Here is a 115,343-nt window from a genome sequence, read left to right as displayed (position 1 = left end):
GCTCGACGTAATGGCCGAAGTTGGTCAGCAGGATGTGCTGGCCAAAGTCCTCCAGGGGGGTGCCCGTGTAGCGGGGCAGCCAGTTGGAGACGATCTCGTTCTTGGTTTTCATGGGGAATCCGACGACGCGGTTACCGGCGACGCCACGCCGGCGGAGTGCCAAATTCATTCGGGCAAGTGTAGCATCCGGCCCAAGCGGGGCTAAGTGGAACGCAGCGGGCGTTTCGGGCGCCGCTGGGCCTTGGGCCTTCGACGGGGGTGTGCCCGATGCGAATCGGTGTAGCGATTGATGCGGCCTGCGACTTGCCGCAGGATTTCCTGGAGCGCAACGGCATCGCCGTGATGCCGATCACCGTGAAGGTGGACGGCCAGAAGTTCAAGGACGACCGCGACCCGGTGGAGATCCAGCGTTTCCGCAACCAGAAGCTCGGGAGCAAGAGCCACTCGGGCGAAACCGAACCCAGTTCGGTCGAGGACGTACAGAACCTCTTCCTCGACCGCCTGGTCAAGGACTACGACTGCGTCGTCTGTCTGACGATCATGGCCACGCGCAGCCCGATCCATGACAATGTCATCAAGGCCAGCTTCGCCATCCTGAAGAACTACCGCCCCATCCGCGAGGCCGCGGGGATCACGGGCCCCTTCCTGATGCGGGTGGTCGATACCCGGAACATCTTCGCCGGCTCCGCGCCCGTGGTTGCCGAGGCGGTGCGCATGATCCAGGCCGGCAAGTCACCGGCCGAAGTCCGCGAACGCGTGGCCCATATCGCCGACTGCTCATATGGCTACATGCTGCCCCGCGACCTGAACTATCTCCGTTCTCGCGCCCGCAGCAAGGGCGACCGCAGTGTCAGCTTCATGAGTTCCATGCTTGGCACCGCTTTGGACATCAAGCCGATCCTGCGCGCCCATCGCGGCGAGACCGGCCCGGTAGGCAAGGTGCGCGGGTTCGACCATGGCGCCCAGGTGCTGTTCGACTATGCAGCCAAGCGCGTCCAGGCCGGCCTGCTGGTGCCGTCGCTGTCGCTCAGCTACGGCGGTGATCTCGACGAGATGCGCGCTCTGACCGGGTACCACGCCCTCACCCGCGTCTGTGGCGATGCCGGCGTGGAAATCCTGGAAAGCCCGATGAGCATCACCGGCATGGTCAACGTTGGCGAAGGGGCCATGACCCTGGGCTTTGCGTCCGAAGACCACGTCGCGGACTTCTGAGCATGCGTCTTGCGGTGTTCGCCCTTGCCGCCCTGGCGCTGGTCGCCACGGGCGGTACCCGGGCGGAAACCGTCTACAAATGCGTAGCGGGTGGGCAGACGATCTACCAGCAGACACCGTGTGCGAAGAGCCAGCGGCAGGAGACCATCCAACTGGAGGACTCGGCACCGGCCAACGCCCAGGTGGCGCCCATGCCCGAAGCGCCCCGCCGGGACGACGCCGTGGTGGCGGCTCCCCCGCCTCCCCGACCGCTACCACCGACGCCTCAGATGTTTGGCTGCGTTCGTGCGACGGATGGCAAGTCCTACACCAGCGCGGACGGCAACCCTCAGCCTTATCTGGCGCCACTGGGCGTGCTCGGTGTTGCGGGCGGCTCGCTGTCCGACACCTACGGCAACCCCAATGCCGCAGTCGCGTCCGCTCCTGAGCTCAATCGAGGCAAGGGCAGCGTCGGGGCGATCGCGACGAGCAACTACGTCTGGGTGCAAGACCAGTGTCGTGCGCTGAGTCCAGCGGAAACCTGCCAGGCCCTGCAAGCCGACGCGGACGCCACGCAGCGGCAGATTCGCAACGCCTTCAAGAGCGACCGCGGGCCGTTGGACGCGAAAGCTGACCGGTTACGCGATCAGCTCCAATCCTGCCGCTGAGGCATCAGAACCCGTAACGCAGGAACCCGCCATCTACTGCGACGATCTCGCCGGTGACATAGCTCGAGGCCGGCATGCAGAGGAAGGCGACAGCGCCGGCCACTTCCTCAGGCTCGCCAATACGTCCCATCGGCGTGCGGTCGAGGACCTCCTCCAGATACTCGGCGTTGGCCAGGGCCGGTTCGCTTCGTTGCGTACGGATGTACCAGGGCGCGACGGCGTTGACGCGGATACCGTCTTCCGCCCATTCGACGGCGAGGTTCCGGGTGAGTTGATGCAGGGCCGCTTTGGTCATGCCATAGGGCGAGCCGGTGCGCACATGGGTGATGCCGGAGACGGAGCCGATATTCACGATGGCGGCGTTGGCGTGCTGCACGAGGTGCGGATACGCGGAGCGGCACATCTCGTAGGCGGAGAAGACATTCAGCTCGAAGAGTTGCCGGTATTCGTCCGGCTCGTAGTCGAGCGTCGCGCGAGGCGTATTGCCGCCGACATTGTTCACCAGGATCGACAGGTTCACCTCGAGATCGGCAACCCAGTCGAACACGGCCAGACGATCTTCCTCATCCGACAGGTCGGCGGCCATCGCCAGGATCTCGACCTCGGGGCACTCCTCCGCGAGTTCGTCGCGCACTTCTTCCAACTGGAGTTCGTCGCGAGCTACCAGGAGCACATCGGCGCCGAGGGCGGCCAGCTCTCGCGCGCAAGCGTAGCCGATGCCTTTGCTGGCTCCGGTGACGAGTGCGGTGCGCCCGTCGAGGCGCCAGCTGCTGAGTCGTGGATGCATGTGGGGTCTCCTTCGATGGACGAATCGTACAGCGTGCCCGTCGCTCGACGAAGGGTTGAGCCCATCGGCCGCTTGCGACACGATGGAGCGATGACCGACCACGATGCCCTGCTTTCCATCGACCGGGCCACGGTACTCCGTGAGAACCGGCGACTGCTCGACGCGCTCTCCCTGGCGATCGCGCCGGGCCAGCATACCGCCATCCTCGGCCCGAACGGCTCGGGCAAGTCCACCCTGGTCAAGCTGATCGAGCGGCGCATCTATCCCCTCGTCCATGACGATGGTTCGGCGGTCGTGCGCATCTTTGGCCGTGACCGCTGGAGCGTGACTGAATTACGCTCTCTCCTCGGCGTTGTGTCGTCCGATCTGCGTCGGGAGTTCGAAGCGAGCAACGAGCAGGCATTGAACGCCGTGCTTTCGGGTTTCTTCGCGTCGATGACGCTTGGCCTCGACCACATCGTCGACGATGCCATGCGCCGTCAGGCGATGGACGCCCTCGCGCGTGTCGGCGCAGCCCATCTGGCCGATCGTGACGTCTCGACGCTATCGACCGGTGAAGCCCGGCGGGTGTTGATCGCACGCGCACTCGTTCATCGTCCGCGCGCGCTGCTTCTGGACGAACCCTGCGCAGGGCTCGACCCCGGCACACGGCGACGCTTCCTCGACCTGCTCAGCGAACTGGCCCGCGAAGGAATCACCCTCATGTTGGTCACGCACCACGTGGAGGAGATCGTTCCTGAGATCGACCACGTGGTCATGCTGCGTGACGGCCGCCTTTTCGATCAGGGGCCCAAGGAACGCCTGCTCGCCGACAGCCACCTCTCGGAGCTGTTCGGCTGGCCGGTGGAAGTGGAACGGGGTAACGGTTTCTACGGCGCGCGATTGCGCTGACCGGCGCCGCGCGCGAGACTCAGCGCGACCTCCGAGGGAATCCTCATGATCCGCACCGCTTTTCCGTTCGCGCTCGTCCTTGCCTGTGCCGCGTGTTCGAAGCCGGCACCTCCGGCGCCGCAGCAACCGCCGACACCGCAGGCCCGCGTATCGACGCCCTGGGATTCGATGGAGGCGCAAAAGAAGAAGGCACAGGACGTGCAGAAGACGGTAGACGACCAGGCGAAAGCGCAGCGTGAGGCGGTGGATGCGCAGACGCAGTGAGGCGTAGATCAGGCGTTATCGCCAGCACCCATCGCCGCTGAAGCGGCTCCCACAAAATAATCGCCGATGAATCGGCTCCTACAGGAGCGTTATTGTAGGAGCCGATTCATTGGCGATGCTCTTACCGCGGTGAGCAGAAGCAATACGCGTAAACGTGCGGCTTACCCGCTTCCGCCGTGCGGAACAACGCGAACTCCGGCGCCAGCCGCGGCAACTCGGCCACCCAGCTCGGCAGACGCAGGCCCCACGACAGCGCCACATGGGTCTCGGAACTATCGCCGACATGGGTCAGGAAGCGCTCGAACGCGCCCATCGGTTTCTCGGCGTAACGCACGTTGAAATCCTTGCCGAGCTTCGCCTCCGCGGCGGCATCGCGGATGGCGTCGTCGAGGCTGCCGATCCGGTCGACGAGGCCGCGATCGAGCGCCTGCTGGCCCGTCCACACGCGGCCCTGGGCGATCGCATTGATCGATGCGAAGTCCTTGCCGCGCGCCTTGGCGACATTGCCGACAAAGTCGCGGTAACCCTTGTCGATGATGCTCTGGATGAGAATGCTCACCTTCGGGTCGAGCGGGCGGGTGATGTCGAACGCACCGGCGAGCGGGCTCGTGGCGACGCCGTCGCTCTTCACGCCGATCTTGGCCAGAGTATCCGGCACCGTGTAGAACATGCCGAAGATGCCGATCGACCCGGTGATCGTATTCGGCTCCGCATAGATACGATTGGCGTTCATCGATATCCAGTAACCGCCGCTCGCGGCGACATCGCCCATCGAGACGATCACCGGGATGCCGGCGGCACGCGTCGCCGCCACTTCGCGCCGGATCTGTTCGGCGGCGTAAACCTCACCACCCGGCGAGTTCACGCGCAGGACGAGCGCACGGGTGCGCTGATCGTAACGCACGGCACGGACCAGGGCCGCAGTGGATTCGCCGCCGATGCTGCCCTGTGCCTGCTTGCCGGAGGTGATTTCGCCTTCGGCGACGACCACGGTGACGCCCTGGCCGGTCTGCAGCATGTCGACCGTGGAGAGCCCGCGATCGGCGAGATAGCCATCGAGTTCGACCTGACGGAATCCCTGGCCTTTCTTGCCGGCAGGCACGCCGTTCTCATGCAACATGGCGACGAACTGCTGCTCGTTGGCAATACCGTCGACGAGCCTTTCCTGCACGGCCAGATCGGCGAGGCTGCCGTTGGCGTCGCGCACGCGTTCGGCGAGATTATCCACGTCAGCGCGGAGGGTGGCAGGATCGATGTGGCGTAGCTTGGCCACTTCTTCAATCCAGGAGGTCCACAGGCCGCCCAGCCAATAGGCATCGGCTTCCTTCGACTCGGGCGACGCGTGATCGAGGATGAACGGCTCGGCGGCACTCTTGAACTGCCCGACGCGGAACAGGTGGACTTCCACGCCAAGCTTGTCGAGCAGATCCTTGTAGAACAGGCGGTAATTGGCCAGACCGGTGGCCATGACACCGCCCTGCGGATCGACGTAGAGCTTGTCGGCATGGGCGGCGAGATAGTACTGGCCCTGATCAAGGCTCACGCCCCAGGCGAGCACCGGCTTGCCGGCGGCGCGGAAGCGATCGAGGGCTGACCCCACCTCACGCAGGGCGGCGAAGCCGCCCGCCTGCAGCTTGTCGGTGCGCAGCACGATCTGGCTGATCCGACTGTCTTTGGCCGCGGCGTCGATCGCGCGCACAAGATCGCGCACCTGCACCTGCTTAACGCCGTCACCGGACATGCGGGCGATGGTTCGCGAAAGCGCATCGGCACTGTACTGCTCGACCAGCGCCCCCTCGGGCGCCAGCACCAGCACCGTCTTGTCTTCGACCTTGTTCGCATGGCCGCTGACCATCAGCACGACCACGAAGATCGCGAGGATCCCGAAAAAGATCGCATTGATGATGATCAGCCGGGTGATGTTGAGGCCCCGGCCAAGGCCGCGCAGGAACCGGCCGAAACCACCTCCGCGCCGCGGCGGGGGAACGGGCTGCGGGCGACTGGGCAGGGGTGGCGGCGTGGCGTCGTGACGGTCCGGCATCTAAGCGGGTTCCTCGAAGGTTGTGTCGAGCGTAGCGCGTCGGCGCGATGGCATCACGTGTGGATTGGCAGGGGCGCCGATCCGCCGTCTTCCGGCCAGCGGCCCGTGGCGCTGCTCCGCCAGAATCGCAGGAAAAGGAGGATCGCCGCCATGCTCAGCCCGGCGATCAGGCCCATCCACATGCCCCGCGCGCCCATGTCGTGGGCGAAGGCTAGGTACCAACCCACCGGAACGCCGACGCCCCAGTAGGCGAACATGGTGATGCCCATCGGTACGCGCGTGTCTTTAAGGCCACGCAGCGCGCCGTTGGAGGCGACCTGGATACCGTCGGAGAACTGGAAGAAGCCCGCCAGGATCAGTAGCTGGGAGGCCATGGCGATCACGGCCGGGTCGCTGGTGTAGAGGCTGGCGATCGGGACGGGGAAAAGCAGCATGATTCCCGACGAGACGAACTGCGTGACCAGCACCAGCGCGATGCCCGACATACCGGCGTAGCGCACCCCCTTGATGTCGCGCCGGCCTGCGGCATTGCCGACACGCACGGTAATGGCCATGGACAGGCCCAGCGGGATCATGAAGGCCACCGACGCGACATTGAGCGCGACATGATGGCTGGCGGTCACCGTTTCGCCCAGGCGACCGATCATCAACGCGACGGCAACGAACATGCCCGCTTCCATCAACAGCGTGACGGCCATGGGCAAACCGATATTGAGCAGTTGGCCGATCGCCTTCAGATCCGGCTTCGCCATGCGCTGGCGAAGGTTGAGGTCGCGGTAGTTGCGGTGCCGGAAGACGTAGATGGCGAAGCCGATCATCTCCAGCCAGAGCACGATCGCCGTGGCGATGCCGCTGCCGCGGGCCCCCATGACCGGGAAGCCGAGCTTGCCGTACATGAGGACATAGCCCAGCGGCGCGAGAATGAGCAGGCCGCCGAAGCTGAAATACATCGACGGCCGCGGCATGGACAGCCCCTCGGACAGACCGCGCAAGGCGAAATACGTCGTCAGCGCCGGCGCCGCGAAGCAGATAGCGTGCAGGAAGGCCGTCACGTCCGCGCGCATGGACTCGACGACGCCGAACAGCGCCATCAGCGGCGAGGCGTGCCAGACGGCAAACGTCATGATCGCGCCGAGAACCCAGGCGATATACAGGGCCTGATGGAAGATCGCCCCCACTTCGCCGCGCCGGCCCGCGCCGTCGAGCTGGGCCACGGTCGGCGGCACGGACATCATCGTGCCGAGCCCGAACACGAGCGCCAGCACCCAGATGTTCACACCGGTAACGACCGAGGCCTGCGTATGCGCACCCTGGTGCCCGGCAAGCACCGCGTCGACGACGTTGGGCGCCATGGCGGAGAGCTGCGCGAAAATCATCGGGAGGGCCAGCCGGACGGTGGCGCCGATCTCGCGACGCGCGCGGGCACGGTCGAAGGACATGATGAAAAGCACACAGGGAGGGCCGCCCATTGTAGCCGCCTCCCATGCCATCATCCGAATTCGTAGGGGGAAAACACGGGGTTATAAGGATGAACGAACTGAAGCCGTCGCCCGTCCTGCTGTGCGCGAACTGCACAGCAGCACTGCAGGGCGCCTTCTGTCACGACTGTGGGCAGTCCGTCAAAAGCGTGATCCAGCCGGTATCGCACATGCTAGAGGACGCCGGGGACCTGTTCTTCCATCTCGACGAGCGCATCGTGCATACCCTGCCGCCGCTCTATACGAAGCCGGGCTTCCTCACCCTGGAATACTTTTCCGGCCGGCGGGTGCGCTATATCGCGCCCTTCCGCCTCATGTTCGTGTTCTGCCTGCTCGCTTTCTTCTTCATGCACCTGGCCATCGGCGACTTCAAGGTCGGTAACGTCGAGGGCACGGCGGCGCGGGATTCGATCGACGCTTTCGCCAGCGCGAAGACGGCCGACGAAGTCCATGAGCTTTACAACGACCAGATCCATGAGGTGCGCACCGCGCGCAACGACCCGTCGTTGCCGGGCGCCGCCAAGGCGGGCCTGGGTGCCGCCGCCGGCCTCATCCACCAGGCGGCGAACGCGCGCCTGACCGAGCTCAGGGCACCCCCGATTCCCACCGAGGCCGGCGAAACCGCGCCCACCGAGGAGCAACCTGGGCGGGGCGAGGCCAAGGTCGAGCAATGGTTCGGTAGCGATTCGAAGATCAGTGTCAGCTGGTTCCCGGACGCCCTGAACCAGCGGCTCAATGCTGGCTTTGGCCACTTCAAGGCCAACCTCATCCCGATCCTGAACAAGGGTCCGGGCAAGGACGAGGCCGTCCGTCGCATCCTGGACGGCTTCTTCTCCGTCCTGCCGCAGACGATGTTCTTCATGATCCCTGTGTTCGCCTTGGTCCTGAAGGTGTTTTATGCGTTCCGTCGACGGCTCTACATGGAACACCTCATTGTCAGCCTGCACAGCCACGCCTTCCTCTTCATCTCCTTGCTGGGCCTGATCCTGCTGAGCTTCGCCCGGGAGGCCATCGCCCCACGGCTCGCCCTGGCCGGAACCGCTATCGGCTTCGTGCAGTTCGCCATGTGGGTATGGATGCCGATCTACCTGCTGGTGATGCAGAAACGGGTCTATCGGCAGGGATGGCCCATGACTATTCTGAAGTACTGGCTGATAGGCAGCGTCTATTTCTGGCTGCTTCTTTTCGCTGTGGTGATCGCTGCCATCGTGGGCATGACCCACTAGGATTTTTTCCTACCGTCCAGCCGGTTGTGCACAGGCACGAAGACCCCTTCGCTTTTGTCAAGGATTTATAGACGCCAGATGAACGTCGCCAGCGTCGCATTTTCAAGTTATTGATTACACGCTATATTTCAGCTTGGTTAAAATCTACCCAAGCTAAGCTGAAGGGCCCAACCATGCGCCTTGGATGCCCCCCATCCGGAGCTCATCCACAGACTTATCCACAGGACTTGTGGATAACACGGAAACCCTCTTGCGGGCGGGCACTTACCTCGGATTCCTCTTTTGGGGGATGTCTTATCAGCCCAAGCCTATGGCGCGCTGGTCAATCATTGACCAGCGAAATCGGCATAGGTCGTTAAACTAGGGGTCGCATGACCGCCGTCCTCCGTGTTGCCTTACCCGTCCCCCTCCTGACCCTGTTCGATTACCTGCCGCCCGAGGCAGGCAGCGCGCAGGCGGGATCGCGTGTGCGCGTGCCCTTCGGGCGGGGTGAGATGGTCGGGATCGTGATCGATCCCGCCGCGGAAGCCGCCGTCGGGGTCAAGCGTCTGAAGCGGGTGAGTGAGGTGCTGGATGAGACGCCGCTCCTGGACGCCGAGTTGCTGGCCACCCTCGCCTGGGCGGCGGACTACTGGGCCGGCGCGCCAGGCGAGGCCTTCGCCAATGCCCTGCCCCTCGCGCTGCGCGAACCCCGGCCCCTGCCAGCCACCGGCCGTGAAGTCTGGGCGCTGACCCACCAAGGCCGCAGTGCACGCGATGCCCGCAGCCGCAAGGGTGGCTCGGCCGCCTTGCTCGATGCACTGGCCGACGGCCCCCGCGCTGCCGACGATCTCGCCTTCGCTTTGCCGGAGTGGCGCGCGGCGGCCCGCCGCCTGGTCGAAGCCGGCTTGGTCGAAAAATCGGAGCTCGAGGAATCATCGCTGCCCGCCAGCCCTGCGCCGGGCCCTGCCCTGAGCGAGGAGCAGACGGCCGCAGTCGCTGCGATGGGAGAGGGGTTCGGTCGCTTCCAACCTTATGTACTGGATGGCGTCACCGGTAGCGGCAAGACCGAGGTCTACCTGGCCCTGATCGAGCGCGCGCTCGCCGACGGCAAACAGACGCTCTTGCTGGTACCGGAAATCGGTCTGGCGCCACAGACTGTCCGCCGCCTGCGCGAACGCCTTGGCGTGACGATCGAAGTGCTGCATTCCAATCTTGCCGAGGGCGACCGTGCGCGCGCCTGGCTGCGGGCCCGCAATGGCAGCGCCAAGGTGGTCCTGGGTACGCGCTCGGCGGTGTTCACGCCCTTACCGCACGCCGGCCTGATCATCGTCGACGAGGAACACGACGCGTCGTACAAGCAGCAGGAAGGCTTCCGCTACCACGCTCGCGATCTCGCGCTCGTCCGCGCCCGCGCCCATGGCGTGCCGGTGGTCCTGGGCTCCGCCACGCCATCGCTGGAAACCCTGGGCAACGTCGAGGCGGGGCGCTACCAGCGCCTGGTGCTGCGGGGCCGACCCGGCGCGACGCAGTCGACCCGCGTGCAGATCGTCGACATGCGCGCGCAGCGCCTCGACCACGGCATGTCGCCCACCCTGATGAATGCCGTGGCCGCCTGCGTGGGCCGCGGCGAACAGGCGCTGGTCTTCCGCAACCGACGGGGTTACGCCCCCGTGCTGCTCTGCTACGACTGCGGCTGGCACGCGGACTGTCCCCGCTGTGACCGGCCCATGACCTTGCATGCCGGCCGCCGCCGGCTCATCTGCCATCACTGCGACAACACGATGGCCGTACCCGTCGCCTGCCCGTCCTGCGCTTCGGCCAACATCAGCCCCCAGGGCCAGGGCACCGAGCGGCTGGAAGAAGCCCTGACGGCGCGGTTTCCCGACGTGCCCGTGGTACGCATCGATCGCGAAACCACGCGACGCCGCGATGCCTTCGGCGAGATCCTCGACGGCCTGCGCGAAGACAAACCGGCCATCCTCGTCGGCACGCAGATGCTGGCGAAGGGACACGATCTGCCCAATCTCACCCTGGTCGCCATCGTCGGCGTCGACGAAGGGCTGCACAGCGTCGACTTCCGTGCCAGCGAGCGCCTGGCCCAGCTCGTGGTCCAGGTGGCCGGGCGCGCCGGACGCGCGAGCAAGCCGGGCAGCGTCCTCCTGCAGACGCACCACCCCGATCACCCGATGCTGCATGCGCTGCTGCGTGGCGGCTACGGTGCCGTGGCGACCGAACTGCTCGAGGAGCGCCGGCTGCTGGAACTGCCGCCTTTCGCCCATCAGGTACTGCTGCGTGCCGATGCACTCGGACGTGCCGAAGTCGATGCCTTCCTGACCCAGGCGCATCTCGCCATCGGCCCGCCGGAGGATCTGCGTATCGCCGGGCCCATGCCCGCGCCCATGCCGCTGCGCGCGGGGCGCCATCGGGGCCAGATACTGATCGAGGCCAGCTCGCGCGGCCGCCTGCACACGTTCCTCCGGCCATGGCAGCACGCCCTGCTCGGGCTGCCCGAGGCACGTAAAGTGCGCTGGTCGCTCGACGTCGATCCCATCGATCTTTACTGACAGAACGCCGCATGGCTGAACCGAAACCTATGGATGCCTACACGGCGGGGCCAATCGGCGCGACAATAGAGGTCTCCCAGGTAACGGAAACCCCAACGTGACCACTCAGCTCGAGCAACTGCGCAAGATCACCACCGTCGTAGCCGATACCGGCGACATCTCGGCCATTGCCAAGTACAAGCCGGAAGACGCGACCACCAACCCGTCGCTGCTGCTGAAGGCGGCCGGTATCCCGACCTATTCGGGCTACATCGACGAGGCCGTGCAGTGGGCCAAGGGTCAGAGCAACAGCCGTGAACAGCAGCTGGTCGATGCCGGCGATCGCCTCGCCGTGCTGGTCGGCCGCGAGATCCTCAAGATCGTCCCGGGCAAGGTTTCCACGGAAGTGGACGCGCGTCTCTCGTTCGATACGAATGCCTCGATCGACAAGGCCAAGCGCCTGATCGGCTTCTACGAAGAAATCGGCATCAAGAAAGAGCGCATCCTGATCAAGCTCGCCTCGACGTGGGAAGGTATCCGCGCCGCGGAGAAGCTGCAGAAGGACGGCATCAACTGCAACCTCACCCTGCTCTTCAGCTTCGAACAGGCCGTGGCCTGCGCCGAAGCCGGCGTGTTCCTGATCTCGCCGTTCGTCGGCCGCATCTTCGACTGGTACGTTGCCAATACCGACAAGAAGACCTACGCGCCGGCGGAAGATCCGGGCGTGCAGTCCGTCCGTCGCATCTACGACTGGTACAAGCTCCACGGCTATGAAACCGTCGTCATGGGTGCCAGCTTCCGTAACATCGGCCAGATCCAGGCCCTCGCCGGCTGCGACCGCCTGACGATCGCGCCGGAGCTGCTGAAGGAACTGGACGAGAACACCAGCGACCTGCCGGTGGCGCTCAAGGACACCGGTGCGAAGGAAGCCAAGCCGGCCAAGCTCGACGAGGCCAAGTTCCGCTGGGGCCACAACGAGAACGCGATGGCTACCGACAAGCTTGGCGAAGGTATCCGCAAGTTCGCGGTCGACCAGCGCAAGCTCGAAGAACTGCTGGGCGCGAAGCTGTAAGCCTCGCTGCAACGGTGTAGCAAAAAGGGGCCTCACGGCCCCTTTTTTGTTACTGCTTTGTGTGGGAGCCGATTCATCGGCGATGGGCGTTGCAGCTACAGCGCTCCGTTGGCTTTTCGCCGCTGAAGCGGCTCCCACATGAGGTGCTACCGACGGATCTTGAAACCGAGCAGGCGGTCCACCGTCTTGCCATACGGCGGACGCAACATCGCCGAGACATCGAAACGCGCCTGCCGGTACACCGAACGCGCGTGACTGAACGTGCGAAAGCCGTCGACACCGTGATACGCACCCATGCCTGACGGACCGATGCCGCCGAACGGCAACTCGTCCATTGTCAGGTGCAGGATCGTGTCGTTGAGCGTGACGCCACCGACGATCGTGCGTGCAAGCACGCGCTCCTGTTCGTCTCGATCGTTGCCGAAGTAGTAGAGGCTGAGCGGCCGGGCATGCGCGTTGATCTGCGCAATCGCGCTGTCGATACCCTCATAGGGAATCACGGGCAGGATCGGCCCGAAGATTTCCTCACGCATGACGTCCATCTCGTCGTTAGCGCCGAGCACGATGGTCGGCGCGAGACGGCGGTCGTCGAAGGTTTCTCCGGCCTCGCCGAGTGAGCTTAGCGTCGCGCCTTTCGCCTTTGCATCCGCGAGATAACCGAGCAGGCGTTCGTGATGACGCGCGTTGACGATCGACGTGTAATCCGGATTGCCGCGCAGCGTGGGGAACATCCCGGCCACTGCCCGCCGCAGGGCATCCACCAAAGCCTCGACGCGATCGGAAGGGACCAGCACATAGTCGGGCGCGACACATACCTGGCCTGCGTTGAGCGTCTTGCCGAACATCAGCCGCTTCGCGGCGAGATCGAGATCGGCATCGCGTCCGACAATGGCCGGCGACTTGCCACCCAGTTCCAGCGTTACCGGTACGAGGTTCTCGGCGGCCGCTCGCATGACGTGCCGCGCGACCGAGGTCGCCCCGGTGAAGATGAGGTGGTCGAACGGGAGCGCGGAGAACCGTTCACCGACGCCGCTGTCGCCGGTAATCACCGCGATCTCGGTGTCGTCGAAGGCGCTGGCGATCATCGCCTGCATGAACGCCGACGAGCGTGGCGTGAACTCCGACGGCTTGATCATCGCGCGGTTACCGGCGGCGAGGATGCCGGCCAGGGGTGAGAAGGTGAGATTGAACGGGAAGTTCCACGGCGAGATCAGGCCAACGACGCCCTTGGGCTGGTAGTCGACCCAGGCGCGTGCACCCAGCAGCGCGAGCGCGGCTGGCGATACCTTGCGTGCGTCGCGGCGCATCCATCGCTTGACGTGCTTCTTCGCGTGCTTGAGCGGATCGATCGATGCGGCGACGTCGGTGATCAGTGAGCCCTGCACCGAGCGATGACCGAAGTCGTCGCGGAGGGCGTCTGCGATATCGCCAGCGTGGTCGACTAGCAGGCCGATGGCGCGGTCGAGGCGATCGATGCGAACCGCGGCCGACGGCGAACCGTCGGTCAGCTGGGCGAGCTTCTGGCGTTCGAGGATGGCATCCATGGCACCGAGTGTACGGCGAAGCTCACGGCCCCGGAGCCTGTTGGCTTTAGCTGTTGTAGGAGCCGATTTATCGGCGATCCCTGCGGAGAAGAGCGCCGATTATTACCGCGAGCACCCATCGCCGATGAATCGGCTCCTACAAGAGCATCAAGCTTACGACTGGAACCAGCCACCTCCCAGGGCACGGATCAGCTGGACGCTGGCACGCAACTGGCGGGTCTCGAGATCGATCACGCTACGCTGGGCATCGAGCGCGGCCGTCTGCGCCTGCACCACATCGAGGTAGCCGACGGCGCCGTTGCGATAGCGGTCAAGCGACAGATCCACCGAGCGTTGCGCCGCATCGGCGGCGGCGCGCTGGTCAGTGAGCGCCGTGCCGAGATCGCGCAGCAGGACGAGGTTGTCTTCCACCTGCGCGAAGGCGTTGAGGACCACGTCACGGTACTTAGCGCCGGCCTCGTCCGTCGCTGCCTTGGCGGCATCGACGACGGCCTTGCGACGGCCACCGTCGAACACGCTCAACAACAGCGTCGGGCCGATCGACCAGAAGCGATTCGGCGCGGTGGCGATGCTGCCCCAGGCGCTGCTCTGCCAGCCGCCCTGCGCGTCGAGCGTCAACTGTGGGAAGTACGCCGACCGTGCCACACCCACCCGGGCGTTTGCCTCGGCCGTGCGGCGTTCGGCAGCGGCGACGTCCGGTCGACGCTGGAGGATCACCGAGGGCACGTCGAGCGGGATGGTCGGCACCTTTACCTGCGCGTCGTTGGTCGCGAGGCTGAAGGTGGACGCGGAATCACCGACGAGCACGGCGATCGCGTGCTGGATCAGCGCACGCTGTGCCTGCGTCTGGGTGAGCTGCGATTTCGCGTTGGACAGCTGGGTCTGGGCGCGCGCCACATCCAGGCCGGACGAGATGCCGCCCTCGTGACGTGACTGCGTGAGCTCGAGCGCGCGACTGAAGGCGACGATGCTGTCGTTGAGCACCTTGACCTGGCGATCCAGGCCATTGAGCTGCAGATAGCTGTCAGCCAGCTGGGCCTGGAGGCTCAGGCGCGCCGAGGCGAGGTCGCCGGCCGCGGCGGCCTGCTCGGCCGTCCCTGCAGCGACGGTGTCGCGCACGCGCCCCCACAGATCGACTTCATAGTCCGCCTGCACGCCGATCGTGTACGAGCTATAGACCGCTGGCGAGGTGGTACCACGAAGCGGGCGTGTATCCGACTCGCGATCGCGCTGGCCGTTGCCGTTCAAGCCAAGCGTCGGAAACAGCGCGGAACGCACCTGCCGCGTGAACGCTTCGGACTGTTCGTAATGCGCCAGCGCCGCAGCAAGGCTGGCGTTGTTCGCGATCAGCTTCGTCTGCAGGTCGTCGAGGCGCGAGTCACCGTAGAGCTTCCACCAGGCATCCCGGTCGAGGTGATCGGCCGGCTTCGCTTCGGTCCACGGCGAGTTCGCGTTGGCGTACTGGTCGGCCGTGGGCACGTCGGGCACCTTGTAGGTCGGTGCGAGCGAGCACGCAGAGAGTCCGAGCGATACAAGGGCCGCGAGCCCACCGATGCGCCAGGGACCGAACCGGCTTTCGGAATCAGGCCTTCGCAGCATGGTCGCCTTCCGCCTTCTTCTTCGGTGCGTTGACGCGCACGGTGTCGCCGTCAGCCAGGCCATCGGGCGGGCTTTCGATCAGGCGGTCGCCTGCCGCGATGCCCGAGCCCAGCTGGATCGTCTTGCCGAGATCACGAGTGATCGTCACGTCCTTGAAGCTGACCTTGTTCTGCGCATCGACCACGGCGACGCGGAGCCCCTTCTCGTCGTACACAAGGGCACTTGCGGGCACGCTGAACAGGCCTGCGTTACCTGCCACGTCGAACTCGACGCTGGCGTAGGCGCCGGGCAGCAGCTTGCCGGCCTCGTTGTCGACGGAGACTTGGACGAGCGTCGTCCCGGTCGCCGCGCTGATCGAGGCCGACGACGACTCCACGGTGCCTTCAAAGGTCTGACCGGGGTACTCGGGCACGGTGAGTTTCACCGTCGCGCCCTGCTTGATGGACGGCGCATAGTTCTGTGGCACGTTCACGTACATGCGCAGCTTGCGTACGTCAGACACGACGAACAGTTCCTGGCCACCACCGCCCGCGTTGATCAATGCACCGACGTCGGTTTCGCGAGCCGTGACCGTTCCGTCGAAGGGTGCCGTCAGCTTGGCGTAGCCCTTCAGTGCCTGGATGCGTTCGAGATTGGCAGCGGCGGCAGCGGCAAGCGCGTGCTTGGCGTCGTAGTCACCGACTTTCTCGTCGACTTCCTGCTTGGAGACCGAGTCGGAATCACGCATCGACTGCCAGCGCTTGGCCGTGGTCTGCGCAAGGGATTCGTTGGCCCGCGCGCTGGYGAGATCCGCTTTCGCCTGCAGCAACTGCTGGTCGAGGTCGGGCGTCTCGATTTCGGCGAGCACCTCACCGGCCTTCACCTTCTGGCCGATGTCTGCCTTCCAGTATTTCAGGTAGCCGCTCGTCCGCGCGAAGATCGGCGCCCGCGAGTACGCCTGGAGTCGACCGGGCAGGTTGAGATCGCCGCCACCCTGGCCACCCTGGGGCGAGACGACGTTGACCGTGGGCTGGGACTGTTCGTTGGTCCAGTCGCGCAGCTTGCGTGAGTCGTTCGCGCGTGTGGCGACACCGGCGACGACGATCGCGAGGACCACGATCGCGGCGATGACGCCAGCCAGGCGAAGGCGGCGCGGCGGAGGGGTGTGCAAGGTATCAGGCGACATGGATGGGCTCTCCGGAGTTCACCGGGGTGGGTGACGGGTGACCACGACGCGCGTGGATCATGCTGAAGACGACTGGAACGAAGAAGAGCGTGGCGGTGGTGGCGAAGATCAGGCCACCGATCACGGCGCGACCGAGCGGTGCGTTCTGCTCACCACCCTCGCCCATGCCGAGCGCCATGGGTGCCATACCGATGATCATCGCCAGGGCGGTCATGAGCACCGGACGGAAGCGGACGAAGCCACCCTCGAGGGCCGCGGCATGCGCATCACCGAGCTCGGCAAGACGCTCGCGACAGAAGCTGACGACCAGGATGGAGTTCGCCGTCGCCACACCCATGCACATGATCGCTCCAGTGAGCGCGGGCACCGACAGGGTCGTATGCGTGCCGAAGAGCATCCAGATGATGCCGGCGATGGCCGCTGGCAAGGCGGTCACGATCACGAACGGATCGCTCCACGACTGGAAGTTGACGACGATCAGCAGGTAGATGAGAACGATGGCACCGAGCAGTCCGAGGATGAGGCCCGAGAAGGCACTGTTCATCGTCTGCACCTGGCCGAGAAGCGCGGTCGTGGTCGCCTTCGGCAGGAACTTCTTGTTCGCCTCGATGATCTTCTGGATATCACCGGCCACTGCGCCGAGATCACGATCCTGCGTGGTCGCGTAGATCTCGACCATGGACTGGATGTTGTACTGACTGAACACGGCATTCGTCGCGGTGCGCTGCACGGTCGCGAAGCCACCGAGGATCTGCGAGCCGGCGGCGCCGATGCTCGGACTGATCGGCACGTTCTGCAGATCGGCCATCGAGTCGATACTGTACTGCGGGGTCTGCATGACGATCGGGTAGGAAATGCCGTTCTGCGGATTGAGCCAGAAGGTCGGCGCGATCTGGCTGGAACCGGCGAGGTTCACGCCGAGACTGTTGGTCACGTCGCGCTCGGTGATGCCGACCTGCTGCGCCTGGCTGCGATCGACATTGACGTTGAGCGTCGGGTTCGCCTGCGACTGCTGGATACGCGCATCCGCCACACCGGGCACACGGCGGATCTCGCGCAGCAAGCGGTCGGCGTAGGCGAAATTCGCAGGCAGGTTCGGTCCACGGATCTGGAGATCGATCGGAGCTGGCGCGCCGAAGTTCAGGATCTGGCTGATGATATCGGCCGGGGGGAACGAGAACGTCGTGCCGGGGAAGGCGCGCGGAAGCTGCTCACGCAGCGTGCGCACGTACTCCGCCGTGGGTGCATGACCTTCGTTGAGGGAGATCTGGATGTCGCCGTCCTGGCTGCCGATCGTACCCGTGTTGTTATAGGCGTTGTTGATGCCCGAGCTCGACAAGCCGATGTTGTCCACCACCGTACCGAGTTCTTCCTTCGGAATCACACGACGCACGGCATCCGTTACTTCGGAGAACAGGCGAGCACTTTCTTCCACGCGCGTACCGACCGGCGCGCGGACATGCATGAGGATCTGGCCGGAGTCGACCGCCGGAAAGAAGTTGCGGCCAAGCATCGGAACCAGGGCGAACGTCAGAACCACGAAGGCCATGAAACCGATCACGAAGACTCGTCCATGCCCGAGCGCCAAGGCGAGAAGCCCGTGGTAGGTCTCACGAATGCTCTCGAAGCGCGCTTCGAAGCCACGCTGGAAACGCACCAGCGGGTTACGTGACGGCTTCTTGCCTTCGCCGTGCGGATCGTCGTGGGTATGCGGATGCAACAGATACTTCGCCATCGTCGGCACCAGGGTGCGCGACAGGATGAACGAGGCGATCATTGCGAACATCACCGCCTCGGCCATCGGCACGAAGAGGAAGCGTGCGACACCGTCGAGGAAGAACATCGGTACGAACACGATGCAGATACACAGCAGGGAGACGAAGGCCGGGGTGACGATCTGCGCTGCGCCGTCGAGGATCGCCGTTTCGACGTCCTTGCCTTGTTCCAGATGCCAGTTGATGTTCTCGATGGTGACCGTCGCGTCGTCCACCAGGATACCGACCGCCAGCGCGAGGCCTCCCAGCGTCATGATGTTCAGCGTTTCGCCGATGGCCGACAGCGCGGCGATCGAGCCAAGGATCGCCAGCGGGATGGACGTCGCGATGATGACCGTCGAGCGCCAGCTGCCGAGGAAGAGAAGGATCATCAGGCTGGTGAGTGCCGCCGCGATCACGCCTTCACGCGCGACACCCGCGATGGCACCGCTGACAAAGAGAGACTGGTCGCCGATCGGCTTGATCTGCAGGGAATCCGGCACCGAGCCCTTCATCGCGGCGACACGATCCTTGACGCCCTGGATGATCGCCAGCGTGGATGCCGAACCGTTCTTCAGCACCGTCATGAGCACCGAACGATTACCGTCCACGTGCACGATGTTGGTCTGCGGCGGTGCGCCGTCGCGCACGTGGGCGATATCGCGGATGTACACCGTCGCACCATTGACCGTCTTCACCGGCAGGTTGCCGAGCTCTTCGACGACCGAGGGTGCGTTGTTGAGCTGCAGCGTGTACTCGAACTGGCCGATCTTCTGCGTGCCCACCGGGGTGATCAGGTTTTGTGCAGCCAGCGCGTTGGCCACGTCTTGCGCGGACAACCCGCGCGCCTGCAGCGCCGGCGGATCGATGTCGATCTGCACCTGGCGCGTCTTGCCGCCGAAGGGGAACGGGATCGCCGCGCCGGCGACCGAGGTCAGCTGCGGACGAATGATGTTGAGGCCCAGATCGCCCAGGTTCTGCTCGGTCAGCCCATCGCCGGACAGGGCCAGCTGGATGATCGGCACCGTCGACGCGTTGTAGTTGAGGATCAGCGGCGGCGTGGTGCCGGCTGGCAACTGGCGCAGGAGCGTCTGCGCGACCGCCGTGACCTGCGCGTTGGCCGTGCGGATGTCCACCGTGGGCTGGAAGAAGATCTTGATGATGCCGAAGCCCTGGATCGAGTTCGCCTCGATGTGCTCGACGTCGTTCACGGTGGTGGTCAACACGCGTTCGAAGGGCGAGGCAACGCGGCCTGCCATCTGGTCGGGCGACAGGCCGGTGTACTGCCACACCACCGCGATCACGGGGATCTTGATGTCGGGAAAGATGTCCGTCGGCGTCCGCATGGCGGACAGCGGCCCTACGATGAGGATCAGCAGAGCGAGGACGACGAAGGTATACGGTCGCGAAAGTGCGATCCGGACAATGCCAATCATGGGGGACGGATTCCGTGCGCGATGTTGCGTCGCAGCGGATTTTGCGCCCGGACCTTCCTGCGGCGTAGTTAAGATTTATTTAGGTGGCAGGACACACGACAGAAAAAACCGCGCCTTTCTCGGTGCCGCCGACCGAAAGCGAGAACCCGTGCAGGCGCACGATCGCGCTGACGATCGCCAGGCCCAGGCCACACCCCGGCTTCGTCCGCGTCTCGTCACTGCGATAGAAACGGCGAAAGACCGCCTCGCGCTCGTTGGGCGGGATGCCCGGACCGGTGTCCGCGATATCGATGCGCGCGTCGCCGGTCGGATCGGTGCTTGCCACCAGGCGTACGGCACCGCCGTCCGGGGTGAACTTGATGGCATTGCCGACGAGGTTCGCGAAGGCCTCGAACATCAGCTGCGGATCGCCGCGCAACGGCGGCAGCCGGCCCACATCGAGCTCGAACACCTGGCCACGATCTTCGGCCAGGGGCGCGTAGAACTCGTGCACGTTGCGGAGTACGTCGCCGAGATCGAGCGTTTCGAAGCAGGCGCTACGCTGGCGATCTTCCAGTTCGGACACCCGCAACAGCGCACGGAAACGCGACAGCACGGTATCGATTTCCGCCACGCAGGCATCGAGCTGGTCGCCCTCGGGCTTGCCGTCGAACTGCTGTTGCAGCCGGTAGAGGCGCGTGCGCATGCGCGTGAGCGGCGTACGAAGATCGTGGGCGATGTTGTCGGTCACCCCCTTCACCTCGCCAAGCAGGCGCTCGATCTCCCCCAGCGTCGTGTTCACGGTGGACGCGAGAAGGTCGACCTCGTCGCCGCCACGGCTTACCGGAAGCCGAACGCTGAGGTCACCCTCGCGAATCGGCTCCATCGCGCGCTGGATGGCGCGAATGCGGCGTGCCGGCCCCCGGGCGATAAGAATGCCGCCGAGAACGCCAGGAATGAGGGTCAGGGACAGGCCCCAGAGCAGGCCACGCCGGATGATCGCGCCGACGCCGTCGATCGTCGCGCTTTCCTTGGCGACAACGAGGCGGGTCCCGTCGGGAAGCACCCGCGTGACGCCGCGTGCGCGGGTCGGCGTATTGCGCCGCGGATCGACAAGGCTCGCGCGGATGGAGTGAACGACACCTTCGTCGGTCAGATCCTGCGGCACGCTCTCGATATTGCCCGCCAGACGCTTGCCCTGCGCGTCGAACAGGCCGACCCACATGAAGCCCTGGACATCGATCTGGCTGGCCGCCTCCACGGTCGCCGGGAGCCGGCGCGGATCGGTGCCTTCAAGGTAATGAATGCGCGCGGCGAGCATGCCGTCGACGACGTTGGAGAGATAACGCGAGGCCTCCCACTGGACGACGCCCAGCAGCACCACGCACCAGATGGCGAACAGCGCGCCATAGATGAGGATCAGGCGCGACGTGGCGGAACGCCAGGCGTCAATCAGCGGGCGCAATGACATACCCCGAGCCGCGCACCGTTCGGATGAGCGGCACCTGGCCGGCGCCGTCGATCTTTCGACGGAGACGGCCGATATGGACGTCGATCACGTTGGTACCCGGATCGAAATGAAAGCCCCAGACATGCTCGAAGATCATCTGCCGTGTCACGACCTGACCGGCGTTGCGCATCAGGAACTCGAGCAGGCGAAACTCGGTGGGCAAAAGCGTCAGCGGCTGCCCGTTGCGCAGGGCGTTGTGACGCACGAGGTCGAGCTCGAGATCGGAAACGCGCAACCGGTTGCTGTTGGCATTGGGCTGCCGCCGGCGMAGGAGCACTTCCGCGCGTGCGGCCAGCTCGTCCGGCGAGAAGGGCTTGGTCAGGTAATCGTCGCCGCCGGCCCGCAAGCCGCGCACACGCTCGTCGACATCGGACAAGGCGCTGATCATCAGCACCGGCGTATCCACGGAACGCTCGCGTAGCGCGAGCACCACGTCGATACCGTCCATGCCCGGGAGCATGCGGTCGAGGGTGATGATGTCGAAGCCGTCTTCGAGCGCACGGGCAAGCCCGTCTCGCCCGTTGGCCACCCACTCGGCCGTCAGGCCGTGCGCGCCCAGCTCCGCGACGATGTCGCGAGCGGTGACTTCATCATCTTCGATGACCAGTGCCCTGGGCATCCTCTTCACTCCGTAGGGGGACAACGGAAAACGGCCCCACCAGGGGGGCCGTTCCGGATCTTACGCCCAACGACGCACTCAGGCGGCGATGGCGACGCGCATCTTCTTCATGGCGTTCGCTTCGATCTGGCGGATGCGTTCGGCGGAAACACCGTATTCATCGGCAAGATCCTGCAGCGTGGCCTTGTTGTCCTCGGCCAGCCAGCGGCGCTGGATGATGTCGCGCGAGCGGGCATCCAGGTTACCGAGCGCCGACGACAGCGCGCCCATCTGGTTCTTGCTCGCATCTTCTTCAGCGAGGTTGTCGTACGGATCGGCGCCTTCGTCGACGAGGAACGCGGCCGGTGCCGGCTTGTCGTCGTCATCGGCGTCGGCAGGTGCTTCGAAGCCGACGTCACGACCGGACAGGCGCGATTCCATCTCGCGAACCGTCGCCTCGGGGACACCCAGATCCTGGGCGACCACGCGGACTTCCTCGGCGTTCATCCAACCCAGGCGCTTCTTGCTCTTGCGCAGGTTGAAGAACAGCTTGCGCTGGGCCTTGGTGGTGGCGACCTTCACGATGCGCCAGTTGCGCAGGATGAACTCGTGCATTTCGGCACGGATCCAGTGCACCGCAAAGCTGACCAGACGAACGCCCTGGTCCGGGTCGAAGCGCTTCACGGCCTTCATCAGGCCGATATTGCCTTCCTGGATGAGGTCCGAAAGCTGCAGGCCGTAGCCGTTGTAGCCACGAGCGACATGGACCACGAAACGAAGGTGGGACATAACGAGCTGCTTGGCGGCGTCGAGATCGGCGTCGTCACGGAAGCGGCGCGCCAGCGACTGCTCCTCGTCAAGGCTGAGCACCGGGATGCGATGGACCGCCGAGATGTAGGAATCCAGACTGCCAACGACGCTCGGGAGCCCGTAGTTACGGGTGGCGAGGACCTGAGACATGTGTGGAACCTCCTGAAAACTGATGTGCAGATTAGCAGTCCCGATGTGAGAGTGCTAAGTCGCGCCGAAGTTCATATCGGTTAACTGTACGCTATGGTACAGAAATACCCCCGGGATGTCCAGAGGGACCCCTGGGGGATTCAGGAGGCAGACGGTTCCCCGGCCGAGAGTGACGCGGCAGCAGGGTCGTCGACGAGGCTATGTGGCCGCCGTACCTACGTTTATTGGGGCTGAGGGCTGGCTTTAAAGGGCGCGATCCCGGCCTACCGTTGACCGATGGCCCTCGCCTTCCCACCCGACCCAGGCACCGTTGTCATCTGCCACTTCCCGGCGGAGGGCACGGTTGTTGGCGCCAAAATGGTTAAGGTCCGGCCCGCCATCGTGGTTGGGCGCACGCTGGAAGGCCGGCGGGGACTGGTCAACATCGTGCCCATAAGCATGACCGCTCCGGCCAGACGTCGCCTCTGGCACGTGCCGATATCGGTGGCAGCCATGCCTCCCGGTTGGCGGGAAAAGCCCGGCGACCGATGGGCGAAGTGCGACATGCTTACCGTGGTAAGCCTCGAACGCCTGAGCCTCACCGCCTCAGCTCGTCGCAGCGGCTACCGCCGATTCGGCCAGGATCAGGTCGATGAAAAGACGATGAGGGACATCCGTCGCGCCATCGCTTACATGTTCGAACTTTTCTGAAAAGTCCGAATTTAGGGGTCTGCCGCGTTGCTTGTTGGGCGCCCAACAATTAACGTGCACTCGTCCGTCGGCACTAGCCGATCTCAAGACCTCGGTGAGACCTTCGGGTGGCAGCCGCGGCAGGCCGAATGCGCGATGACAAGCGCCTCGGATCCTAAACTGGCCCGCGAGCTTCGGCTCGCGGGCTTTGTCACTTCTGGGGACCGCGACTCGTCAGAGTTCGGCGCGCGGTGGCAACGACCAGTCGATCGGCGACTCGCCCCGCGATGCCAGGTAGGCATTCGCCTTGGCGAAATGGCCGCAGCCAAGAAAGCCACGATGCGCCGAGAGCGGCGACGGATGCACGCTGCGCAGGATCAGGTGGCGCGACGCGTCGATCAGCTGACCCTTCTTCTGCGCATGACTGCCCCACAGCAGGAAGACCAGTCCTTCGCGTTCGCGGTTGAGCGCATCGATCGCGGCGTCGGTGAAGCCTTCCCAACCTTTTCCCTGATGCGACGCGGCCTGCCCTGCTTCCACCGTGAGCACGGCATTGAGCAACAGCACGCCGCGATCTGCCCACGGGGTCAGGCAACCATGATCAGGCCGTGGAAGACCGAGGCTGGCTTCGATCTCCTTGAACATGTTCTGCAGCGAAGGTGGCACGCGCACACCGGGGCGCACCGAGAAGCTGAGGCCATGCGCCTGCCCGGGACCGTGATACGGATCCTGGCCAAGGATGACCACGCGCACCTTGTCGAACGGCGTGTGGCCGAAGGCGTTGAAGATATCCGGGCCCGGCGGGTAGATATCCTTGCCGGCGGCCTTCTCCTCACGCAGAAAGGTCGACAGCGCCAGCATGTCCGGTCGATCGAGGTAGTCGCCGATCCGCTGCTTCCACGAGGCTTCGAGTCGCACGCGCTCGTTCAACCCGTTGCCCTTTCGCGAAGGTGGAGCGCAACGCGCAGCTGGAAGAGCAGCTTGGTGATCAACAACTTCTCTTCCACCGGCTTTTCGACCAGATCGTTGGCACCGGCACGCAGCAGCGCGGCCTGGTTCGCCGGATTCTCGTCGCCGGTCATGATCAGCGTGGGCAGCAACCCCTTGCCGTAACCGAACTCGTTGCGAATGCACTCGACCAGATCGCCGCCGGTGAGTTCGCCTTTCAGGCTCACGTCGGTCAGCACGATATCGGCGCCGACATCGCCGCGCGACTTCGCTTCACGCAGGTAGTCGATGGCATCTTCGGCGCTGATCACGTGGCGGACGGTGAGTCCGTACTTTTCCATCATGCGGCGCGTGGCGAGCGCAACCACGCGGCTGTCTTCGACATAGAGCACGTCACCTTCGGCGCCGCCTTCCGGTCGCACGTAGCCGCGGATGAATTCCGCCAGGGCACCGAAGCCCAGCGACTTGTCGAAGTAATCGGTGACGTACTCACCCAGTTCGCGCCGATGCAGGCGCGACTCGACGTCACCGGAGACGACGACGATGGGCATGTAGATCTGCGGAGCGGACTCGCGAACGAAACGAGCTACGTCCAGGCCATCCATATCGGGCAGGCGTAAGGCGACGGTGACGAAATCGAAGACACCGCGCTGGAGTTCGGACTGGGCCTCGGCACCGGTGGCCACGCCAACGATCTCGACGCCCGGGACTTCGGCCGCGACCACGCGCGAAATCAGCTGGCGGACGACTTTCGAGCCGTCGACCAACAGGATTCGCGGCGCAGCGCCGGCAACACCCGAACCGATGTGAGATCCCACCCCTGTCTCCCCTTCAGGCCATCGCCGCGCGGCGAATCTGCCGCGCGCTGACCAGTCGCGCACCCAGCCACCCGAGCAACGCCGAAGCGAAGGGTACCGAAAGCAGCAGCCATGCGGGGAGTCCGCCGAAGCTGACACTGCCGTCGTAGGCGGCCGTGAGGCGCCCCACCGGTCCGGCCATGGCGAGCTCCAGGACGACGGCGAGGATCACGGCCAGGATGCCGGCAAGCAAGCCGAGCCAGATACCCGCGTAGAGATAAGGCCGGCGAACGAAGGGACGACTCGCACCGATCAGCAGCAGGACACCGATCTCGGTACTGCGGCTCTGGATATCCACCCGAATGGTGTTACCGACCACCAGCAACGCGGCGACGCCGAGCAGGAGGGCCAGCAGGGAGACCGCGCGACTTCCCACGCCAAGCAGGGCATCCAGACGCTGACGCCAGGCGCCAGTGTCCTGAACCATGTCGACGCCAGGCGTCGCCTTCATCGCCTCGACCAGCCGGTCGACCTGGTCGACGGCCAGGCCGGCCTTGGGCTGGACCGACAGCACGTAAGGCAGCGGATTCACATCGAGCGACTGCAGCGATCCGGAAAAACCCTGGACCTCGGCCAGTTCGTCCAACCCGTCTTTCGGCGTGCGCACGACGACCTCAGCCACCTCGGGACGGCCGCGCAACGCGGAGGCCGCGATGTCGGCCATCGCGCCGTTCTGTCCGGGTTTCATGAAGGCGCTGATGGACTGGTTGCGACCGAGGGCGTCGCCCATCCGCTGCACGTTGCCGAGCAGCAGGTAGAACGCCAGGGGCAAGGCCAGCGCGACACCCATGACGGCCACGGTCAGCAAGGTCCCCAGCGGGCGGGCACCCAGACGACGCAGGCTGATCGACAGGCTCCAGATGTGATGCTCGCGCCAGGCGCTTACATGACGAGGACCGCTGCGGCGGGTCTTTTCCGGCTCCGGCTGGCGACGCGGTTCGCGGACGGCGTTCATACGACCTCCGTGGCCGGGACATCGGCAACGAGCTTGCCGTGATCGAGCACAACGACACGTTTCTTCATTCGCTTGATCAGCATGAGGTCATGGCTGGCGACGAGGACGGCCGTGCCGACCTGCTGGAACTCGGCGAAGAGACCCATGATTTCCATTGCCAGCTGGGGATCGAGGTTGCCGGTGGGTTCGTCCGCGATGAGCACGGCGGGCTTGGCCACGATCGCTCGGGCGATGCCGACACGCTGCTGCTCACCCGTGGAGAGGGAACCGGGAAGCTGTTTCTCGTAGCTGAGCAGGCCGACCTTCTCCAGCGCGGCGCGAACACGACGGCCCCGGTCGCCCGGCGCCACGCCGGCGATCACCAGCGGCAGTTCCACGTTGGCGAAGACGCTGCGATCCATCAGCAGCCGGTGGTCCTGGAACACCATGCCGAGCTTGCGGCGGATCCGCGGAATATCGGAAGGACGAACGGTGTTGAGCTTCTGTCCGTCGAGGGTGACGACGCCATTGGTCGGCCGCTCGATCATGGCCAGGAGCTTGAGCAGGGTGCTCTTGCCGGCACCGGAGTGACCGGTGACAAACGCCATCTCGCCGGCTTCGACGCTGAACGACACATCGGTAAGGGCCTGGTGATCGCCCTCGTACCGTTTACTCACCAGCTCGAAACCGATCACCGCATTACCCGTTGGCCCGTTGAGCCCCAGAGGATAAGGGAAGTGGTGTGGATTTTGCGGTGGGTGGTTCGCGCTTACGGCGAATCGCCGCTGAAGCGGCTCCCACAAAACGCAAAACCCGGCTAATGCCGGGCTTTGTGTGGGAGCCGATTTATCGGCGATTCCTTACCGACCGCCGAACAGACGACCGATGCGGCGGAAGAAACCCACCTTTTCCTGACCCGTCGCGGCGGCCGGAGCCGGCGCGCTCGCCGAAGGACGGTTGGCGGCCACCTGACGCGACGGACGACGGTTCGGATTGGCCTGACCGTCGGCCTGGCGCGGCGCGGACGCCGATGCCGCCTGACCGTCGGTCTTCGCGGCGGCGCCATTGCCGTTCTCGACACCCTCGCGGGCGCCGCGACCGCGGCCACCACGACGGCGACGCTTCTTCGGCGCGCCAGCGGCGGCCATGGCTTCCGCCGCGGCCGGGAGGTCGGCGACGGTTTCGGCGACGACGACGGTTTTCATCGGCACCTCGACGGGCGAGGCGGCCGTGGCCACGGCGTCCGGACGCGGCGTGCGCGGGCGGCGCTCGCCACTGCCCGAACGCTCACGGCTACCCGAACGCTCGCCGGAGCGGGGACCGCCACGACCATCGCGGCTACCGCTGCGGCCACCCTTTTCCGGCGGCGCGCCGCGGGTCGGAATGTGGCCATCGTTGTCGTTCGGATCCTCGATCTCATCCTGCACGCCGTCGGCGCGCGGGCGCGGGGCCGGCATCACCAGCATCCGGGCCTCGATCGAGGCGGTCGGGATCTTCTGGTTGATGTAGGTCTCGATGTCCGGCAAGCCCATCGCGTAGAGATCGCAGGCGAAGCTGATCGCATCACCTTCGGCGCCCAGGCGCGCGGTACGGCCGATGCGATGGACATAGTCCTCGGCATCCTGCGGCAGGTCGTAATTGAAAACGTGGCTGACGGCCGGGATGTGCAGACCGCGGGCGGCAACGTCGGTCGCGACCAGGAGGTCGATCTGGCCATCCTGGAAGCGCTGCAGGAGCTTCTGGCGCTTCACCTGCGGGACGTCGCCCGAGATGGCACCGACACGGAAGTTGTGGCGCTTGAGGCGATCGGTGATGCGCTCGGCGGCGGCCTTCGTGTTGACGAAGATGATGCTGCGCTCGGTCTTGCTCTCCTCGAGCAGGTTGAGCAGCAACGGCATCTTCTCTTCCTTGGAGGGGAAGTAGACGACCTGGCGCACGCGATCGGCGGTGACGTTCTCGGTCTCGACGACCAGCTTTTCCGCTTCGTGCATGTGCTCGTAGGCGAGCTCGAGCACGCGATGGCTCAAGGTGGCCGAGAACAGCAGGACCTGGCGCTTCTCGCGGGCCGGCAGGCGACGGAAGATGAAGCGCACATCCTTGATGAAGCCGAGATCGAACATGCGGTCGGCTTCGTCGATGACCATGACCTCGACACTGCCGAACCCGAAGACGTCCTGCTTGTAGTAGTCGAGCAGGCGGCCCGGGGTGGCGATGATGATGTCGCAGCCGTCGCGCAGCTGCTGGCGCTGCTTGTCGTAGTCGACGCCGCCGTAGATCAGGGCGCTGCGCAGGCCGGTGGCCTTGCCGATGACCTGGAAGTCCTTCTCGATCTGGATCGCCAGCTCTCGCGTCGGCGCGATGATCAGGGCGCGCGGATCGGCGTCCTTGCGATCCGGGGCGGCCGGGTTGTTGAGCAGGCGGTTCATCAGCGCCACGAGGAAGGCGAAGGTCTTGCCCGTGCCCGTCTGCGCCTGCCCGGCCACGTCGCGGCCAAGCAGGGCGACCGGGAGGGTCAGCGCCTGGATCGGGGTGGTGCGGGTGATGCCGGCGGCGGCAAGGCCCTGCTGGAGGAGCGGATGAAGGTCGAGGTTTTCGTAGAAGACATCGGTGAGAACGGTTTGGGACATGGTGGGTGGGTAACCTGGGAGTCTCGCGCCGCAAATGCGCGGCAGCGGCCCGGCGGCAAAGGAAGAGCCGCGGGACGGTGGGTGATCCGGCCGGCGTCACGGGAGAGTCGGGGGCGGCCGGTGCCATGCCGGCGGCCGTACGACGCGCCCGGCGCACGATGGCCGGAGGCGGCGGCGCGCGACCCGACGACTCCCGCTGGCATAGGTGAAGGGGCTCGAATGCGGAGCCTGTTCACCTATGTCAACGGAAGCCATCCCGTCGGCGCCCTTGAATCGCTTGTATCGCGCCCCTAGTTGCGTTGGAATGAGGGCCACCGGCTGCAATGGCCAAGACCTTCGGTTCCGGTTGGACCCGCGACATGGGGCTCCTTAGTGTAGCCGATGCTGGCGTCACGGTCGTCAACCCCCTTTCACCCCCTTTTGGAGATCACGGTGAGCGACAAGATCACCCATACGAGCGACTCTGCGTTCCAGCAACACGTCCTCGATTCCGACACCCCCGTCCTGCTCGACTTCTGGGCCGAATGGTGTGGTCCCTGCAAAGCCATCGCCCCGGCGCTCGACGAGCTGGCTGGCCAGTACGAAGGCAAGCTCAAGATCGTCAAGATCAACATCGACGAGAACCAGAAGACCCCGCGCGAGTACGGTGTCCGCGGTATCCCGACCCTGATGATCTTCAAGGATGGCAAGGTCGCCGGCACCCAGATCGGTGCCGTGAGCAAGGGCCAGCTGGCCCAGTTCATCGACAAGTCGATCTGATCGTAGCTGTACGGTTCACTTAAGCCGCCGCGTGAGGCGCTTTACGCCGCGCCTCACGCGATGCTAGGCTTCAGGAGTTCGCCGGGACATGCCTTGTCCCCCATGCTGCGAACCCTCTCCCATTTTTTCTTCAACGGCGCCCCGTGAGGTTTGCCCGTGTCTGATATCGAAACCAAAAATCCTAGCGACGCCAAGGGCGCCGGCGATCCGCCTGCGACCGAACCGCGTCCCCGTACTCGCCGAAAGGCACCCGCCGCTGAAGCACCTGCGGTAGCGACGAGCGCGCCCGCTCCGGCTCCCGCACCCGCCACGGCCCGTCCGCCGGCTACCGTGCCACCGCTTCCGCCGCTGCCGACCCCGGCACCGGTACCCAGTCCGTCGCCCGCGCCACAGGCGGAGCTTCAGCTCAACAACGCACCGCAGGGCAATGCACCGCAGGGCAATGCATCGCAGGGCAACGAGGCGCGTCCCGCGCCGGCCGAAGCCCGCGATGGCAACGGCAATGGCCAGCCCCAGGGTGGCCAGAACCAGCAGATGGGCCGGGTCGAAAACCCGAACCAGCCGCAGAACCGCCATAACAACCCGAACAACCCCAACAACCCCAACAACCCCAATAACGCCGAACGCGAAGGTCGCGGCCGGCGCCGGCGCAACGAGCGCAACCAGCAGCGCCAGGGTGGCGGTGGTGGCAATCCGGGCAACGGTGGCGGTGGCGGTGGCGGCGGTGGTAATAACTACCAGAGCCAGCGCAACAACAACGGTTACCCGGTCGACGACGACGAGAACGCCGACGCCGGCAGCAACGATCGCCTGATCAACCTGACCGAGCTCAAGCGCAAGAACGCCATCCAGCTGCTCGAGTTCGCCGAGTCGCTCGGTGTGCGCGAGGGCGTGGCCCGCCAGCGCAAGCAGGACGTCGTCTTCAACATCCTCAAGGCCCACGCCCGTTCGGGCGGTGGCATCTGGGCGGAGGGCGTGCTCGAGATCCTGCAGGACGGCTTCGGCTTCCTGCGCTCGGCCGACGAGTCCTACCTGGCCGGTCCGGACGACATCTACGTGTCGCCCAGCCAGATCCGTCGTTTCAACCTGCGCACCGGCGACTACATCACCGGTCGCGTCCGCCATCCGAAGGAAGGCGAGCGCTACTTCGCGATGCTCAAGGTCGACGACATCAACGGCGATCCGCCGGAGGCGTCGAAGAACAAGCTGCTGTTCGAGAACCTCACCCCGCTGTTCCCGCGCAAGTCGTTCAAGCTCGAGCGCGGCAATGGTTCGACCGAAGACATCACGGGTCGCATCCTCGACCTCGTGGCGCCGATCGGCCGCGGCCAGCGTGGCCTCATCGTCTCCCAGCCGAAATCCGGTAAGACGATGATGCTGCAGAACATCGCCCAGGCGATCCAGTACAACCATCCGGACGTCCATCTGATCATGCTGTTGATCGATGAGCGCCCCGAGGAAGTCACGGAAATCGCGCGCACCGTTCGCGGCGAAGTCATCAGCTCCACCTTCGACGAGCCGGCCGTGCGTCACGTGCAGGTCGCCGAGATGGTGATCGAGCGCGCCAAGCGCCTGGTCGAGCACAAGAAGGACGTAGTGATCCTGCTCGACTCGATCACCCGCCTGGCCCGCGCCTACAACACCGTGGTTCCGAGCTCCGGCAAGGTCCTCACCGGTGGTGTCGACGCCAACGCCCTGCAGCGCCCCAAGCGCTTCTTCGGCGCGGCACGTAACGTCGAGGAAGGCGGCAGCCTGACGATCATCGCGACGGCGCTGACCGACACCGGCTCGAAGATGGACGAAGTGATCTACGAGGAGTTCAAGGGCACCGGCAACATGGAAGTGCACCTGTCCCGTCGTATCTCCGAGAAGCGCGTCTATCCGGCCATCGACATCAACCGCTCGGGCACCCGTCGCGAAGACCTGCTCATCGAGCCGGACCTGCTCGCCAAGATCTGGATCCTGCGCAAGCTGCTCCACCCGATGGACGAACTCAGCGCGATGGAGTTCATGCTCGACAAGATGAAGAACACCAAGTCCAACGACGAGTTCTTCAATTCGATGAAGCGCTGACCGCGCCTCGTAGAATCCAGCGAAAGGCCGCCTCCGGGCGGCCTTTTCGTTTTTCGCGCCGGAATTCGCATGCCTCACAAGGCGCGAGATGACGGCCTACAAGGTGTGCGGTGCGCATGCCTTGTAGCCTCAGAAAGACCGATTTAAACTATGTTTCAAGTGGATTGGGGGTTCCCGGTCGGCGCTATAGCCTCGGTGAGCTCACCGGGGCTTTTCGCTTTCTGTGCCAGGGAAAACCTTAAGACCCCAGCCCTCGAAGTCCACACCCAATCGCCGACGCCCTCCCTGGCAGAAAAACTTGCGTTTCAGGATATCGAACGCGCGATTAGCGCTACCAGGTCGAAGCACTGACAGCCCAATAGGTCGGGCGACCAGATCCGCCAGTTGCAAGCCCGACGAGTTGACCTTCTTGTCGGCGAACTTGATGACTAGTGGCAGCGACTTGTGCCATCGATTGGCGCCGCTGCATATCCTCACGAACTCGCGCTCCAGGTCGATATCCTCCCTCTTGCCACGACACTCGAACACGATGTGGGTCGGAGATTTCGTCTGCCCGTCTCCAGAAGGAGCTCAAACAGGGTCTCAAGACAGAATCCAAGGGCCAGATGATAAGGATTGTCCTTAAGCAGGCTTTGCTCCCTCAGCATCTCCTTGCGAATGACGCAACTGATCAGGATGAAGTTGCCCGCCTCGATGACCCCGGTCAGCTCATCCAGAAAGCGTTCCTTTTCCTGCCGACCGCCAAACAGGAAGCTTCCTTTCTCCTTGCGGATGTTGTGCTCATGCAGAACGACGATGTCGTGTCCGACATGGCGAAACTTGAGCGATTCGATCTCGGCGACCACCGTGTGTGCGTAATGTCGTTTGTGAAAAACACAAAACGCCAGAACAAGGACTGGGTAATCGGGATCTATCCTCTCAACACCGTGATCACCGCTCTCGTCGACGTACACGATGTAATTACTGAACTGCGTCGATATCGCCGTAGTGTGAAGAGACATGGCCTGAAGGTATAAGAATCCACGTGAGCGATTCTGTCCGCCGATCACTCAGCAGGGTCGGGTGTCGACCCCGGATTCGAGCCAGAGACCGCCTCCTTGGACGCCTACCGCCTTTCCAACAAAGCACTGACGCATTTGCTACCCTGCGCCGCCGGGCATAACACCTTTTCCCGGCAGGCATACGCCCCCATGTGTGCCGCATCCGGCCCTGCCGCTCTCGTTCAAGGAAAGTCCGTGTCCATACCCAGCGCCGCCAAGAGCACGCCCATCGGCGACCGTAACGATCTGGTCGCCTATCTCGCCGCGGGCGAGAAGCCGCGTGAGGCCTGGCGCATCGGGACCGAACACGAGAAGTTCGGCTTCTATACGGACGACCTCACCCCGCCCCCCTTCGACGGCGACCGGCCGGGCATCCGCCTGCTCCTCGAGACCCTCGCCACGCGATTCGGCTGGGACGTCGCCCGCGAAGGCGAGACGCCGGTCGCGCTGACCAAGGGCATGGCCAACATCACCCTGGAGCCGGCTGGCCAGCTGGAGCTCTCCGGCGCGCCGCTCCATTCGATCCATGAGACGTGCGACGAGGTCACCGAGCACCTGCGTGAGGTCCGTTCCGTGGCCGAGGAACTCGGCATCGGCTTCTTCGGCATGGGCTTCCAGCCGAAGTGGCGTCGTGACCAGATGCCGTGGATGCCCAAGGGCCGCTACAAGATCATGCGTGAGTACATGCCCAAGGTCGGCTCGCTCGGCCTGGACATGATGACCCGCACCTGCACCGTCCAGGTCAACCTCGATTTCGCCACCGAGGCGGACATGGTGAAGAAGTTCCGCGTGGGTCTGGCGCTGCAGCCGATCGCGACGGCGCTGTTCGCCAACTCGCCGTTCACCGAGGGCAAACCGAACGGTTACAAGTCATTCCGCTCGCACGTGTGGACCGACACCGACGCCGACCGCACCGGCATGCTCGATTTCGTCTTCGAAGACGGCTTCGGCTATGAGCGCTACGTCGACTACATCCTCGATGTGCCGATGTACTTCAGCTACCGTGACGGCAAGTATGTCGACCTCTCCGGCCAGGACTTCAAGAAGTTCATGCGCGGCGAACTTCCTGCGCTGCCGGGCGTGCGGGCCAACATGAAGGACTGGGCTGACCACCTGACCACCGCCTTCCCCGAAGTGCGCCTCAAGCAGTATCTGGAAATGCGTGGCGCCGACACCAGCACCTGGAACTCGCTGTGCGCACTGCCCGCGTTCTGGGTCGGCCTGCTGTATGACGATGTGGCGCTCGATGCCGCGTGGGATCTGGTTAAGGACTTCACCAAGGCCGAGCGCCATGCGCTGCGTGATGGCGTCCCCAGGGATGCGCTGGCGTTGCGCTTCCGCGATCACACCGTGCGCGAACTCGCGCTCGAAGCGGTCAAGATCGCCTCGCATGGACTGAAGCGTCGCAACGTGCAGGGGCACCGCGGCACCGACGAATCGATCTACCTTGAGCCACTCGAAGAGATCGCACTGTCGGGAAAGACCCAGGCCGATACCAAGCTGGAACTGTTCCACGGTCGCTGGAACGGTAGCGTGGATCCGATCTTCAGCGAATACGCATACTGAGCCCGCCCGCATGCAAATGAGCGAAACGAAACTCGGCCGCCTCGACGACCTGCTGGCCTCGACCAACCGCTACTCGCTGGAAGCCCTCGACGGTCTGTTCTCGGCTGCCCTGGTCGGACCGATCGACGTGGACGTCGATGACTGCGTCGCCGTGCTGGAACTCGGCGGAGCGACGCCGTGGTCGTCGGAAGCCGAGGCGAACGAAGCCGACGGATTGATGCGGGAGTTCTGGCAGGTCATTGCCGCTCGCGTGGCCGCCGATCCGAAGGCACTTGGCGAAGAGTCCCTGCCCTTTATCGATTCGCCCGAAGAATTCGACGAGATCGATGACATCAGCACGTACACCGGCGACTTCCCGATCGCCAGCGACTGGGCGATCGGCTTTCGCTTTGCGCTCAACGAGTGGGGCGAGGCCTGGGACGAGTGGATGGATGAAAGTCTTTATCCGTTCATGGGCATGTTGATGACGTTGTCGGCGGATCAAACCGAAGCGACGCCGGATATGCCGGCGCTGCCGTTGCCTTCATTCGAGGAACGGATGGGCTTGCTCAACGAGATTCCATTCCAGTTGGCGAAGCTGTATCGGCGCCGCCATCCTGAGCATGGGAAGACGTTGCGTCGCGACCCTTTGAAGGTCGGGCGAAACGATCCGTGTTCGTGTGGGAGCGGGAAGAAATTCAAGAAGTGTTGCGGGAGCGAAGGGTAAGAGCTCGCCGCTGAAGCGGCTCCTACAAGAGCATCGCGTCCAGCCGACCGAGCCATAAAAAAACCTCCCCGTTGCCGGGGAGGTTTTTTTGTTTTCAGGCCCTACTGATCAGACGATCAGAATGCGTACTTGGCCGACACGCTGAGCAGGTTACCCTTGTCGTCGCTCTCGCCCATGATGCGATCGAGCGTCGAGCTCTCGCCACCGGCGATGTGCGCCTTGTTGACGAAGATGTGGGCGTAACCGGCGTTGATCTCGAGACGGTCGGTGGCCTTGTAGCCCAGACCGAACGCGACCCACTTGCGGGTGGAGTCCGGCACGCGGACGTCACGGTTCTGGTCTTCGGTCGGCGTCGTATCGACGGCGACACCGGTACGCAGCGTGAGCTTGTCCGTCATGTAGTACTCGCCACCGACGGACACGAACCAGCTGTTGTGCCAGCCAAAGTGCTCGGTGTTCTGCGGCTGGTTCGGGTTTTCAAAGTTGACGGTGAGGTCCTGGAAGGAATCCCACTTGGTCCACGATGCGTCGATACCCCAGCCGAACTTCGATGCCTGGTGCCAGTAGCTGGCGGTCGCGACGGCCGGCGTGGTGAAGCCTGCCGAGCCGTTGGTGTGGGTGAACGGCGGCTGGCCGCTGCCGAGCAGGGCGCCAACCGTCGGGTTCGACAGGACGGCCGTGACGTTCGACGGCATGGTGAAGTTACCGGTGCCTTCGAGCGTGTGCTTGATCTTGCTGCGGTAGTTCAGCGCAAGGCGATCGGTATCCGTCAGGCGCCACAGACCACCGAGCTGCCAGCCGTAGCCCCAGTCGTCACCCTTGATGCGGGCGATACCGTCGCTGCCCGGCGGGACAACGGTGGCGTACTGCTGCGCCAGGGCGCGAGCGACGAGCGGCGAGATCTGACCGGCAGCGGCGGCGCGCTGGATCAGGCCGAGGCCAACGGTGTTGTAGTTGATCGCGCTGGTCAGTTCGGCGCTGGTCTTCTGCGCGATGAAGCTGGCACCGATGGCGAACGTATCGGTGACATCGAACGAGGCCGACAGCGTGGCGTCGAACGACTTGAAGTCGGACTTGATGCCGTTGTAACGGCCCTTCCAGTCGGAGTCATAGTCGGTCTTGAAGCCGAACGGTGCGGTCAGGCCGAGGCCGATGTGGAGGCGGTCGTTGACCTGGGTAGCGAAGTACATCGCCGGGACCGGGATGGTCGTGCCGGCGTCGCCGCCGTTGCCACCGGAGATCGGGCGACCCTGGGCATCGGTCGCGGTACCGTGGAACTTGGTGCTGAAATTGATGCCGGTCACGTCGGCCTGGACGACATTGCCCTTGAGCAGGGACATGGCGGCCGGGTTGTTCACGATGACCGAGGCATCGTCACCTGCGGCGGCAGAACCGGCGAAGGCGCGACCGAGCGCGGCGGCGCTGTTTTCCTTGAGCTGGAAAGCACTGGCGTGCGCGGCCTGGGGAGCCACCAGCGCGCCGGCGATGGCCAGCGAAAGGGCGGCAATGGCCAGCGGACGGGTATTGAGGTTCAGCTTCGACATTCGGGGTGGCTCCTGCTTTTTTGTTCTGCTCTGGGTCGACGTCACGTTCGCGGAAAACCTAAAATTTATCCGTTTTCATACGCGCGTTTAACAATCTGGGGTGGAACTCTGGACGACTTGACGAGAAATTTGCAAGTGCTAATGCAACAAAGCTGTAACGGCGGGGGTTTACAGCACTGACTGAGGGCGCCTCTTTTGGTAGGGTGGTAAGCCGAATCGCAAGCGAGACTGCCGTCATGCACTGCTACGTCTACGCCAGCCTGCGCAAACCCGACACTTACGTGTGGATGACCCGCCGCGACGGGTTCGAGATGCTTCCCGAACCGCTCGTCCTCCTGCTGGGCGAGCTCCGTTTCGTCCTGGAGGTGGAGCTGACGCCGCAACGGAAGCTGCCGCACGACGATTCCGACCGTGTGCTGACCAATCTGGCCGGTTGCGGCTGGCATCTGCAGACGCCGTCCAACGAGACGCTCACCGTCTGCAATCAGCCCAACTTCAACCGGCAGATCGATCCCGACCAGACGCTCGTCCGCGCCTGACCTCGCCGAATACGCGCAGGGCCGCATTGCGTCGCGCGGGTTAACGCCGCGTTACCGCGCCACCCCTGTGGCGTCCGTATACTCCCGCGCATGGCCAATCCCAAACGTCGACGACCACCGCTGATCAAGGCACTGCCCTGGTTCCTCCCCGCCCTCGCCGCTGTCGCGTGCGCCGGGTTGACCGCTTCACCGCTCGCGCTGATACCGCTCCTGCTCGCCAACGCCCTGGCCATGGGCGCGGTGTGCCATGCGATCGGCTTCGATCCGGAGCAGAGCTACCTGCGCACGACCCTGCGTCGCGGTTCGGCACACGTGGTGATGTTCACCGTCTACACCTTTGTCGTCTTCGTGCTGGTCGCGTGGCCGCTGTTGAAGCTCACCCAGGCACCCAGCCTCGGCGCCGCCCTCTTGCTGGCCGCCACACTCGTGGTCGCGCTGGCGGCCCTCTGGCGCGTATGGCCGGCCTTCGGGCTGCTTTTCCTCTGGGACGACGCGTACCCGGAAGACAGCAACACCGGTTCCTGGATTTTCACGGCGGTGGCGCGATCGATCTCGTTCGGCCGTCACCTGTCGGCGGAAGAGCGCTTCTTCTCGCATTTCGTACCGGCRGCCCTGGGCCTGCTGGTGCTGGCCTTCTGTGCGGTGGCCTTGTCTGGGCTCTACGGTGTCTTTCCGTCGGAGATGAGGATCGCCGCGCTGGCGATCTACGGCGTGGTGCTGCTGCCGGTGTGCTGCATGGTGATCGCCAACCGTACGCTGCGCGCCCTGCTCTGCGATCGCCGCGGGCATATCCGCACGGCGCGCGCGGAACCGCGGCGCGAGCCCGTGGTCGATGCACCTGTCACGCCTGCGCCCATCCCCGTCCTTTCCCGCGAAGAAAGCCAGCCGGGTGTGCGTGAGCGCGCCCTCCTCGCCGCCGCACGCGAAGGCGATATCGCCCGGGCCGTGGCGCTCGTGGAAGCCGGCGCCGATCCCGACACCGCTGCGGAACCGGGCGAGCGCGACCAGCGACCGGTGCTCACCCTCGCAGCGCTCTCACCCGATATGCGCCTGCTGCGTGCACTCATTGCACGAGGCGCGCAGGTGAATCGCGCACAGAACGGCGTCACCGCCCTGCTCGCCGCCACGCGCGACAGCTGGCATGGCCGGCCCGAAGCTGTCCTGACCTTGCTGACCAACGGCGCGGATGCCTCCGGAACGGACGCGGAGGGCAACACGCCGCTGCATGGCGCCGTGCTCGGCGCCGAGCCGACCGTCGCAGCCATGCTCCTCGATGCCGGCGCCGCCGTCGACGCGGCAAACGCGGCTGGCGACACGCCGCTCGCGATCGCCTGCCGGGCCGCCAACTGGGCACTCGCCCGTTTCCTTCTGGAGCACGGCGCGAAACCGGCGCCCGTCGGCGGCGAACCAGCCCTCGTCGCGGCGGCCGGTATCGCTGACGACGACGCCGAGGGCGTGAAAGTGCTGCTCCGGCACAAGGGGCCGGTGAATGCGGTCAATGCGCAGGGCCGCACGGCACTTATCGCAGCCGCTGCCGAAGGGCACGAGCAGATCGCGCGTGCCCTGCTGCAAGCGAACGCCAATCCCAACCTCGCCGACCGCCACGGCACCACGGCGCTGATGGAGGCCGCGCGCGCAGGCGCGCATGGCATCGTCCAGCTGCTCGCCGACGCTAACGCGGACGCCTCGCCACGCGACGGTCACGGTCGTGACGCCCTTACGCTCGCCAGCCAGTCCCCGCGCGCGCAGGCTGCCACGGTGCGTGCCCTACTCGCCCTGGGTGCCCAGCCAAAGGAACCCGGCGCTGACGGCCGCAGCGCCCTGGATCATGCTGCCGCCGCGGGCCGTTGGGATTTTGTCGCCCTGCTCGATCCCGAAACGCCGCTGCCGACGTCGCTGAGCGAATCCGTCGTTCCGGAAGCCGGTGCTGATTCACCCATGCACCTCTATGACGCCTTGCGCTTCGGCCACTGGGCCGTCGCCTCGACGTTCGCCGCCAAGGTGCGCGAATGGCCCACGGACGAACTCGCAGCGCTATATGTCGATCTCGCCGGCGCGGGCTTTGAGTCCGCCCGCGCGTGGCTGCTGGATCACGGACTGAGCGCCGAGTCGCGTCTTGCCCTCCCAGCGGACGACACCAGCGGGCTCGGCCGCCGTCTCTTCGATGCCCTGCTGCCGCAGTTGCCCCAGGCCGCCGATGCGCTGCTGCAACTGATGCGTAGCGGAGCTACGCCAGCGGGCGCCGGTCTGCTCGGCCAGGCCATCTGCCGACTGGACGGCGCGGACGAGCGCCTTACGCTCGCCATGCTCGAGGCGGGCGCCGATCCGTTTGGCGCGGACAGCCGGGGTCGCACGCCGATGCACATGGCCGCGGCCACCGGTCGCGTGGCCTTGCTCGGTGCGCTGCTTGCCCGTGGCATGGATCCGAATGTGCGTGACATGGGTGGTCGTACGCCACTGCATGCTGCGCTGGAACAGGGCGGCGAGAGCCTGCCCCTGGTCCGCCTGCTCGTCGCGAACGGTGCCGACCCCGAAACCGCCGACGTCAACGGCGAGACGCCCTACGGCCTGGGCATCGGCCACGGCGATGTGGAGCGCTGGCTCAGCTGGGCCGCCTGGCCGCTGCCGCGTCGCGCCCTGCGCGCCGACGATCTGCCTGGGGCTGCCGCCGCCGGCGATACGCAAGCCGTGGATCGCCTGCTCGAACTCGGCTTTGGCGTCGACACACGCGATGCGCAGGGCGCCACCGCCCTGCTGCGCGCCGCCGGCGCCGGCCAGCGCGACGTCGCGGAGCATCTGCTCAACGCAGGGGCGGATCCCACCGTCACCGCGGCGTCTGGCATCACGCCCCTCGCTGCCGCGGTCAACGCGCGCCGCGAAAGCGTCGTCGAGCTCCTGCTCGCGCGCGGTGTGGACGTCGACCAGCGACTGCCCGGCGACGCCACCGCACTCATGATCGCCGCGACACTGGGCTATCCCGAGATCGCCGACATGTTGCTGGCGCGGGGCGCCAACGCAAACGCCGAAGATGCGCACGGCCATACCGCCCTGCATGCCGCGGCCCAGTACTGCTTCGGCGGCAGCGACAGCCTTCGGGCTCGCCGCCTGCTCGATATCGTGATCGGCAAGGGCGCCGACGTGAACAAGGCCGACAAGGATGGCGCCACGCCGCTACTGCTTCTGCTCGGTGCGCACATGCGCCCGGGCAGCGCGGCCGACGCAACCCACCTCGGTGCGCTTGTCCCGGTGCTGCTCGACGCGGGCGCGAAGCTGGAGCATGCCGATCACCGTGGTGTGAGCGCACTCCATGCGAGCGCCATGCATGCCCTGCTTCCGCCGGCACGCGTGCTACTGCACCGTGGCGCCAGCCGCCAGGCTGCCGATGCCTTTGGACGCACCGCAGGCGATGTCGCGCGCCATCTCGGGTTCGTGGATATCGCGCATGAACTCGGCACGCGGGTCGGGGCGATTCCGAGCGTCCGGCAGACGCTTCGCCAGCCTGCTCAGCCCGACTGACCCCAAACTCAGTGGTCTTCCTCGCGCACTCGCTCCTCGACCGCATCGGCTTCGAACAACTGCTGCAGGTCGTGGAGCGCGTCTTTCGAGCTCTGTATGAGCGCCGCATCGTCGTCGTAGACGAGGTACTGCGAACGTAGCACCTGGCTGTCGTGCTTGCGGAAACGCGCGATGCGCGCCTCGACGACCTCCGGCGGCATATCGAGCGATTCCAGCACATGCCGGGTCATCTCGAGGCTGGAGTAGAACGTCTCGCGCACGGGATCTTCCACGCCGATATCCATCAACCGGAAGGCGTGCTGGCGATTGCGCGCACGGGCAACGATCTTCAGGTTCGGATACTGCCGGCGGACCAGGCGCGCCGTGCGGATGTTGGCCTCGGGGTCGTCGGTGGCAATGACGAAGACCTCAGCCTTGTCGGCCTGCGCCGCACGCAGCATTTCGGGCCGGCCCGGGTCACCGAAGAACAACGACGTACCGCCGAAGCGACGCGAGGTTTCGACCTGCTCCACCGAGCTTTCGAGCGCAACGAACTGAATGCCCTGCGCGCGCAGCACGCGAGCGACGATCTGCCCCATGCGTCCGAATCCCGCGATGATGACGCGGGGCGTATCGGCTTCGATCGTATCGAAAGCGCGATCAGGCTTGCGCACACGCTCATGCACCAGTCGAGACGCCGCCAGAACCAGCAAGGGGGTCAAAGCCATCGACAGCGAAATGGCCATGACCATCAGGTTGCGCTGGCTGTCGTCGATCAGGCTCTTCTGCTGGGCGAGGTTGAGAATGACGAAGGCGAATTCGCCGCCGCTGGCCAGTACCGCGGCAAGACGGACCGAATCGGCTGAGGTTAGCCCACCGACGACCTTGCCAAGGGGCACGATCAGGCCCGCCTTGACGACCAGCAGCAGGGCGACCATGCCGAGCACCACCAGCGGCTGGGCGACAAGCAGCGCAAGGTCGACCGACATGCCGACGCTGACGAAGAACAGACCGAGCAGCAAGCCCTTGAACGGCTCGATGTTGGATTCCAGTTCGTGGCGGTACTCGGAATCGGCGAGCAGCAGGCCGGCGAGGAAGGCGCCGAGCGTGGTCGAAATGCCGGCGAGCTCCATCAGCCACGCCGTACCCATGACCACGAGCAACGCCGTAGCGGTGAAGACCTCGGTGCTCTTCGCGCGCGCCACAAAACGAAACACGTGACGCAACAACAGGCGGCCACCGACGATGACGGCGAAGATCGTGCCGACCACGCGGATGACGCTCATGATGTCCGGTGCGTGTGCATCGCGCGCCAGCGCGCCGCCAAGCAGGGGCACGGCGGCAATCAGGGGGATCGCGGCCAGATCCTGGAAAAGCAGAATGGCGAAGGCCTGTCGACCGTAGACCGTGCCGGCTTCCTTGCGCTCGGCGAGGATCTGCAGGCCGAAGGCGGTCGAGGACAGCGCGAGACTGCCACCGACGATCACGGCGGCCTTCCAGGTCAGGCCGAACAGGAAGTACCCCATGACGCCAAGGGCCAGGCCGCAGGTAAGCACCTGCAGGCTGCCACTGCCGAAGACGGCACGGCGCATCACCCAAAGTCGCGAGGGTGAAAGCTCCAGTCCGATGACGAAGAGCATCAGGACCACGCCGAAGTCGGAGATCGTCGCGACACCAGCGGTATCGCTCACCAGGCCGAGCACCGAGGGCCCGATCACCACGCCCGCCAGCAGATAGCCAAGGACGGCGCCGAGACGGAATCGCTTGGTCAGCGGAACGGCGATAACCGTTGCCAGCAGGAAGACGACTGCCGTCTCGAGGAAATGATGTCCATCCATCCCGTGACTCCCGAAAGATCGTCTTCGATTATGTCACGGGGAGGGGTTGGCGATTTGGATGAAACGGCTTTGGAGGATGGCTGGGTACTGCTCTCACATCGTCTAGGCTTTTAGCCAGCGGGCCACATCGAGCGCGAAGTAGGTCAGGATCGCGTCCGCGCCGGCGCGCTTCATCGCCAGCAGCGACTCCATGACCACGGCCTTCTCGTCGAGCCAGCCGTTCTGCGCGGCGGCCTTGATCATCGCGTACTCGCCGCTGACCTGGTAAACGAAGGTCGGTGCACCAAAGGTGTCCTTCACACGACGTACGATGTCGAGATACGGGAGGCCCGGCTTGACCATCACCGCGTCGGCGCCTTCGGCCAGATCGAGCTCGACTTCGCGGATGGCCTCGTCACTGTTGCCGACATCCATCTGGTAGGTGTGCTTGTTGCCCTTGCCCAGGTTCGCCGAGGAGCCGACCGCGTCGCGGAACGGGCCGTAGAAGCTCGATGCGTACTTCGCCGAGTAAGCCAGGATGCGCGTATGGATGTAACCGGCGTCTTCGAGCGCTTCGCGGATGGCGCCGATGCGGCCATCCATCATGTCCGACGGCGCCACGAAGTCCATGCCGGCCTCCGCCTGGGCCAGCGACATCTTGATCAGGGCCTCGACGGTCGGCTCGTTCATCACGTAGCCGTCGTCGTCGATCAGGCCGTCCTGACCATGCGTGGTGTACGGATCGAGCGCCACGTCGCCGATCAGTCCAAGATCGGGAAACCGGCGCTTCAGTTCGCGCGTGGCTCGCTGGAACAGACCCTCCGGATTCCACGCCTCGCGCGCATCTTCCGTCTTCGCCGAGCCGTCCACCGAGGGGAACAGGGCGAGTGCCGGGATACCGAGGGTGACGCATTCCTCGCCGAGCTTCACCAGTTCGTCGATGGACAACCGTTCGACGCCCGGCATCGACGGTACGAGCTGGCGTACACCTTCGCCCTCGACGATGAAGGCGACCATGATCAGGTCGGACACGGTAAGCACGTTCTCGCGCATCAGTGCGCGGGAGAAGGCGTCGCGGCGCATGCGGCGCATGCGGACGGCGGGAAAGGTCATGGGACGGCTGCCTGCTCTGTGGCGATCCCTCCATTTTACTCCCTGCCATGGGCCGGCCGGGCGGCCAAAGCGTCGCAGGCCGTGATGGCACCCACCGGACGCCCTTAGAGCGCGTCGATGGCGCCTCCCGCGCGGCGCATCAGCGGGATGCCATAGATGGCCGACAGCAAGCTCGGGTCCAGCGCTTCCGTGGGCTCGCCGTGACGCAGCAGCGCCCCATCGGCAAGCACGGCGACCCGATCGGCGTAGCGGGCCGCCAGGTTCAGGTCATGCAATACCGCAATGACCCCGAAGCCCGCCGCCGCGCAGGCACGGGCCCGTCGCAGGATGAAGTGCTGGTGAGCGATATCCAGGCCCGCCTCGGGCTCATCGAGCAACAACCAGCCACCTGTCGACGCCGCCTCCCATATCTGGGCAAGCACGCGGGCAAGCTGCACGCGCTGCTTTTCGCCACCCGACAAGGCCGTATAGCGCCTTCCACGCAAGCCCCATGCATGCGCGGCTCTCAGCGCCGCATCGACAATGCGATCGTCGCGCAGGACGTCCGGCGCGTGTGGGCTCCGCCCCAGCCCGACGACTTCTTCGACACTGAAGCCGAACGCCAGGTCGACGCGCTGGGAGAGCATCGCGCGACGCCGGGCCAACTCCCGGTGCGGCCATGCGGCCAACGGCCTGCCATCGAGCGTCACCTGACCCTCATCGGCCCCGAGCAGGCCTGCCATCGTCGACAGCAGGGTGCTCTTGCCGGCGCCGTTCGGCCCGACGAGGACGAGCAGCTGACCCGGCACCGCGGTAAGCGATACGTCACGCAGGATCAACCGACCACCTCGCGAGACACGCAAGGCCCTGGCACAGAGTGCAGCTTCGTGGTTCATCGCACACCCTCGCCGATCCGGCGACGCAACAACTGCCAGAGGAAGAACGGACCGCCGACGAGGGCGGTGAGGACGCCGATCGGCAGCTCGCCGGGGGCGACGACCGTACGCGCCAGTGCATCGGCCGCCACCAACAGGATGGCACCGCCCAAGGCGGAGCCTGGCAGGAGGAAACGATGATCGGGACCAAAGATCATGCGCAACAAGTGGGGGACCACGAGGCCGACGAAGCCGATCACACCACTGAAGGCCACCGACGCACCCACGGCAAGCGCGACCAGCCCGACCAGCAGGGGCTGGAGGCGTTCGGGCCGGAAGCCGAGCAGGGTCGCCTCACCCTCCCCCAACAACAGCGCGTTGAGGGCCTGCGCCGCCCTCGGCAGGCAGGCCAGGGGCAGGAGGATCCACGGCGCGATCGTCGCGATGCTCTTCCAGCTGGCACCGCCGAGGCTGCCCAACGACCAGAATGTCAGGTCGCGCAGCTGGTTTTCGTTGGCCATGTACGTCAACAGGCCCACGCCAGCCATGGCGATCGCATTGACGGCGACGCCAGCGAGCAGCAGGTTGGCGACGCCGGCATGCCGCCGGCCCAGCGCATACACCAGCGAGGTTGCGGCGAGCCCGCCGACGAACGCGAGGGCCGCGACAAGCCATGAACCGGATGAACCTCCAAGCACGATGGCGGCGACCGCGCCCAGCGCCGCACCGGCCGACACGCCGATCAGGCCGGGGTCCGCCAACGGATTGCGGAACAGCCCCTGCATCGTCGCGCCTCCGCTTGCCAGCGCCGAACCAACCAGTATCGCGAGCAGAAGGCGGGGCACACGCAACATGAGCACGACGTTGTCGTCGCCGTGCGCGGCTGCCCCACCGAACCATCGACCGATCGCAGCGACCACCTCGCTCGCGGGAATATCGATCGCCCCGCGCGACAGGCTCCACAGCGCCGACGCCACGAGCAGCGTGACCAGTGCAGCCAGTGTGGCGCGACGACGCGAATGCGACCTGGGCAAGACGGCGGTCACCGCATTCATGGCGCCAGGTGAGCCCAACGTTGCTGCAGATCACTCGCAGCGGCGGCCGTGCGCGGTCCGAAACCCAGCAGGGCCTGGCCCTCAACGAAATAGATGCGCTTCGCCTTGCCCGCCGGTGTGTCGGCGATACCCGGCATGCCGAGGACACCGGCGATGCCACCGACCGCGTCTTCCCGTTCCTTCATCAACAGGATGACGTCGGGCTTCATCGCTGCCAGCGATTCGGGCGAGACGGCCTTGTAGCCGTCGATCCCTGTCGCCGCATTGAGACCACCAGCCAACGCGATCGCACGATCCGCCGCGGTCTCGCGACCCGCCGCCATCGGACTGCCCTGCCCGGTCGACATCAGGAACACCGTCCGCGGATGCGACGGCATCGCCGCGACCGCTGTCGCCAGGGAGGCGAACTGACGTGCGACCTCAGCGGCGAGCACCGCGGCCTCCCTGTCGTGTCCGGTCAGTCGGCCGATCGTGCGGATCTTACTTTCGATATCGGTGGCACTGCGCGAGGCCGGCAAGGTCTCGATCCGGACGCCCGCGTCGCGCAGCTGCGTCATCACCGTGGCGGGACCGGCATCATGCGTGGCGAGGATCAGGTCGGGCCGCAGGGCCAGCACGCCCTCGGCACTGAGCTGACGCACGTAGCCGACATCCGGCAGCTTGCGCGCCGCCTCGGGCCAGGTGCTGGTGCTATCGACGGCGGCTAGCCCGTCCTGGGCATGGATGGCATAAATCGTCTCCGTCACGTCGCCACCGAGCGAAACGATCCGCGTGGCGGCGGATGCACCCAGCGAGATGCCCAACCCGAGCAATGCAACAAGCAAGCCGGCTTTGTGTGGGAGCCGCTTCAGCGGTGATAGACGCAGGGGCAGCCCCGCTCTGTCGACAGGCTTCATGAGCGCACCTCCAGCTTTGCCAGCAGCGCCCGCCAGTCTTCACGCTCGGGTATGCCCGGCTTGCGCTTGCCGAACATCTGCACGATCTGCGTGCCGTCTTCCGCGTACAGCTCGAGCGAGGTCACCATGCCTTCTGGCACGGGCTTGCGCACGACCCAGCTGCTGGCGATGGCGTCGCTGCGCAGATGAAGATTGAATCCGTCGTCGAGCACGTTGAGCCACGGACCGGCCATCTTCACCGCGTGCACCGGACCGGTGTGTATCTGCACGACACCTGGCGAGCCGACGAAGATCATCAAGGGCTCGCCACCGTTCGCGGCAAGCTCGAGTACCTGACGCATGGCGCCGTCATCGACGCGCGTGGCGAACTCGTCACCTACCAGACGAAGCGCCTGCGTGCGCGTGACCTTGTGCTTCTTCAGCAAGGCGAAGAAGTCATGCGGATCGCGCAGGGCACGCCAGTGATCGCGCAGCGAATCGACATCCACCGCGGCATCGTCCAACCGCGACGGCAACGGATCGTCCACGGCAGCGCAATCGATCAGCGGTGACTGCACGGCGGCCGTGTGACGATGAACGAGCGCGCGCCACGCCGGCCGGTTTGTCGTATCGATAGCGTAGACCTTGTGCACGGCGCGTCCGTCGCCGTCGAAGAACTGCAGGCTTTCCAGCTCGCGACCGTGTGACGTCTCGCGCACCGCGAACCCGTAGCGCCAGTGGCGAAGGAAAAGACGCAGATCGATGTCCTCGTCCAGCACGATGCCCATGACACCGCCGATATCGACGTTGTCGTAGCGGCCCTTCTTTTCATGCACGCAGTAGGCATTACGCGTGAGCGCCATCACCCGGCCCAAACTGGGCAGCTCGCGGATGAGCTCGGGGAGCTCGCCCTCGAGACGAGTGACGCCGTCTCCCACACGGCTCGCCACGAGCGCGCCCTCGCTCACGCCGAGTCGTTCCGCCGCATCACGCGCGCGCAGGCCGGGCTCGGTTTCGCGCAGGCGACGCCAGTCGCTGATCAAGGCAGGGATATCGATACGAGGCGCGGATGGGGTGGGCATGTCTTGCATGGCGTCGACTCCTCAGAAGGTGTAGCGGGCCGAGACGGTCACGGCGCGACCCGGCATCGTCAGGCGTTCGATCTGGGCATTGCGGACCTGGGCATCGTCGATGCCGCCGCCGGTCGCGACATTGGTCAGCACGCCACCATGCAGCGAACCCCAGTCCCAGTACTTGCGATCGGCGAGGTTGGTGAAGCCGCCCATCAATTCCAGCGACTCGATAGGCTTCCAGTGCGCGTAGAGATCGAGGGTGGCGTAACCCGGCGCCCGGAAGATGGTGGACGTATCCAGGCGTGACTTGCGACGCACGCCCTTGCCGAGCAGCTCCAGGCCCCACGTCTTCGCGTCGTAGGAAATGCCCAGCACCGCGCTCAGCGGATCGACGCTGTTCAACGGCGACCAGCCGGATTGCCCGATGACTTGCTTGTCGCCCTTCGAGGCGGCGAGGTTGCCTTCGATACGCCAGCCTTGCAGCAGGTCGCTGAACGCGCCGAGGCGCAGGCCTCCCGACGCTTCCACGCCCTTGATCGTCGCCTTGGGGAAGTTAACCGACTGCATCACGATCAGTAGATTCTGCGTCAGCGCCCACTGCGGCCACTGGCTGCGATCGAGCGTGTAACCGCCGTAGATGAAGTTGCGGTAACGATTGTAGTACGCACTCGCGGAGAAGTAGCCGAGGTCGCCGTTGCCGCGAATGCCGATTTCAACACCCTTACTCGTCTCAGGCTTCAAGGACGGATTGGGCACGATGCCGTACAGGCGAGGTGTACCCCAGGCGACCGCCAGCTCGTTGTACAGCGGCGGACGGAAGCCCTGGGCGTATTGGCCGTAGACCTCGATCGTGTCGGTCACCGCATACGACACTCCGAGCTTGGGCGAGAAGCGGCTCTTCGTCACGCTGCCCAGGCCGCCCTGCACGAAGGAGCTGTCGTAGTACGGGTCGGACATGTCCGGCTTGAACGCGTAGTGGTCCCAACGCACCCCCGGCGTGATGCGCAGCTTGCCGTCAAGGAGGGCGATCTCGTCCTGCGCGAACAAGGCGTAACGATCGGTATCGTTGCGCGGGAAGAAGCGCAATGGATAGTTCTCCGGCATGTACGGCGTGTTGCTCGATACGATGCCCGTGCGAATGTCACGCCCTTCGCCGCCGAGGTCTCCCGTCGGCGTGGTTCGCGATGCCTCCATGCCGTACGCGATGCGCTGTTCCACGCTACCGCCGGTGATCGACTTGAAGAGCGTCACCTTGCCGCCGAAGAGTCGTTCGTCGAGGTTGCTGACGTAGAGCCGGTCGTAGGTCGCATTGCGTGACGGCACGTTCGCCAGCGTGCGCGTGGTCGATTCCGTTTCCGACTTCTGCCAATACACATCCCACTCGAGGCGATCGGCGATGCCCAGGTCGATGTTCGCGTACCGCTGCCCCACCGAGAAACGCGTGCGTGTCGCGCGATCGTTGGCCTGGTCGCTGAGCAGGCGTGTCGTTCCGGCCTGGCCCAGGGCACTGAGCACATCGGTATTGACGTTGTTGCGGTACATGTCGACCGTGACGCGGTCTTCGCGACCGGACGCTGCGACGTGCACATATTTGCCAAGCACGCTGGTGGTGTTCTGCGAGAGCGGATCGGGGCGCGTACGCAGGTAGTTCGCGCTATCGATGTCGCCCTTGTTGTTCAGGGCACTGGCTTCACGGTGATCGGCCACGAAGACGATACCGTTGGTCGGCGTGCCACCCGCGAGGGTGAGCGACGTGCCCAGCGAACGATCCGCGCTGCTGTAGCGCTCCTTCACGGACACGTCGACGTCCTTGCCGTCGCGCAGGTAGTCCGACGGATCCTTCGTGACATAACGAACGGTGCCGCCGAGGGCGTCGGACGGATCGAGTGCGGAGGCCGGCCCACGAACGATTTCGACGCTCTTCAAGGTATCGGGATCGACGAAGCTGCGACCGGCACGCATGCCTGTGGTCGAAAAGCCGAACGAGCTCGATGCCGAGACGCCGTCGGTGAGGATGGCGACGCGATTGCCGTCGAGTCCGCGGATATTGAAGCTGTCCAGGCCCCAGCGTCCGGCCGTTCCGACGGCGGAAACGCCCGGTTCGTACTTCACCAGATCGCGGATATCGGCAACCAGGTGCCGGTCCATCGTCTGCCGGTCGATCACCGAGACGGTGGCCGGCACGTCGAACTTGAAGGCCGATCCGATGGCGGTGACGGTGATACGCGGCAGGTCGTCGGTGGTCGTCGGAGCGACGGCGTCGGCGGCGATCGCGGCGATCGCGGCGAGCGGGCAGGCAAGCACCGCGCCGATGAGCGCAGCGAGGGCATTCTTTGGTAACACGTGATGCTTCCTTCGCAAGGTCGTGCCCGTGAGAGCACGGTTCGGGAGCTTGCGAAGGAGGCATCGTGCCTCCGGCTGGCGGCCGGTTCAGGGGAGTATTCCCACCACCTCAGGGGTGATGTCGCCGCATCTTAATAAGAATGGTTCTTATTCACAACAAGATCATGCGACGTCGATGCGCCCGGTGGATTCGGGATCGAAGAAATGCAGGCGCTCCGCGTGGAATCCCAATGCGATGTCGCTGCCCGGCTGCACCGTCGAAGACGGCGGAACCCGCGAAACCAACTCGTCGCCCGCGTGACGCATGTTAAGGAAGACCTCATTGCCCACTGGTTCGACCACATCCACATGGGCCCTGAGCCGCTCATCGACACCGGCATGATCCGCCACGGTGAGCAGATCTTCCGGACGAATACCGACCACCAGCGGCTTGTCGACATACGCCGCCAGCGCCGACGCGTCGCTGCCGAGCAGCACGGTGCCCTCCTTCATCTCGAGACGAAGCCCGTCCGCACGGCGCAATGTGCCGTGGAACAGATTCATCGCCGGGCTACCGAGAAAACCCGCCACGAACAGATTCGCCGGCTTGTTGTAGAGGTTCATCGGTGTATCGAGCTGCTGGATCACGCCGCCGTTAAGCACCACGATGCGCTGGCCCAGGGTCATCGCCTCGATCTGGTCGTGGGTGACATAGACCATGGTCGCGCCGACCCGGCGATGGATACGCGCGATCTCCACGCGGGTCGACAGACGCAGCTTGGCGTCGAGGTTCGACAGGGGCTCGTCGAGCAGGAACACCGACGGATCGCGGACCAGTGCACGCCCCAACGCGACGCGCTGCCGTTGTCCGCCCGAGAGCGCCGCCGGCCGATGGTCGAGCCGCTCATCGAGGCCGAGCATGTCGGACGCGGTGGCCACGCGACGGTCGATTTCCTCCTTCGACGCGCCCCGGAGGCGAAGCCCAAACCCGAGGTTCTCGCGGACCGTCATGTGCGGGTACAGCGCATAGTTCTGAAACACCATCGCGATGTCGCGATCTTTCGGCGGAACATCGTTGATCACCCGATCGCCGATCATCATCGTGCCGCCGGAGATCGACTCGAGGCCGGCGATCATGCGCAGGAGCGTCGTCTTGCCGCAGCCTGACGGACCGACCAGCACGAGGAGCTCACCGTCAGCGATGTCGAAGCTCGCCTCCTTCAGTGCCACGTGGCCGTTGGGATAAACCTTGCGCACCTTGTCCAGGCGGACCGCTGCCATCACTCACTCTCCCGTTGGGTCCCGGTCTGTCAGGCAACTGCCTGCCATTGACCCGGGCAATGCGGTATTCTGCCGACGTAATCGTTTACGTCAAAGTGTCGGTTAGCCTGTCACATCCAGGAAGCGCTGTGCGTGTGAACGTGATGCAGAGCAATCCCTCACTAGACGCCAGCCCCCTCGCGAGGCACCCTTGCGAGCTTCCGTGACATGACAGGTTTCTCAAACATGGCCAACGTGAGCGCGAAGGCGCCTACCCTGCTCGCCGATCTCGGCGGCACCAATGTGCGCTTCGGCATCGCGCATCCGGATGAAGATCAACCGCTTATCCAGGAAAGCGTACGCAAGTACCACGTCAAGGACTACGCCTCGCTGGGCGATGCCGCCAAGCAGTACTTCAAGGACGCCGGCCACGAGGCGCAGCGCGCCATCATAGCCGCCGCCGGCCGCATCGATAACGGCGAGACCGTCAAGGTCACCAACAACCCCTGGGCCATCTCGGCCAAGAGCCTCGCCAAGGAGCTCGACCTCGAGTGGGTCCATCTGGTGAACGATTTCGCCGCCCAGTCCATGGCGGTGATGCTGATGACCGACGAGAAGAACGCCGATGGCCATCAGGACCTTGTCCCGGTCGGCAAGCTGGCTGTGCCGAAGATCGGCGCCAAGGACGAGCAGACCTTTGTCGTCGTCGGCCCGGGTACCGGCCTTGGTGTGGGTGGCTTGCTCATCCGCGGTGACAAGGTCAGCGTGCTGCAGACCGAAGGCGGCCATGCCGGCTTCGCCGCGCACAGTGCCGAGGACATCGAGATTCTCAAGGTCCTCAACCTGCGCTACGGCCGTGTTTCCAATGAACGCCTGATCTGCGGCCAGGGCCTCGTGAATCTTTACGAAGCCATCTGCGAGATTTCCGGACAGAAGCCGCAGGAAGGCATCACGCCCGAAGAAATCACCAAGCGCGCGACCGACGAAACCTGCCCGATGTGTGGCCGCGCCGTCGAGACCTTCGCCGGCATCTTCGGCAGCGTCGCTGGCGACCTCGTACTCACGCTCGGTGCCTGGGACGGCGTCTACCTCACGGGCGGCATGACGCCGATCCTGCTGCCGTGGATCCAGAAGGGCAACTTCCGCGAGCGCTTCGAAGCCAAGGGTCGCTTCCGCGATTCGATGGAACAGGTGCCCACCCAGGCGATCATGAACCCGGAGCCGGGCCTGATCGGTGGTGCGGCGCTGGCGATCGTCGAAGCCGGCGGCACGCCGCTTCGTCGCTGAGTGGCGTTGTCATGTCGCGCGCAGATGCAAACCTGGCGCGCGACATGACAAGCATCAACCGGCGATTAAGCCGCCGCGCGCGACGCGGGCACGTGCAATGTCGTCGACGGCAGCAAGGATGAGACTACCGTCACCTGGGTCCTCCATGAAACTCGCTTTCAGGTACGCGACTTGATCGGCTGCCGTCGTTAGTCGCTCGACGGGATCCCACCGCGTGAATACTTCATCCGTGTGCCGCAAGCTGTTCATTGGCCTGACTCCGATGAGTAGCCGCTCTTGCCTGAAGCTGCGTCCAGCTCTCCCGGGTGAAAAGACACACTAGACAGACACTTAGGATTGTTGGACGGAAACGAGAACCACAGTCCACCCCAATCTCCGTAGGCGGTCCAGGAAATCCTTCCGCCTGGCGTACCCGGGTGCGAAGAGGCCGTTCCCACAACATCCGGATAGTGCGCCCGCACTTCATTCAGACCGATACACACCCCCGACAGGTCCAGGCTGGCAAGCGCGACGGCTCCTTTTTCGGATGAACGAAGCCGAATCTCGGAGTGATCGACAGTCACGCCGGCAGAGAACCACGCTTCATCGCCGACGAGTGAAACAGTCGCCCCATAGGTCTCGCGCCGAGCTGGACTAGACGACAGTGGCCAAACTCCTTCCAGTGCGTTCACCCCCTGGGAAGCGCGGCGAGCGAGCAGGTCGATCTTCCACCAGAAAGTGGCGTCACCCGATGCTGGAACCGAAGCGAGCGCTGATTTCCCGTAATTTTGCGTCCACCAGTCGCCGTAGTAGTCGAGGTAGTTCTGGTGCGTCACCGAATTGATGTTCTTCTCGCAGAAGAGATAGCCGAGGGTCTCGAAGTCGACCGGAAGCGTTTGCGCTAGCTCGTCGTATTTCGCCTGCATGAGCGCGGGCTCCGCCGTCACGATTCCCATCTCTCTGTCGATGCACATCTTGACTGCTTTGCGCAGGACGATGTTCTCGCTCAACGCGGCCCCCTCGTCACGACATCGGCTGCGAACGTACGCATCTCGGGACGAAAGGTCGACCCTTGCGGAATAGCGCGCGTGCCCCGTCTCGTGGGCGAACTGCGATGCCATATTCAAGTCCGATGCACCCTTGATTATGAAGATTTCGCGCTTCTCGCGATCGGTATACGCCGCCGTGCCGTAGAGAAATCTCCAGTCGTCGTCCAGGAGACCTTCGATATCTCCTCTATACCGCCGGCTGCTGTGGACAATGTCGTCAACACCCTCTCCAAGCAAGGTTTCCAGTTTCGGAAGCGGGTGTGGGAGATCGGCGGTGCAAAGCGACTGAGCGCCTGCGAGTGTAGGCCAAACCGAGGTCAACGCAAGGAAAGGCAGGCTATCTTTCAAGCAAGTTCTCGCCATCTGTGATTCTCCGTATCGATACATGTCGACAGCGCGAAGTACCCTACGCGCTATCCCTACGTCGTACGGCGAACCAAGCCTCTTTCGCCGTCGACGAAGCAAGGATTCCGGATGGCAAGACGTCAGACTTGAGAATCTGGACCAGTTTTAAATAATGTGACGCGTGCACGCGTACAGCGCGCCCTCAGGCGCTTAAACCCGAGCGACGTAAACAGTGAAAGGCTGCCGTCGCAACGGCATCAAGCCTTCTTACACCGAAGGTGCGAGCAACGCGTCCAGATCGCTCTCGTCGAAGCTCAGCCGCTCGCGACTGCCACCACCTTCCAGCACCGCATCGGCAAGCTCGGCTTTGCGGGCCTTCAGCTCTTCGATACGCTCTTCGACGGTGCCAACCGTGATCAGGCGATAGACGAACACTGGCTTGTCCTGCCCGATGCGATGTGCGCGATCGCTCGCCTGCGCTTCGGCAGCCGGATTCCACCACGGGTCGTAGTGGATCACGGTGTCGGCACTGGTCAGGTTGAGACCCACGCCACCCGCTTTCAACGACAGCAGGAAGAGCGGCACTTCGCCATCCTGGAATCGCTGCACGGGTTCAGCGCGATCGCGCGTCTCGCCGGTGAGCGTGACGTAGCTGAGTCGGCGACGATCGAGCTCGACCGCGATGAGCTTCAGCATTTCGGTGAACTGGCTGAACAACAGTACGCGACGCCCCTCGGCGAGCAACGCCGGGAGCATGTCCATCAGCAGTTCGAACTTCGCCGATTCACGCACCCCACGGGCGGCTTCGAGTTTCACCAGTCGTGGATCGCAACAGACCTGACGCAGCTTCAGAAGCGCGTCGAGCACGATGATGCCGCTGTGGGCGATGCCACGCTGGGCGATCACCTCGCGCAATTCTTCCGCGAGCGACAGGCGCAGGCTTTCGTACAGATCGCGCTGTTTCGGCTCCATGACGACGCGACGGGTTATCTCCGTCTTTGCCGGCAGCTCCGAGGCGACCTGCGCTTTCGTACGACGCAGGATGAACGGCGCGATGCGACGATTGAGCCGTTCCTGGCACTCGACGTCCTGATGCTTTTCGATCGGTCCGCGGTAGTGGCGGCGGAACGCGCCCTCGTCGCCCAGCAAGCCGGGGACGGCAAGATCGACCTGCGACCAAAGTTCACCGAGGTGATTCTCAAGCGGCGTACCGGTGAGGCACAGGCAACGCGGCACCTTCAGCGTAAGCAGCGCACGACGCGCCTGCGTACGGGGATTCTTAACCTGCTGTGCTTCATCGAGAACTACCAGGGAAAACGGCTGCTTCTTCAGCGTTTCCACGTCACGCGGCAGCAATGCGTACGTCGTGAGGATCACGTCGTACTCGCCCATATGAGCGAAGGTCTCCGCACGCTGGGGACCGTGCAGCGCAAGCAGGCGCAGGCTCGGCGCAAAGCGCGCGACTTCGGACACCCAGTTCGGCACCAGGCTGGTCGGGACGACGACGAGGGCGGGCGCGGTGAGCGACCCAGCCTCCTTCAGTGCGAGCAGATGCGTGATCAACTGCAGCGTCTTGCCCAGACCCATGTCGTCCGCGAGGACGCCACCCGTGCCGGCTTCGGCGAGCGCATTCATCCAGCGCAGGCCGTCGCGCTGGTAGCCGCGCAGTTCGGCGTTGAGACCGGCAGGCACGGCATCACTGGCGCGCTCGGCGGCTTCCCGCAGACGCTTGGTGAATCCACGCAGGCGCTCCGGAGCTTCGAACGAACCGCCGCTGGGCAAGGCCTGGACGAGTTCTTCGAGACGACCGGCCTGCACGCGCGGCAGGTGCAGTTGCTGACGTGGTTTTTCGAGGTATTCCGCGAGAGGCGCGAGCAAGCCACGCAATTCTTTCAGGCGCACCGGTACACGGCGGCGCTCGTCGACCGGCGCATACCAGACCGAATCTTCGGCCTCGCCCGGTGCGGGACTCAGGCTGAGCTGATGCTCGGCGAGCGCCTGCGCGACGGCAGGCAACAGGTTGACCCGTTTGCCTTCGACATCGATACCGATTTCCAGATCGAAGGCGCGATCGGCTTCATCTTCGTTCGCCTTGCCGTACCAACGCACGGGACCTTCGAGCACTTCGAAGGGGAAGCTGGGCGCGTATTCGAGCAGGAAGCCGTCGGCCTCGAGCTTCGGTCGCAGCGCCAGCCAGCGTGCAGGCGTATTCACTTCGAGAGCGCCGGCATAGCCCTTGCCGGGGAACAGCCAGGCGTCGTCGGGCAAGGTGTCGGCCATGTCCCAGGGCAGGCCCTCGGTGTCGACAGCGGGATTGAGGCCGGCCGTTTCGAGCGTCTCCATGGTCGACAGTTCTTCGGCGCGACGACGGCATATCTCGAGGAGTACGCCATTGCGCACACGACGCACGAGGGGCTCGCCACCGCGACCTGGCAGGCGCTCGCCGGCGTAGTCGAAGGCAAGCCTGCCGTAGGCCAGCGGCGGCGTACCCGCCGCCAGACGCGCGTGACGGGTTAGCGCATGCAGGACGAGGACCGGGCGCGGCGAGACCTCGGCACGGCGCATTTCGCCGAACACCTGGGGCGCGGGCACGCGCGGCCCCATGGGCGTCGAGGCGAGCTCGGCGCGGAACACCGCCGTGTTCTCCGGCGCCAGGGGCGGCAAGTCGAGCCATGCACTTTCCGCGGCGTCGGCTTCGAGTGGGCCGACTTCCGCATGCTCGGCATCGAGATACCAGAGCGCCCCGATGCGGAACAGTCGCTGGCTTGGCGGTACGGCCGGCACCAGCTTCTGGCCGCCGTCTTTTTCGAGATTCCAGCGCCAGGTCAGGGGGTGCAGCTTGCCGCGCGAGAGGTGGAGGCCGGCCACGCCACCGAAGAAGCACGGGGCGGCGTCGAGGATGTCGGCAAGAAGATGGTCGCCCAGGGAGCCGGCGAACCGCGCGTAGCTGCGACTCTTGCGCAGGGTCTGCGGCAGGCCGAGAAGCGTCGCTGCGAGGCGGCGTTCGGTGTCGGTAAGCGGCGCTTCGGGAAGGTGACGGCTGTCCAGCGGGATGGGCCGCGAGTAGCGGCCATCGGCGCCAAGCGTAAGCAGCACGGGAGCCACGTCGAGACGAGCCGCCGGCTCGTGGTCATCGTTGATGGCCTCGAGGAAAAAACCGAGCACGCTGCGTTCGCCGGCCACGGCCGGCTCGGCCTGGCCCAGCACGCGCTGCCACGCCAGCGGCAGCGGGGCTGCCACGTCGTTTCGTTTGCGCTTGTCGTCCGGTTGATGCATCCGTATCGATCCCGCCCGCACGATCAAAACAGGAAGCTTAGCAAAGGCAGCAGAACGTGCCCGTAAGACTTTTTTCCTGAGGACCGCCCCGGTTCAGCGAAGCGGGGGACAGCGGACCACGCACCGCGGCGTCAGCCGCGGCGATGACCGAACAGGTCGACCGGGTATTCGGGCTTCTGCTCGCGTCCCATCAAGGCGCGCAGGCCCTGGACGGGGGTGACCTCGCCGTGCAGCACGGACCGTACCGCCGCCGCGATGGGTAGATCGAGGCCGTGGAAACCCGCCAGGCGGGCCACTTCATCCGCGGTGACCACGCTCTCGACGACCTGTCCGATCTCGCGAATGGCCTCGTCGAGCGAAACGCCGCGCCCCAGGGCGAGGCCCAGACGGCGGTTGCGCGAGAGGTCGCCCGTGCACGTGAGCACGAGATCGCCCAGGCCAGCCAGGCCCATCAGGGTCTCGGCGCGGGCGCCCAGCGCCACACCCAGACGCAGCATCTCGTTCATGCCCCGGGTGATCAGGCCGGCACGGGCGTTGAGCCCGAGCTCCATGCCGTCGGCCACGCCGGTCGCCACGGCCAGCACGTTCTTCATCGCGCCGCCGAGCTCCGCACCCAGGATGTCGTTACCCGTATACGCGCGGAAATCCGGCGCGTGCAGCAACACGGCCAGTTCCTTGCCGAAGGCGTCGTCCGTGGCATGCACGGTGACGGCACTGGGCAGGCCGGCGGCCACTTCGCGCGCGAACGAGGGTCCGGTGATGACCGCTGCCGGTCGCCCGGGCAGCTTTTCATTCACCAGTTCATGCAGGAACCGACCGGTACCGGTCTCGAAGCCCTTGGTGGCCCACGAGATTTTCGTGCCCGGATCGAGCATCGGGACGATGTCGTCGAGCATCGAGGCGAAGGCGTGACTCGGCACAACGATAAGGACGATCTCCGCGCCACGCACGATCGTGGCCAGGTCGGCCTCGTAGGTGAGCTCGGTCGGCAGATCCAGATCGGGCAGGTAGCGCAGGTTGCGACGCGACGCGGCCATGGCCGCGAGCGCATCGGCATCGCGCCCCCACAACCTCGTGGGGACATCGTTGCGCGCCAGCAGCGCGGCCAGCGCGGTGCCCCAGGAACCGGCGCCGAGGACGGCGACGGTGGGTCGGGAGACGGAGGTCATCACTCAGCTGTTGAGCGTATGGGCCCCGGCGCCCTCGACCTGCTGACGCTGCTGTTCGGCGTAGAGGGCGTCGAAATTGATCGGCTGGAGCAGGAACGGCGGGAAACCACCTTCCTGGATCATGGCGGAGACCATCTGGCGGGCATACGGGAACAGCAGGTTCGGGCAGTACGAACCCAGGATGCCGTCACGGTCTTCGCTGGTGAAGCCACCGATGCCGAAGATGCCGGCCTGATGCACTTCGGCGAGATACGCCGTGCGCTCGCCCAGGTTGCAGGTCAGCGTCAGGCTGAGGACCACTTCGAACTGCTCGTTGCCGAGATCGACGGCCTTGTGGCCCAGGTTGAGCTGGACCTGCGGCTGGGCCTCGGTCTCGCCCATTTCCTGGAAGACCTGGGGCGCGTTCGGGGCTTCGAAGGAAGCGTCCTTGACGTAGATCTTCTGCAGGACGAGCTGCGGCTGGCCGGCCTGGCCGTTGGGGGTGATGTCTGCCATTGCGTGTTCCTCGGAAAGGCGTCTTGTAGGCGGCTTCGTGCGGAGGCACGAAAGCGGGGATTGTTTCACACAACCCCCGGCGCCGCACAGTCCGGCTTGCGTGAACACGTGAGATTCTGAGAGAATGCCCGGCTTCCCTATGCCGACCCGATTCGTCGGGCAGGTCCGTCACGCGATGCGGGCCTCAGCGGCGGGAATGCTCCACCCCCTCCAGCCATCGCGTGGCGCCCCGTATCCATGGGTCGCGGCTGGGCCGATGCCGTCCTGGCCAAAGGGCGGTCAAATTATCTAAAGGAGGTCGTCATGGCCCGTAGATGCCAAGTCACCAATAAGGGTGTGCAGACCGGTAACAACGTCTCGCACGCAAACAACCGCACCCGTCGCCGCTGGCTGCCGAACCTGCACGAGCGCCGCTTCTGGGTCGCCAGCGAGAACCGCTGGATCAAGCTGCGCATCTCGAACCACGCGCTGCGCACGATCGACAAGAACGGCATCGACGCCGTGCTCGCCGACCTCCGTTCCCGTGGCGAAAAGATCTAAGGAGATCGAACATGGCTGGTAAGCGTGATAAGCATCGCCTGATTTCCACCGCGGGAACCGGGCACTTCTATACGACGGACAAGAACAAGAAGAACACGCCGGAAAAGATGGTGTTCATGAAGTACGACCCCGTCATCCGGAAGCACGTCGAGTACAAGGAAGGCAAGATCAAATAAAAAGAAGCCGCCGAAAGGCGGCTTTTTTTATTTGATCACGCGCGGCGCCAGCGCCGCGCGCGTAGGAGCGGACTTGTCCGCGAACACTCAGCGCTTCCTATCGCGAATGAGGCTATGCACCGCAACAAGCCGGCTGTCACGGCAACGAAGCGGCTGTATCGCGAGCACCCATCGCCGATGAATCGGCTCCTACCAAGTGCGTCAGTGCGAGGCCGAAGGCGAGCCCCGCCGCGAGGCCGAAGGCGAGCCCACCCGCGAGGCCGAAGGCGAGCCAGCAACAAGCACCGCCCAACAAAAAGGCCCGCCATTGGCGGGCCTTTCCTTTACCGGGAGCGATGCGTTTACGCACCGACCGCCGAATACCCCTTCAACCGCTCGGCGAACTGCTGCAGCGAGCGAATCCCACTCTGCTCCGCTTCGACGATCCACTGCTGGAGGGACTTCAGCGCCTTGTCCGCGCCCCGCTCCTCCATCAGCGCCACCAGACGCGCGCGGAACTCGCACACCGTGGTCAACGCCGGGCGATTGGCCAGGGCAGCATGCATGCGCTCACGGGCATCGTTGTCGAGCCAGCGGCCGCCATCGGCGAGGGCACGGCGCACGCGGCGCGGCACAGCCTTCACGCTGTCGCCGGCCTGACTGACTTCTTCGCGCATGGTCGGCAGGATGACGTTGCGGTAGTAATCAGTCGTCGCCTGGAAACGCAACGCCAGCACGCCCTTGAGCGTTTCGGCATCCGGCAGGTGAACGTTCGGACGGATGTTCAGCGTCGGCGCGACGCGCAGCACCTTGGCCAGGCCGACGGTACGCAGGGTGCAGATGGCCGCCCAGCCGATATCGAACTCCCACTTGCGCAAGGCGAACTTCGCCGAGCTCGGGAAGGCATGGTGGTTGTTGTGCAGTTCTTCACCGCCGATCCAGAAGCCCCAAGGCGAGATGTTCGTGGCGGTGTCGGAGCTTTCGAAGTTGCGGTAGCCCCACCAGTGACCGATACCGTTCACGAAGCCGGCGGCCCAGAACGGGATCCAGACCATCTGGATGGCCCATAGCGCGATGCCGACGACACCGAACAAGGCGACATTGATGATCGCCATCAGCGTCGGACCCCAGTAGGGGTGCTTGCCGAACAAGGTGCGCTCGAACCAGTCGTCCGGGGTGCCGCGGCCGTACTTCTCCATGTCGGCCTTGTTGTAGCTGGCCTCACGGTAAAGGGCGACACCGTCGAAGAAGACCTTCTTGATGCCGAACACCTGCGGGCTATGCGGATCTTCCTCGGTCTCCACCTTCGCGTGGTGCTTGCGGTGGATCGCGACCCACTCACGCACGACCATGCCGGTGGTCAGCCAGCCCCAGAAACGGAAGAAACCGTTGAGGGCCCAGTGGAAATCCACGCCGCGGTGGGTCGCGCTCCGGTGGTAATACAGGGTCACCGTGAAAATGGTGAGCTGCGTGACCACGAGCATGTAGACCACCATTTCCCCCCAGCTTGCGCGGGAGAGACCGTTGGCCAGGAAATCGAGCAGGGTGTCGAGCATTTAGTCGGTACCGCGCAGGGAGTGAAGGGAAAGTACAAGTGTATATTGGTAGTCTAACCACCCGTTTCCATACCCACCAGCACGTTCTTCGCTGAAATGTGAAGCCGACGGTTGTGGGAACCGAAGCCCTTTGCGCACAATCGCCGCATGAGCTTTCTCCCCGTCGTTCAGACACACCCCGCCCCGTCCGCACGTTGGCCGCACGATCCTGCGAATAGCCGGCTGTTGGGCGACGTAGCCGTATGACCGACGCTCCGCTGCTGAACGTCACCGGGCTATCCCGGCGCCGGGCCGGGCGTGCGGCGGTCGCCGACGTCTCGTTTTCCCTGAACCGCGGTGAAGTCCTCGGCCTGCTCGGGGTCAATGGCGCCGGCAAATCGACCACCTTGTCCATGTTGGCGGGCGCCTTGCGGCCGGAATCGGGGAGCATCACCCTGGATGGTCAGGACTTTGTCGCGGATCCGGGCATCGCCCGGTCCCTGGTGGGCTGGCTGCCCGAGGCAGCGCCCCTCTGGCCGGAACTGTCCGTCGACGAGCACCTCCTCGCCTTCTGCAGGCTTCGCGGCGCGTCGCGGGCGGCCGCGCGCAAGGCCGCCGATACGATCATCGCCCGCCTCCAGCTGGGCGACCTGCGCCGCCGGCTCGCCGGCGTGCTGTCCCAAGGCCAGCGTCAGCGCCTCGGTGTGGCCTGCGCACTGGTTCATGAGCCGGCCCTGGTGATCCTCGACGAGCCGGCCAATGCGCTGGATCCGGTCCAGATCGGTGAATTGCGCAAGCTGATCCGCGAACGGGCGGCGGCTGGTGTCGCGGTGATCCTTTCCACCCATGTGCTCGGCGAAGTCGTGGCCGTGTGCGACCGGGTGGCGATCCTGCACGAGGGCCGGCTCCGCCACGATGCGCCCCTCCGGGACGACGCTGGCGGCAAGACCCTGGAAGCCACCTTCTTCGGCATCGCGACGGGAGCCGGCGCATGAGCCTGGGCGCTGTCACCCGTCTCGAACTGCGTCGGCTCGCCGTGCGCCCGCTTGCCTGGGCGATCGCCGCCCTGACCATCGCCTGGCTCGCCTGGAGCTTCGTCCTCGGCCTGGGCCAGTTCCTCGGTGCGCAGGTGAAACTTGCCGGCATGGCGGATGCGCCCGGATTCACCGACCTCGTCGCCATTCCCCTGCTCGCCGAACTGGCCAAGCTCGCTTTTCTGGTCGTCCCCTTGATGACCATGTCGCTGCTCGCCGGCGAACGGCGGACCGGCACCCTGGCGCTCCTGGCATCGACAGGGCTTGCCCCCTGGCGCATCGTCGTCGGCAAATACCTCGCTGTCCTCCTCTGGCTCGGCTTGTGGTTGCTGGCGACTTTGGCCATGCCGCTCCTGGTCGGTGCCGAGTCCACGGCCGACTGGGGCAAGCTCGCCGCCGCTACCCTCGGCACCGCCCTGCTGCTCGCCACACTGGCGGCCATCGGCGTGGCCTGTTCCGCCGCCACATCGTTCCCGGCGATCTCAGCCGCGATGGCGCTGATCGTCACTCTCGTGCTCTGGACGGTCGATCGCGGCGCGCAGGCCGCCGGCGTGAGCGGTGGCTTCCTCGAGTGGCTGACCATGGCCACCCACCTACAGAATCTGCTGCGCGGCCTGGTCGTCTCCAGCGACCTGATCTGGTTCGCGCTCGCCATCGCGCTGTCGCTGACACTTGCCACCCGCCGCCTTGGCGGCGACAGGGAGCGTCAGTAATGCGTCGCCTCGATCGCTGGCTCATCCTGCTGGCCCTGGTCGTTGCGACCGGATGCATCGGCTTCCTCAGTTCCCGTCACGTCTGGACCTCCGACTGGACGCGCGGCGCGCGTGCGAGCCTTGCGCCGGAGAGCGTCGCCGTCCTGAAGACGTTGAAGGGCCCCGTCGAGGTCGTCGGTTACCTCTCGCCGACCGGTCCGTTGCGCGAAGAAGTCGCCGCCGTCATGGAGCGATACACGCGCGAAAAGAGGGACCTCACCCTGTCCTTTGTCGATCCCGACCTGGATCCCGCCGCGTCGCGCCAGCTCGGTATCGCCGGTAACGGCGCCCTGCTCGTGCGCTATGCCGGTCGCGAGCAACGCGTCGAGAGCCCGATCAACGAACGCAACCTATCGAACGCCCTCGAGCGCCTCGCCCGTGGCGGCGAGCGCATCGTCGCCTTCGTCACCGGTGACGGCGAGCGACAGGCCGACGGTCACGCCAACGCCGATCTGGGCACCTTCATGGGCCAGGTCGAACGCCGTGGCATCCGCGCGGTGCCACTGAATTTCAGCCAGACACGAGGCGTACCCGAGAACACCGACCTGGTCGTGCTGGCGAGCCCCACGGCGTCGTTGCCGGCAGGCAGCATCGCCGCCCTGGTCGACTATGTCCGGTCTGGCGGCAACCTGCTTTGGCTGGCCGAGCCGGGCAATGCGGATCTCGGCACCGGCGCGCTCGCCGACGTGCTGGGCGTACGCATCCTTCCCGGCGTACTGGTCGACGGACAGGGCAGCACACTCAACGTCAACGATCCCCGGATCGTGGTGGTGGGCGACTATCCGTTCCACGCCATCACGCGGGGCTTCCGCGATACCAGCCTCTTCCCGCAGGTCGCCGCGCTCGCCCAGGTGTCCGATCACGACTGGGCCGTCGTCCCGTTCCTGCGTTCGGGCGAACGCAGCTGGACGGCCTTCGACGGCATCGATAACGACAAGCCCTCGACAATCGCCTTCCACCCGGAAAGCGGCGAGCTGAAGGGGCCGCTGGATTTCGGCTTCGCACTCAACCGACTCTCGCCGAGCCCGGCCAAGAGCGAGCAGCGGGCGGTGGTGATCGGCGATGGTGATTTCATCTCCAATACCTATGTCGGCAATGGCGGCAACCGCGCCCTCGGCGAGCGCATCGTCGACTGGCTGCTCGGCGACGACGTGCTGGTTGACCTGCCTACGCGCGGCGCACCGGACCGCGTCATCTCGCTCTCGCAGGACGAACTCAACGCGATCAGCTTCGGCTTCCTGATCGCCCTGCCCTTGCTCCTCATCGGCCTCGGCGCGGGCATCGCATGGCGGCGGCGGAGACGCTGACGTGATGCCGCGGATCGGCATCGTCGCCGTTGTCGTGCTGCTGCTTGCCGCCGTCGGCTGGCAATGGCATGCCGACGAGGCCGACGCGCGCGAACACACCCTCACCGCCCTCGATCCGGCGTCGGTGACGCGCATGGCCGTATCTCTGAAAGGCCTGCCCGACCAACGATTCGAGCGCAGGGACGGTCGCTGGGCGAACCTCGATACCGCCACGACGGATGAAGGCCGCGCGGAAGAACTGGCTTCCCTGGCGGCGACCCCCGTCGCCGAGTGGAAAGCCGCCGCCGACTTCGACCCCGCCAAGATCGGACTCGCACCGCCGATCGCCACATTGACGATCGACGGGACCCGCATCGAATTCGGCGAGATGACCGCCCTCGGCAAGCAACGCTATGCCCGCGTGGGCCAGCGCATCGCCTTCGTCCCGGCGCAGGCCCTTCCCAGGGCACCGCGGACGCAGGCCCTGCCAACGACCATGAAGCCGGTCCCATAGGCGCATCCCGCGCTTGCCCGAGGCCCTCACGCGCCCCATCTTCCAGGCATGCCCGAACTTCCCGAAGTCGAAACCACCCGCCGCGGAATCGCCCCCTACCTGGAGGGACACCGGGTCACTGGCGTCGTGCTGCGACGCCCCGATCTACGCTGGCCAATCCCACCGGAAATTTCCACCCTGCTCCCCGGGCAGGTGATCGACGAGGTGGATCGCCGCGCGAAGTACCTGCTGCTGCGTACGCAGGCGGGCACGGCCCTGCTCCATCTGGGCATGTCGGGCATGCTGCGCGTGCTTCCGGCCGAGACGCCGATCGGCAAGCACGATCACGTCGACATCGCCATGGACACCGGCCGCGTGCTGCGCTTCACCGATCCGCGCCGTTTCGGTGCCCTGCTCTGGCAGATGCCAGGAGAGACGCACGAACTGCTCGACGGGATCGGACCGGAACCGCTCACCGACGACTTCCACGGCGATCTGATGTGGACGCTCTCGCGCGGCCGGACCGCGTCGGTGAAAACCTTCCTCATGGATAACGCGGTCGTTGTCGGCGTAGGTAACATCTATGCAAGCGAAGCGCTGTTCGCCGCGGGCATCGATCCCCGCCGCGCCGCGGGCAAGGTATCGCGAGCGCGCTACACAAAGCTCGCCGACGAAGTGAAACGCATCCTCGCGTATGCGATCACACGCGGTGGCACGACGCTGCGCGATTTCCTCGCACCGGATGGTGCACCCGGCTATTTCTTCCAGGAGCTGTTCGCTTACGGACGTGCAGGCCAGCCGTGCAAGGTATGCGCGACCCCGATCAAGGTGATCACGCTCGGCCAGCGTGCATCGTTCTACTGCCCGGTATGCCAGCGCTGAATCGACCCACGCCTACTCGGGCCATGCGCTGACAGCGGACCCGATACGAGGCTGACTATCGTCTGCGGCTCCCACAGCGCGGACAGCCTCACCCATGCCTCCATCCCGATACGCCGCACTCTGCCTGCTTCTCGCCATGGCGGCTCCGGTGCCTGCTCGCACACCCGACCATTGGGAGCGACCGTTCGACCAGTACAGCTGGGTAACGACGCACAACGCATTCACCAGCAACGGGTTGCTTCCCAACCAGAGCCAGACCATCGACGTCCAGCTCGCCGAAGGGGTTCGCGGGTTGATGCTGGACCTGCACTTTTCGCAGGGACGCGTGCGGCTTTGCCACAAGGTCTGCACCGGCGACGATTCGGCCACGTTCGCCGATCTGCTCAATGACACCATCCTGCCGTTCCTGGACAAAGAGGCCGACGCCATCGTCAGCCTTCATCTCGAGGACACAACGACCGTCGAGCAGTTGTCGGCCGAGCTCGCCCAGGCCCCGGGCCTCGCCGGCAGGACCTTCGATCCACGGACGTGGAACACGGCGTCGTGGCCCACGTACCGACAGTTGCGGGACAGCGGCCAGCGCCTGCTGATCTTCAGCCTCAACGAAGACAACACCGGCGACTTCCCCATGGGCAGCGGCGTTGCCCACATCCTGCCGAGCATCGACTACACCGTCGAGAACTACTGGAGCCTCGGCACGACCTTCCTGCAACACGACTACGAGTGCACCAGCCGCTGGACCGAGGAAGGTCGACGGCTCGACCGGTCCACGATTGAAGGGAAGCCCGGCTGGCGCCCCTTGTTCACGATGAATCACTTCCACGGCGTGCCCTTTCCTTCGCACGCCAGCGCCGATAACCGCTTTGAAAGCCTGTCCAGCCGATATCTGCATCACTGCCGCCCGGCGGCCCGACGCAAGCCCAACTTTGTCGCAGTCGACTTCCACGAAGTCGGCGATGTCGCAAAGTTCGCGGAATGGCTTACCTTGAGCGCACCTGACGAGCTGTGATCCGGCCCAACCGTCAGTCGGGCCAGCGCATCGCAGCGTGCGAGTTGTTGAACATCGGATCGGTCTCGTCACCGGACAGCTCAACCGTCAGGCCTTCGGACACGCCGTCCACCTCGACCGTCTGTTCCGGCTCGAAGTGGGCACCGAGCGCGCCGAGGTCGACGAAGCGCTCCGACAATGCACCGGCGCGATCGATGTCGCGGTCGGGAACGTTGGTCAGGCTGATATCGGGACGACCGAACTTGCGCATGCCCCGGGTGCGGATCCACGAGCGCCCCTTGGTTTCCTCGGGACTGCACAGGATCAGCACGTGGTGACGCGTCGGAGCACCGCCCTGCACCAGATAGTGATCGCGCCAGCCCTGCGCATCGAACAGGGAAAGGATCTGCGGATCGATGACGGCCTTGCCACCGATGTCGGTCAGCGCAGCGACGACGCCCAGCGTGTCGCGCAGGTAGTCGAGGTTGTCGCGGTCCGGGAAACGACCGCGGATCGCGATCACATGCGGCGCGGCCTTGGCGGCGGCGAACGCCTCGGGGCTGTCTTCCTTCAGCAACTCGCCCAGCGCGCCGGAAAGCGGATAACCCTCCCACCGTGCCAGAACAGCGTTCTGAAAGCGCTGCAATTCAACACCTTCGGGAAGGCCCGGGCTACCGTATCGCGCGGCGGGAATCACGAGGTCTTCGGGAAACGCGCCAAACACGAAGAAGAGCAGCACCGCTTCCTCGTCGCTGGGCTGCCAATGCGGACGCGGCCATGCGGCGGCGGTATTCGTCGTCTCGGTCACGTGCTTTTTCCTTCGTCTGGTTCGCTTTCGCCCAGCGGCAGCACGGATTGCTGCAGCTCGATGCGGCCGTCACCGGCAGTAATGCTTTTGAACTCGGCGCGACTCACGGAGACATAGCGGTCGTTGCCGCCGATCTCAACCTGCGGGCCCTGGGTCACGGCCCGGCCGTGTTCATCCACGCGCACCACCATGGTCGCCTTCTTGCCGGAGTGGCAGATGGTCTTGATCTCGTCGAGGTTGTCCGCCCAGGCCAGGAGGTACTTGCTGCCTTCGAACAACTCGCCCCGGAAGTCGGTGCGCAGGCCGTAGGCCAGCACCGGGATGCCCAGCTTGTCGACCACGTCGGAAAGCTGCCAGACCTGCCCCTTGCTGAGGAACTGCGCTTCGTCGACCAGCACGCAGTGAAGCGGTCCACGCCGGGCGATATCCCGCTCCGCGATGGTCAGCAGATTTTCGTCGCCGGCAAAGCGTACGGCCCGGGCCTGGAGGCCGATGCGGGAGGCGACGATGCCTTCCCCGTAGCGGTTGTCCAGCGCCGGCGTGAGGATCAGCGTGCGCATGCCGCGCTCATGGTAGTTGTGCGCGCTCTGCAGCAGCGTCGTGGTCTTTCCGGCGTTCATCGCCGAGTAGTAGAAGTAGAGCTTGGCCATGCGGTCGTTCCGGTGCGTGACCGCACATGTTACCGCCTGGGCCCGGCCGCTGGCGCTCGGCCGGGTCTCGCCGCCCGTGAGCCTGCGACAGGGCCCGCCGCGACCTCCCCACCTGCTACCATCCGTGACCTCGTCCGCTGCCCTGTCCGGCCGATCCCACATGCTCAATCCGCAACAACACGCGGCTGTCGAATACTGCGACGGCCCCCTCCTCGTGCTGGCCGGCGCCGGCTCCGGCAAGACCCGTGTCATCACGGAGAAGATCTCGCACCTGATCTCGCACCGGCACCTGGCGGCCGAGAAGATCGCGGCGATCACCTTCACCAACAAAGCCGCCAAGGAAATGCGCGAACGCGTGGGCCGGTTGATTTCCGACCAGTCGGCGAAGGCGCTCACGGTGTGCACCTTCCACGCGCTCGGGTTGAAATTCCTCCAGATCGAGCATGAGCGCGCGCAGTTGCGCCGCGGTTTCTCCGTGCTCGACGCCGACGACAGCGCCAACATGATCAAGGAGCTTTCGCCCAAGGGCGTGAAGCCCGAAGTGATCCAGGGCATCCGCAACCTGGTCGGCAAGGCCAAGAACGGCGGCCTCACGCCGGAGGAAGCCATGGCGGCGGCGCGCAGCCCGCGCGAGATCGAAGCCGCGACCATCTACGACCTGTACCAGCAGCGGCTGGCCGCCTTCAACGCGGTGGATTTCGACGACCTCATCCGTCTGCCCCTGCGCATCCTGGAAAGCGACGACGACGCGCGTGCGATCTGGCAGGAGCGCCTGCGCTACCTGCTGGTGGACGAGTACCAGGACACCAACGACGCGCAGTACCGTCTGCTCAAGGCGATCGCCGGACCGAAGGCGCGCTTCACCTGCGTGGGCGACGACGACCAGAGCATCTATGCCTGGCGTGGCGCCAATCCCGAAAACATCGACCAGCTCGGACGCGACTTCACCAACCTGCGCGTGATCAAGCTCGAGCAGAACTACCGTTGTGCCAAGCGCATCCTGCGTGCGGCCAACCAACTCATCGCGAACAACCCGCACGTCCATGACAAGAAGCTCTGGAGCGACCACGTCGAAGGTCCGCCGATTCGCGTGCTGGAGTGCAAGGACAACGACCACGAGGCCGAACGCATCGCCGCGATCGCGTCCAGCCTGCATGAGAAGTACAAGGAAAAAGGCGCGCGCTGGGACGACTTCTGCATCCTTTATCGCGGTAATTTCCAGGCACGCGTGCTGGAGAAAGCGCTGCGCCTGGCCAAGGTGCCCTACCACCTGAGCGGCGCGCTGTCCTTCCTCGACCGTGCGGAAGTGAAAGACATCCTGTGCTATCTGCGCCTGCTGACCAATCCGACGGACGATGCCGCCTTTCTTCGCGTGGTCAACGTGCCCAAGCGCGAGATCGGCTCGACCTCGCTAGAGAAACTCGGCCAGATGGCGCAGACGCGCAATGCATCGTTGCTGGAAGCGACACGCAGCGACGCCGTGCTGAAGACGATTTCATCGCGCCCTGCCTCGGCCCTCGCCGGCTTCTCGCGCCTCATGGACGAGTTGCGTAGCGACGCCAACCACCTCAGCGCCGCCGACCTGGTCCAGACGATCATCGAGAAGACCGGCTACGGGGCCCAGATCGCCGCCTCGACGCCCGATGAAGTGCTGCGCGAGCGCCGCCTCGGCAACCTGCGCGAACTGGCCGACTGGTTCCGCGCCATGAGCAAGGACGGCGGCCGCACCGGCGACATTGCCGCGCAGCTCGCACTGCTCAGTCACGCGGATCGTGATGATCCGGGCAATGCGTTGCGCATGATGACCCTGCATTCGGCCAAGGGCCTGGAATTCCGCTTCGTCTTCATCGTCGGTTGCGAGGACGGCACCTTGCCGCATGAAGGTGCTATCGACGAAGGCCGCCTCGACGAAGAGCGCCGGCTGATGTACGTCGGCATCACGCGCGCCAAGGAGATGCTGACGTTGTCGTTCTCGGCACGCTCACGAAAGTACGGCGAGGTGCTCTCCAACGATCCGAGTCGCTTCCTTGAAGAGCTCCCGCAGGACGATCTCCACTGGGACGGCAAGGATCCCGAAGCGGACGCCGAAGTGAAGATGGAGACCGCGGCGACCCACATGGCGCGTATCCGCGCGATGCTCGCCGGCGGCGGCTGAGGCGGCCCTTCAGATCAGCTCTTCGGCCTCGAGTTCGCTCTTGAGATAGGCGTAGTAGATCGGTGCGGCAACGAGCCCCGCCAGGCCGAAGGCCGCCTCGAACACGAGCATCGCGATCAGCAGTTCCCAGGTGCGTGCGCGGATCTGCCCACCGACGATCTTGGCGTTGAGGAAGTATTCCAGCTTGTGCACCACGATAAGGAAGCCGAGCGCAGCGACACCGACCCACAACGACACCGATAGTCCGGCAATCGTGATCAACACGTTGGAAATCAGGTTGCCGACGACGGGAAGAAGTCCCACGACGAAGGTGAGGATGACCAGCGTCTTGGCCAGGGGAATGTGGATGCCGAACATCGGCAGACCCACCAGCAGGAACAAAGCCGCCAACGTGGTGTTGATCGCCGAGATCTTCAGCTGGGCGAAGATGATGTTGTGAAAGGCGTCCGCGAGACGCATGGCGCGGGTCGATAGTTCGAACGATAACGGCCGCGCCGGCCGACCACCCGATCCGTGGGAAATGGCGACAATGGCGCCGAGGACCAGGCCGATCAGGATGTGCGCGAAGACACGCGCCGCCGTGGTGCCCATCAGCTTGAGGTCGCCCGCGTGCTCGTGAGCCCAGCCCATGCCGCGTTCGCGGAAGTCGCCAAAGCTGTCCGGCAGCCGTGAGGTGAGCCAGGCTGGCAGCTGCTCGTGAGCCTTGTCGACGAGGGGGAGCAATTTGCTGTCCCAGAGATCCTGGGGATCGCCGATGTCGCGGCGATAGAAGCCGAGTGCGGCGACGACGATCAGGGTGAGCGCGCCGACCACGACGATGGCGACACAGGCGACGGCGATCGGCCGCGCACGCTCGCCAGGGACCACGCGACGAATCAGCGGTGTGAGCGCTTCGACCACCTCATAGACCAGCAGGCCCGCCAACAGGGCCGAGATGAGGTGCAGCATGAGCACGCCCCACAGCGCGAGGGCCGCGAGGACGTAGGTGGCGATGCGGACGAGGCGCGAGTCGCCCGGTGTACTGACCATGCCGGCACTCCTTGAGGTTGGCGGGATTCCAGCAGGGCGGCGATGAACGCTAGATCAAGCGCTCGGCTTCCAGTTCAGATTTCAGGTAGGCGTAGAAGATCGGGGCCGCGACCACGCCCGGCAGGCCGAACGCCGCCTCGAACAGCAACATGGCCACGAGCAACTCCCAGGCGCGCGCGCGGATCTGGCTGCCCACGATGCGCGCGTTGAGGAAGTATTCGAACTTGTGGATGACGATGAGGAACACCAGGGCGCCGATGCCGACGTACAGCGACACCGAGAGGCCAACGATGGTGATCGCCGTGTTGGACAGCAGGTTGCCGATCACAGGCAGCAGGCCGACCAGGAAGGTGATCACGATCAGCGTTTTGGTCAGCGGCAGGTGCACGCCGAACAACGGCAGGATGCAGAGGAGGTACACCGCGGTGAGGGCCGTGTTGACCAGCGAGATCTTGATCTGGGCGAACACGATGTTGTGAAACGCATCGGCCAGGCGCGCACTGCGCAGGCTGAGCTCGGCGGCAAACGGCCCTACCTGATGCGACGGACGTGTGCGGCTGAGCGCCACGATCGCACCGAGCACCAGGCCGATAAGGATGTGCACAAGCACGCGGGCCGCTTCCTTGCCGGCGAGCTGCAGGGTCACGGCGTTGGAGCGTGCCCAGTCGAGGGCCGTGACGCGTAACGCATCCACGCTTTCCGGCAAGCGCCCGACGATGGACTGGGGCATCTGCTCGCGAGCCCGCTCGACCAGAGGCATCAGCTTGTTCTGCCAGAGGTCCTCCGGGTTGCCGATTTCGTTGCGGAAAAAGCTGATACCGCCAAGGATCAGCAGGGTCAGCAAGCCGACCACGACGATGGCGACCAGGGCCACGGCGAGGACGCGCGCACGGTCGCCCGAAAGACGGCGCCCCATCAGTGGTGCCACGGACACCACGACCTCGTAGACGAGCAAACCGGCGAGGAGAGCGGGCAGAAGCCGAAGATAGAGAATGAGAAAGAGGCCGAACCCCATCGCGATGTAGCTGGCGATGCGGATGACGTGAGTGCGCGAGCTGGCGACGTCCATGGAGACCTCGTCGTGAATGAGGCCGCAGTCTGTCAGGACGTGGGGGCTATGCGCCAGAGGCGTGCGTCCCGTCGTCACGCTGTCGTAAACTCACCGGACAATCGCCGGCCCACAGGCGACGTTGCCTGTGCCATAAGGGGTTTCCATGATGAAGTTCGTTCCGGCCGCGCTTGCCGCGGCCCTGGTGCTCACCGGCTGTGCCGCCACGCCCCACGCGAAGACCGCCACGGCACCTGCCGTCGCCGCGCCCGCGCCGGTCGCGGCTTCCGCAGTCGCCGGCCCCGCTGCCGATGACAACCTCAACGCAGTGGCCTGGTCGCAGAACGCCAGCGAGCACGACTTCATCTACCTGCAGACCTTCCGCGATGCACAGGAGAAACTTCTCAAGGCGAAGCAGGATGCCGCATGGGATGCCCTGCCCAAGGACGACCGCGCCGCCCATCCGTCGCTGAAGGGCCTGAAGCCGGCGGTCATCCTGGATATCGACGAAACCGTGCTCGACAACTCGCCTTACCAGGCACGCCTGATCCGCGCCGGCAGCGAATTCAACGAAGCCGACTGGGCAGCGTGGTGCAAGGAGGCCATCGCGCGCCCGCTGCCAGGGGCACTCGCCTTCACAACGTTCGCCGCGGATCACGGCATCGCCGTGATCTACATTTCCAACCGTGCCAAGGATCTGGATGACGCCACGCTGGCCAACCTCCGCTCGGCGGGTTTCCCCGTGGCAGGCAAGGAATCCTTCCTTGGCCTCGGGACCTTCGTCGAAGGATGCGAGCAGGCGGGCAGTGAAAAGGGCTGCCGCCGGCAGTTGGTGGCGAAGAACTACCGTGTCCTCATGCAGTTCGGCGACCAGATCGGCGATTTCGCCAACATCCTGGGCAACAACGCCGAAGGCCGCACCCGCGCGATGGCGCCGTATACGGCGTGGATCGGCGAGCGCTGGTTCGTCCTGCCGAACCCCACCTACGGCAGCTGGGAGCCGGCGCTGTTCGACAACGACTTCAGCCTGCCGCGCAACGAGCGTCGCCAGAAGAAGATCGACGCACTTCGCACTCAATAAAATCATATAGTTACGAGGTGAAAGTTAAGGCATTGCTTTAGCAATGTTATTTAACTATTATGGCCTCGCCGAAACCCGTCGCGCCAAAAGCTATGCGGGCAAGGCCATTTCCCTTACCGGCCTCGGGCTGGATAACCCCGTGAAGCGATGAGCCTCCGGGGTTTTTTCTTGTACGCTCCCCGTCCCCGCCTCCCGAAGACGTCGAAGCCCCCATGCGCCGCCTATCGCACCTGGCCTGGATCCTCCTGCTGGCAGTCGTCCTGCTATCCGCTTGCAACCACAAGCCGAAAGACGCGCCCGGCACGCCCGGCGGCGGCTCGCCCGAAGACGCCGTGCGCGATTCGCTGGACCTGGTCCGGGACGGCAAGTTCGACATGTTCTGGCGACACGCCCTGCCGCCTGCGGATTTCGCCGCGCTGCGTGCCGATTGGGTCAAGCGCAACGCACCCAGCGAACCCCTCGATGCCGACGACCGCGCCAAGTTCGAGGCCGGCGTAAAACGCCTGACCGAGCCCGATGCGGAGAGGAAGCTCTTCGCCGACCTGCGCCCGACCCTGGTTCACTTCGACCACGACTACAAGGACCAGATGCCGCTGCTGTCCGGTGTCGGCCAGTCCATGGCACTCACGGCGATCGACCAGGCCAAGGACCTCACGGCATCGCAGAAGCGACAGCTGCGCGAAGCGGCAAACGTGGTCGCGCCGTGGACGCAGACCGTGGCTTGGGGTGATCAGGCCAAGGCAAAGGAAGCCATCGGCATCCTCGTCGACACGGCACGCAAGGCCAACCTGTCCACGCCCGACGCGCTGCACGCGATGAACTTCGAGCAGTCCATGGCTACCTGGTCCACCGCATGGCTGGGCTTTAAACGCCTGCTTGCGGTTTACGGGCTATCGATCGACAAGAGCTTCGAATCGATCAGCATCGACACCATCGAGAACAGCGGTGGCTCGGCGCACGTCAAGATCACCTACACCTTGCTGGACAAGCCCATTCAGACCGACGCCACCCTGGTGCTGCTCGACGGTCGCTGGTACGACAGTGATCTGCTGCAGAGCGTGCGCGCCCAACACCTGCAGCTCAATCCGCCCGCGCAGCCCGCTCATGCGGGCAGCGCGCCAGCCCCGTCCGGTACCGCCCCACCGCCGCCCCGTAACGACGGCGCACCGGTGGCGGCCGCCCGGCCCCGCTGAAGCCGTACAATCCGACGATGCCCGAAATTCCGATGAGTGCGGATCCGCACGTCCATGTCGCCCGTTCACCCTGGTGGTTCAAGCTGCTGGGTCGGCTTCTCGAACCCTGGGTACGGATCAAGCGCGACCCCGCCGAACCCACGACCCTGCTCAAGAGCGGGGTCGCCGTGTGCTATGCGATCGAACGCGATGGCGCCTCCGATGCGCTGATTCTCGAACGCGCCTGCCGCGAGGCAGGCCTGCCCAGTCCGATGCAGCTGCTGGAATTGCCCGGTCGCCGCCGTCGTTCCGTGTTCTCGCTGAGCCGTCGCCATGGGTGGCTGTTTGGGCGAACCGATGCGCGCGGACCGAAGGAACCGATCGGCCAGCTCATCCGCGCGCTGGAGGATGATCCCCAGCGCGATATCCAGGTCGTTCCCGTTTCCATTTACGTGGGCCGCGCACCGAACCGCGAGAGCGGCTGGTTCAGCGTGCTGTTCGCCGAGAACTGGCTGGTGGTCGGCCGCTTCCGCCGCATGCTCGCCTTGCTGCTCAATGGTCGCGACACCGTCGTGCACTTCTCGACACCGGTATCGCTGCGCAGCGTGCTGGCCGATTCGAACGGGCTGTCGCCCGAACGGCTCACCCGCAAGATCGCCCGCGTGCTGCGCACGCACTTCCGGCGCATCCGTGCGGCCGTCATCGGCCCCGACCTGTCGCACCGCCGCACCGTGGTCGATGCGGTACTCAACACCGAGCCGGTACGCGACGCGATCGCCGCGACAGCGAGCAAGGAAAACATCACGCTGGCCAAGGCGCAGCGCCGCGCGCGCGATTTCGCGCTCGAGATTGCGGCGGACTATTCGCATCCGGTGGTTCGTTCGACCTCGTTCCTGCTCTCCAACTTCTGGAACAAGCTTTACGACGGCATCGCCATGCACCACTTCGACAAGGCGCGCGCCGCGGCGCCGGGCCATGAAGTAGTGTACGTGCCCTGCCATCGCAGCCATACCGACTACCTGCTGCTGTCTTACCAGCTGCATTACTCGGGCGTCGTGCCGCCGCACATTGCCGCCGGCGTGAACCTCAACCTGCCCGGCGTCGGACCGATTCTCCGTCGCGGCGGCGCGTTCTTCCTGCGCCGCAGCTTCAAGGGCAACGCGATGTATTCGGTGGTCTTCAACGAATACCTCGCCCAGCTTGTCGATCGCGGCGTGCCGCTGGAATACTTCATCGAAGGGGGACGTTCACGGACCGGCCGCCTTCTCGCGCCGCGCGCCGGCATGCTGGCGATGACCTTGCGCGCCTTCCTGCGCGCACCGCGCCGCCCGGTCCTGTTCCAGCCCGTGTACATCGGCTACGAGAAGCTGATGGAGGGCAAGTCGTACGCGGGTGAGCTTTCCGGCAAGCCGAAGGAAAAGGAATCCCTGCTTGGCCTGATTCGCGGACTGAAGGTGCTGCGCCAGCGCTATGGCCATGTCACGCTCAACTTCGGCGAACCCATCCTGCTCACGCCCATGCTGGACGCCGTCGCGCCCGACTGGCGCGTGACGACGGCCGAGCACGATGCCAAGCCGGAATGGATGAGTCACCTCGTCGACGATCTCGCCGAGCGTATCCAGGTCAACATCAACCGCGCGGCGGACGTCAATCCCATCAACTTGCTGGCGTTGGCGCTGCTGGCCACACCCAAGCATGCGATGGCCGAGAACGACCTGCTGGCCCAGCTCGAGCTGACCAAGTCGTTGTTCCAGGAACTGCCATACTCCGACCGCGTAACGATTACCCCGATGAATCCGCAGGGCATCGTCGCCTACGGTGAACAGATGGGCTGGATCCGTCGCGTGCGTCATCCGCTCGGCGACGTGCTCGTCACCGAAGGCGAACAGGCCGTCCTCCTTTCATACTTCCGCAACAACGTCCTGCACCTCAATGCAGCGGCGGCGTGGGTGGCCGCGTGCTTCCTCAACAACCGACGCATGTCACGCTCGTCCGTGCTGCGTCTGGGCAAGCTGATCTATCCCTTCATTCAGGGCGAACTGTTCCTGCCCTGGGACCAGGACGGATTTGCCAACGAAGTCCAGGAAACGATCGAATTCTTCGTCCGCCGCGGCATCCTCGAAGCCAGTAGCGAAGGCCGTGTGCTCGAACGCGGACCGGGTCAGGACGATGGCGCGTACCAGCTTCGCGTGATCGCGCGCAGCATGCTGCAGGCCTTCGAGCGCTATTACATCGCCATCGCCGCGCTGGTGAAGAACGGCCCGCACACGATGAGCTCGGGTGAGCTGGAAACCGCGTGCACGCTCACGGCACAGCGCCTGGGCCTGCTCAACGAGCTATCGGCGCCGGAGTTCTTCGACAAGGCGTTGTTCCGCGGCTTCATCCAGAAGCTGCGCGAAGTGAAGGTCGTCTGGACCGACGAGGCCGGCAAGCTCGATTTCAGCGACGCACTGGAAGACATGGTCCGCGACGCGCGCGTCATCCTCGCGCGGGAAGTCCGCCACTCGATCCTAAAGATCACGCCCGGCGGCGAGAACGAACGCGATCTGGACGCGCGTCCACCGGACGATCCGGGTGAAACCTCGGCCGAGTCGCTCCATGATCGCCACGTCGCCAATGAAGAAACACGGCATAAACATCCGCTTTGAGCTGACACCCCAGCTGTCGTCAGGATGACGCGTCGGCGTCGTCATCGGAGACAGATGTCTCCCTGACGACGGCTTACCCTTTGCGCTGGAGTTCCACGCAAGGGATGCAACATGGACGTGACGCCGCCGCAGGCGCCGCCTGCCGCCGTGAGCAGCACGCAACAGGAAGTCATCGACGGTCTCCGTCGCCTCGTCGGCGTGCAGACCTGGCTGACCGTTCAGCAGGAGGGCATGCCCGACCTGCCCTCGCACGTCACCGCCGACAGCCGTGATGCGTGGCTCACGTCCCTTGACGCGTTCTGGCAACAACCGCTGGTCGACTCCCCGGGTCAATGGCCCGTCTCGCGCATCGATGCGCTGGCGATGCGGATGGCGTCGGTCTTGCGGGACGACGCCATCGTGCGTCGTCTCGACGGGACGCTGGACATCGCCGCCGCCCACCTGGCCGAGCGTTTCGCACGTACTCCGGGCGGAGGGGTGCCCCAGGGACTGATCGCCCGATCCCTGCGCGTCGGCGAGACCGACTACGCGGGCGCCATTGTCGTGCACGAGCGCGATGATCCCACGATTGTCCTGCGTTTCTTGCCCGATCGCGGGTGGGATGTGTTCACCGACCTTCCCAGCCTGCATGCGCAAACCGAAGCTGCGTGGAGGCAGCGACTGGCACGCCGGCGTGAACTGCCGGGCGTACGCGTCGACGACATCGAGCGCGTCGTCGCCAACGAACACTTTGTCGATTCGCTTCCCCTGCAAGGAGACGTCTTCGGTGCGATGGCACGGAGAGTCGTCTCGCTGCAGCGGGAGAAAGTCGAGGACACATGGCCGGCGACCGGCGAGGCTGAACCATCCGCCTGGTTCCACGACCGTCTGCGCGCCGCCCTCGATCTCCACGACACACTCGATATCGCAGCACTGCTTGTATCGCGCGAGAACCACCTCACCACGTCAGCCGACGAACAACGACTCGCCCGGGTGCCAACGGACATCGCGTACGACTGGCGCGAAGCGGCCAAGGGTTATCACTCGGCGTTGCTGCTCACCGCGTCGTTGACGCGGCACGACGCCGACGACGCACCGCTGACACTGGCACGCTGGTGCCGGAAGGAACTCCTGACGGCACTCCCCCGGCGTGGCATCACGCTGGACCCAGACGATATTTATCTGGCGGTTCGCGACGACGAGGGGCTCAGCTTGCCGCTCATGGGCGCAAGACCCTCGCCTGCGGTGCCGATGAGTCTTGCCGAGTTCGCGTTGCACAACACGAGCCGGTACGACGGGCGAAGCATCCGCGTTGTTACCAGCGGCCTGCCTCCGGGCGCACCTGTGCCTGGCGTTCATACCTTGCGTCAGCTGGCCCGGGAACTCGATCTTGCCTCGCGCTTCGCCTCCTATCTTCGCGAACGGGTCAGCGATCCGCAGGGTCGGGATTTCCGCGGCGCGACGATGCAGATCCAGCAGGCGCGGATGCGCGCCGAAGCCGTCGCCGCACGCATGGCACCGTATTTTCCCGAGCAGGCCGCGGCGTTTCTGGACGATCGCGGCGAGCGTGGATACCGCATGGTCGAGACCGTCCTGAACAGCCCTGCCGCGGCGACCCGGAGGGCCGTCGACGGCCACCGGATCGCCGTGCGCCAGCTGGTCTACCGCGGCGCCGTGGTCAGTGACGTCCTGCTCATCGGCGTCCGCGACGTCCGAAGCTCGCCGCGCGTCGTGCTTTACACGCCGGGCGCTCCCGACGGACGTGCGTTCCGCGAGTTCAGTGACCGACCCACCTTGACCCGGGATTTTCTCTACGCACCCGCCTTCGAGGCATACCTGCTCGCGCGCCTGCCCGCCGAGTTTGGCGAGCCACTGGCCAATGGCAGCGGGCGGCGCTTCCGCGTCACCGATGGCACACGACAGGCAAACTGGGTATTGGCGGCCCCTGGCGCGGGGCGCGGCACCGTGACGGAGGAGGCATTCGAGGAACGCATTGTCGACGGCGATATCAGGACGGCCTTGTTCGATGCCGAGATCGTGCGTCAGATACGCGACGTCGCCTGGATAGGGCGTACGACCCTCCAGGCCGACACCGAGGCGGCCATCACCCTTCTCGGGAGCCTGCTGGGCGGCCTCCGTGGTCCGGAATCGCTGGTCGAAGACTTGCTGGGCGCGGTCGATCAGGCGCTGCGAGCGACATGGCGGTTCTACGACAGCGTCAAGGCTGGCAACAGCGCAGCAGCCTTCGTCGATTTCACGGAGGCCTATACCGCTGCGCTCGGCGTCATCGGCTGGCATGCCGGGGCACCGCGGGCCGCACGACGCATGTTGTCGATACGCAGCGGCGTTTCCGCGTCAGGTCTCGCGGCAGCGGGTTTCCGCATGCCGGATGCACGACGGCAGTTGGACCCGCGTTATGCCGCGCGTCACGTCGACCTGCATGGAACACGGCCAGACGCCTTGGGAGTGCACCGACGGGATGGCCGCCACTTTATTCGCCAGCACGAACGCGTCTTCGAACTTCGACGCGATCGCTCGTCCGGCATCTGGCGCCTCGTACGGCCCGAGGCACTGGACGCCGCCTTTCCGGGGCCCGCCGTGCAGCCGTCACCCTCAGGCGGCTGGCGCCTGCGCACCGACGTGGGATTGCCGGGTGGAGGCGTGGACGCCACGCTGTTTACGCAGCCAAGGTCACGCGCTGTCAGCGGTGAGGACCTTCTCGGCCTTAGCTCATTTCAGCAGTGGACGTTCCAGCAATCGTTCATCCGGCGTCTGCGCAGCGGCGGCGAAGCCAGCCTCATCTACTGGGAAGCGACGACGCAGGCGCGTCCGCGATTCGTCACTCTTCGCCAGCGAACGGCCTGGGGCGATGCCCTCCGCACGGCACGCTCGACGCCACGGGAGCCGATACCTGTCGGAACGCAACCCGCACCCGCCGCCCCCTGGCGCATCCTGCCGCCCGATCAATGGCCGCGCCAGCTCTGGCACTACCCGCGGGGCGTCGGCGTAACCGTCCCCGATCACGGGCCCCTGCTGCTTCCCCTCGAGGCACTGCCTGGCTCGGGTCTGATCGGCATACCCCTGAGTACGCGGCCTCCGCACACCGCCGGGCAAACCTGGATCCAACTCCGACTGGATCGGTATCGGGGTCGCCCGGATGGTTCGGGCTCACCCGCCTTCCGGATCGTCGAAGACCGGCGCGGTCCACAACCCCGTTACATCCTCCAGCCGTCCGAGCGGTCTTCGACCGGCGTCCTCGGACTGGATCCCGACGATTTCACGGCAAGTGGTCGGGCACGCACGGCGCCTTAGCAACACCTCATTCCAACGAAAAGGACATCACCCATGGACGCTCCACCGACCGCCCCGCACGGCCTCGTACAGGCCGAAAATCAGGACGCCATCGATGCGTTGCAACGGCTCGTCGGCGCACGCGAAGGCCTTGCCAGGCTCTACGATGGGCAACCCGTCCTGAGCCAACCCGACGCCGCCGGCGCCCGACAACTGCTCGATGCCCTTTCCGATTTCTGGGCGACACCCGCCTTAACGGGGGGCGAAACGCGTCGTACCCTGCTGGGCAACCACCTCGCCAGGATCATGCGAGAGGCCGCCACGCTGCGCAGACTCGACGGTACATTGACGGACGACGCCGCGTTGCTGGCAACGCGCATCACCACGTCAAGCGATGCCCCGCTTCCCGCCGGCATCCACGTACGCGAACTCATGCTGGGCGATGTATCGCATGCGGGATCCCTGATCGTGCTTGATGACGGATCGCCCAACCTCGCCCTGCTGTTTACCGCACGGGGTGGCTGGGAGGCCTTCGACTCGCTCGATCGCCTGCTCGAGACCACGCGCCGCCGATTGCTCGAATCGGTGGCTGTCGTCGATGGCGTCGGCATGGACGTCGATGCTTTTGCGGAAGCGAAAACTCGCAACACCGTCGGTTCCCGTCAGATCAGCGGCCTCATCTTCGATACGCTGGCCCATCGCATGATCGAGGTTCAGCAGGCCCGTATCGCGGCCGCCGCCGACGACCATGAACTCGACAGCGACACCCCGCATGCCGCGACGGATCTGGCCGATCGCATCCGCGATGAGCTGTCACCGACCGCCATGCTGGATGTCGACGCCATCGAACGGCTACGCGAAGCCCGGCTGCTCGAATCCTCCGTGGCCATGCGTCTCGCGACCGTACCGGCCCCTGTGCGCGACGGCTGGTACCAGGCACGCGATGCCTACAACGAAGCACTCGCTGCCGCGGCACTGGTGCGCATGGGAACAGGAATTCAAGCGCCCTTGAGCCTGCGCGCCTTCGCATCGCGGGAGATCTCGACCCGCCTGGCGGCCCTGGGCATCGACGAATCCCCGGAAACGATCACGATCGAGATCAGCCGACTCGGCGCGCTGCCGAAAGCTCTCGAGTCGATCGACCCCCTGCCCGGCCCGTCGGAGACGCGGCAGATGACGCTGGTCGATTTCGCCGCCCAGAACATCGGCCGGCTCTCCATCGAAACCCTGCGGGCCGTTGACGATCAGGGCCAGTCGATGCGGGCACGACTGGGCCAGGGCGCCATTCGCGACATGGTCCGGGAACTCGATCTGGCCAACCGCTACCAGACGCATCTCGAACAGCGTTTACGCCAGGGCCCGGTGGGCACGCTGGTACGCAAGCTGACGATCAGCGTGCAGGCAGCGCATATGCGCATGGAAGCCGCAGAGGCGAGACTCTCCTACTTCCTGCCCGGCCTGCCGCGATCGTTCATCGACGATCGTGAGGAACGCGGATTCCGCTGGGTCGAGGCGGCGCTCGACGCGCCGACTGCGCGACGCCGCGTGTCCGGCCATGAGATCGTGGCCTCCCAACTCACCTACCAGAAGGTCGCCCTCGACGGCATCGTCCTGTTCGCGGCCGCCTCGCCGGCCAGCGCCTCCCGTGTCGTCATGTACACCCCGGGCGCACCGGACGGCCTCACCTTCCGCGAATTCGAAAGCCGACAGGAGGCGGCAAGGACGTTCCTCTATCACCCCGCGTTTCGCGAATACCTGCTGGATCGCCTCCCGACCGAGTTCGCCGCCGTGTCGCCGAACGGACAGACCCGCCGCTTCGCAGGGGATCCATTAGCCCACTGGGTGTTCGGCGGTAGCAGGAGCGCGGCGTATACGCTCATGGCCGAACCTTTCGGGGAACGTGCCATCGTCGGCGATTTTCTCGCCGCCGATTATGATGCGACAGTTGAGAAGTCCCGGCGAAATGCAAGATTCCTGGCCCGTTCCACGGCGCATGCAGACGGCGACGCGCTGCTGGCTCTTTCGCAGAGCACGTTCAGCAACAAGCCCGTACATCTGCTGTCCACGATCGTAGCGGAAGCGCCCGCCAGCCTCTCGCGCATGATGCAGGCATCGTGGCGCTTCTACGATCACGTGAAAGCGGGTAACACTGGCGAAGCCGTCATCGCGCTCGCCGACGGTTACGTAAACGCACTCAACCTCGCCGTGCCGCCCCTTGTCGGTGGACGTCACATCGCGGGCGCGATCATTCGCTCGCGCGGCGCTGCATGGGGTGTAGCGAATGCACCGGTGAGACTGACACCGGTGCGCGTACGCTTCGAAGAGCGCTACGCAGCGCCGCGCCTCAAGAAGGCGGGCAAACCCGATGACGAAGGTATCTTCCGGCATCGCGGGGAATCGTTCGTCGAGCAGGATGGCACGTTCTTCTCCGTGCGATACGACAACGAATACCAGCACTGGCGCCTTGCTCCCGCCCGCGGTGCGACGGATACGCGCTTCACCGGACCGATGATTGAACGACAGGAGGGCCGCTGGATCCATGCTCACGGCGTCGGACTGTGCGGCGGCATGCGCCGCCTCTGCGAGCGGATGAATCGCGCCGTCCTGGGCGACGCGCCACCCGCGGCACCCGACGCGCCGCCCGCGGCGGGAGCCGCACCTCCGCGGAACGGCGCCGCCGCCCTGGTCGCACCGTATCGTGCCGAGATCGATGCCGTATTGGGCGACAACCCGTCTGCAACTGCCTTTCTCAGGACCGATGGAAGCCACCTGAAATTCATCGTCCGGCGCCGCAGCGCGTTGATTCACGACACCCGTATCCATCCTGACCTCGCGGAGCTCAGCGCGCACCAGCGCCGTGTTTTCCTGCATGAGCTGGATACGCGATTTCCGTTGCACGCCGAGCGCGCCGAGGTGCTCGATGTCGGCGGCTGGTCACATCAGGGCGGCCGTCGTGTTCCTTCGCGACCAGCCTCACCCGGCCCCATGGGGGATATCCAGTCTCCAGACATATCCTCCACCACGGGCGATGTGACGCCCGCGCTGCCGACGCTGTCCGCCAGCCAGCAGGCACGCTGGGATGAAGCGCTCACGGTGGCGCGAGCTGCCTCGCGCTCGCCGCAGCGTTCGCCGGTCGGGTCGGTCGCCGCGGCGCCCGTCGAGAACCTGCCCATGATGGAGATCGTTCCACCGGAACAGTGGCCGGAACGCATGTGGTACTTCAGCGAGCGTCCGTTCGCGGCCGAATGGTTGCCCGGCCCGGCGCGTCAGGGCGTCACATTGGAGGGCACGACAGGGTGGCTCGACGACGTCGCAGGCGTTCGCACTTATACCTACTCGTTGTCGGCCCTTCCACCTGAAATGCCGACACAGCGGCTGTCCGAGGTTCTTGGTACGTCTCCCGTCCATCAAGCCGGCCAGCGCGACCCACTCGGCTACGCGCTACAGATCGACACAGCACGCATCCGTGAAGCAAGGACGTGGGAAAACACGCCGCTGGGCCGCCATGGAGACCTCGATTTCGACATGCGTCGGCGCGTCCTGCCCAGCGGCGAGTACCAATACGTCCTGCATAGCCTCGTGCCACTTCGCCTGCCGTCCCGGTACCTCATCGACACCGGACGCCGTGGTGCCAGTCCGGCGCCGCTTCCGCCGATCCGTCGCTGACCTTCCACAACAAGGAGATCCCCATGGACATGAGTCCGCCACCGTCACCCCCCGTCCAGACACAGAGCCGCTTCCAGGAAAGCCTGGAGGCATTCCATCGCGCTGTCGGATTCCAGGCCTGGCTGGCCAACGAACAGGCAGCGATCCCGCCCTTCCCGCACGAGGCGGATCCGGACACCCAGGCGAGTTACCTGATCGCCCTGGAGGCCTATTGGAACGGCCCGACCGCCAGCACCGACGGGCGCGAAGCGCGACGTCACGCACTGGCCGGTCACTTCGCCGACGCTGCCCGTGCTCTTGCCGTGCTTGCCCATCAGGATGGTCGTCTCGACGCGATCGAACTGGCGTCGATTCGCTCGATAACATCCACCGGGGCCCCGTCACTTCCCCCCGGCGTAACGGTTCACGAACTGATGTTCAACGACACCGCTTACGCCGGCGTCCTGCTGTTGCCACACGAGCACGATGGCGGCCGCACCCTGGTGTTCTCCCCGGATCGCGGCTGGGAATCCTTTCCTCGCCTCGTCGACGCTTACGCCGAACTGGAACGACGCGCGCGCCTGGCACTCGTCCACACGGCCGAACTCGCCGGTATCGCCGGTATCGCCCGCCAGCATCTGGGCAGCATCGGCCCTGATCCGTTCGTGAGTTCCCGGGGGATAACCGGTGATCCCTTTACGACACTCGTCGACCGAACGATACGCATGCAGAAGGACAAGCTTCGCCAGGCCTGGTTCGAGTACACACTGGAGGACGATGCATCGGTGCGGGCAAGGGTTCTTGCGGACACGGTATTCGATGCCCTGCGCCTGGAGCGCACGTTCGACGTCGAGGCCATGCTTGCCTCCCGTCATGCCGCCCTCCTCACCGCGCTGAACGAACAACGGCTCGAACGCGTTCCCATGGGCGTCGCCACGGACTGGCGCGAGGCGAACGGAAGCTATCAGGAAACCCTGCGATCGATTGCGGAGCGCGAAGCCGCGGCCGGACTGCAGCCGGCGACAGACCTGCGGGCCTATGCGTCACAAACGCTCGCCGGGCGCCTGCGCGCGCTAGGTATCACCGAGGATCCGGCCGACATCCTGGTCCGCATGGACAGAAGCACCGACGCTGCCGCACGCCTGGCGTCGTTACAGTCCCTGTTCGAGGGCCCCGCTTCCGTGCAGGTCAGGTTGGTCGATCTCGCTTACCAGAACATCGCGGCCTTCGACCAGGTCCGCCTCAGTGCCAGCGCGAGCGACGGCAGTCCCGTCATCGTGCTGGACGATGCCCGAATCCGTAGCCTGATACGAGACCTCGATCTTCCGACACGCTATCGAGGCTACGTGGAGAACACGTATCGATCCGGCGATGATGCTGCCCTGCGTCGCATCCACTCAACCGAGCTACAGCAAGCGCACATGCGACTTCTCGCCACCGAGGCACGGCTGTCCTACTATCTGGACGACAACCCTCGTTCGTTCCGTCCCGACCATGCCGAGCGCGGATATCGCTGGGTCGAGGCAGCGCTCGCCCATCCGTCTCCCGAAGGCCGTGCACGCGTCGAAGGCCATGAGATCGTGGTGCGCCAGGTGACCTACCTTGACACGCCGCTGCGCGACATCCTCATGTTCGGAGCACGCCATGTCGAGAGCGTGCAAAGCATCGTTCTTTACACGCCGGATGCACCGGACGGCATCACCTTTCGCGAGTTCGACGACAAGGCCGAAGCCGGGCGCCGTTTCTTCTACCATCCCGCCTTCCGCGAGTATCTTCTGGATCGGCTGCCTGCCGACTACGCGCGCGTGCTCCCCAACGGACATTCCCGGGAATTTGCCGGCGACCACCTGGCCCATTGGGTGCTCGGCGCGAGCACGACCTCGGGCTATACGCGGACCGCGGCGCGCTTCGAGGAACGCGAGGTGGAGAGCGATTTCCTCATCGCCGGCTATGAGCTGGACGTGCAGTCGGGGCTGCGCAACATGCAGGTATTCGCGCGCAGCGCCGAGCAAGCTGACTGGGCATGGTTGCGCGGCCAACGACCCGGGACCCTGATCAACCAGATCGTCACGGACGTACTCAAAGGCGTCATTACCGCGCCTTCGAGAGCTGCCCAGGCCTCATGGCGCCTTTACGACAACGTCAAAGCCGGCGATTACCCCGAGGCGGTCGTCGACTTCGCCGATTTCTACAATGCCTCGCTTTCCACTGCTCTTCCGGTGTATGCCCTGAGCTCGGCCTCGGCGGCGCACGTGATCGCTGGCGCGCGCTTTCGCGCGGGCATGCGTCTCGTCGAAGCAAGCCCCGCGGTACAACCGACGGTGGTTTTCGAACCACGCTTCATGGCAAGAAACCTCCGCAAAATCGGCCAGGCCAACCGGGAAGGCATCTACACGATTGGCGGCAAGACTTACATCGAACATCACGACGCGCTTTACCGGGTCGTCCACGACAACGATATCGCCAGCTGGCGGCTCACGCGGCCCGAGATGGGCACTGCTTTCCGCGGGCCCGCGATCCAGCGGACGGCGACGGGAACCTGGTCTTATCACCGTGTGGGATTGCGCGGCGGTAGCGGGCGTGTCCAGCCCGATGGTACGGGACGATTGCCAGACCTGTACGACGAACTCCAGGCACAGGTTGAAATGGCCTTCCCCGACGCCTTCGAACGTGACTTCGTCGCCGCGCGAATGCGGTTCGAACGAACGCCTTATGCCGGCAGGGTGGAGGGTTACATGCCCCCCACGATCTCCGAAGCACAGCGTATGCGCTGGACCGGCGCCATGGAACGTGCGCGGGCGCAAATAGCGCGGCGCAGGGCGCTCCCGCGGGCAGGCACATCTGAAGTAGCTCTCCGCCTGACTCACACTCCCGACGCCGTCGGTGGCCTCCATCCGGTACTGCGAGCACAGGCCCCGGCTGATCTCTGGTACTACGGAAAATTGCCGTTCAAGGAGAGCGATCTGGTCCGCCACCGTGGCAACCTCGGATATAGCAAGGAAATGGCCGAGCTCTCAGTGCGTTACGTCGGCGACGGCAACTACGGTGTCCGCGTGACCACCGTGCCACCCACGGCACCGATTAGTGACATCCGACGGGCCATGGGTGCGCCGGATCTCACGCGGGCAACGACTTTCTCTGTGCGCATCGACCCGGCCAGCCTGTATGAGCCGATGTCGGGCATATGGCGGAACCGTTACTGGCTGGGGGGCGATCGCCCGCTCGCCGAGCTGCTCACGCCGGTCGCCGGACCGGGGAATGTGTTCTTCGCGCGCCCGGGAAGTGGAAGCCGGCTCGCCTTGGGCATGGGCCAGTTCCAGGTCGAGAACACGCTGCCGCCGGCCAGTCCCTGAGCGGCGTCGCGGCTGCCGGGGAGGAGCTAACCGGAGTACCATGCACAGCATGGATTCCCAGAAAACCACCCATTTCGGCTTCCGCGACGTTCCCCTGGCCGACAAGCAGAAACTTGTCGGCCAGGTGTTCACCTCCGTGGCGCGTAACTACGACCTGATGAACGACCTCATGTCGTTCGGCGTCCATCGACTGTGGAAGCGCCACTTCGTCGCCGTCAGCGGCGTTCGTCGTGGCGACCGCGTGCTCGATCTCGCCGGTGGCACGGGCGATATCGCCGCCCTGCTCAAACCGGTCGTCGGCGAGGAAGGCGAGGTGGTGGTCGGCGACATCAACGCCGCCATGCTCGGCGTCGGGCGCGACCGCCTCACCGATCGCGGCCTCGTTGCCGGCTTGCGCTGGGCGCAGATGAACGCGGAGATGCTGCCGTTCCCGGACAACAGCTTCGACGCCGTCACGATTGCCTTCGGCCTGCGCAACGTCACCGACAAGGACAAGGCACTGGCCGACATGCACCGCATCCTCAAGCCCGGTGGCCGTGCCCTGGTGCTGGAGTTCTCCAAGGTGCAGAGCCCGCTCCTGTCGAAACTCTACGACGTGCATTCGTTCAAGATCCTGCCGCGCCTGGGCAAGCTCTTTGCCGGTGACGCCGACAGCTATCAGTACCTGGCCGAGTCCATTCGCAAGCATCCGGACCAGGACACCCTGAAGGGCATGATGCTCAACGCCGGCTTCGGCCATGTGGAAGTCCGCAACCTGACCAGCGGGATCGTCGCGATCCACCGGGCCTACAAGCTCTGACAGGGGTGGCATACTTGGGGCTCTCCTTCCATCGGATGATCCCCTCGATGCGTCTGCTCCCCGTCCTTGCCCTCACCATGGCGTTCCCCGTCGTGGCCTTCGCCGCCGACCCCCATTCCTACGCCCAGCCTGCCGTCGTCAAGGTCACCCACCTCGACCTCGACCTGAAACTGGACTTCGGCAAGCGCGAGCTGGCCGGCAACGCCACGCTGAAGCTCGACTGGAAGGACGCCAAGGCGAAGGATCTCGTCCTCGACACGCGCGACCTGAAGATCGCCAGCGTCGACGCCGTGGACGGTTCGGGCAAGGCCACGCCGCTGAAGTTCGCACTCGCTCCACGCGACAAGGAACTCGGCTCGAAGCTGACCATCGAAGCGCCGGCCCATCCGGCCAGCGTGCGCATTGCGTATGCGACGGTGCCCGAGGCCTCCGGCCTGCAGTGGCTCACGCCGGATCAGACGGCCGACAAGAAGCAGCCCTTCATGTTCTCGCAGTCCGAGTCGATCCATGCGCGCTCGTGGGTGCCGCTGCAGGACTCGCCTGCCATCCGTTTCACCTACGACGCGCACGTCGCCGCGCCGAAGGATGTACGCGTGGTGATGAGCGCGATCAACGATGCGAAGCACCCGCTCAACGGGGACTTCACCTTCGACCAGCCGCATCCGATTCCGTCGTACCTGCTGGCGATTTCCGCCGGCGATATCGCCGTGAAGGAAACCGGGCCGCGTAGCGCCGTCTATGCCGAGCCCAGTGTCGTCGGCAAGGCCGCGCACGAATTCGAAGACACCGAAAAGCTGATCGCCACCACCGAGAAACTCTACGGCCCCTACGCCTGGGGTCGCTACGACATCCTCGTGCTGCCCCCGTCGTTCCCGTTCGGCGGTATGGAAAATCCAAACATGACCTTCGCCACGCCGACCGTGCTGGTGGGCGACAAGAGCCTGGTTTCGCTGGTGTCGCACGAGCTTGCGCACTCGTGGTCGGGCAACCTGGTGACCAGCGCCGCGTGGCGCGACATCTGGTTGAACGAAGGTTTCACCACCTACGTCCAGGGCCGCATCACCGAGGCCGTGTTCGGCAAGACGCTCGCCGATGAGGAAGCCCTTCTGTCCGCTCGCGAGCTGCAGAAGACGATCGGTGACATGCCGGTCAATTCACAGAAGCTCACGCCGGACGCGCGCGGCGTCGGCGCCGACGACTCGCTGTCCGCCGTCGCCTACGACAAGGGCTCGTGGTTCTTGCGCACGCTGGAACAGCGCTTCGGCCGCGAGACCTTCGATGCCTACCTGAAGGGCTATTTCGCGCACTTCGCTTTCCAGAGCATCGATACCGACACGATGTTCGCTTACCTCAAGACCAACCTGCTCGATAAGTACCCGGGCAAGATGAGTGAGGCCGAGGCACGCGCGTGGATCTGGCAGCCGGGCATCCCGAAGGACGCACCGCTGCCCACGTCCGCACGCTTCGACGGCATCGACAAGGAGCGCACCGACTTCCTCGCCGGCAAGCTGTCGGCGGACAAGCTCGATGCGAAGACGTGGAATACGCAGGAGTGGATGTATTTCCTCGACCGCATGCCGGATGTCATGCCGCTGCCGAAGGTCAAGGAACTCGATGCGGCCTGGCACCTCACCGGCACGCCGAACGCCGAGATCGGCATGCGCTGGTACGCGCACGCCATCGCCGCCGGCGACAAGGACGTCTGGACCGCCGCTGCCGAACACATGACCCGTATCGGTCGCCTGTACCTGACCACGCCGGTGTACCGCGCGTTTGCGCGCACGCCGGAAGGCCTGGCCTTTGCTAAAGAAACCTACGCCAAAGCGAAAGGCGGCTATCACCCGATGACCCAACAGGCCGTCGAAGCCATCCTCGCCGGCAAGTCGAAGAAGAAGTAAGCGCAGCATGGCCAAGATTCCGACTCCCGGTTCCACCGACAGCCGTCCGCTCTGGCAGCGGTTGCTGCTTCGCCGTCTCAAGTTCCTCGTCGTCGTCGCCCTGGTGCTCGGCGTCGGCGCGGGCGGCGTCTACCTGATCGCCCCGTCGCTCCTGCTCAAGGCCGATGCGGCGCGCCTGGCCATGTCCGCACACATGGAGAAGAAGTCGATCGTCGCCGGCGACACGACCTGGTCGTATTACGAAGGCGGCAGTGGTCCGACGATCGTCCTGCTGCATGGTTTCGCGGCCAACAAGGAAACCTGGCTGACCATGGCCAAGGGCCTGACCGACCACTTTCGCGTGATCGCGCCCGACCTCCCGGGCTGGGGCGAGTCGTCGCGCAATGAAGGTGGCGACTACGGCATCCCGGCACAGGCAGCTCGCCTGGAAGCATTCGCCTCGGCTATCGGTGCCCAACACTTCCTGCTCGTCGGGCACTCGATGGGCGGCGCGATCGCCGGCGTCTACGCCGATCAGCATCCCGAGCGCGTGGCGAGCCTCGTGCTGTCGAGCTCGCTCGGCCTGACCTTCAAGGAGAACGACTTCGTTCGTGACGTGAAGGCCGGCAAGGATCCGTTCCTGCTCAAGGACCGCGCCGACCTGGAAGCCCTGCTTGGCCGTATCTTCCTGGTCAAGCCGAACATCCCGGGTCGACTCGAAGACGCCCTGCTGGCACGCAATCAGCAGGACCACGACTTCATCGCGCACACGTTCGAGCAACTGAAAGAGCCCGCGCAGGCCTACGCGCTGGACCCGGTGATCGGCAAGCTGCCAATGCCCGTACTCGGCCTCTGGTGCCGCGAGGACAAGATCATCGATGTGTCCGCACTGGATACGCTGCGCAACGGCCTGAAGAGCTCACCCTCGATCGGCGCCACCATCATGAATGGCTGCAATCACATGCCGATGCTGGAGAAGCCGGAAGAGACGGCGAAAATCATCACCGGTTTCGCGCTGGCACACTGACGCTTCGTCGCGGCTGAGGTGGCCCGTGCGGTCGCCTCAGTCGGCGACGTCGGCTACCAGCCTGTCCAGCTGCATCTTCAATCCGCTGCCGTGCGTGCGTAGCCACGCACGCTGTTCCTTGTAGTCGGGGAACACGGTCTCGACCCAATGCCAGAAACGCGGCGAGTGGTTGCGCACCTTCAGGTGGCACAGCTCATGGACAAGCACGTAGCGCAGGGCGGCCGGCGGTGCCAGCGCCAGCGCCAGATCGAGATTGATGCGATCGCGCGTATCCAGGCTGCCCCAGAGGCTTTTCAGCGGACGCACCTTGAGCGCGGTCGGCGCGGCGTTGATCACGGGGATGTACGCCGGCAGCCAGCGTGAGACGTCGCGGCGAATCTGCGCTTCGAAGGTCGTCGCGAGCAAACCGCGCGCCACCATCAGTGCGCGCGTATGCGGTTTCGGAATCACCAGCGTGAGGCCTCCCGCATGCTGGTCGACACGCGGATAGGCGCCTTCCGCCCAATCCAGCGCGACCTCTTCACCACGAAAGGGGAACGAGGTCGGCACGCCGACCTTGAGGGCGGGTAGTGGCGTAGCGTCCAGATGGAACTCGCCGAGCTTCTGTTCCAGCCAGTCGGCATGATGACGAAGAAAAGCGGCCATCTGGGCCGTATGCGTGCCGTTGGGATAGGTGAGGCGAGCACCTTTCGGCGTCACCGTCAGGCGCAGCCGCCGAGCGCGCGGATGCGCCGATTTGAGCACGCGAATGGTGCCGCCCGTCGGGGTCGACAGTTCCAGCCATTCGCTTTCTTCAGATGCCATGTCGCGAGTCTCTGGTCGATCCCGACGAACTTGCCACCAAGCCATATCGAATCCTGCGACGCGGCCGCTCCGGCGTTACTCCGGCCGCGGCAGCTTGAACCACTTTTCCAGCTTGCCCAGCAGGCGCTCGTACTCGAGTGCCATCAGGGCGAAGTTCGCATCCGCTTCCGCGGCGGCCGACTCGGGGCTGTCCGCCTGTCCATCGAGCACCACATCCGTGAACTTCATTTTACGCAGGATCAGGTCTTCCCCGAGTACGAACGAGATGCGGTCGTCGAAGACCAAACCCAACTGGAACACCTGCTTTCCGGTGCGCAGGTGCTCACGAATCTCATCGGTGTCGAGATCTTGGCGGCGGCAGCGAGCGATGGCGCCCGAGGCGGTGGCCGGGTCACGCAGTTCGCATTCGTCGCCCAGGACCAGGCCGGCCGGCAGTTCGCCCGTCGCCACCCAATGGGTCATGAGGATGCGCGGCGACTCTTCCGGCGCCAGGGGCACCGCCGGGAAGCTGCCCAGGGCCTCGCGAACCTGGCTCAGGGTGTTCTCGGCCGACTTGCGACTGGACGTGTCGAGCACCAGCCAGCCGTGCTTCTTGTCGACATAGCCGGACATGCGCGAGGTGCGGACGAAAGCCCGCGGCAGCAGCTCGTTCATGACGTCGTCCTTCATGCGCTTGCGCTCGCGACCGCTGACCTTGCGGCCCTCTTCGTCGACGATCTTCTGCACGCGATTGGCGATCTCGTCGTTCACCACGGCCGACGGCAGGAGCTTATCCTCGCTGCCGACCGTGACCATGGTGTTGCGGCCCACGTTGTGGACCAGCGCTTCCTCATTTCGGCCGAGCGGCGAAATGAAACCGCGCGTCGACATTTCCAGCGGGCCGACCGGGCGCAGGCGATGCTCGGGAAGCGCCTCTTCGAGGCGATCGAGATCGGTGGCGACAGGGGCGGAGAAGCGGAACAGCGTCAGGTTTCGAAAAAACATGTATCGGGATATCTCTTGCGAATGGAGGGCCGTGGCGAACGACAAGCGTCCGCCGGCGAAGGTGGCAATGGACGGCTAGATGACCTTGGCGATCGCCTCGGCGACGCGGTCGAGATTGCCGTCGTTGAGTGCGGCCACGCAGATGCGTCCCGTACCCACGGCGTAGATGCCGAACTCCGTGCGCAGGCGATCCACCTGGACGGACGAAAGGCCGGAATAGGAGAACATGCCGCGTTGTGCTTCGATGAAGCCGAAGTCGCCATGCGCGGCGAGGCGCTGCGTCAGGCCACGGCGCATCGTGCGAATGCGCTCGCGCATCTCGCCCAGCTCGGCTTCCCAGGTGGCGCGCAGGTCGTCGTGATTGAGCACGGCGGCGACCACGGCGGCGCCATGCGTCGGCGGGTTGGAGTAATTCGTGCGGATGACGCGCTTGAGCTGCGACTGCACGCGTACGGCTTCGTCGTGCGAGTCGGTGACGATCGACAGGGCACCGACGCGTTCGCCATACAGCGAGAACGACTTCGAGAACGAGCTGGCGACGAAGAACGGCACGCGCGCTTCGGCGAACAGGCGTACGGCGATCGCGTCGGCCTCGATGCCATCACCAAAGCCCTGGTAGGCGATATCGAGGAAGGGAACAAGACCGTGCTCGCGCACGCTCTCGATCACGCGCTTCCAGTCGTCGGTGCCGAGGTCGACACCCGTCGGGTTATGGCAGCACGCGTGAAGGACGACGATCGCGCCCTTCGGCAGCTTCGCCAGGCCCCCGAGCATGCCCTCGACGTCGACACCGTGCGTGGCGGCGTCGTAGTACGGGTATTCCACGACCTGGAAGCCCGCACCCTCGAACAGCGCGCGATGGTTCTCCCAGCTCGGGTTGCTGATGGCGACCGGCACCGAGGGATTCAGGCGGTGCAGGAAGTCCGCGCCGATCTTCAGCGCGCCCGTGCCGCCGAGGGCCTGTGCGGTGACGACGCGACGCTCGGCAAGCAGCGGCGAGCCGGCGCCGAAAAGCAGCCTCTGTACCGCGGCGTCGTAGAGTGCGATGCCATCGATGGGCAGGTAACCGCGCGGCAGCTGGGCTTCCAGACGCGCTTTCTCGGCTTCGCGCACGGCACGCAAAAGCGGTACATGGCCGTTGGCGTCGTAGTACACGCCGACGCCGAGATTGACTTTGTCCGGACGCGTATCGGCGCCGAAGGCTTCGTTGAGGCCAAGGATCGGGTCGCGCGGAGCGAGTTCGACAGCGGAGAAGAGGGTCATGGTCGGCAGGCCTTGAAGCGGAGTTTTAAATGATCAGTCGTTGTCGTCGCTGGCGTCGCCACCGGCAAGCCAGGCATGGGTGTCAGCGCGCGCCGCGCCTTCGCGTGCGCCCAGCGACGCGAAGTCGAACAGCTTGCGATCGGTGAGCTGTGACGGTGCGATATTGCCCATCGCGCGGAAGATGGTCTCGCTACGGCCCGGGTTGGATTTCTCCCAGTCCTCGAGCATGCGCTTGACCACCTTGCGCTGCATGTTCTCCTGCGAACCGCAGAGATTGCAGGGGATGATTGGAAAGGCGCGCGCATCCGCGTAGGCGGCGATGTCGTCCTCGCGGCAGTAGGCGAGCGGGCGGATCACCACGTGGCGGCCGTCGTCCGAGAGCAGCTTGGGCGGCATCGCCTTCAGGCTGCCCTGGTAAAACATGTTGAGGAAGAAGGTGCCGAGGATGTCATCGCGATGATGGCCCAGCGCGATCTTGGTGATCCCGTTATCCGACGCCCATTGGTAGAGCGCACCGCGGCGCATGCGTGAGCACAGGCTGCACATCGTCTTGCCCTGCGGGATGACGCGGGTGACGACGCTGTACGTGTCCTGCTCGATGATGTGGAACGGAATGTTCCGCTCTGCCAGGTATGCCGGCAGCACGTGCTCAGGGAAATCCGGCTGTTTCTGGTCGAGGTTCACCGCGATCAGCTCGAAACGGACCGGTGCCTTCGCCTGGAGCGAAAGCAGCATGTCCAGCATCGTGTAAGAGTCCTTGCCGCCGGAGAGGCAGACCATGATCCGGTCGCCGTCCTCGATCATGCCGTAGTCGGCGATCGCCTGGCCGACCTGACGGCGCAGGCGCTTGGCCAGCTTGCCGGCTTCGTAGCTCTGCTTGCGGGTGGCATCGGGGATGGCGGACATGCGTTGGCGGTGTTCGGGAGAGGCGGCCCCCTATTGTAGCCGCTGCGGGGGACCCCGCCGGGAGTTACACTTGCCCCCTCTCCTCCCGCCCGGCCATTGCCATGCAGGTCCCGGATCCCGCTGAACTGAACAAACGGCTGTCCGAGCTCAAGGTGGAGCACCGCGACCTCGACGCCGCCATCGACCACCTGGCGGCCTCCATCAGCCGGGACGAGCTCCAGCTCACGCGCCTGAAGAAGCGCAAGCTGCTGTTGAAAGACGCCATTTCGCGGATTGAAAGCCGCCTGATCCCCGACCTCGACGCCTGAGACCCGCTTCATGACGCCTGTCCGCCTCGAAAACGCCTACATCACCCTCGAGCCGATGACCCTGGCGCATATTCCCGCGCTGGAGCAGGCCGCCGCCGACGGCAACCTGTGGGATCTCTGGTTCACCTCGGTCCCCGGCCCCGGGCGGATGACGGACTATGTCGAATCGGCCCTGCGCGGCCAGGAAGAAGGCCGCATGTCACCCTGGGTGGTACGTGAAAACGAGACCGGCCAGGTGGTCGGATCGACGCGCTACTACGAGATCGAGGACGATCCCTCCCGCGTGGCCATCGGTTACACCTGGTACGCACGCCGCTGGCAGCGCAGCCACGTCAACACGGCCTGCAAGCATCTCCTGCTGGATAACGCTTTCCAGAACGTCGGCGTCGTCGCGGTCACGTTCCACACGGACGCCTACAACCAGGATTCCCAGCGCGCCATCGAAAAGCTCGGCGCAAAGCGTGAGGGCGTGCTCCGCGCCAACAAGCGGCGGTCCGACGGCTCGCTCCGCGACACCGTCTGCTACAGCATCCTGTCCACCGAGTGGCCCGACGTGGACAAGTGGCTGCAGTTGCGCCTCAGTCGGCTGGCTCCGCCGAAGGCCTAAGACGGCGCCCTCGTCACGATCGCCTCCTTAGCGAGCAGCGACCGCGTCCGGATGCGACGGATGGACGATCAAGGTCGCCGTCATGCCTGCGGAAAGAACGGTTCCAGCAGGCAGATGATCGGTGTCGATCTTCACACGCACCGGCACGCGCTGCGCCAGCCGCACCCAGTTGAAGGTGGGATTCACATCGGCGAGCAGGTCGCTACCGGTCGGGTTGTCGGCATCGGTAATGCCACGCGCGATGCTTTCCACCGAACCCTTGAACTGCACACCGCCGCTCATCAGGCGGATATCGACGGGATCGCCGATCCGCAGCCCCGGCAACTTGGTTTCTTCGAAGTAGCCGTAGATCCAGTAGGAATGGCTATCGATCAGCGCAAGACGCGGTGTACCGGCGTTGGCGTAGTCGCCGACGCGTACATCGAGGTTGGTCACGAACCCGTCCACCGGAGCGAGCACTTCCGTACGGTCAAGGTTGAGCTGCGCCGAAGCGAGCTCGACCTGCGCCTGGGCCACGGCTGCCAGTGACTGCTGCTGGGCCGCACTCGCCTGCTTCGTGCTGGCCAGCGTCTGCTGCCAGCCAGCCTTGGCCGCATTCGCGGCAGCAGCGGCGTTGGCCTTGTCTTCGGCTGAAATGACGTTGTTGATGAGCTTCTGCCGGCGTTCGGACTGCGCCTGGTACATCTCGTAGTTCGCCTTGCTTTGCTCCGCGCCTGCGGAAGCCGCATTGATGCTGGCACCGGCAGCACGGGCGGCCGCCTCGGCGGCATTGAGATTCGCCTTGGCCTGGGCCACGGCGTTCTCGTAGCGCGCACGGTCCACGACGAAGAGGATGTCGCCCTTCTTCACCGTCTGGTTGTCGATCACCTGAACATCGGTGACCAGCCCGGCCACATCGGGCGCGATGCGTACGATTTCCGCACGCACACGACCATCGCGCGTCCATGGCGAATACATGTAGTGCTTCCACATGGTGTGCCCGACGAGCGCCGCGACAAGCACGACGATCGCGGTGACGGCGAAACGGATGAGGGTCGAGAGTTTCATGACGGAATCACTCAGAGCAGGAAGAGCGCGCAAGCGCCAAAGACACAGACGAACACGGCGAGGCGGAACAAAGGCGGATGCCAAACCAGACGATAGAGGCCGAAGCGGCCTGCCACCCAGTCGAGCGCCCAGAGCAGGAGTAGCGCCAGGACAAAGAGGACGAGCAACCCCGGAACGAGGGCGTCGCCGAGTGCGATCTCACGAGGCATGGACGATCTCCTTGGCAAGCGGGGCGTTGGGCATGTAGGCGGCAAGGACGGATTCACCATCTAGCAACGCCATGCGAACGAGATGCAGGTGGTCGAGCAGGTGATGGACGCCCTCGTGCTCACCGACGCTCGCGATCGCCGTGGCGACGGCATCGCGCGCCAGCAGGTAACCGGCGGCGTCTGGCTTTTCGTAGAAGCGCGCCAGCGTACGCAGCGCCTCGACGAGGTAAGGACGCAGCGTGGACGGCAGGTCAGCACCCGCCATGTCGTGACGCAGTTCGATGAGCGCGCGACCGGTCTCGTGGACGGCAAGCGCCCAGGCGATCAGGGCACGTGAATCCGCGCTGCCGGGCTCCGTCTGTGCCACGACCTGGCTGACGAGATCGTGGTTCACACTCTCGAAGCGATGACGCAGTCCCGGCAACGGCGCTTCTGCGGCCAGCGCAACCTGCCCACGCAGCCGCGCGAGCTGGCGCCGGCGCAGCCACGCGCTACCAATCGCCGGCGGGATGACCACGAAGGACACGGCTGCCGCGCCAAGCCCGACGACCTGCGCAATCGCATCGTTGATGAAGTGCGCCGGGTCGTACACCTGCACGTTTTTCAGTGCGAGGATGTACGCCAGGCCCATCGCCCAGCCAAGGCCGTATGAGGCCAAGCGCTGGCTCATCATCATGACGAGCCCTACGGCGAGGAAGGGTGCGATGCCGATGACCAGCAAGGGGTAGCCGTCTACCTGCGTCAGTACGAAGAACTCACAGACAAAGGCCGCCGCCATGCCGGAGAGGTAGCCGAGCATGACCATCCAGGTGACGCGCGTCGGATTGGGAATGGTCGCGAACAAGCCGGCGAACACGGTGGCGAGCAGCATGGCGCTGGAGCCGAGCGGCCATGCGCTGCAGATCCAGAAGGCGCCGAGAGCGAGCATCGTCAGGGTGGCACGCAGGGTGGCGAGACCGGCACCGAGGAAATCGTTGCCGCGATCGAAGCGCACGCGCTCGCCCGAGGCGGCGATGACGCGCGGTGCCTGCAGCGACGCCGCAGCTTCTACATAGGCGTACAACTCGTCGACGAATCGGACCAGCAGCGATGCACCGGTATCGAAGTCGCGGATGTCCTGCGTGTCGGTCAGCGAGTCGCGCAACGGCGACCGCTGTGTCCGCAGGCTTTCGCGAGCCGCCGCGAGACGCGGCAACAACTCGCGTGCCACCACGCCGGCGTCGATCGGTGCGTCGAGCGCGATGCCGATGGGCGCATACAGCCGGATCAGTGTGTCGGCGGCGACGTCGCGGTGAGCGCGCTTCAGTCGGTTGATGAGGTGATGCAGCGATTGAAAGCTGGTCGATGCCGCCATGAAGCGCTGGTTGAACAGGCGCAGGTGACCGCTGCGGGCGCGCGCCTCGGCATCTTCGAAGATCACCGAGCTGCGCAGGTCTTCGAACGTCACCGCATCACGCACAAAGCGAAGGTGTGCGTTCTCCATGGTCTCGCGCGCCATGCGTCCCCGCGTGCTATCACGCACAAAGGCGACGAAATGAGCGAACTGCTCACGCGCGGCGCGGCGCAGGACGTCGCGCATACGACTGGGGAAGACCACGTCGTTGACGACGCCACTGACGGCGAGACCGAGCAGCACTTCGCTGATACGCGCCCACGAGGAATCGAAGACACCGGGCGGGTTGTCGATCACGGGGATGGCGACGATCGCCGCGGTATAGCCACCCAGGACGAAGGCGTACGATTTGAAGTTGCGGTACAGCGTGGCGCCGCCTGCGCACAGGCCAATCCAAAGGGACAGCGCGACAAGGAAGAGATCGCGTTGCTGGGGGAACGACGCGACGATGGCGATCGCAGCGGTAGCGCCGGCGAGCGTTCCGATGGCCCGGTAGAAGCTCTTCGCCAGCACCATGCCCGACTGCCGGTTGGCCACGATGACGGTGGTCAGCATGGCGGTCGACGGCGCCGGCAAAGCGAAACGCATCGCCAGCCACCCAGTCAGGAAGAACGCGATCAGCGTTTTCACGACGAACAGCCACACGGAAGCCTCCTCGCGCAGCGTCTCGACGACGACCTGGCGGGTGACGGGTGGTGTGATGGCGAGTTCGGAGACGGACATGACGGGTGCTGCTTACTCGCCGTACCCGGCCAGCATCTTCTTCAGCAAGACCTCGAGCTGGGCCTGTTCGGTGGCATCCAGCTTGCGGGTTTGCCTGAAGAGCAGGCTGACGATGTCGGGTAGGAAGCTTTCGATCAACGCGATGCCTTCAGGGGTCAGCGTCAGCGTGACCTTGCGACGATCGTCTTCGCTGGAAGCGCGCGCGATGTAGCCCTTCTCGCAGAGCTGCGTGGTCAGCCGGGTCACGTTGGCCGACTTTTCGCCAGCGGCATCGGCCAGTTGCGAAGGGTTGAGGGCGTTATCCGGCGAGCCGTACATCATCATCAGGATGTTGTATTCGGGGTGGTTGAGCCCGTAAGGCTTCATCACCGCGTTGGCTTCGTCGTGGATCTCCTTGTAGAGATGCTTGATAAGCCGGACGAGCGCCGCCGGGTCGCGCGGGAAGCCCGGATATTTCGAGCGCGTGACCTGGAGTCGTGCTTCGGTGGGGGCGAAATCACTCATGAGGGCGTCCTGTCGGCGGATTGCCTCATAAGTATATAGTTCAGTTATGAATAATCAATAGCTGATCTAAATGCAGGCTTTTGCGATTGCCAATGGCACCAGCGCGTGCGAGAAGGCGCGAGCCACATGGCCCGCGCCTTCTCGCATTCACAGCCTTGCTACAGCCATGCAGCTGCTAGCTTTCCTGCCGAGTGACAACCTCACGCGCTCCTGCAGGAGGCAATAGGCCCGACTTTCGCAACGAGAGCTTCCCAAGGGCGTCCTGCAATGCATCGCGCGCCGACGGTTGCAGGCATCTCGGGTTATTACACGACCAACACGTGCTCGAATTGCCGCCAGCGGCCATGCAAGTGTTGTAGTGGGACAGGCAGCTGTCACAGGTCTCCATGGCGCGGACGGGTGTCGATGTCGCGAAGGCGGCCATCATGAGTCCGCAGGCAATCGCAGGCGTCAGAAACTTCATGTTCAAAATCCTTCTTGTTAGGGAATGAGTACGCTAGCCGCACTTGCCGACGCTTCCCGGGCATCCACCCCTGGACCCTTATGCCCCTCGGACCGACTCCGCGGCTAACGGACGGTAGCGTCTTCGCCCTCGCTCGTCCGTGACGCCGCGCACCGTCCGCGTTAGTGCTGATTCTGAAACCGGAGACGGCGAGACCCCGCCTGTGTCAGGCCGTAGGAGACAATAGGTCGTCGATCCCGACCCGCCAGAACAGCTCCCGCCTCACCCGGTCGGCCACCCCGTTCACGATCTCGGCGCCGTCCTGGGAAGGGTCCACGTGAACCCGGAAAGGCCGCTCGCCGAACGGCAGATTCACCACCTCGACGATCTTCGTGGCGACCTCCCCCGCGTCCGCATCCGCCGGCTCGAGCGCGGCCAGACCGTGCAGAATGCGGTCGGGCATGCCGGCGTACGGACCGTCCATGTACTCGGCGGCTCGTGCTTCGTCCGCAGGTTTCCCGGCATGGGCGAAGTGGTTGGTGCCTTTGGTAAAGGCACCGGGGACCATGATCGAGGTCTCGATGCCCCAGCGCGCCAGCTCACTGGCATAACTCACGGCCAGCGAATCCATGGCCGCCTTTGCCGCGAAATACGGAGCAAGGAAGGGCGGCGTGCCGCCGCGGACGCTGCTGCTCGACACCCATAGCACCAGGCCTTTTTTCTGCCTGCGCATGACCGGCAAGGCAGCACGATTGACCCGCTGCGTGCCCAGCACGTTCACGTCGTAGAGCTGCGCATACTGCTCCGCCGTGAACGCCTCGGCAGGACCGAAAACCATGTGGCCGGCGTTGTGCACCAGCACGTCGAGGTGGCCGTCGCGCTCGACGATCGTCTTCACTGCGGCTTCCGCGGAAGCCTCCGAAGTGACATCGAGTTCGACCACGCGAAGATCGATGCGACGGTCCTTCGCTTCCTGGAGCACCGCATCGGCGTTGGCCGCGTTACGACCGGCTATATCGCGCATGCTGGCATAAACGGTATGCCCTGCCTCGGCCAGGGCGCGCGCCGTCAACAGGCCAAAGCCGCTCGATGCACCGGTAATCAAGATGATCTGTCTCATGAGAAGTCTCCTGGTACGGCCGGGGTCAGACAATGCCGCCATTGGCGCGGAGGATCTGGCCGTTGACCCAGCCACCATCGGCGCCAGCAAGAAAGGCCACGGCGGCGGCGATGTCGTCGGGCGTGCCCAGACGTTCGAGCGGCGCCAGCTTGGCGAGACGATCGACGAGCTCGGGCGACTTGCCGTCGAGGAACAGGTCGGTCGCGGTCGGGCCCGGGGCGATGGCATTCACCGTTACCTGGCGGCCGCGCAGTTCGCGGGCGAGCACCATGGTGGTCGCTTCGATGGCCGCCTTCGTCGCCGCATAGGCGGCATAGCCCGGCTGCAGCAGGCCGACCACGCTCGAGGAAAAGTTGACGATGCGACCACCTTCGCGAATGCGGGTGGCAGCCTCGCGCATCGTGTTGTAGCTGCCTTTCACGTTGATCGCGAAGAGACGGTCGAAGTCTTCGTCCTTCAGGTCGGCCACGTTGGCCAGGGCCATGACGCCCGCATTGTTTACGAGCACGTCCACCCCACCGTAGACCTCCTGCACCGTATCGAAGAGACGACGCACATCGGCGGACTTCGAGACATCGGCCTGGGCACTGATCGCCGTGCCGCCAGCCGCTTCGATGCCGGCAACGACCGCCTCGGCCGCCTTGGCGCTGCCGGCGTAATTGACGACGACGGTGAAGCCGTCATGAGCGAGGCGCTTGGCCACTGCCGCGCCGATACCACGCGAGGCGCCCGTCACGATGGCGACTTTCTGGGTGTTCTGGTTCATCTCGGTTCTCCGGTACCGGCGACATTGCCGGGCGAGAACAGGATGGACGTTGTCAGCCTCCGGATAATCCCGCAGGATATGACTTCACTATTCCACTGTACGGAACAATGTTGTGGACCGCTTCGACACCATGCGCCTCTTCGTTCGCATCGTTGAACGGCGCAGCTTCACCCTGGCGGCGTCCGACCTGGACCTGCCCCGATCGACCGTGACCCAGGCCATCAAGCGCCTGGAGACCCGGCTCGGCGTGCGGCTACTCCAGCGAACGACGCGTCATGTCAGTCCCACGCTGGACGGCGAGGCCTACCACCGGCGATGCATCACGATCCTGGGCGAGGTGGAGGATGCCGAGGGCGCCTTCCTCGACGCGCGACCGACCGGACTGCTGCGCGTGGACATGCACGGCACGCTCGCCCGCACCTTCGTCCTGCCCGACTTGCCCGACTTTCTTGCCCGCTACCCCGGTCTGCGCGTGCATCTGGGCGAGGGAGATCGTTGGGTGGATCTGGTGCGCGAAGGCGTGGACTGCGTCCTGCGCGTGGGCGACCTGGCGGACAGCAGCATGGTCGGCCGCCGTATTGCGATGCTGGAAGAGGTGACCTGCGCCAGCCCGGCGTATCTCGAACGCCACGGCGTACCGGAAACCCCGGACGACCTCGAAGGCCATATCGCGATCGGGTTTCTCTCGACCGCCACGGGAAATACGCTTCCGCTGGAATTCGTCCAGAACGGCGAAGTCCGCCTGATCAACCTGCCCTCCGTCGTGACAGTGACCGGCTCGGATACCAATATCGATCTCGCCCGCATGGGCCTGGGGTTGATCCAGGTGCCCCGCTACCACCTGGCGGACGACCTGGCCGCGGGGCGACTGGTGCCGGTGTTGCCCGACTACCCGCCCACGCCCTCGCCGGTATCGCTGCTGTATCCGCACAATCGGCAGTTGTCGCCGCGCGTACGTGTGTTCATCGACTGGGTGACGGCGACGTTTGCCGCGCGGGCGCGCGACGGCGTCACCTCGCTCTGAGCGAAGTGACGGTGACGTCGGATCAGTTGTTCTTCAGCGGAACCGTTTCGAAACCCGCCTTCGGGTTGCTGTCGCCCTGCGGGGGCGGCGGAGGCGCGCTGCTGCGGGACGGACCGACGTTGCGGCTGCCGCAGGTGTAGGCACCCCAAGGCTGCGAGCCTTCGCTCGGATCGGCCAACGGCTTCACCGTGTCGGCACCCATCTTGGCGGCCTCGTTACGCGCCAGCACTTCCAGTTCGTCACGAACCTTCAGGTCGTTGCGATCCACCGGGCCGACGCGGTTCATGACCGAGACGGTGACCTTGCCCTGCTCCTTGCAGCTGGAGACATCGCCGTTCCAGGCGGTGCGGACGTTACGCGCGCCTTCGTCGAGCTTGATGCCCCACGAACAGGCGGAAAGGGCGAGAGGAATGAGGAGGACGAGAGCCTTGCGCATGTGTAACTCCGTGGAATCGATCGCTGCTTATGCTAGCCGGACAACCGTGAGGGCGCGATCTTCTTCGATCACGCCCTCACGAGCACTCACTTCGCCTTGGTCGCTTTCGTCGCCTTGGCATGCGGCACGTCCTTAGCGGGGTTGCCGTCGGCATCGATCACATGCACCTCACCCAGGTTCAGCGCACGAACGGGGGCCTCGATCTTGCTCAGGTCGCCCACGATCACCCAGGTCAGCGCATCCGGACGAATGACGGCGGTCAAGGCATCCTCTGCGGCCTTGCGGTCGACGCCCTCGATGCGGCCCTTGAGGGTCTGCACGTAGTCGTCCGGACGGTCGTAGATGACGATGCCCGTCATCGCGCCGAGTACGGCCGATGTGGTTTCGAAGCTCCCCGGAAGCGCACGAACTTTCTGAGCGCGAATCTTCGCGATCTCGTCGTCGGTCAACGGCTTCGTACCGATGACGGCACGCGCTTCCTTGAGAATTTCCGCTGCGGAATCGGCCGTCTTGTCGGTCTGCACCGGCGCATAGAAAAGCATCGGACGCTGGTTCTGGGCGTCGGACAGCATGCTGCCCGCACCGTAGGCCCAACGCTTTTCTTCGCGCAGATTCATGTTGAGGCGAGAAGTGAACGTGCCACCAAACGCGCCGTTGGCGATGCCGAGGTCCAGCGCGTTCTTCGCCTTGGTCGACGGTGCGAGCAGACCGGCCAGAATCAGCGACTGCGACGCGTCCGTGCGATTGATCAGGAAGACGCGAGGCTTGGGCTGCTCGGCGACCTGGCCGACGTTCTTCGTCGGCATGGCGCTTGCGGGTGCCGCCCAGTCACCGAAGGCGGCATCGAGCTGCGGCAGGATCTGCGCCAGCGTGGTGTCACCGGCGACGAGGATGCGAACGTTGTCCGGACGCAGGTAGTCGCGCTGGAAGTTGGCCAGGTCCGCCGCGGTGAGCGACGCGATCGCCTTCTCGGTGCCGCTACCCGTGAACGGAATCCCGTACGCATGGTTCTTGCCGTAAAGCAGGGGCGGCAAGGTGCGCAGGGCCAGGCCGGTGGGCTCGGTTTTTTCCTGCGCGATACCGGCTACCCACTGGCCACGAACCCGCTCGATGTCGTCCGACTTGAAGGCCGGATTGCGGACGATATCGGCAAACAACGCCAGCGAAGGCGTGAGCTCGGAGTTCAGTGCGTTAAGACCGACCGAGCATGTGTCGAGCGAGCATCCCGAACCGATGATCGCGCCAAGCCGCTCCTTGCGACGGGCCACTTCGACCGAGTCCAGTGTCTTGGTGCTTTCGTCGAGCAGGGCCGAGGTGAAACTGGCGGTGCCGAGCTTGCGGCCCTGGTCCGCCGCGTAGCCGGCATTGAACAACAGGCTGATCTGGGTGACCGGCACGGTGTGACGTTCGGCAAGCACCACTTCGATGCCGTTCTTCAGCTTGCCGCGCTGCAGTTTCGGAAACGAAAGGTCGGGGAAGCTATCGACCGACGGCACGCCCTTGCTGCGATCCACGGTCGACTTGCCGACGGTGTAAGTCTTCGCGGCCGGCAACACGGCGGCGGGGCGGCCCGCAGCGTCCTTGAGGCCGGCCACGGCCTTGTCCTCGGCGGCGGGATCGAATCCCGGTGCGGCAGGGAGCACGGTGAGCGTGTAGTCGCCCTTGGACAGCCAGGTCTTCGACGACGCGAGCACGGAGGCGATCGTGGCGTCCTGTGCGCGCTGGAGATCCTTCTTGTACGCCTCGGGATCGTTACGGTAGACCTGGCCCTCGGCGAGGATCACCGCCTTGCCACCGGACCCGCCGACCTTCTCCAGGCCGCGCACGAAGCCGGCGCGGTTGCTGACCTTGGCACGTGCCAGCTCGTCCTCGGTGGGGCCCGTCGCCATGTAGTCCTTCCAGACATCGGCCACGGCCGCTTCGACCTTCGCCGGATCGACACCGTTCTTCACATCGACGGTGAGCTGCACCTGGCTGGCGAGCGCGAACGGCGCGATGCCCAGGCTCACGTCGTCGGCGAGTTTGTCCTGGTAGACCAGGCGCTGGTAGAGACGCGAGGTCTTGCCGCCACCGAGTACCGTGGTGGCGAGGTCGAGCTGGATCGAGTCGTCACTACCGAGCTGGGGCACGACCCAGGTGCGAACGATGCGGGTCTGGGCAACCTGGTCATGCTGCGTACCACGCGTGGACGTCGCGACGGGCGTGATCCAGGGCTGCTGGCGCGGCACCGGCGGGCCAGCAGGAATGTCGCCGAAGTAGGTCTCGGCCTTGGCCTTGGCCTGCGCCACGGTGATATCGCCGGCGAGCACGAGCGTGGTGTTGGCCGCACCGTAGTAGCTGTTGAACCAGTGCTTCACGTCGGCGAGCGAGGCCGCATCGAGATCGGTCATCGATCCGATGGTGTCGTGGTGGTACGGGTGGTTGGCCGGGTAGGTGTTGACCAGGATGTTTTCGTCGACGCGGCCGTAGGGACGGTTCTCGTCCTGGCGTTTCTCGTTCTGGACGACGCCGCGCTGCGTATCGAGTTCCTTCTGACCGATGGCCCCGAGCAGGTGGCCCATGCGGTCGGATTCCATCCACAGGGCCATGTCCAGCGCCGTGGTCGGCACCGTCTCGAAGTAGTTGGTGCGATCGAACCAGGTCGTGCCGTTCATATCGGTGGCACCGGCCAGCTCGAACGGCTGGAAATAGGTGCCCTTGCGGTTCTCCGAGCCCGAGAACATCAGGTGCTCGAAGAGGTGCGCGAAGCCGGTCTTGCCGGCCGGCTCGTCGGCCGAACCGACGTGATACCAGATGCTGACCGCGACCACGGGCGCCTTGTGATCTTCGTGGACGACGACGGTCAAGCCGTTGGACAACTGGAACCGCGTGAAGGGGATATCCGGGATGGCGTCGGGGGACGTAGTGGCCGCTCCGGCGACCCCGACGGACATCAGCCCGGCAACAAGCAGGGCGAATCGTTTCTTCATGGCAGCTCCAGTGAACCTCGATGGTTCGATTCCTCCGAGGCTAGCCCGCGCGGTCCATCGGACGCAATCAGCCTTCATGCATGGTCCGGACGGTGTCCGCTTACGTGTGGTCAGTGTCCGCGGACAGCGGCGTTCTACGAGGCCACCTGACAAACCTCATACGAATCAGCTGATTGCACACCCTTAAAAGCTGGCACGGCGTTTGCGTTACTAGTCCTGCCAAGCCGGGTGGCCTCCTTACCCGGCACCGATCCGGAGAACGCCATGAAGTACGAAATGCTGATGCTGCGCAGCCTGCTCGTCACCTCGATGCTGATCTGCGGCATGACCCTCGGCCAGATGTTCTGACCACCCGCCACGTATCTTCTTACGGAATCAAAACCATGAACCACGAACTCCTGATGCTCCGCAGTCTCCTGGTCGCCTCGCTCGTCGTCTGCGGCCTCATCCTGGGCAACATGCTTGCCTACACCGGCAACCCGGTCCAGCTCGCTACGGTCGGCACGACGGCCCACGCCGCGATCAACGGCTGCGGCGTACCGCCGGATGGCATCGTCTGCCCCCGCATCGCCTCATAATGGGGGTATGCCCCATGTCATCCTCTTCCGACCCGAAATCCCGCCCAACACGGGCAACGTCATCCGGCTTTGTGCCAATACAGGCGCGGCCCTGCACCTGGTGCGACCGCTCGGTTTCGAGCTGGACGACGCCCGTCTCCGCCGCGCCGGCCTGGATTACCACGAGTTCGCCAGCGTCGCCGTTCACGACGACCTGAACGCCTGCCTAGCTGCGCTAGGCCATCCACGGGTATTCGCCTTCTCGACCCGCGGCCAGCACCTGCACACCGACGTCTCATTCGCCGAGGGCGATGCGCTGCTTTTTGGCTGCGAGACCGCGGGGCTGCCCGACGATGTGCTCGACGCGATTCCCGAGGCACAGCGCGTGCGCCTGCCCATGCGGCCAGGCAACCGCAGCCTCAACCTGTCCAATGCCGTGGCCGTCGCCGTGTTCGAGGCGTGGCGGCAATCGGGGTTCGACGGGGCGTCCTGAGCGTGTGGATGCCGCCCCGCCCTGGTCGGCGGGCTACAATCGCGGCATGACTTCCGATCGTCCCTCGGCCGAGGCCGGCCCCAATCGATTCCTGCCCCGCCCGCTTCGCGTCCTTGCCGGACGCGCGATGGAAGCGGCACTCAACCGCGCCGTCGACCTGGACCCGGACACCCGCTCCCGCCTGGACGCGCTCGACGGCCGCAGCGTGCAGGTGCACCTGAGCGGTCCGGAGTTGGCACTGCGCATCTCGGTGCAGAAGAGTCGCCTTCGCGTCGGTCCGCCGGAAGAAGGTGGCAGCCTGCGCGTTACCGCATCGCCGGCCAGCCTGTTGGCCATGGCGATCCGCCGCGACGACGACGGCGTGGCACCGGGCAAGGTGGATATCGCGGGTGACGCCGAACTGGCTCGTCGCCTCGAGAAGCTGACGCGCCACTACGCACCCGACGTTGAAGAGGCGTTCGCGAAGACCTTCGGCGACACCATCGGGGTGCCCCTGGCGAAGGCGTTTCGCGACGCCTTCGCCCATGCCCGCGAGACCGTCTCGCACCTCACCGAAGACGGTGCCGACTGGCTTCGTGACGAGGGTCGCGTCGCGGTCGCTCCCGGTGAAGCCGATGCGTTCCTCGACGGTGTCGATGACGTGCGCGAACGCACCGAACGCGCCGAAGCCCGCCTGGCTCGCCTCGAGCGCGCGCTGAAGGGGCGTCACGCATGACGCCGCTGCGTCTGCTGCCGCGCCTGATGCGCGTTGCCGCCATCCTGCTCAAGTACGACCTCGACGACCTTGTCGATGGGGCGCATCTGTTCCGACCGCTGAAATTCGTCCGACCGCTGTTTCCCAGCGCTCCTGCGGATGTTCGCGCCCTGCCGCGCGGCGCACGCCTGCGACTGGCGCTGACCGACCTCGGCCCGATTTTCGTCAAGGCCGGCCAGGTGCTGTCGACGCGACGCGATCTCGTGCCCGCCGACATCGCCGACGAATTGGCCCTCCTGCAGGACCAGGTCCCGCCCTTCCCCGGTGCCGAGGCCCGCGCCATTGTCGAGCGGGAACTCAAGGCGTCGGTGACGACGCTGTATGCCAGCTTCGACGAAACCGCGCTTGCCTCCGCGTCCATCGCCCAGGTGCATGCCGCCACGCTGCATGACGGACGCGCCGTCGTGGTCAAGGTGCTGCGCCCCGGCATCGACAAGCGCATCGCGCGCGATGTCGATCTCCTGCACACGCTTGGGGAACTCGCCCAGCGCTGGCATCCGAACGCCGACAAGATCCGCCCGCTCGAAGTCGTCGCCGAAGTCGAGAAGATGCTCTCGAACGAGCTCGACCTGCAGCGCGAAGGTGCGAGTGCCAGCTTGCTCCGGCGCAACTTCGCTAGCGGCGTCGACCTTTACGTGCCGGAAGTGCATTGGGACTTCAGCACCGAAGGCGTGCTGACGCTGGAACGCGTGTACGGCGTGAGCGCCGACGACATTGCCGCCATCGATGCCGCCGGCCTCGATCGCAAGCACCTTGCCGAGAAAGGCGTGCGCCTGTTCTACGAGCAGGTGTTCCGCGACAACTTCTTCCACGCCGACGCGCATCCCGGCAACATCTGGGTCGACCTGTCGCGGGTCGACGAGCCGCGGTTCATCGCGCTCGATTTCGGCATCATGGGTTCCCTTCCGGAAGCCGATCAGTACTGGCTCGCCGAGAACTTCATCGCCCTGTTCGAACGAGATTATGCGCGCATCGCACAGCTGCATGTCGCGGCGGGCTGGATGCCATCGACCGTCCGCCTCGACGAACTCGAGGCTGCCGTACGCACGGTGTGCGAACCCTACTTCACGCGTCCTCTCGCGCAGATTTCCATCGCCGAGCTGGTGGTGAAGCTGTTCCAGACCGCGCGAAAGTACGAGCTCACGCTTCAGCCGCAATTGATCCTGCTACAGAAAACCCTGCTCAACATCGAAGGGGTCGGGCGCATGCTCGATCCCGAGATCGATATCTGGGCCGTTGCCCATCCCGTGCTGCGCCGCATTCTCCGCGAGCGCTACAGCGTGCGCGCTACGCTGCGCGACGTGCGCCGCCGGCTGCCGCAATGGATCCAGACGGCGCCACGCGTGCCCGAGCTCGTGCGGGATGCGTTGCGCCAGGTCGCCAGCGGCCAGCAGCACCAGGTCGCCGATCCGCTCGCGCTTGCCGTCGCCCGGGACGACGCGCGCCGCATGCGCCGACTCGTGGCATGCAGCCTGCTCGGTTCGTCACTGCTCGTCTGCGCCGCCCTGGTCGGCACGCTCGCCGCGCGCGGCATGTGGCCGGCGATCGCAGCGGGCGTCGCCGGCGTGATCGCCTTCGTCGCCGGCTGGCCGCGTCGCGTCGCCTGATCGCATGCTCGAGATCCTCTATCAGGACGACGACATCGTCGCCGTCAACAAGCCGGCCAATCTCGCCGTCCATCGCTCGAAGTTCGTCGGACCCGACGATGCCTTCCTGATCGACCTGCTCCGCGAGCAGGTCGAGGGCAAGCTGCACCTTGCCCATCGCCTGGATCGTGCCACCTCGGGCGTGTTGCTCGTCGCGCGTTCGCCGGAAGCCGCCAGTCAGCTCGGCGAGCAGTTCATGGGGCGCAGCGTGCGCAAGCGCTACCTCGCCGTGGTACGTGGCTGGCCCGATCCCGACGCCGGCACGATCGACTACCCGCTGCCGGGTTCGCGCGATACCGGCCCGCGACGCGATGCGACAACGGACTACAGGCAGCTCGGCACCACGGAAGTCGACATCGCGCTCGGTCGCTACGAAAAGCAGCGTTACGCCTTTGCCGTGGCCGAACCGCGCACCGGGCGCTTTCGCCAGATCCGCAAGCATTTCGCGCACATCCATCACCCGATCATCGGCGACAGCCAGCACGGGCGCGGCGACCACAATCGCCTGTTCAAGCAGTACTTCTCGTCGCACCGCTTGCTGCTGCACGCAGCGCGGCTGGAGTTCGAGCATCCGATGGATGGGCGCCCGATGGCGATCGACGCGGGGCTGGATGAGACATGGCTCAAGCTGCTTGAGCGGTTTGGCTGGGCGGACGCTTATGGCGCTCAGACGGAAGCGTGGAAGGCGCCGAGCTAGCAGGCAGCCGGCTTAGCCTCCCCCGGCGGAGTCCCGCGTCGCACCATGCATCGGTGAGCCGCGCTGCTAGAATCGCCCGGCCATGCTTATCGTCACCGCCAGCATCACGATCCCTGACTCCGAACTCATCGAGCGTTTCATGCGCGCCGATGGTCCGGGGGGCCAGCACGTCAATCGGACGGAAAGTGCCGTCGAGTTGCGTTTCGACGTCGCCTCGTCACCGTCACTGCCGGACGAAGTGCGCGAACGGCTCCTCGCACGCCGCGACCGCCGCATGACGGATGCGGGCGTGATGGTGATCCAGGCACGGCGGTTCCGTGACCAGGGTCGTAACCGAGACGACGCGCGCGACCGTCTGGTCGATGTGATCCGCGAAGCCACGGTCGTGGCGAAGAAACGTGTCGCGACCAAGCCCACGCGCGCTTCGAAAGAGCGACGCCTCGTAGGCAAGACTCAGCGTGGCCAGACCAAGCGCGGTCGCTCGCGCGACTGGAGCAACGATTGAGCCCCTACCCGGAACATCTCGCACCGAATATCCCATCGCTACCGGATTCCTGGTGGATGAGAATTAGCCGCTGGGCGATTCGTCGTAGCGGCTGGCGCCTCGTCGGTGAACTACCAAACCTGCCCAAGGTCGTCGTCATCGGCGCACCGCATTCGTCTTATTGGGACGGCGTGTGGGGCCTGCTGATGAAATCCGCCATGGGCCTGGATCTCGGTGTGATGATCAAGCGCGAAGTTCTCAACGGGCCCTTTGGCCCGGTCGTACGTCGCCTCGGCATGGTGCCGATCGATCGCAAAGCCGCGACCGACGTCGTCGGCCAGATGGTCGAGCGCTTCGCCACTCGCGAGAAGATGTGGCTGGGCATCGCCCCGGAAGGCACACGCAAACCGGTCAAGCAGTGGAAGTCGGGTTTCCTGCGCATTGCGCGCACGGCGAACGTTCCGATTGTTCCGATCTTCATCGACTACCCGACGAAAACGTTCACCGTGGGCTCTCTTATCGAGACGACAGGCGATACGGAAGCGGACATGACGCGCATCCGCGCCATGTTCGCCGGGTATCAGGGCAAGCACCGGGCTGCCTAGCGCGTCCGACAATCAGCCGAGCGCTTTGCGATAGGTGAACGAGTATAGGTTGGGCATGCCCACTTGATTGACCACGAGGACCCTGTATGTCCCCGGGCCGACGGTGGCGGACAATGACAGTCCACTATCGATCGTGCGCCAGTCGCCGTTCTCGAATCGTTGCAGGTATGCGGTCAGCGACGTGCTGCCGCTCGCTGTCGCGAAGAATGGGCTCGTGCAGTTAGTGATCCAGCTGAGCTGCAGGGATGTCTCGTTCGCGACAAGGCGCCCCTGCGATGTCGCAGCCTTGGGATAGGCAAAGCAGCGTTTTTGCACTGATTGTGACTTCGCGAAAGACGACCCCGGATGGAATGCGAGGCACATCGCGAACGATGCGAATGCACCGATCGTGATGATCTTCAATGCGGTCTTCATACTCACTCCCGAACTAGCGCGTCGTTGCGCATATGAACGTTACTTGCGACTAAATCGACCACGCACCAGGGATAGCCCGCGATCGGCGTAAGCGAATCGCAATGAGTTCGTGGCGCCATCGAAGACCCACAAAATTGGCGACATTCCCTCGCGAACGTCGCGCAACACACCGACTTTCGAACTTGATCGCGCGCAGGCACAGTCGTTGAACCGACGTGCATTAAAGGGCGAACAATGCAGGTGACAAGCGGTTTGGGCGGCTCCACGCCAGCGGGTAACCTGTGGCAAGTTCAGCATCGTCGCCGACCCGAGTGTGTCTATAAAGATGTGCCGATCAGAAACGGCGAGATCCGCGATGTCGCCCGAACGCTTCCGGATGGATTAAAGGAACGTCTTCGGACAACAGACATCCGCTCTATCGATCCTCTCGAACTATCTGACTTGGCCAACATGCTGCACAGTGAGGGCTATCTCTCGCATGACGCTACGATGCAGCTAGGCTTCTTTCAGCTCGATGTGAAGGGTGTCTTCGATCCGCTCGCGAAGACAAAGGATGCGTTCGAATCCCTACGTGCAATAGGTGCTTCCAGATACCCACTGTGTGTCGAACTTTATGAGGCCGCTATCGACGCCATAGAAGGCCTTGAGGCCCTGATCGACTGTCTTAACGGCAAGACGGTCGACGTCTACGCGTAATCACCGCTCGGAATGTCCCGACTCATCGTAATCACGATGGGTAAGCAGACCCGGCCTGATCAGGTCGATGAAGGCCCGCGCTTCCGGGCTGAGGAACTTACCCTTCCTCATCACCACGCCGTAGCTGCGCTGTGGAAAATACTGTCGCAAGTTGCGTACGACCAAGCGTTCACGGTCCGTCTCGGTGATGCAGATGCCGGTGACGATGGAAATGCCGAGGCCCATCGCCACGTACTGCTTGATCACATCCCAGCCGCCGACCTCGATCGCGACCGTGTATGGCACGTGTCGCTGCTGGAACACCATGTCGACGAGGCGGTACGTGGTGAGGCGCTTGGGCGGGAGGATCAAGCCATAGGGAGACAGGTCCTCCAGGCGGATATCCGTTTTCGACGCCAGCGGATGATCGGGCGGCATGATCAGCATCGGGTCGTAGTGGTAGACCGGCGCCCAGGCGATGTCGTGAGGCACGTCGATCATCGAGCCGACCGCGATGTCGACCTCGTCGCTGCGCAGGAGGGCGAGTCCATCGCGATTGGTCACGTTGGATAGCGCGAGGTGGACGTGGGGAAAGCGCTCCCGGTACGTCTTCACCAGCTCGGGCAGCAGGTATTGGATCGTCGACGAGCCGGCCGCCACCGTCAGCCGTCCCGCCTGGGCGCCCTTTGTCTTTGTCTGGAACTCGCGATCCAGGTTTTCGAACCCCTCGACCAGGGGACGGGCGAGTTCGTAGAGAGCCTCGCCGGCGTCGGTCAGGGTGACGCGGCGGCGGGTGCGCTCCAGCAAGGTCGTACCCAGCTCCCGTTCCAGCGCTTTCAGCTGAAGACTCACCGATGGCTGAGATAGGAACAGCGCCTCGGCCGCGCGGCTGAGGGTGCCCAGGCGCGTGGTGTAGACGAAGGCCCGCAGCTGCTTCAGGCGGTTGCCCTTGTAGTAGAACCGGCCACCTTCGTCGTCCGCGGGTCGGTCCGCCATACGCGGCTTCGCACGCTTCACTACAGCTTTTTTTGCGGGATTCAGCTTGCGCACCATGCGATTAATCCCTATAGATTAAGAAGTTATATATTTAATTAACATTGTTAATCTAAATCATTGAAACATTTGTTTTGTCAAAATCGTAGCTCCGGACCTAGGGTAAACGCCAGACCCGCACTCCGAGGCACGATCCCATGGCAGTTCCCAAGAGCGTGATCGACCCCCTGGCCGGCGTTCGCTTTGGCGACGGCAGCAGTTCTTACGCGGATGTGCTGAGCCCCGGGGCGATCGCCTTCGTTGCCGACCTCCACCGCCGATTCGACAGCCGCCGCCTGGCCCTGCTCGCCGAGCGCGCCGCCCGGCAACTTCGCTATGACGCCGGCGAGCTTCCCGACTTCCGCCCGGACACCGTGGCGATCCGCGAGGCCGACTGGTCGGTCGCGGCCATCCCCGACGCCCTGATGGACCGTCGCGTCGAGATCACCGGCCCGGTCGAGCGGAAGATGATCATCAACGCGCTCAATTCCGGCGCGAAGGTGTTCATGGCCGACTTCGAGGATTCGAGCGCACCGACCTGGGCGAACCAGATCGAAGGCCAGCGCAACCTGCGCGACGCCGTCGAAGGCACGATCGAATTCACCAACGCCGACGGCAAGGTCTACCGCGTTGGCAAAGACCCGGCGGTGCTGGTCGTCCGTCCGCGCGGCTGGCACCTCCCTGAGCGCCACGCCGAGGTCGACGGCGATGTCGTCGCCGGTGCGCTGGTGGACTTCGGGCTCTACGCCTTCCACAACGCGAAGACCCTTCATGCCCGCGATCGTGGCCCGTACTTCTACCTGCCCAAACTGCAGAGCATGGAAGAGGCGGCGCTGTGGGAATCGGTCATGGCCCACGCCGAGACCGTACTGGACCTGCCGCACGGGACGATGAAGGCCACGGTGCTGATCGAGACCCTGCCCGCCGTGTTCCAGATGGATGAGATCCTGCACGCCTTGCGCGATCGTGTCGTCGGCCTGAACTGTGGTCGCTGGGACTACATCTTTTCCTACCTGAAGACCTTCCGCGCCCATGGCGATCGCCTGTTGCCGGAACGTGGTCAGGTCGGCATGACCGCACCCTTCCTCAAGGCGTACTCGGAGCTGCTGATCCGCACCTGCCACCATCGCGGCGCCTTCGCGATGGGCGGCATGGCGGCACAGATCCCGATTCGCGGTGACGAAGCAGCGAACGACGAAGCCATGGCCAAGGTGAGGGCCGACAAGCTCCGCGAAGTGACTGCAGGACACGATGGCACATGGGTAGCGCATCCCGCGCTCGTGCCGATCGCGCAGGCGATCTTCGACGCACACATGCCCACGTCGAACCAGCTGCACATGCAGCGCGACGATGCGGTGACCTCGCGCGACGCCCTTATCGCCCCGGCGATCGGCACGATCACACGCGCCGGTTTCGACAACAACGTGGAAGTCTGCCTGCGCTATACGGCGGCCTGGCTGGACGGACTCGGCTGCGTCCCGATCCACCACCTGATGGAAGACGCCGCCACCGCCGAGATCGCGCGTGCGCAGCTCTGGCAATGGCTGCATCACGAGCCGCTGGAATTCAGCGACCACGCGGTGATTGACTTCGCGCTGTTCGATCACGCGCTGGCCACGCACACCCATCGCCTGCGCGAGAGCTCGCATCCCGGCGCATCGCGCGCCGACCAGGCCGCCGCACTGATTTCCGCGCTGACACACGCCGACGAGCTACGCGACTTCCTCACCCTGCCCGCCTACGAACACCTGTCCTGATCATTCTCCAAGGAGCCCCATCATGAAGACGCATACCGCCGAACAGATCACGCTGGACTGGAAAAACAATGACCGTTGGAACG

96 protein-coding genes (2 of these 96 cut by a window edge) are annotated in these 115,343 nt (G+C 65.1%); 46 read left to right on the top strand and 50 right to left on the bottom strand.

From position 1 onward, the window contains the following. On the bottom strand, positions 1-112 hold the beginning of the coding sequence (locus tag AC1DYM_RS04195; protein ID WP_046969688.1) for an AMP nucleosidase. The gene continues 680 nt to the left of window position 1, outside the view; 112 of the gene's 792 nt are visible here — the first part of the coding sequence; the start codon lies at positions 110-112; the stop codon falls past the left edge of the window. A gap of 155 nt (positions 113-267) precedes the next feature. Here AC1DYM_RS04195 and AC1DYM_RS04190 point away from each other — a divergent pair, with 155 nt between their 5' ends. Together AC1DYM_RS04190 and AC1DYM_RS04185 are read left to right on the top strand one after the other, a co-directional pair. After that, the gene (locus tag AC1DYM_RS04190; protein ID WP_477336221.1) at positions 268-1,212 is read left to right on the top strand and encodes a DegV family protein; all 945 of its coding nucleotides are present in this window, start codon (positions 268-270) and stop codon (positions 1,210-1,212) included. Positions 1,213-1,214: 2 nt separating this feature from the next. Beyond that, positions 1,215-1,859, top strand: coding sequence for a DUF4124 domain-containing protein (locus AC1DYM_RS04185; RefSeq protein WP_477336219.1), 645 nt, complete (start codon positions 1,215-1,217; stop codon positions 1,857-1,859). A gap of 4 nt (positions 1,860-1,863) precedes the next feature. Here the strand turns inward: AC1DYM_RS04185 and AC1DYM_RS04180 are convergent, their stop codons facing one another. Continuing rightward, positions 1,864-2,646 carry an SDR family oxidoreductase gene (locus AC1DYM_RS04180; RefSeq protein WP_477336217.1) on the bottom strand — a complete coding sequence of 261 codons (783 nt, stop codon included), beginning with the start codon at positions 2,644-2,646 and terminating at the stop codon, positions 1,864-1,866. Between the two features lie 90 nt (positions 2,647-2,736). Between AC1DYM_RS04180 and AC1DYM_RS04175 the strand changes: the two genes are divergently transcribed. Together AC1DYM_RS04175 and AC1DYM_RS04170 are read left to right on the top strand one after the other, a co-directional pair. Continuing rightward, positions 2,737-3,537 (top strand): ABC transporter ATP-binding protein, encoded by an 801-nt coding sequence (locus AC1DYM_RS04175; RefSeq protein ID WP_477336215.1) that lies wholly within the window; start codon positions 2,737-2,739, stop codon positions 3,535-3,537. A gap of 45 nt (positions 3,538-3,582) precedes the next feature. Beyond that, on the top strand, positions 3,583-3,801 hold the full coding sequence (locus tag AC1DYM_RS04170) for a hypothetical protein (RefSeq protein ID WP_477336213.1): 219 nt from the start codon (positions 3,583-3,585) through the stop codon (positions 3,799-3,801). Between the two features lie 121 nt (positions 3,802-3,922). Here the strand turns inward: AC1DYM_RS04170 and sppA are convergent, their stop codons facing one another. Further along, positions 3,923-5,842 carry a signal peptide peptidase SppA gene (gene sppA / locus AC1DYM_RS04165; protein WP_477336211.1) on the bottom strand — a complete coding sequence of 640 codons (1,920 nt, stop codon included), beginning with the start codon at positions 5,840-5,842 and terminating at the stop codon, positions 3,923-3,925. Positions 5,843-5,895: 53 nt separating this feature from the next. Further along, complete coding sequence (locus AC1DYM_RS04160) at positions 5,896-7,281, bottom strand: MATE family efflux transporter (RefSeq protein WP_477336209.1); 1,386 nt, start codon at positions 7,279-7,281, stop codon at positions 5,896-5,898. Between the two features lie 89 nt (positions 7,282-7,370). Here AC1DYM_RS04160 and AC1DYM_RS04155 point away from each other — a divergent pair, with 89 nt between their 5' ends. From AC1DYM_RS04155 to tal, 3 genes are all read left to right on the top strand, one after another. Beyond that, on the top strand, positions 7,371-8,546 hold the full coding sequence (locus AC1DYM_RS04155) for a DUF3667 domain-containing protein (protein WP_477336207.1): 1,176 nt from the start codon (positions 7,371-7,373) through the stop codon (positions 8,544-8,546). A gap of 371 nt (positions 8,547-8,917) precedes the next feature. Then, positions 8,918-11,092 carry a primosomal protein N' gene (locus AC1DYM_RS04150; protein ID WP_477336205.1) on the top strand — a complete coding sequence of 725 codons (2,175 nt, stop codon included), beginning with the start codon at positions 8,918-8,920 and terminating at the stop codon, positions 11,090-11,092. 97 nt (positions 11,093-11,189) lie between these two features. Continuing rightward, entirely contained in the window at positions 11,190-12,143 is a 954-nt protein-coding gene (tal, locus tag AC1DYM_RS04145) for a transaldolase (protein ID WP_477336203.1), read from the top strand. Positions 12,144-12,289: 146 nt separating this feature from the next. Here the strand turns inward: tal and AC1DYM_RS04140 are convergent, their stop codons facing one another. From AC1DYM_RS04140 to rpoH, 7 genes are all read right to left on the bottom strand, one after another. Continuing rightward, the gene (locus tag AC1DYM_RS04140; protein WP_477336201.1) at positions 12,290-13,687 is read right to left on the bottom strand and encodes a coniferyl aldehyde dehydrogenase; all 1,398 of its coding nucleotides are present in this window, start codon (positions 13,685-13,687) and stop codon (positions 12,290-12,292) included. 153 nt (positions 13,688-13,840) lie between these two features. After that, positions 13,841-15,286, bottom strand: a complete 1,446-nt coding sequence (locus tag AC1DYM_RS04135; RefSeq protein WP_477336199.1) for an efflux transporter outer membrane subunit — start codon at positions 15,284-15,286, stop codon at positions 13,841-13,843. After that, complete coding sequence (locus AC1DYM_RS04130; RefSeq protein ID WP_477336197.1) at positions 15,270-16,451, bottom strand: efflux RND transporter periplasmic adaptor subunit; 1,182 nt, start codon at positions 16,449-16,451, stop codon at positions 15,270-15,272. Before AC1DYM_RS04130 ends, AC1DYM_RS04135 begins: the two co-directional genes overlap by 17 nt. Next, on the bottom strand, positions 16,441-19,641 hold the full coding sequence (locus tag AC1DYM_RS04125; protein WP_477336195.1) for an efflux RND transporter permease subunit: 3,201 nt from the start codon (positions 19,639-19,641) through the stop codon (positions 16,441-16,443). Before AC1DYM_RS04125 ends, AC1DYM_RS04130 begins: the two co-directional genes overlap by 11 nt. Positions 19,642-19,720: 79 nt before the next feature. Next, positions 19,721-21,091: a sensor histidine kinase gene (locus AC1DYM_RS04120; protein WP_477336193.1), complete on the bottom strand. Its 1,371-nt coding sequence runs from the start codon at positions 21,089-21,091 to the stop codon at positions 19,721-19,723. Next, positions 21,069-21,749 (bottom strand): response regulator transcription factor, encoded by a 681-nt coding sequence (locus AC1DYM_RS04115; protein WP_046968925.1) that lies wholly within the window; start codon positions 21,747-21,749, stop codon positions 21,069-21,071. The genes AC1DYM_RS04120 and AC1DYM_RS04115 overlap by 23 nt, the downstream gene beginning before the upstream one ends. 78 nt (positions 21,750-21,827) lie before the next feature. Next, a complete protein-coding gene (gene rpoH / locus AC1DYM_RS04110; RefSeq protein ID WP_046968926.1) occupies positions 21,828-22,688 on the bottom strand; it encodes an RNA polymerase sigma factor RpoH in 861 nt (286 codons plus the stop codon). A 276-nt stretch (positions 22,689-22,964) separates the two neighbouring features. On the opposite strand from rpoH, the gene AC1DYM_RS04105 reads away from it, so the two are divergent. Then, on the top strand, positions 22,965-23,378 hold the full coding sequence (locus AC1DYM_RS04105) for a type II toxin-antitoxin system PemK/MazF family toxin (protein WP_477336191.1): 414 nt from the start codon (positions 22,965-22,967) through the stop codon (positions 23,376-23,378). Between the two features lie 213 nt (positions 23,379-23,591). On the opposite strand, the gene ung is transcribed toward AC1DYM_RS04105, so the two are convergent. The 5 genes from ung to AC1DYM_RS04080 form a co-directional block, all read right to left on the bottom strand. Further along, on the bottom strand, positions 23,592-24,287 hold the full coding sequence (gene ung, locus AC1DYM_RS04100; RefSeq protein WP_046968928.1) for a uracil-DNA glycosylase: 696 nt from the start codon (positions 24,285-24,287) through the stop codon (positions 23,592-23,594). Further along, entirely contained in the window at positions 24,284-25,123 is an 840-nt protein-coding gene (locus AC1DYM_RS04095; RefSeq protein WP_477336188.1) for a response regulator, read from the bottom strand. Before AC1DYM_RS04095 ends, ung begins: the two co-directional genes overlap by 4 nt. A gap of 13 nt (positions 25,124-25,136) precedes the next feature. After that, the gene (gene ftsX / locus AC1DYM_RS04090; protein ID WP_477336186.1) at positions 25,137-26,117 is read right to left on the bottom strand and encodes a permease-like cell division protein FtsX; all 981 of its coding nucleotides are present in this window, start codon (positions 26,115-26,117) and stop codon (positions 25,137-25,139) included. Next, positions 26,114-26,791 (bottom strand): cell division ATP-binding protein FtsE, encoded by a 678-nt coding sequence (ftsE, locus tag AC1DYM_RS04085; RefSeq protein ID WP_477336184.1) that lies wholly within the window; start codon positions 26,789-26,791, stop codon positions 26,114-26,116. The genes ftsX and ftsE overlap by 4 nt, the downstream gene beginning before the upstream one ends. A 165-nt stretch (positions 26,792-26,956) precedes the next feature. Then, complete coding sequence (locus tag AC1DYM_RS04080; protein ID WP_477336182.1) at positions 26,957-28,723, bottom strand: DEAD/DEAH box helicase; 1,767 nt, start codon at positions 28,721-28,723, stop codon at positions 26,957-26,959. Between the two features lie 432 nt (positions 28,724-29,155). Here AC1DYM_RS04080 and trxA point away from each other — a divergent pair, with 432 nt between their 5' ends. After that, positions 29,156-29,482: a thioredoxin TrxA gene (trxA, locus tag AC1DYM_RS04075; RefSeq protein ID WP_477336180.1), complete on the top strand. Its 327-nt coding sequence runs from the start codon at positions 29,156-29,158 to the stop codon at positions 29,480-29,482. A 156-nt stretch (positions 29,483-29,638) separates the two neighbouring features. Then, on the top strand, positions 29,639-31,555 hold the full coding sequence (gene rho, locus AC1DYM_RS04070; protein WP_477336178.1) for a transcription termination factor Rho: 1,917 nt from the start codon (positions 29,639-29,641) through the stop codon (positions 31,553-31,555). A 201-nt stretch (positions 31,556-31,756) separates the two neighbouring features. Here the strand turns inward: rho and AC1DYM_RS04065 are convergent, their stop codons facing one another. Both AC1DYM_RS04065 and AC1DYM_RS04060 read right to left on the bottom strand, forming a co-directional pair. Further along, positions 31,757-32,083, bottom strand: a complete 327-nt coding sequence (locus tag AC1DYM_RS04065; protein WP_477336176.1) for a DUF3800 domain-containing protein — start codon at positions 32,081-32,083, stop codon at positions 31,757-31,759. Next, on the bottom strand, positions 32,029-32,508 hold the full coding sequence (locus tag AC1DYM_RS04060) for a DUF3800 domain-containing protein (RefSeq protein ID WP_477336174.1): 480 nt from the start codon (positions 32,506-32,508) through the stop codon (positions 32,029-32,031). The genes AC1DYM_RS04065 and AC1DYM_RS04060 overlap by 55 nt, the downstream gene beginning before the upstream one ends. A 282-nt stretch (positions 32,509-32,790) precedes the next feature. Between AC1DYM_RS04060 and AC1DYM_RS04055 the strand changes: the two genes are divergently transcribed. Together AC1DYM_RS04055 and AC1DYM_RS04050 are read left to right on the top strand one after the other, a co-directional pair. Further along, positions 32,791-34,161 carry a glutamate--cysteine ligase gene (locus AC1DYM_RS04055; RefSeq protein WP_477336172.1) on the top strand — a complete coding sequence of 457 codons (1,371 nt, stop codon included), beginning with the start codon at positions 32,791-32,793 and terminating at the stop codon, positions 34,159-34,161. Positions 34,162-34,171: 10 nt separating this feature from the next. Next, positions 34,172-34,867, top strand: coding sequence for a YecA/YgfB family protein (locus tag AC1DYM_RS04050; protein ID WP_477336170.1), 696 nt, complete (start codon positions 34,172-34,174; stop codon positions 34,865-34,867). A gap of 116 nt (positions 34,868-34,983) precedes the next feature. On the opposite strand, the gene AC1DYM_RS04045 is transcribed toward AC1DYM_RS04050, so the two are convergent. Then, complete coding sequence (locus tag AC1DYM_RS04045; protein ID WP_477336168.1) at positions 34,984-36,411, bottom strand: OmpP1/FadL family transporter; 1,428 nt, start codon at positions 36,409-36,411, stop codon at positions 34,984-34,986. A gap of 236 nt (positions 36,412-36,647) precedes the next feature. On the opposite strand from AC1DYM_RS04045, the gene AC1DYM_RS04040 reads away from it, so the two are divergent. After that, positions 36,648-36,950, top strand: coding sequence for a YcgL domain-containing protein (locus AC1DYM_RS04040; RefSeq protein WP_477336166.1), 303 nt, complete (start codon positions 36,648-36,650; stop codon positions 36,948-36,950). 90 nt (positions 36,951-37,040) lie between these two features. Further along, positions 37,041-40,466, top strand: a complete 3,426-nt coding sequence (locus AC1DYM_RS04035; protein WP_477336164.1) for an ankyrin repeat domain-containing protein — start codon at positions 37,041-37,043, stop codon at positions 40,464-40,466. An 8-nt stretch (positions 40,467-40,474) separates the two neighbouring features. Here the strand turns inward: AC1DYM_RS04035 and AC1DYM_RS04030 are convergent, their stop codons facing one another. The 8 genes from AC1DYM_RS04030 to AC1DYM_RS03995 form a co-directional block, all read right to left on the bottom strand. Next, positions 40,475-42,283 (bottom strand): monovalent cation:proton antiporter-2 (CPA2) family protein, encoded by a 1,809-nt coding sequence (locus AC1DYM_RS04030; protein WP_477336162.1) that lies wholly within the window; start codon positions 42,281-42,283, stop codon positions 40,475-40,477. 102 nt (positions 42,284-42,385) lie between these two features. Next, complete coding sequence (gene hemB, locus AC1DYM_RS04025) at positions 42,386-43,375, bottom strand: porphobilinogen synthase (RefSeq protein WP_477336160.1); 990 nt, start codon at positions 43,373-43,375, stop codon at positions 42,386-42,388. 104 nt (positions 43,376-43,479) lie between these two features. Beyond that, a complete protein-coding gene (locus tag AC1DYM_RS04020; protein ID WP_477336158.1) occupies positions 43,480-44,250 on the bottom strand; it encodes a heme ABC transporter ATP-binding protein in 771 nt (256 codons plus the stop codon). Further along, complete coding sequence (locus tag AC1DYM_RS04015; RefSeq protein WP_477336156.1) at positions 44,247-45,284, bottom strand: FecCD family ABC transporter permease; 1,038 nt, start codon at positions 45,282-45,284, stop codon at positions 44,247-44,249. The genes AC1DYM_RS04020 and AC1DYM_RS04015 overlap by 4 nt, the downstream gene beginning before the upstream one ends. After that, the gene (locus AC1DYM_RS04010) at positions 45,281-46,180 is read right to left on the bottom strand and encodes a heme/hemin ABC transporter substrate-binding protein (RefSeq protein ID WP_477336154.1); all 900 of its coding nucleotides are present in this window, start codon (positions 46,178-46,180) and stop codon (positions 45,281-45,283) included. The genes AC1DYM_RS04015 and AC1DYM_RS04010 overlap by 4 nt, the downstream gene beginning before the upstream one ends. After that, on the bottom strand, positions 46,177-47,250 hold the full coding sequence (locus AC1DYM_RS04005; protein ID WP_477336152.1) for a hemin-degrading factor: 1,074 nt from the start codon (positions 47,248-47,250) through the stop codon (positions 46,177-46,179). The genes AC1DYM_RS04010 and AC1DYM_RS04005 overlap by 4 nt, the downstream gene beginning before the upstream one ends. 12 nt (positions 47,251-47,262) lie before the next feature. After that, on the bottom strand, positions 47,263-49,575 hold the full coding sequence (locus AC1DYM_RS04000; RefSeq protein ID WP_477336150.1) for a TonB-dependent hemoglobin/transferrin/lactoferrin family receptor: 2,313 nt from the start codon (positions 49,573-49,575) through the stop codon (positions 47,263-47,265). Positions 49,576-49,737: 162 nt separating this feature from the next. Next, positions 49,738-50,835, bottom strand: a complete 1,098-nt coding sequence (locus tag AC1DYM_RS03995; RefSeq protein WP_477336148.1) for an ABC transporter ATP-binding protein — start codon at positions 50,833-50,835, stop codon at positions 49,738-49,740. A 225-nt stretch (positions 50,836-51,060) separates the two neighbouring features. Here AC1DYM_RS03995 and glk point away from each other — a divergent pair, with 225 nt between their 5' ends. Beyond that, the gene (gene glk, locus AC1DYM_RS03990) at positions 51,061-52,101 is read left to right on the top strand and encodes a glucokinase (RefSeq protein WP_477336146.1); all 1,041 of its coding nucleotides are present in this window, start codon (positions 51,061-51,063) and stop codon (positions 52,099-52,101) included. 245 nt (positions 52,102-52,346) lie between these two features. Here glk and AC1DYM_RS03985 read toward each other — a convergent pair whose 3' ends face one another. From AC1DYM_RS03985 to secB, 4 genes are all read right to left on the bottom strand, one after another. Next, entirely contained in the window at positions 52,347-53,477 is a 1,131-nt protein-coding gene (locus AC1DYM_RS03985) for a hypothetical protein (RefSeq protein ID WP_477336144.1), read from the bottom strand. Positions 53,478-53,741: 264 nt separating this feature from the next. Further along, on the bottom strand, positions 53,742-56,750 hold the full coding sequence (locus AC1DYM_RS03980; RefSeq protein ID WP_477336143.1) for a DEAD/DEAH box helicase: 3,009 nt from the start codon (positions 56,748-56,750) through the stop codon (positions 53,742-53,744). 131 nt (positions 56,751-56,881) lie between these two features. Then, positions 56,882-57,919: an NAD(P)H-dependent glycerol-3-phosphate dehydrogenase gene (locus AC1DYM_RS03975; protein ID WP_477336141.1), complete on the bottom strand. Its 1,038-nt coding sequence runs from the start codon at positions 57,917-57,919 to the stop codon at positions 56,882-56,884. A gap of 3 nt (positions 57,920-57,922) precedes the next feature. Then, positions 57,923-58,414 carry a protein-export chaperone SecB gene (gene secB, locus AC1DYM_RS03970; RefSeq protein WP_046966536.1) on the bottom strand — a complete coding sequence of 164 codons (492 nt, stop codon included), beginning with the start codon at positions 58,412-58,414 and terminating at the stop codon, positions 57,923-57,925. A gap of 303 nt (positions 58,415-58,717) precedes the next feature. Between secB and rpmB the strand changes: the two genes are divergently transcribed. Further along, positions 58,718-58,954 (top strand): 50S ribosomal protein L28, encoded by a 237-nt coding sequence (gene rpmB, locus AC1DYM_RS03965; protein ID WP_046966535.1) that lies wholly within the window; start codon positions 58,718-58,720, stop codon positions 58,952-58,954. A gap of 11 nt (positions 58,955-58,965) precedes the next feature. Then, positions 58,966-59,130 carry a 50S ribosomal protein L33 gene (gene rpmG / locus AC1DYM_RS03960; RefSeq protein WP_046966534.1) on the top strand — a complete coding sequence of 55 codons (165 nt, stop codon included), beginning with the start codon at positions 58,966-58,968 and terminating at the stop codon, positions 59,128-59,130. Positions 59,131-59,471: 341 nt separating this feature from the next. Here rpmG and AC1DYM_RS03955 read toward each other — a convergent pair whose 3' ends face one another. Beyond that, positions 59,472-60,665, bottom strand: coding sequence for a DesA family fatty acid desaturase (locus AC1DYM_RS03955; RefSeq protein WP_477336139.1), 1,194 nt, complete (start codon positions 60,663-60,665; stop codon positions 59,472-59,474). 242 nt (positions 60,666-60,907) lie between these two features. On the opposite strand from AC1DYM_RS03955, the gene AC1DYM_RS03950 reads away from it, so the two are divergent. From AC1DYM_RS03950 to AC1DYM_RS03925, 6 genes are all read left to right on the top strand, one after another. Beyond that, the gene (locus tag AC1DYM_RS03950; protein WP_477336137.1) at positions 60,908-61,639 is read left to right on the top strand and encodes an ABC transporter ATP-binding protein; all 732 of its coding nucleotides are present in this window, start codon (positions 60,908-60,910) and stop codon (positions 61,637-61,639) included. Then, entirely contained in the window at positions 61,636-62,391 is a 756-nt protein-coding gene (locus AC1DYM_RS03945) for an ABC transporter permease (RefSeq protein WP_477336135.1), read from the top strand. The genes AC1DYM_RS03950 and AC1DYM_RS03945 overlap by 4 nt, the downstream gene beginning before the upstream one ends. After that, on the top strand, positions 62,391-63,737 hold the full coding sequence (locus AC1DYM_RS03940) for a GldG family protein (RefSeq protein ID WP_477336133.1): 1,347 nt from the start codon (positions 62,391-62,393) through the stop codon (positions 63,735-63,737). Before AC1DYM_RS03945 ends, AC1DYM_RS03940 begins: the two co-directional genes overlap by 1 nt. Position 63,738: 1 nt before the next feature. Further along, a complete protein-coding gene (locus AC1DYM_RS03935) occupies positions 63,739-64,230 on the top strand; it encodes a hypothetical protein (protein ID WP_477336131.1) in 492 nt (163 codons plus the stop codon). A gap of 48 nt (positions 64,231-64,278) precedes the next feature. Continuing rightward, positions 64,279-65,091, top strand: a complete 813-nt coding sequence (gene mutM / locus AC1DYM_RS03930; protein WP_477336129.1) for a bifunctional DNA-formamidopyrimidine glycosylase/DNA-(apurinic or apyrimidinic site) lyase — start codon at positions 64,279-64,281, stop codon at positions 65,089-65,091. Positions 65,092-65,185: 94 nt separating this feature from the next. Beyond that, positions 65,186-66,100 (top strand): phosphoinositide-specific phospholipase C-related protein, encoded by a 915-nt coding sequence (locus tag AC1DYM_RS03925; RefSeq protein ID WP_477336127.1) that lies wholly within the window; start codon positions 65,186-65,188, stop codon positions 66,098-66,100. Positions 66,101-66,113: 13 nt separating this feature from the next. Here the strand turns inward: AC1DYM_RS03925 and AC1DYM_RS03920 are convergent, their stop codons facing one another. Together AC1DYM_RS03920 and AC1DYM_RS03915 are read right to left on the bottom strand one after the other, a co-directional pair. Further along, a complete protein-coding gene (locus tag AC1DYM_RS03920) occupies positions 66,114-66,887 on the bottom strand; it encodes a hypothetical protein (RefSeq protein WP_477336125.1) in 774 nt (257 codons plus the stop codon). Then, positions 66,884-67,537, bottom strand: coding sequence for a thymidine kinase (locus AC1DYM_RS03915; protein ID WP_046966526.1), 654 nt, complete (start codon positions 67,535-67,537; stop codon positions 66,884-66,886). Before AC1DYM_RS03915 ends, AC1DYM_RS03920 begins: the two co-directional genes overlap by 4 nt. Positions 67,538-67,697: 160 nt before the next feature. Between AC1DYM_RS03915 and AC1DYM_RS03910 the strand changes: the two genes are divergently transcribed. After that, complete coding sequence (locus AC1DYM_RS03910; protein WP_477336123.1) at positions 67,698-69,692, top strand: UvrD-helicase domain-containing protein; 1,995 nt, start codon at positions 67,698-67,700, stop codon at positions 69,690-69,692. 9 nt (positions 69,693-69,701) lie between these two features. Here AC1DYM_RS03910 and AC1DYM_RS03905 read toward each other — a convergent pair whose 3' ends face one another. Together AC1DYM_RS03905 and AC1DYM_RS03900 are read right to left on the bottom strand one after the other, a co-directional pair. Beyond that, complete coding sequence (locus tag AC1DYM_RS03905; RefSeq protein WP_477336121.1) at positions 69,702-70,721, bottom strand: AI-2E family transporter; 1,020 nt, start codon at positions 70,719-70,721, stop codon at positions 69,702-69,704. Positions 70,722-70,770: 49 nt separating this feature from the next. After that, positions 70,771-71,790, bottom strand: a complete 1,020-nt coding sequence (locus AC1DYM_RS03900; protein ID WP_477336119.1) for an AI-2E family transporter — start codon at positions 71,788-71,790, stop codon at positions 70,771-70,773. Positions 71,791-71,935: 145 nt separating this feature from the next. On the opposite strand from AC1DYM_RS03900, the gene AC1DYM_RS03895 reads away from it, so the two are divergent. The 9 genes from AC1DYM_RS03895 (at position 71,936) to AC1DYM_RS03855 (ending at position 90,641) form a co-directional block, all read left to right on the top strand. After that, positions 71,936-72,850 carry a 5'-nucleotidase, lipoprotein e(P4) family gene (locus AC1DYM_RS03895; protein WP_477336117.1) on the top strand — a complete coding sequence of 305 codons (915 nt, stop codon included), beginning with the start codon at positions 71,936-71,938 and terminating at the stop codon, positions 72,848-72,850. Positions 72,851-73,062: 212 nt separating this feature from the next. Further along, complete coding sequence (locus AC1DYM_RS03890; RefSeq protein ID WP_477336115.1) at positions 73,063-74,043, top strand: hypothetical protein; 981 nt, start codon at positions 73,063-73,065, stop codon at positions 74,041-74,043. 17 nt (positions 74,044-74,060) lie between these two features. Continuing rightward, positions 74,061-76,670, top strand: a complete 2,610-nt coding sequence (plsB, locus tag AC1DYM_RS03885) for a glycerol-3-phosphate 1-O-acyltransferase PlsB (protein ID WP_477336113.1) — start codon at positions 74,061-74,063, stop codon at positions 76,668-76,670. 111 nt (positions 76,671-76,781) lie between these two features. Beyond that, complete coding sequence (locus AC1DYM_RS03880; protein ID WP_477336111.1) at positions 76,782-79,961, top strand: dermonecrotic toxin domain-containing protein; 3,180 nt, start codon at positions 76,782-76,784, stop codon at positions 79,959-79,961. A 33-nt stretch (positions 79,962-79,994) separates the two neighbouring features. Further along, complete coding sequence (locus AC1DYM_RS03875; RefSeq protein ID WP_477336109.1) at positions 79,995-83,606, top strand: dermonecrotic toxin domain-containing protein; 3,612 nt, start codon at positions 79,995-79,997, stop codon at positions 83,604-83,606. Between the two features lie 23 nt (positions 83,607-83,629). Next, complete coding sequence (locus tag AC1DYM_RS03870) at positions 83,630-86,938, top strand: dermonecrotic toxin domain-containing protein (RefSeq protein WP_477336107.1); 3,309 nt, start codon at positions 83,630-83,632, stop codon at positions 86,936-86,938. 49 nt (positions 86,939-86,987) lie between these two features. Continuing rightward, positions 86,988-87,737, top strand: a complete 750-nt coding sequence (ubiE, locus tag AC1DYM_RS03865; RefSeq protein WP_046966556.1) for a bifunctional demethylmenaquinone methyltransferase/2-methoxy-6-polyprenyl-1,4-benzoquinol methylase UbiE — start codon at positions 86,988-86,990, stop codon at positions 87,735-87,737. A gap of 47 nt (positions 87,738-87,784) precedes the next feature. Next, a complete protein-coding gene (locus AC1DYM_RS03860; protein WP_477336104.1) occupies positions 87,785-89,635 on the top strand; it encodes a M1 family metallopeptidase in 1,851 nt (616 codons plus the stop codon). Between the two features lie 7 nt (positions 89,636-89,642). Beyond that, entirely contained in the window at positions 89,643-90,641 is a 999-nt protein-coding gene (locus tag AC1DYM_RS03855; RefSeq protein WP_477336102.1) for an alpha/beta fold hydrolase, read from the top strand. Positions 90,642-90,677: 36 nt separating this feature from the next. Here AC1DYM_RS03855 and AC1DYM_RS03850 read toward each other — a convergent pair whose 3' ends face one another. From AC1DYM_RS03850 to ttcA, 4 genes are all read right to left on the bottom strand, one after another. After that, the gene (locus AC1DYM_RS03850; RefSeq protein WP_046966515.1) at positions 90,678-91,445 is read right to left on the bottom strand and encodes a M48 family metallopeptidase; all 768 of its coding nucleotides are present in this window, start codon (positions 91,443-91,445) and stop codon (positions 90,678-90,680) included. A 75-nt stretch (positions 91,446-91,520) separates the two neighbouring features. Continuing rightward, positions 91,521-92,429 carry a recombination-associated protein RdgC gene (locus AC1DYM_RS03845; RefSeq protein ID WP_477336100.1) on the bottom strand — a complete coding sequence of 303 codons (909 nt, stop codon included), beginning with the start codon at positions 92,427-92,429 and terminating at the stop codon, positions 91,521-91,523. Between the two features lie 75 nt (positions 92,430-92,504). Then, the gene (locus tag AC1DYM_RS03840) at positions 92,505-93,692 is read right to left on the bottom strand and encodes an amino acid aminotransferase (RefSeq protein ID WP_477336098.1); all 1,188 of its coding nucleotides are present in this window, start codon (positions 93,690-93,692) and stop codon (positions 92,505-92,507) included. 33 nt (positions 93,693-93,725) lie between these two features. Further along, positions 93,726-94,598, bottom strand: a complete 873-nt coding sequence (gene ttcA / locus AC1DYM_RS03835) for a tRNA 2-thiocytidine(32) synthetase TtcA (protein WP_477336096.1) — start codon at positions 94,596-94,598, stop codon at positions 93,726-93,728. A gap of 101 nt (positions 94,599-94,699) precedes the next feature. Here ttcA and AC1DYM_RS03830 point away from each other — a divergent pair, with 101 nt between their 5' ends. Then, positions 94,700-94,906 carry a YdcH family protein gene (locus AC1DYM_RS03830; RefSeq protein WP_046966511.1) on the top strand — a complete coding sequence of 69 codons (207 nt, stop codon included), beginning with the start codon at positions 94,700-94,702 and terminating at the stop codon, positions 94,904-94,906. A gap of 10 nt (positions 94,907-94,916) precedes the next feature. Further along, positions 94,917-95,513 carry a GNAT family N-acetyltransferase gene (locus tag AC1DYM_RS03825; protein WP_477336093.1) on the top strand — a complete coding sequence of 199 codons (597 nt, stop codon included), beginning with the start codon at positions 94,917-94,919 and terminating at the stop codon, positions 95,511-95,513. Between the two features lie 27 nt (positions 95,514-95,540). Here AC1DYM_RS03825 and AC1DYM_RS03820 read toward each other — a convergent pair whose 3' ends face one another. From AC1DYM_RS03820 to AC1DYM_RS03795, 6 genes are all read right to left on the bottom strand, one after another. Continuing rightward, complete coding sequence (locus AC1DYM_RS03820; RefSeq protein WP_477336091.1) at positions 95,541-96,560, bottom strand: HlyD family secretion protein; 1,020 nt, start codon at positions 96,558-96,560, stop codon at positions 95,541-95,543. Positions 96,561-96,571: 11 nt separating this feature from the next. Then, positions 96,572-96,769 carry a DUF1656 domain-containing protein gene (locus AC1DYM_RS03815; RefSeq protein ID WP_046966508.1) on the bottom strand — a complete coding sequence of 66 codons (198 nt, stop codon included), beginning with the start codon at positions 96,767-96,769 and terminating at the stop codon, positions 96,572-96,574. Then, positions 96,759-98,885 (bottom strand): FUSC family protein, encoded by a 2,127-nt coding sequence (locus tag AC1DYM_RS03810; RefSeq protein ID WP_477336089.1) that lies wholly within the window; start codon positions 98,883-98,885, stop codon positions 96,759-96,761. Before AC1DYM_RS03810 ends, AC1DYM_RS03815 begins: the two co-directional genes overlap by 11 nt. Before the next feature lie 12 nt (positions 98,886-98,897). Then, positions 98,898-99,389: a MarR family winged helix-turn-helix transcriptional regulator gene (locus AC1DYM_RS03805; protein WP_046966506.1), complete on the bottom strand. Its 492-nt coding sequence runs from the start codon at positions 99,387-99,389 to the stop codon at positions 98,898-98,900. A gap of 668 nt (positions 99,390-100,057) precedes the next feature. After that, positions 100,058-100,951, bottom strand: a complete 894-nt coding sequence (locus AC1DYM_RS03800; protein WP_477336086.1) for an SDR family oxidoreductase — start codon at positions 100,949-100,951, stop codon at positions 100,058-100,060. A 25-nt stretch (positions 100,952-100,976) separates the two neighbouring features. Continuing rightward, positions 100,977-101,717, bottom strand: coding sequence for an SDR family oxidoreductase (locus AC1DYM_RS03795; RefSeq protein WP_477336084.1), 741 nt, complete (start codon positions 101,715-101,717; stop codon positions 100,977-100,979). Positions 101,718-101,829: 112 nt separating this feature from the next. Here AC1DYM_RS03795 and AC1DYM_RS03790 point away from each other — a divergent pair, with 112 nt between their 5' ends. Further along, positions 101,830-102,741, top strand: a complete 912-nt coding sequence (locus tag AC1DYM_RS03790) for a LysR family transcriptional regulator (RefSeq protein ID WP_477336082.1) — start codon at positions 101,830-101,832, stop codon at positions 102,739-102,741. A 22-nt stretch (positions 102,742-102,763) separates the two neighbouring features. Here the strand turns inward: AC1DYM_RS03790 and AC1DYM_RS03785 are convergent, their stop codons facing one another. Beyond that, positions 102,764-103,177 (bottom strand): DUF4156 domain-containing protein, encoded by a 414-nt coding sequence (locus AC1DYM_RS03785; RefSeq protein WP_477336080.1) that lies wholly within the window; start codon positions 103,175-103,177, stop codon positions 102,764-102,766. Positions 103,178-103,263: 86 nt separating this feature from the next. Next, positions 103,264-106,146 (bottom strand): M16 family metallopeptidase, encoded by a 2,883-nt coding sequence (locus tag AC1DYM_RS03780; protein WP_477336078.1) that lies wholly within the window; start codon positions 106,144-106,146, stop codon positions 103,264-103,266. 383 nt (positions 106,147-106,529) lie between these two features. Between AC1DYM_RS03780 and AC1DYM_RS03775 the strand changes: the two genes are divergently transcribed. The 7 genes from AC1DYM_RS03775 (at position 106,530) to AC1DYM_RS03745 (ending at position 111,382) form a co-directional block, all read left to right on the top strand. After that, on the top strand, positions 106,530-106,724 hold the full coding sequence (locus AC1DYM_RS03775) for a hypothetical protein (RefSeq protein WP_477336076.1): 195 nt from the start codon (positions 106,530-106,532) through the stop codon (positions 106,722-106,724). Between the two features lie 7 nt (positions 106,725-106,731). Continuing rightward, positions 106,732-107,196: a tRNA (cytidine(34)-2'-O)-methyltransferase gene (locus AC1DYM_RS03770; RefSeq protein ID WP_477336074.1), complete on the top strand. Its 465-nt coding sequence runs from the start codon at positions 106,732-106,734 to the stop codon at positions 107,194-107,196. Positions 107,197-107,242: 46 nt separating this feature from the next. Continuing rightward, on the top strand, positions 107,243-107,911 hold the full coding sequence (locus AC1DYM_RS03765; protein WP_477336072.1) for a ubiquinone biosynthesis accessory factor UbiJ: 669 nt from the start codon (positions 107,243-107,245) through the stop codon (positions 107,909-107,911). Beyond that, positions 107,908-109,557: a ubiquinone biosynthesis regulatory protein kinase UbiB gene (gene ubiB / locus AC1DYM_RS03760; protein WP_477336070.1), complete on the top strand. Its 1,650-nt coding sequence runs from the start codon at positions 107,908-107,910 to the stop codon at positions 109,555-109,557. The genes AC1DYM_RS03765 and ubiB overlap by 4 nt, the downstream gene beginning before the upstream one ends. Before the next feature lie 4 nt (positions 109,558-109,561). Further along, positions 109,562-110,293, top strand: coding sequence for a pseudouridine synthase (locus AC1DYM_RS03755; protein ID WP_477336068.1), 732 nt, complete (start codon positions 109,562-109,564; stop codon positions 110,291-110,293). Positions 110,294-110,375: 82 nt separating this feature from the next. Continuing rightward, positions 110,376-110,798 (top strand): alternative ribosome rescue aminoacyl-tRNA hydrolase ArfB, encoded by a 423-nt coding sequence (arfB, locus tag AC1DYM_RS03750; protein WP_477336066.1) that lies wholly within the window; start codon positions 110,376-110,378, stop codon positions 110,796-110,798. Positions 110,799-110,854: 56 nt separating this feature from the next. Then, positions 110,855-111,382 (top strand): 1-acyl-sn-glycerol-3-phosphate acyltransferase, encoded by a 528-nt coding sequence (locus AC1DYM_RS03745; RefSeq protein WP_477336064.1) that lies wholly within the window; start codon positions 110,855-110,857, stop codon positions 111,380-111,382. A gap of 12 nt (positions 111,383-111,394) precedes the next feature. Here the strand turns inward: AC1DYM_RS03745 and AC1DYM_RS03740 are convergent, their stop codons facing one another. Next, positions 111,395-111,796 (bottom strand): hypothetical protein, encoded by a 402-nt coding sequence (locus tag AC1DYM_RS03740; RefSeq protein ID WP_477336062.1) that lies wholly within the window; start codon positions 111,794-111,796, stop codon positions 111,395-111,397. A 234-nt stretch (positions 111,797-112,030) separates the two neighbouring features. Between AC1DYM_RS03740 and AC1DYM_RS03735 the strand changes: the two genes are divergently transcribed. Next, a complete protein-coding gene (locus AC1DYM_RS03735) occupies positions 112,031-112,492 on the top strand; it encodes a hypothetical protein (protein WP_125902993.1) in 462 nt (153 codons plus the stop codon). On the opposite strand, the gene AC1DYM_RS03730 is transcribed toward AC1DYM_RS03735, so the two are convergent. Further along, entirely contained in the window at positions 112,493-113,467 is a 975-nt protein-coding gene (locus tag AC1DYM_RS03730; protein ID WP_477336250.1) for a LysR family transcriptional regulator, read from the bottom strand. Positions 113,468-113,661: 194 nt separating this feature from the next. Here AC1DYM_RS03730 and aceB point away from each other — a divergent pair, with 194 nt between their 5' ends. Next, positions 113,662-115,260: a malate synthase A gene (aceB, locus tag AC1DYM_RS03725; RefSeq protein ID WP_477336060.1), complete on the top strand. Its 1,599-nt coding sequence runs from the start codon at positions 113,662-113,664 to the stop codon at positions 115,258-115,260. Positions 115,261-115,279: 19 nt separating this feature from the next. Continuing rightward, on the top strand, positions 115,280-115,343 hold the start of the coding sequence (gene aceA / locus AC1DYM_RS03720; protein ID WP_244465216.1) for an isocitrate lyase. The gene runs 1,229 nt beyond the window's last position; only the first 64 of its 1,293 coding nucleotides appear in the window; the start codon lies at positions 115,280-115,282; its stop codon lies off the right edge, out of view.

The sequence above is a fragment of the Luteibacter sp. P1_D3 genome, assembly GCF_056406135.1.
This window is presented reverse-complemented; position numbering and strand designations above follow the sequence as displayed.

What these genes read in the sequence shown, in the direction of transcription:
- AC1DYM_RS04190 (WP_477336221.1), top strand. Translation starts at nt 268, where the DNA reads ATGCGAATCGGTGTAGCGATTGATGCGGCCTGCGACTTGCCGCAGGAT.
- AC1DYM_RS04185 (WP_477336219.1), top strand. Translation starts at nt 1,215, where the DNA reads ATGCGTCTTGCGGTGTTCGCCCTTGCCGCCCTGGCGCTGGTCGCCACG.
- AC1DYM_RS04180 (WP_477336217.1), bottom strand. Translation starts at nt 2,646, where the DNA reads ATGCATCCACGACTCAGCAGCTGGCGCCTCGACGGGCGCACCGCACTC.
- AC1DYM_RS04175 (WP_477336215.1), top strand. Translation starts at nt 2,737, where the DNA reads ATGACCGACCACGATGCCCTGCTTTCCATCGACCGGGCCACGGTACTC.
- AC1DYM_RS04170 (WP_477336213.1), top strand. Translation starts at nt 3,583, where the DNA reads ATGATCCGCACCGCTTTTCCGTTCGCGCTCGTCCTTGCCTGTGCCGCG.
- sppA (WP_477336211.1), bottom strand. Translation starts at nt 5,842, where the DNA reads ATGCCGGACCGTCACGACGCCACGCCGCCACCCCTGCCCAGTCGCCCG.
- AC1DYM_RS04160 (WP_477336209.1), bottom strand. Translation starts at nt 7,281, where the DNA reads ATGTCCTTCGACCGTGCCCGCGCGCGTCGCGAGATCGGCGCCACCGTC.
- AC1DYM_RS04155 (WP_477336207.1), top strand. Translation starts at nt 7,371, where the DNA reads ATGAACGAACTGAAGCCGTCGCCCGTCCTGCTGTGCGCGAACTGCACA.
- AC1DYM_RS04150 (WP_477336205.1), top strand. Translation starts at nt 8,918, where the DNA reads ATGACCGCCGTCCTCCGTGTTGCCTTACCCGTCCCCCTCCTGACCCTG.
- AC1DYM_RS04140 (WP_477336201.1), bottom strand. Translation starts at nt 13,687, where the DNA reads ATGGATGCCATCCTCGAACGCCAGAAGCTCGCCCAGCTGACCGACGGT.
- AC1DYM_RS04135 (WP_477336199.1), bottom strand. Translation starts at nt 15,286, where the DNA reads ATGCTGCGAAGGCCTGATTCCGAAAGCCGGTTCGGTCCCTGGCGCATC.
- AC1DYM_RS04125 (WP_477336195.1), bottom strand. Translation starts at nt 19,641, where the DNA reads ATGATTGGCATTGTCCGGATCGCACTTTCGCGACCGTATACCTTCGTC.
- AC1DYM_RS04120 (WP_477336193.1), bottom strand. Translation starts at nt 21,091, where the DNA reads ATGTCATTGCGCCCGCTGATTGACGCCTGGCGTTCCGCCACGTCGCGC.
- rpoH (WP_046968926.1), bottom strand. Translation starts at nt 22,688, where the DNA reads ATGTCTCAGGTCCTCGCCACCCGTAACTACGGGCTCCCGAGCGTCGTT.
- AC1DYM_RS04105 (WP_477336191.1), top strand. Translation starts at nt 22,965, where the DNA reads ATGGCCCTCGCCTTCCCACCCGACCCAGGCACCGTTGTCATCTGCCAC.
- ftsX (WP_477336186.1), bottom strand. Translation starts at nt 26,117, where the DNA reads ATGAACGCCGTCCGCGAACCGCGTCGCCAGCCGGAGCCGGAAAAGACC.
- AC1DYM_RS04080 (WP_477336182.1), bottom strand. Translation starts at nt 28,723, where the DNA reads ATGTCCCAAACCGTTCTCACCGATGTCTTCTACGAAAACCTCGACCTT.
- AC1DYM_RS04050 (WP_477336170.1), top strand. Translation starts at nt 34,172, where the DNA reads ATGCAAATGAGCGAAACGAAACTCGGCCGCCTCGACGACCTGCTGGCC.
- AC1DYM_RS04045 (WP_477336168.1), bottom strand. Translation starts at nt 36,411, where the DNA reads ATGTCGAAGCTGAACCTCAATACCCGTCCGCTGGCCATTGCCGCCCTT.
- AC1DYM_RS04040 (WP_477336166.1), top strand. Translation starts at nt 36,648, where the DNA reads ATGCACTGCTACGTCTACGCCAGCCTGCGCAAACCCGACACTTACGTG.
- AC1DYM_RS04030 (WP_477336162.1), bottom strand. Translation starts at nt 42,283, where the DNA reads ATGGATGGACATCATTTCCTCGAGACGGCAGTCGTCTTCCTGCTGGCA.
- hemB (WP_477336160.1), bottom strand. Translation starts at nt 43,375, where the DNA reads ATGACCTTTCCCGCCGTCCGCATGCGCCGCATGCGCCGCGACGCCTTC.
- AC1DYM_RS04020 (WP_477336158.1), bottom strand. Translation starts at nt 44,250, where the DNA reads ATGAACCACGAAGCTGCACTCTGTGCCAGGGCCTTGCGTGTCTCGCGA.
- AC1DYM_RS04015 (WP_477336156.1), bottom strand. Translation starts at nt 45,284, where the DNA reads ATGAATGCGGTGACCGCCGTCTTGCCCAGGTCGCATTCGCGTCGTCGC.
- AC1DYM_RS04010 (WP_477336154.1), bottom strand. Translation starts at nt 46,180, where the DNA reads ATGAAGCCTGTCGACAGAGCGGGGCTGCCCCTGCGTCTATCACCGCTG.
- AC1DYM_RS04005 (WP_477336152.1), bottom strand. Translation starts at nt 47,250, where the DNA reads ATGCAAGACATGCCCACCCCATCCGCGCCTCGTATCGATATCCCTGCC.
- AC1DYM_RS03995 (WP_477336148.1), bottom strand. Translation starts at nt 50,835, where the DNA reads ATGGCAGCGGTCCGCCTGGACAAGGTGCGCAAGGTTTATCCCAACGGC.
- glk (WP_477336146.1), top strand. Translation starts at nt 51,061, where the DNA reads ATGGCCAACGTGAGCGCGAAGGCGCCTACCCTGCTCGCCGATCTCGGC.
- AC1DYM_RS03980 (WP_477336143.1), bottom strand. Translation starts at nt 56,750, where the DNA reads ATGCATCAACCGGACGACAAGCGCAAACGAAACGACGTGGCAGCCCCG.
- AC1DYM_RS03975 (WP_477336141.1), bottom strand. Translation starts at nt 57,919, where the DNA reads ATGACCTCCGTCTCCCGACCCACCGTCGCCGTCCTCGGCGCCGGTTCC.
- secB (WP_046966536.1), bottom strand. Translation starts at nt 58,414, where the DNA reads ATGGCAGACATCACCCCCAACGGCCAGGCCGGCCAGCCGCAGCTCGTC.
- rpmB (WP_046966535.1), top strand. Translation starts at nt 58,718, where the DNA reads ATGGCCCGTAGATGCCAAGTCACCAATAAGGGTGTGCAGACCGGTAAC.
- rpmG (WP_046966534.1), top strand. Translation starts at nt 58,966, where the DNA reads ATGGCTGGTAAGCGTGATAAGCATCGCCTGATTTCCACCGCGGGAACC.
- AC1DYM_RS03955 (WP_477336139.1), bottom strand. Translation starts at nt 60,665, where the DNA reads ATGCTCGACACCCTGCTCGATTTCCTGGCCAACGGTCTCTCCCGCGCA.
- AC1DYM_RS03950 (WP_477336137.1), top strand. Translation starts at nt 60,908, where the DNA reads ATGACCGACGCTCCGCTGCTGAACGTCACCGGGCTATCCCGGCGCCGG.
- AC1DYM_RS03945 (WP_477336135.1), top strand. Translation starts at nt 61,636, where the DNA reads ATGAGCCTGGGCGCTGTCACCCGTCTCGAACTGCGTCGGCTCGCCGTG.
- AC1DYM_RS03940 (WP_477336133.1), top strand. Translation starts at nt 62,391, where the DNA reads ATGCGTCGCCTCGATCGCTGGCTCATCCTGCTGGCCCTGGTCGTTGCG.
- mutM (WP_477336129.1), top strand. Translation starts at nt 64,279, where the DNA reads ATGCCCGAACTTCCCGAAGTCGAAACCACCCGCCGCGGAATCGCCCCC.
- AC1DYM_RS03925 (WP_477336127.1), top strand. Translation starts at nt 65,186, where the DNA reads ATGCCTCCATCCCGATACGCCGCACTCTGCCTGCTTCTCGCCATGGCG.
- AC1DYM_RS03915 (WP_046966526.1), bottom strand. Translation starts at nt 67,537, where the DNA reads ATGGCCAAGCTCTACTTCTACTACTCGGCGATGAACGCCGGAAAGACC.
- AC1DYM_RS03910 (WP_477336123.1), top strand. Translation starts at nt 67,698, where the DNA reads ATGCTCAATCCGCAACAACACGCGGCTGTCGAATACTGCGACGGCCCC.
- AC1DYM_RS03905 (WP_477336121.1), bottom strand. Translation starts at nt 70,721, where the DNA reads ATGGTCAGTACACCGGGCGACTCGCGCCTCGTCCGCATCGCCACCTAC.
- AC1DYM_RS03900 (WP_477336119.1), bottom strand. Translation starts at nt 71,790, where the DNA reads ATGGACGTCGCCAGCTCGCGCACTCACGTCATCCGCATCGCCAGCTAC.
- AC1DYM_RS03895 (WP_477336117.1), top strand. Translation starts at nt 71,936, where the DNA reads ATGATGAAGTTCGTTCCGGCCGCGCTTGCCGCGGCCCTGGTGCTCACC.
- AC1DYM_RS03890 (WP_477336115.1), top strand. Translation starts at nt 73,063, where the DNA reads ATGCGCCGCCTATCGCACCTGGCCTGGATCCTCCTGCTGGCAGTCGTC.
- plsB (WP_477336113.1), top strand. Translation starts at nt 74,061, where the DNA reads ATGCCCGAAATTCCGATGAGTGCGGATCCGCACGTCCATGTCGCCCGT.
- AC1DYM_RS03880 (WP_477336111.1), top strand. Translation starts at nt 76,782, where the DNA reads ATGGACGTGACGCCGCCGCAGGCGCCGCCTGCCGCCGTGAGCAGCACG.
- AC1DYM_RS03875 (WP_477336109.1), top strand. Translation starts at nt 79,995, where the DNA reads ATGGACGCTCCACCGACCGCCCCGCACGGCCTCGTACAGGCCGAAAAT.
- AC1DYM_RS03870 (WP_477336107.1), top strand. Translation starts at nt 83,630, where the DNA reads ATGGACATGAGTCCGCCACCGTCACCCCCCGTCCAGACACAGAGCCGC.
- ubiE (WP_046966556.1), top strand. Translation starts at nt 86,988, where the DNA reads ATGGATTCCCAGAAAACCACCCATTTCGGCTTCCGCGACGTTCCCCTG.
- AC1DYM_RS03860 (WP_477336104.1), top strand. Translation starts at nt 87,785, where the DNA reads ATGCGTCTGCTCCCCGTCCTTGCCCTCACCATGGCGTTCCCCGTCGTG.
- AC1DYM_RS03855 (WP_477336102.1), top strand. Translation starts at nt 89,643, where the DNA reads ATGGCCAAGATTCCGACTCCCGGTTCCACCGACAGCCGTCCGCTCTGG.
- AC1DYM_RS03850 (WP_046966515.1), bottom strand. Translation starts at nt 91,445, where the DNA reads ATGGCATCTGAAGAAAGCGAATGGCTGGAACTGTCGACCCCGACGGGC.
- AC1DYM_RS03845 (WP_477336100.1), bottom strand. Translation starts at nt 92,429, where the DNA reads ATGTTTTTTCGAAACCTGACGCTGTTCCGCTTCTCCGCCCCTGTCGCC.
- AC1DYM_RS03840 (WP_477336098.1), bottom strand. Translation starts at nt 93,692, where the DNA reads ATGACCCTCTTCTCCGCTGTCGAACTCGCTCCGCGCGACCCGATCCTT.
- ttcA (WP_477336096.1), bottom strand. Translation starts at nt 94,598, where the DNA reads ATGTCCGCCATCCCCGATGCCACCCGCAAGCAGAGCTACGAAGCCGGC.
- AC1DYM_RS03830 (WP_046966511.1), top strand. Translation starts at nt 94,700, where the DNA reads ATGCAGGTCCCGGATCCCGCTGAACTGAACAAACGGCTGTCCGAGCTC.
- AC1DYM_RS03825 (WP_477336093.1), top strand. Translation starts at nt 94,917, where the DNA reads ATGACGCCTGTCCGCCTCGAAAACGCCTACATCACCCTCGAGCCGATG.
- AC1DYM_RS03820 (WP_477336091.1), bottom strand. Translation starts at nt 96,560, where the DNA reads ATGAAACTCTCGACCCTCATCCGTTTCGCCGTCACCGCGATCGTCGTG.
- AC1DYM_RS03815 (WP_046966508.1), bottom strand. Translation starts at nt 96,769, where the DNA reads ATGCCTCGTGAGATCGCACTCGGCGACGCCCTCGTTCCGGGGTTGCTC.
- AC1DYM_RS03810 (WP_477336089.1), bottom strand. Translation starts at nt 98,885, where the DNA reads ATGTCCGTCTCCGAACTCGCCATCACACCACCCGTCACCCGCCAGGTC.
- AC1DYM_RS03805 (WP_046966506.1), bottom strand. Translation starts at nt 99,389, where the DNA reads ATGAGTGATTTCGCCCCCACCGAAGCACGACTCCAGGTCACGCGCTCG.
- AC1DYM_RS03800 (WP_477336086.1), bottom strand. Translation starts at nt 100,951, where the DNA reads ATGAGACAGATCATCTTGATTACCGGTGCATCGAGCGGCTTTGGCCTG.
- AC1DYM_RS03795 (WP_477336084.1), bottom strand. Translation starts at nt 101,717, where the DNA reads ATGAACCAGAACACCCAGAAAGTCGCCATCGTGACGGGCGCCTCGCGT.
- AC1DYM_RS03785 (WP_477336080.1), bottom strand. Translation starts at nt 103,177, where the DNA reads ATGCGCAAGGCTCTCGTCCTCCTCATTCCTCTCGCCCTTTCCGCCTGT.
- AC1DYM_RS03780 (WP_477336078.1), bottom strand. Translation starts at nt 106,146, where the DNA reads ATGAAGAAACGATTCGCCCTGCTTGTTGCCGGGCTGATGTCCGTCGGG.
- AC1DYM_RS03775 (WP_477336076.1), top strand. Translation starts at nt 106,530, where the DNA reads ATGAACCACGAACTCCTGATGCTCCGCAGTCTCCTGGTCGCCTCGCTC.
- AC1DYM_RS03770 (WP_477336074.1), top strand. Translation starts at nt 106,732, where the DNA reads ATGCCCCATGTCATCCTCTTCCGACCCGAAATCCCGCCCAACACGGGC.
- AC1DYM_RS03765 (WP_477336072.1), top strand. Translation starts at nt 107,243, where the DNA reads ATGACTTCCGATCGTCCCTCGGCCGAGGCCGGCCCCAATCGATTCCTG.
- ubiB (WP_477336070.1), top strand. Translation starts at nt 107,908, where the DNA reads ATGACGCCGCTGCGTCTGCTGCCGCGCCTGATGCGCGTTGCCGCCATC.
- AC1DYM_RS03755 (WP_477336068.1), top strand. Translation starts at nt 109,562, where the DNA reads ATGCTCGAGATCCTCTATCAGGACGACGACATCGTCGCCGTCAACAAG.
- arfB (WP_477336066.1), top strand. Translation starts at nt 110,376, where the DNA reads ATGCTTATCGTCACCGCCAGCATCACGATCCCTGACTCCGAACTCATC.
- AC1DYM_RS03745 (WP_477336064.1), top strand. Translation starts at nt 110,855, where the DNA reads ATGAGAATTAGCCGCTGGGCGATTCGTCGTAGCGGCTGGCGCCTCGTC.
- AC1DYM_RS03740 (WP_477336062.1), bottom strand. Translation starts at nt 111,796, where the DNA reads ATGAAGACCGCATTGAAGATCATCACGATCGGTGCATTCGCATCGTTC.
- AC1DYM_RS03735 (WP_125902993.1), top strand. Translation starts at nt 112,031, where the DNA reads ATGCAGGTGACAAGCGGTTTGGGCGGCTCCACGCCAGCGGGTAACCTG.
- AC1DYM_RS03730 (WP_477336250.1), bottom strand. Translation starts at nt 113,467, where the DNA reads ATGGCGGACCGACCCGCGGACGACGAAGGTGGCCGGTTCTACTACAAG.
- aceB (WP_477336060.1), top strand. Translation starts at nt 113,662, where the DNA reads ATGGCAGTTCCCAAGAGCGTGATCGACCCCCTGGCCGGCGTTCGCTTT.